Source organism: Chryseobacterium vietnamense (assembly GCF_031454475.1).
GTDB lineage: Bacteria > Bacteroidota > Bacteroidia > Flavobacteriales > Weeksellaceae > Chryseobacterium > Chryseobacterium vietnamense.
Genome location: NZ_JAVDQX010000001.1, coordinates 288,358 through 403,700, shown reverse-complemented (window position 1 = coordinate 403,700; position 115,343 = coordinate 288,358). Strand labels below are relative to the sequence as shown.

The following is a 115,343-nucleotide window of genomic DNA, read 5'->3' as shown; positions in this document are numbered from 1 at the left end:
TGGATGAAGCGCTTCATGCGGGAAAAACAGGTTTGTTATTAACTGTTGTAAGTATTTTTACAGTAATGGTTTTGGGATATTTTCTGGGAAAAATATTTAAACTGGAAAGTCCTTTATCCTATCTTATCTCTGCGGGAACAGCTATTTGTGGAGGGAGTGCTATTGCAGCAGTATCTCCTATTATTAAACCCAGCACAAAGCAGATTTCCCTTGCGCTCGCTATTGTTTTCACCCTAAATTCTATTGCATTGTTTGTTTATCCCGCGATTGGGCATCTTCTGAATCTGTCACAGGAACAGTTTGGACTTTGGTGTGCCGTAGGAATTCACGACACAAGTTCCGTGGTGGGTGCAGCCAGCAAATATGGTGATGAAGCTCTGAAAATAGCCACTACAGTAAAACTTGCCCGTGCGTTATGGATCATTCCTGTATCACTGATCACCATGTTCATTTTTAAAAGTAAAGATTCCAAAATAAAGATTCCATGGTTTATCGGTTATTTTATTGTGGCCATTCTTTTGAATACTTATTTCCCGTTTTTTGACCACTTCAGTTCTTCAATCACTGTTTTGGCAAAATCCGGGCTGAATCTGACTTTATTTTTGATTGGTTCTACCCTTTCTATTCAAACGCTGAAATCAATCGGATTAAAACCTTTGGTTATGGCAATTATCCTATGGGTCACCATAAGTGTTGGCAGTCTTCTTTACATTATCTATTAAAAAGAGCAGAACCCTTTTGGAATCAAAAGGGTTCTGCATATTAAATGTGGAAATGCTTATTTCGTATTGAAATAATTTCTTAAACCTCTCCGCAAGTATAAACCTGCAGACAGCCCATGTATATTGAGCAATAATCAGGACCTGTTACAGCACCTGAGCAGCTGCATCCGCAAAGAGATAAATCCGGCTTACCGCTTACTCCGCCTGTAATATTTTTCAAGTCTTGTTTTTTCAGTTTTTTAGCATTTTTCATAATGTTCATGTGGTTTAGTTTTGATTAAAAATATAGTTTTAGTTACTTTCCAAAGTTAAACAAATATTAATTACACGCAACAAAAATCAATACAAAAATTAATAATTTATTGATTATAACTTCATTATTGTATTCAAAATAAGGAATAATGATATGTTATTTTTTAAACAAGTTAAATTATTCTGTAAATTCAAGATCTCTGTCGTGGGTCTCTGAAATGGTAAGCGAAGAATAAAATGCCAGCCCGAATACCACCACTCCTACTATGGCAGCACTTTCCACAATCGGGAAATGACCTTTAAGGGAATCAAAAGCGAATATCATTACCGGCACCAATCCTCTTACCATGTTGGGAACCGTTGTGGTTGCTGTATTCCTGATATTGGTCCCGAACTGTTCTGCCGCCAGTGTTACAAACATGGCCCAATATCCTGTTCCAAATCCCAGCCATACACAAAACATGTAATATTTTGTTTCCGTATTGGTATTTCCGAATAACATGAGTGCCACCCCGATCAGCGTGAAAATCAACATATAAAAGATGGCCATTTTCCGTGATTTTAAAGCATGGGAAATAAAACCACTCAAGAGATCACCGACAGAAATCCCTACATAAGCCCACATAATTGCTTTTCCGGGGTTGATGTCCCTTATTCCTAATTCAGGAGCAAACTGATTAGCCAAAACAGCTAGAATCCCTATGCAATACCAGGTAGGCAATCCTACTGCAATACATTTTAAATACCTTATCAATCTGTCTTTATTGGTGAAAAAGGATAGAAAGTTTCCTTTGGAGACATTTTTATGCTCAATATTTTTATAAATCCCGGATTCGGATACGCTTATTCTCAGTACCAATAACATAATTCCCATGATCCCACCGATAATGTAAGAAATATTCCAGCCTCCGGCCAGTTCTACGGTAAGCTGAGCTACAACTGCTCCCATTAAACCAAAACCAGCAACAACGGAGGTTCCGATTGCCCTTAAACTTTTCGGCAGACTTTCAGAAACCAGTGTAATTCCAGCTCCAAGTTCTCCAGCTAACCCAATACCTGCAATAAACCTTAAACCTGCATATTGGTACAGCAAATGCTCTTTTGGAAAATAAGGAAGGAAACCACAGGCAATATTCGCTAAAGAGTATACTAAAATGGACCCAAAAAGTACAGAAAGTCTTCCTTTTTTATCTCCAAAAATACCCCAGAAAACGCCTCCGATAAGAAGTCCTACCATCTGACAGTTTAAAATAAAAGTCCCGTCCGCATCCGGATTAAGCCCCAAAGCTTTTAAACTGGGTATTCTGACAATCCCGAATAAAAGGAGGTCATAGATATCTACAAAATAGCCGAGTGCAGAAATAATAACGGGGATAGAAAAAATGTACTTCAGTTTTGAAGACAGGGACAGTTCTTGCATTTTTAAGTTTTGATAAAAATAAAAAACCTTTCAATTTCTTGAAAGGTTTTTATTAAATATCTTTTTCTGATTCCCATTTATTAGTATATGGATCGAATTGGCACTGATTTAATTTTCTCCATGAAGAGCCATTAAATTCAAGATCTGAATTGTCAAAACAAATATAACGAAACTGACAATCTTTGCAGATATCTATATTGTCATTGTTAATAAACCATTTTCTAGTAAAATCTTTATTGTCAATTAACTTTGTAATGCTCGTCTTATTAAAGTTTCCTAACGTCTCTTTATGAGACAGGTAGTTTTTGAAATTTCCTTCATTGTCAATGCAAACCTTTCTATTTAATGCAACATTATGATGTTGAGCTTCGGTAAAAAACTCCATATTAATAATAAAATTCTCTTTTTTTATACTATCAATACTTGAACTATTAATGATTCTTGTTGTAAAAACTAATTTTTTCTCTATATAATACTTTGAATTTTTATATAGATCTTTAGTTAAGATTTCATCTTTAACACTATGAATTACAAATGTTTTAATTCTATTTTCAATATCATCAAGATATTTCAAATGATGCATTTCATATAATGACTCAGGAAGAAAAATTTCAACATTCCTTATCCTTGATGTTCGAGTTGCATCCAGTATGCCGGATAATACATTATCAACATCCGGATTATTAATTCTTATTTGAATATTTAAACATGCTAATGAACTTAATTCTTTAATTGCAGCATTGAAGTCATATTTGCAATCTTCATTAATTTCCAAGATTGCACTGTTAGCTTTAAATGGGGAGTGCCATTCTAAATTCAGCTCTGGGAAACTTTCATTATTTTCTAAAAAGAAGCCGTAATCAATATCTACCAGATAGTTAAAATAGTTATCTATACCTTCGTTCAAATCATTATTAAAAAAATTTTTGATTTCACTTACTGTATGAGTACGTGTTTTTTTAAGAACTTCAAGCAATAGATTAGGCACGTTTATATGCTCAGTATTTTGCAGATCTACAATAATACTTTCCTCACTTCCCTTTACAGGAATACAATTGGAATATAAGTTAAAAAATCTATTCATTACAGAATAATTATAGGCTTGAAATTATAAAAAATATCATACATAGTAGTCTGATGAAAGCTACTGTGTGCGGTGTAATGTAAATTAAAACGTTTTACTTCTTCTTTAGTATAGTAAACATTTCTTATTAGATGATAATTTATAGGAAGTAACTTATAGCTTTCTTCTTTAAAAAGAGAAATAAATTCGTGTTTTTCCATGATTTACTGTATTAAGTATTCGGCTATTTTTTTGTGCAGGTGATAATTACAGGCTCCGGTTAGAAATCCAAACTGGCCAACAGGATTAACTTCTAAAAAGACATATCTATCCTTTGTTTTTACGATATCTAAAGAGCCACAATTTAAATTTAATTCTTGCATCAACAAACGGATATTATCTTCTATTTCAGATGGCAGTTTATAAGTAACACGCCTATTCATGCTATCTCTATTATATCTTCGGAAATCGACACTGGTTTGTTCATTTTTTTGAGAAAACATTGCCATAGAAAATATTTCTCCATCCAAATAGAAGCTTCTTATCTCGTATTCTTTCTCTAATTTCTCCTGAAAATGTGCAATAAAAAAATACTCAGGTAAATTATTTATGAAGCTCATTTCTATTTTTTCCGTGTAAGTTGCATAGGTAGAATGTGTCTCACTAATATCACAAAGTAACATATCATGCATTTTAGAAATTATTTCTCCACTACAGTCATTATAAAAATCAATAAGCTTAGATTTACTATTGGTAAGAATGGATTTGGGAATATCAATCCCGGTATTTTTAGCAATTCTTAAAACATCAAATTTATTGACTTCATATCTTAATGAGCCTCCCAAAATATTTTCTGCATTGTATTTATTTGCTAAATCGTGGGCATTAATATTTTGAATTTCTTTATTAGCAGAATGCAATAGCAATGATTGTAATTTATTATTATCTATTTTTTCATTTATTAAATCTTCAGGAATGTTTCTGATGGGGAAAGGCCTTCTTCCGGGTCTTCTGTACCAAATACCTTTTATATTTATGCTTTCACTAATATCAAGAAAAAACTCGCTTTGTATTGGCATTTGAAAGAAGTCAGTATTCATTCTTTTTACTTCTCCTTTATATAAGAATGAAAGCCAATCCATAACAAGGTTAGTCGTAATATCTTTATCTTCCGTATAAATAACAACCATTTTATTATCTACTTCTTGTTGCATTGTTTGACGAATCAATCATTTCGATATATTTTTCAATTGGATATAAATCCATAGATTTTCTTCTGGAATTTACATTTGCAGAATCAATAAGGTTTTCTATAAAAGCAGTTCCATTTTCTCTTATTGAATATTGAGTTCCGTAGATCTGTTTTCTATTATTTAATAATTCGACTCTATCAATCAAATAAGCTGCTTGTCCTTTTTCAGCATTGTTTTTATTGGCTGCTTCTTTCAGCACAGGTAAATATTTTTCCATTGTTTCCAATTTATCAGCATGCTGCAATGCAACAAACAAAGCTAAATTAGCATCGTGCCCGATTTTGTCTTCACCCAACCATCCTAGACTATCAATAATCTTCGTCACTATTTTAATATTCTTTCTATCAAGTGGAGCTTGCTTAATAAAATCCATTGGTTGCCGGAATTTTTGATCGTCTACTAATACTTGTTCTAAAGTTTTTCTTACTTCGGAATAATTTTCTGTTTTCTTGCATCCAAAAAAAGAAAGAATAAAAACCAGTAATAGATATTTAAGTTTTGTAATCATTTTATAGAATTAAAAAAAGGATAAAAAATTATCCTTTTTACATTATTGTTGAAATTCGACTTTATTATCTTGTCCCATCATAATAGGAATCTGGCGCGGAAACATTATTATCATGATTGCCATCTGAGGTCAGACCAGTTTGTGTATCTGTTCCTGCAGTTGGAACAAGTTTTCCACCATTGATAGTGTCGAGTTTAGTTCTGTCAATTCTTGAATTTTGAAATTTAATCATTAAAGAATCTTTGTTTTTAGAATTTTTCATAATAATTTAATTTATATCGTTTTGTATCTTATCGACATTTCAAATATATCAAGCCCTATTGAAATAAGCTCAAGGTTTTTATGTGAATTTCAGAACATAATAATATATTTGCGATAACAAAACACATAATTATGATAAAAAATAAGCTGATAAAAGCCCGCAAAGAGAAGTACACTCAGCAAAGTATGGCTAAAATATTACATATGACACAGTCTCAATACCAGAGAAGAGAAAAGGGAGATATTAAAATCTCAGATGAAGAATGGGAACGTATGGCAAAAGCATTAAATACTACAGTAGAAGATATAAAAGAAGAAGATATTTCTCCTATTAATAATAATTACTGTATTTCTGAATTCATCTTAAAAAATATGGAAGATTATATCAGTCTTTTGAAAAATCAAATAGAAGAAATTAAATCTTTAAATCCTAGAACTTAGTTTACAGAATTCCTTATAAATAAAAAACCTTTCAATTTCTTGAAAGGTTTTTATTAAATATCTTTTTCTGATTATTATCTGGCAATATTCACAGCTCTCGTTTCTCTGATTACTGTTACTTTTACCTGTCCCGGATACGTCAGTTCATTCTGGATTTTCTCTGAGATATCGTAAGAAAGTTGAGAAGCTACTTCGTCATTTACTTTTCCGCTCTCTACCATTACTCTCAGTTCTCTACCTGCCTGAATAGCATAAGCACTGGATACACCATCGAAGCTTAATGCAGCAGATTCAAGGTCTTTTAATCGCTGGATATAAGATTCCAACACCTGTCTTCTTGCTCCCGGTCTTGCTCCTGAGATTGCATCGGCAACCTGAATGATCGGAGATAATAATGATTTCATTTCAATTTCGTCGTGGTGAGCTCCAATAGCATTTACCACTTCAGGGTTTTCACCGTATTTCTCAGCCCACTGCATCCCTAATAGTGCGTGTGGTAATTCTGATTCCTGCTCAGGAACTTTACCAATATCGTGTAGAAGACCTGCTCTTTTCGCTAATTTTACGTTTAATCCTAACTCGGCAGCCATGGTTGCAGCGATGTTTGCTACTTCTCTTGAGTGCTGTAGTAAGTTTTGTCCATAAGAAGAACGGTATTTCATTCTACCTACGATTTTGATCAATTCAGGGTGTAATCCGTGGATTCCTAAATCAATGATCGTTCTCTTACCTACTTCAATGATTTCCTCCTCAATCTGTTTTCTAGTTTTTTCTACTACTTCTTCGATTCTTGCCGGGTGAATTCTACCATCGGTTACCAATCTGTGAAGGGATAGTCTTGCAATCTCTCTTCTTACAGGATCGAAACATGAAAGAAGGATAGCTTCAGGAGTGTCATCAACAATAATTTCTACTCCGGTTACCGCTTCTAAAGCACGGATATTTCTACCTTCTCTACCGATAATTCTACCTTTTACTTCATCAGATTCAATGTTGAAAACTGATACTGAATTCTCGATAGCCTGCTCGGTTCCAATTCTCTGAATCGTCTGAATAACAATCTTTCTTGCTTCATTCTTGGCATTCAGCTGAGCTTCTTCCATAATGCTCTGAACATGTGCCTGCGCTCTTGTTTTTGCCTCAGCTCTCATAGTTTCCACCAATTCTGCTTTAGCTTCCTCTGCGGTATAATTAGAGATTTTTTCAAGTATTTCTACTTTCTTGGCAGTAGCTATATCTAATTCCTGCTGTTTTCTGTCCAGAATTTCGTTCTTCTTAGCATAATCTGCAATCTGCTTGTCTAAATCTTTTTCAAGCTTTCCTGTCTTGCTAAGTTCATCATTCAGCTTATGCTCTTTGTCTTTCGTTCTCTTTTCAACTTCCTGCATTTTCTTTTCGCGGGATTGAATGTCAGCGTCATGCTGTGATTTCAATTCCAGGAATTTTTCTTTAGCCTGAAGATTCTTTTCTTTCTTTATGGATTCAGCTTGTACGTTAGCTTTTTCTATAAGGTTTTCGGCATTTTTCTTGGCATCATCTATGATGAATTTTGCTTTAGTATTCAGAGAACTTCTGGAAAAAAACATTCCCACGACAGCTCCGATTACTAAACAAACAACACCGACTATAACTTCTATCATAATTTATATTGAGTTTTAATTGTATTCATATCCTTGTTCAATAAAAAAAGCCCACAATAATCCAGAGATTGAGAGTAAACTCCTAATCAACACGATTTGAACTGATTTCCACTGTCTGTAATCCGGAAATCCGGCACGCCATTCGATGGACATTTGTTCGGTAATTGTTTAGCGTTGAGTTTACCTTTAATGTGTTAGAATTATTGTAGGCAGTACTTTTCAGGAAAAAAAATCTATTTCCCGATTTCATTCAACGACTGATTAATCTGCGTTAATCTTTCGTTGGTTGAATTAATATTTTTTTCGTAGTTCAGAGAAAATACCTCTGCATTGGTTCCCAGTTTAAGGGCGCACATTGCCAAAGCATCCTGTTTATCTCTTACATCGAAATTCTGTTCAAAATCTTTAATCATATTCTCGATCTGCTTCCCTACTTTACGCAAAGTTTCTTCCTCTGCTGCCGGTACGTTCAGCGGATACACTCTTCCTGCAATGTTGACGGTTATTCTCCTTACCTCCATTATAATCCACTGTTTTGAAGCTGAGCAATACAGAAATCAATCTCTTTTACCAATCTGTTGATATGGTTTTTCATTAACCTATTGTGTTCAGGATTTCCTGATATTGCTGAATAAAGTTTTATATTTTTTTGTTCTTCTGCTAATACCTGATTCTTTCTTCTCTCCTCATCATATTTCTTCTTCAACTCTTCATGCTCAATATTTAATTCTTTTAAATTTTCTGTAAGATTTTTATAGTTCTTTTGCAGAGTCGAAATCTTTCTCTCTAATTCTGAAAAATTGTTTTCTAAATCTTGAAGCATTTCAGGTTTGTATATTCTAACTAAAAGCAAAAATAAAAAAATAATAACACTAACAAAAATAAAACACTCTATATTTTGATATAACAATAAAAAAGGAGGCGCTAGTGCACCTCCTGTGTATTTTTCAATAGAATATTTTTATTCAAATTTCAGAACGAACATTACTGCTCTTGTCTGCAATGTAGAGATCGCAGATGACCAGTAAGGAGGTGTAGTAGCGTTATCTGCCACTTTTTCGTTGTTCATGAAGAATGTTCCTCTTACTGCAGGAGTCAGTTTAAACTTGTTGAAATAAAACTGAATACCCATTTCTGCAGACCAAGCAAAATTATGTGTTGTAGATCTGTAGATTCCCTGCATGTTGTCATCTGTAGAACTTGAGTTAGACTGAAGGTTGACCACATAGTTTACCCCTGCAGCAACGTAAGGTCTTGAATTGTACCATCTTTGACCATGAAGTTCCAGAAGCACCGGAATATCAATCAAAGTAGATTTAATTTCTCTTACTTTATCCTTTTCCTGTAAAGGGAATGGCATAAAAGGAGGATTGGTTAAAGATCCACCTGCATAAATGTCATTGGATTGAGTATTAAAAGTCAACTGTCTTTGCGCAAACTGTAATCCTGGTTCTACTCTTACATCAAGATAGTCATTCAGTCTCCATTTTGCAATAAGCCCGGCACCGAAACTATAACTTTCCTTAGAGGTAACAAGGTTTTCATTATCATTCATCCCGTATTTCGGATGCAAAACAATGCGGTAATCCAGTCTGTTCCCGTTCAAATAAAACCCCCAACTGAATTTCTGTTCGTCGAAATCTTCCAACTTATCCATTCTGTTTCGGGTTCTGAATTGCGCGTTTGCAAAAACGGCAACATTTACTGAGGTTAAAACCAGTGCTTTTAATAGAAATTTATTCATAGGTTACTTTGTTGCTTTATAAATTGTGGCTATACCTAAACTTAATTTTTTATATTCAACTTTCTTAAATCCCGTATCTAAAAGAATTTGCTTCATCTTCTCCCCGAAAGGAAAAGCATTTACAGAATCCGGAAGGTATGTATACGCCCTATTATCCTTAGAAACCAATCTGCCGATGGCAGGTAATATATTTTTGAAGTAAAACATATAAAATGGTCCCATGAAACCCTCAACCTTTGAAAACTCCAGTATATAAACACTTTTGTTATCTTTAACTACTCTTCTTAACTCTGCCAAACCTTTGGTAAGGTTTTCAAAATTCCTTACTCCAAATGCAACGGAAACAGCATCAAATCTATTGTCCTCGAAAGGTAAATTTTCTGCATCTCCTTTTTGCATGGAAATTTTGCCGTCTAATTTAAGTTTTTTTATTTTAATAACGCCAACATTCAGCATTTGTTGTGATAAATCTAATCCAACTACTTTAGAACCGGTTCCTTTTTCAATAGTAATTGCCAGATCTCCTGTTCCTGTAGCCACATCCAGCACTTCCTGCGGATTATCATTTTTCATCCATCTTACCAGTTTATTTCTCCACAGAACGTCAATTTTCATGGATAAAACATGGTTCAGAAGGTCATACTTCGGTGCAATGTTGTCGAACATATCCTCTACCTGGCTTTTTTTTGTAGCCTCTGAATTGTAGGGAGTAACTTTGGTGATATCTTTTGTCAAAACTTAAAACTTGTAATATTCTTTGTAATAATTTAGGTAATCCTGCTTTCTGAAGATTTTGGATCGTGACTCCACTTTCTGGATATTTTTGATCACTTTGTCATAGTCTTCATCTACATTGTAATAAAAATCTTCTGTGTAAAGCTTATTGAAGCGTCTTGCTCCTCCGTAATAATCCTTTCCGTCAATAACAGTTTTATCAAGGTTGGCCAGTAACGAATCTTTTTTAAGATTGTATCCGTAATACTGATCATTTACGTAGTAATCCTGATGGGTAATATTAATCAGACCACGAAGTTTATTGACTTCAAATGCTGAATCGTAAAGCATTTTCTTGTTCTGATCAAAAACCTGAATAGAGTTTTTCCCTTTATTCAAATCCACATGCACATACTGCCCCGCAGAAATAATTCCTTCAGATCCGTTATTGATCTTAAAGTAATACGTATTCGGGGTAGGATTATCTACAACATAATAATTCTTCTTGGCTAAAAAAAGGAAGTAGATCCCAAAGGCAACGATAAACGCCACAGCTGCAATAAGTAAGCCTTTTAAGGACGAGTTGTTTTTCATAGATTGTAAAGTACAATTTTTGCAAATTTAATAATATTTTTAATTCTCCGTTATTAATATTAATTATTAACTTTGCATCTTTAAAAAAATCATATAAACGAATGCCGAATACGATCATTATTGGCTCTGGATGTTATATTCCGAACAGAGTTATTGGTAGAGATTACTTCATGAATTCCGAGTTCTACACTGAAGACGGAGTAAAGATTGAAAAGCCTGTGGAAGAGACCATTGCGAAATTTGTAGAGATTACAGAAATCGAAAACAGGAGATTCATTGAGGATGATCTTTCCAACTCTCAAATCGGTTATGAAGCTGCAAAAATTGCCCTTGAGGATGCAAAAGTAGACGGCGAAGAATTGGATTATATCATCTACGCAAGCAATTTCGGGGAGGTTACCGAAAACGGATATGCTGATTTTATGCCTACCATGGCAGCAAGAGTAAAAAATAAACTGGGGATCAAAAACAGAAAATGCGTAACGTATGATATGCTTTTCGGATGTCCGGGATGGGTAGAAGCAATGATTTTGGCTGATAACCTTATTAAAGCTAAAGTAGCTAAAACAATTCTTGTTATCGGAGGAGAAACTTTAAGCCGAGTAACAGATCCGCATGACAGAAACAGAATGATCTTTGCAGACGGCGCCGGAGCTGTAGTGGTAAAAGCAACAGATGAGGAAAATGTTGGAATCATTGCTCACAACACTATTTGTGATAACGGACCGGAATTAAATTATCTTGAAAACCAGCCATCTATCAATAAAGAAGTAGACCAAAAACGTCTTTATGTAAGAATGCTGGGAAGAAAAATCTACGAATACGCTCTTAAAAACGTACCGGTTGCCATCAAAGAAACGATTACAGATGCAGGTCTTTCTATTGAAGATATAGATAAAATCTTAATTCACCAGGCAAATGCTAAAATGGATTATGCCATGATTGAAAGACTTCACAGACTATATGATGTAAAAGAGTATGATCATGCGATCTCTCCTATGACGATTCAGGATCTTGGAAACACCTCTGTAGCAACAATTCCTACTATGTATGATTTAATAATTAAAGGAAAAATGGAGGGTCAATCGTTTAAAGATAATGGTAACATTGTGATGACTTCGGTAGGTGCCGGAATGAACATCAATGCTATCGTTTATAGATTTCCTAAAAAGTAATATTTAAACCATTAAAAATATAAAAGCACAGGGAAGTTTATTCTTTGTGCTTTTTTTGATCAGAACATGCAAAAGAATTTTTTAATCATCGCCGGAATCTTCCTGTTTTTGGAAGTGTATATTTATCAGGCTATCAGAACACTTACCGATAATTTCTGGATCAGGATCGGATATTGGGTCATCTCTTTAGCGGTGTATGGTATTTTCGCCTATGAAGTTACCCACTACCAAAGATCAGACAAAAGTATGGTAAGAGCCCAGATCATGATTTCATTATTTTTGATTTTCATCCTTCCAAAAATCTTCGTGGTTCTGTTTTTATTAATTGATGATATTATAAGAACCGGAGGTTATCTGATCGGTTTTGCCAAGCCCTCGGAAAATTTCTTTCCGGAAAGACGAAAGTTCCTGAGTCTTGTAGGATTGGGAATGAGCGGTGTTCTTTCTGCTCTTTTCATAGATGGAATTACGTTTGGGAAGTACAGACATAAAGTGAGAAGAGTAAGAGTAAATTTTGCCAACCTTCCCCAAAGCTTTAAAGGCTACAAAATCATTCAGATTTCAGATGTTCACAGTGGAAGCTTCTCTGATCCCAGCAAATTAGAGCACGCCATTGAGCTGATTAATGAACAAAAGCCCGACCTGGTATTATTTACCGGAGATATGGTAAATAACGTTGCGGATGAATTCAAACCTTTCATTCCTTTATTTTCAAAAATCCAGGCTAAAGATGGCAAATTTGCAGTATTAGGGAACCATGATTACGGAGATTATGTATCCTGGGAATCACCTGCAGCCAAAAAAGAAAACCTTGACACACTGATTAGTTATGAAAAGCAGGCTGGTTTTGATATGTTGAGAAACGAGCACAGAGTCATAGAAAAAAACGGAGAAAAACTATACATTCTGGGCGTTGAAAACTGGGGGCTGAAACCATTCCCTCAATTCGGAAAAATAGATGATGCTCTAAAAGGCGTGCCGGAATCTGCTACCAAAATTTTAATGAGCCACGACCCTACCCATTTTGATTATGTGGTAAAAAAACATCCTGCAAATATCCATTTAACCCTTTCGGGACACACCCATGGAATGCAGTTTGGTCTGGATCTTAAAAATGTAAAATGGTCACCGGTACAATACAAATATCCAAAATGGGCAGATTTATATGAAAGCGAAGGAAAGCTGCTGTATGTCAACAGAGGGTTTGGAGTATTGGGCTATCCGGGAAGAGTGGGTGTATTACCGGAAATTACGCTTTTTGAGCTGAGTTAGAGATGCGGGGTTCGGGATACGAGTTATAAGTTGCGAGTTATTGGGTTTCGAGTTACGTGCTACACAAAACATTAAACCTTGAACCTAGAACCTTAAATTCTTTACCTAATAGCTGCAACCTAACACCTGCAACCTAAAAAATATAATCTTTCATGCGGGAAGTAGCCATTTCCCGTTCATTGAGAAAAGTAAGGAGGGCATCTAATTTGTCCTCCATTTTTTTGCCCGAAAATAATCTTCGGTAAAAAGGAATATCAAAACGGTATTTGTTGAAATCTGTAAACTGCCATGTGTTCAGATAGATCAGTACAAACTCTTCATTCTGCAAAGTTTCCAGCACCATATTCTGATAATACTTCATTGGCAGGATCTGAAATACAAAGTCATTATAGGGCAGCTGACTGTACGGAGAGATACTTTCCGGAACAATACTCAAACCATCCTCTTCTGTAATTTCGGTATCTCTTTTGAGTCTTTTGAAAGGAAAAAGAATATTGGCATTATCAATATTGGAGACATAATTAAATTCCATCAGCTTCAAAGTTTCCTGAGCAACTTTTACATCTTTCTGACGAATTCCCCTGATCTGTTTTTCCAAAAGATCCTGAATATTCTTCTTGGCATTTTCTATTTCTTCCGGATTTGACCCTTTATTATAAAAAGCAATTTCATGCCCTTTGGATGAAATTGCTTTTATTAAATTCTGAAGTTTTTCGGTAAGAGAAATCTCTACAAAAAAACTTGATTTGATATCATGAATATCTAAAATTCTAAGAATCGCTTTGGTATTATCTTCAGTGATTTTCAATCGTTCTTCATCAGTAATTTGAGAGCCGTTTTTTACTTCAGCCTCCATACAAGTGATGTTAAAAGTCAATAATACCATTTAAATTAAAATTTATATAAATTCTTTAAAATATTAAAAATCAGATGTTAAAAGCAAAAGTAATTAAAGTATTGCTTTACATTATTAATCCTTAGCTAATTTTATCTTAAGATTTTTAATCATATCTTTTGTCATCTCAGAAATTCCAAAGTCATAGGTAAGACCCCAGTCTTTTTTCGCTACCGAATCATCAATAGAAGCTGGCCATGAATCTGCGATTGCCTGTCTGAAATCGGGGTTATAATCGATCGTAAAATTTGGAATTTCTTTTGTGATTTCTTCTGCCAGTTCTTTTGGAGTAAAAGACATTCCACCCAAATTATAAGAAGAACGAACCGTTACACTTTCTTTTGGAGCATCCATTAATTTCAAGGTTGCGTTGATAGCATCATCCATATACAACATTGGCATTCCTGTATTCTCTGAAATGAAACTTGTATACTTTCCGTCTTCAATTGCTTTGTAGAAAATCTCAACAGCATAGTCGGTAGTTCCACCTCCTGCAGGAGTCTTCCATGAGATTAATCCAGGATATCTGATACTTCTTACATCTACACCATATTTGTCGAAATAGTATTCACACCACTTCTCCCCTGCCATTTTAGAGATCCCGTAAACAGTAGTTGGGTTCAGCACCACATCCTGTCCTACATCATGCTTTGGAATTCCTTTTCCAAATACAGCGATGGAACTTGGCCAGAAGATCTTTTTAAGAAGCCCTTCTTTCGCCATTTCACAAAAATGAAGCAGTGGCTCAAGATTTAGTTTCCATGCGAAAATAGGCTGCTTTTCAGAAGTTCCGGATAAAAGTGAAGCAAGGTGATACACTGTAGTGATTTCGTAATCATGAATCACCTGTCTTACCAATTGGGTATTGGTAACATCCATTCTTTCATAGTGTCCGGCAGAAGTAATTCCTTCCTGCCATCTGTCCAATCCTGAAGCAACAACGTTTTCTGCTCCGTGAATTTCAACAAGTCTGTTCGTCAGTTCGGTACCAATTTGTCCCAAGGCACCTGTAATCAGTATTCTTTCCGTATAGGATTCCATTTTCAGATTTTTTTAGAATTGTACAAAAGTAAAAAAAACATGCCAACCATAATAAAAAAGGTGTATTTAAAAACATTCCCCTGATAAAAGACACTGATAGCCAGCTAAAATCTTCCTCAACAATAGAAATAATCAAATACAATCATCACTAGCTGACATTAACTTAAATTTCAATAATTTTGTTGTAAGAAAAAACAATCATATGAAGAAGATTTTAATTGCTTCGATGCTTTTGGCGGCACAGCTCAGTTGGGCTCAATTTACTGACATCAATATTATCAAAGAAGTACAGGTAAAAAAGAAAGGTGTGGTAGTCTCTGCACATCCGTTAGCCAGTGAAGCGGGAGCCAAAATCTTAAAGATGGGCGGAAATGCTTACGACGCCGTTACCGCAACACAGTATGCCCTTGCCGTTGTATATCCGCAAGCTGGAAATATCGGAGGAGGCGGTTTTTTGGTAGGCGTAAAAAATAACGGTGAAAAATTTACTCTGGATTACAGGGAAACAGCTCCTAAAAAAGCTTCCCGGGACATGTATATTGATAAAAAGGGAAAAGCAGATACAGATTTATCCCAAAACGGAAGACTTGCTGTAGGTATCCCAGGAAGTGTTGCAGGATTCTTTGCTACTCTGAAATACTGTAAACTGCCAATGGAAAAGATTATCCAGCCCGCCATTGACCTTGCAGAAAAAGGATTCGCCATTACGGATAAGGAAGCGGAAATGCTGAATAATCAAAGGGAAAAATTCCAGAGACATAATAAATCATCTATCATTTTTGTAAAAGATACGCCATGGAAAGCTGGAGATCTATTGGTTCAAAAAGACCTGGCAGAAACCCTTAAGCTAATCCAAAAACTGGGAGCTAAAGGTTTTTATGAAGGAAAAACAGCTGATCTTCTGGTAGCAGAGATGAAAAGAGGTAACGGAATCATCACATTGGAAGATCTTAAAAACTATAAAGTTGCTGAGAGAAAAGCATTAGAATTTGAATACAAAGGAAATGATGTTGTAACGATGCCTTTACCATCAAGCGGCGGAGTTCTTCTTGCCCAGATGCTCAGAATGGCCAGTTTTGAAAACCTTGAAAAGTATCAGCAAAACTCTACTAAAGCTGTTCAGATCATGGCTGAAGCAGAAAGAAGAGCTTTTGCAGACAGAGCAGAATATATGGGTGATCCGGATTTTATTCAGGATAAAACTTCTTACCTGATCTCTGATGATTATCTGAAAGGAAGATGGAAAAGCTTTAGTTTTGATAAAGCAACACCAAGCGCAGAAGTGGGTAAAATCATAGAACAACCTAAAGAATCTATGCAGACCACTCATATTTCCGTATTGGATAAGGATGGAAATGCAGCTTCGGTAACGACAACTCTGAACGGGTATTACGGAAGCAAAGTGCTTGTTTCAGGCGCCGGCTTCTTTTTAAATAATGAAATGGATGACTTTTCGATCAAACCAGGTGTCCCGAATATGTTTGGGGCTGTGGGTGGCGAAGCCAATTCAATACAACCTAATAAGAGAATGCTTTCTTCTATGACTCCCACCATTATTCTTAAGAACGGAAAACCATATATGGTAGTGGGTACACCTGGAGGAACTACAATACCAACTTCAGTGTATCAATCTATTGTCAATGTCGTAGATTTTAAACTGAATGCGAATATGTCAGTCAATGCACCAAAATTTCACCATCAGTGGCTTCCTGAAACCATAACGGTTGAAAATAATTTTCCGGAAAGCACTATTTCTGAACTGAAAAGTAAGAATTACGTTATTGAAAAGACAAAATACATCGGAAAAACAGAGATGATTGTCCTCGATGAAAACGGAAATATTCACGCAGTGGCAGACGGCCGTGGCGATGATTCTGTTGCAGTGGAATAACTCTTATATCATAAATACAAAATACATCCCGGGCTTCATTCGAAGAATGAAGCCCGGTTTTTTTTAAATCATCCTATACAACAAACGCTATAGATTCTTTTCAATGACTTTTGTCATGTTTTCAGATAAATTTTCTTAATTTTCGCCCTTAAAAAAACAAAACGACTGTTCTTTGAAAGCAAAAAAAATACACAATCAGCTTTATTTCCAGGTGATCGTAGCCATTATTGCGGGGGTTCTTCTTGGAAAATTTTATCCTGAACTAGGAGAAAAGATGAAACCTTTGGGAGACGGATTCATCAAACTGGTAAAAATGATTATCGCTCCGGTAATTTTTATTACTCTTACGTTAGGAATCGCCCACATGACCGATTTGAAAAAAGTAGGCAGAATTGCAATCAAAGCAATGATTTACTTTTTCACCTTTTCAACCCTTGCTCTTATCATTGGATTAGTGGTAGGAAATATTTTACAGCCGGGACATGGTTTAAATATTGATCCTTCTACTCTTTCGGGGGATGTTTCACAATATCAGGCAAAGGCCCACGAATCAACACTGACAGGCTTCATAATGAATATTATTCCGGAGACACTATTCAGTCCATTGGTGGGTGAGAATATTCTCCAGGTTCTTCTGGTTGCTATTTTAATGGGAGTTGCTTTGGTTTTAACAAAAGAAAAAAGCCAGAAAGTAACCGATTTTCTACAGGATTTATCAACTCCGGTATTTAAAATCGTGCACATGCTTATGAAATTGGCCCCAATAGGAGCTTTTGGAGCAATGGCTTTTACGATCGGTAAATATGGGCTTCATTCTGTTCTGAATCTTATATTTCTGGTAGGTACATTCTATATTACGTCTATCCTTTTTGTAGTTCTGGTATTGGGAGCGGTAGCATGGTATAACGGATTTAATATTTTTAAACTCCTTTTCTACCTTAAAGAAGAACTTCTTCTTGTTTTGGGTACAAGCTCATCAGAATCTGCCTTACCGGGAATTATGGAAAAACTTGAAAAAGCGGGCTGTTCACGGGCTATTGTAGGCCTTGTAGTTCCTACCGGATATTCTTTTAATCTTGACGGAACGAATATTTATATGACCCTAGCCTCTCTCTTTATTGCTCAGGCATTAAATATTCACCTTCCTATTGAAAAACAACTGATGCTTCTTTTGGTGGCTATGTTAAGTTCAAAAGGGGCCGCAGGCGTTACCGGTGCGGGATTTGTTACCCTTGCTGCAACACTGGCTGTAGTTCCTGAAATTCCGATTGCAGGAATGACTTTAATTCTTGGGATCGATAAGTTTATGAGCGAATGCAGAGCTTTGACCAATGTAATAGGAAATTCTGTTGCTACTGTAGTGGTTGCCAACTGGGAAAAACAACTTGATAAGAACCAACTTCAATATTGTCTGGATCATCCGGCTGAAGTTGAGAAAAAACTGGAAGTATAAACAGGTGGCAGATCGTAGGTTGCAGGTATAAGGAGGTATTCTATGAAGTTTCAGTGGAAGTTTATTAAGGACTATCTCCCTGTAAGCTTTAAACTCAAAACCTTAAACCTTGAACTTTAAATCAGAATACTTAAGCTTGCCGGCTGTACTTTAACATGGATGGGTGATTTGATCTTATTGAACTCACCATCAAGATGCCAGTTTTTGGTATTGACTTTAAAAGATATTTCAGAGACCGGAAGATAAGTGACATATTCATCATCTTTCAGTCTTTTGGTAAACATACGGAAGGCAAAAAGTGCAGAATATGTCAGGGGAAACTTTTTTACCAACACCATGTCAACCAAACCATCACTTTTGCTGGCCTTCGGTGCAATATAGGCATTGTTACCAAACTGACGGGTATTGGCGATGTTCATCATCAGATACCTTCCATTGTACTGCTGATATTCTTCATCAAAAAATTTCACCTTGATAGGTTTATAATTGAAAAAGGTTTTCAGGGAAACTTTGATATAGTTCTTGAATCCGCGGCTTGTTTTTTCAAATTCCTTAACAACTTTACCGTCAAATCCCGTTCCCGAAACATTGATGGAAAGCCTATCGTTCACAGTAAATGTATCAATCTTTCTGGAGTTTTTTGCTTTTATTTTTTCTAAAAGTTCATCGAGATTTTTACTGAATTGTGTCTCGTTGGAAAATCCATTTCCTGAACCGGCTGGAAAAATAGCCAGAATTTTCTCTGTATTAATAAGGCTTTTGGCCACTGTAGAAATGGTACCGTCACCTCCTATTGCCACAAAAATATCTACCTCTTCAAAATGGGCCTGAATAAATTTCTCTGTCCCGGGAATGGATTCTGACACATAATACAATGGGTTATTAACCTTTGTTTTGAGTTCGTTTAAAAACGGCTGATAATTTTTTTTGGCCGAAAAAGGATTGATAATAAAAGCTACTTTGTCCATTACCACAAAATTAAAAAATGCTTCCAAAACTGGAAGCATTAATTTACTTAATTTTCATTCTTTCTTTAAATTCTGTATTTAATGTACCTTTCAGATCTTCCCATGAAACCGGAATAGTAATATCTCCTGCGGCAAAAGCAGCAATTTCATAGGGACTGTAGTGAAAATACAGGTTTTTATCATCAAAATAAAAGTTATCAGATGCCGGAATTTTATCCACTAAAAGCATTTCTGAGTTCTTCACTTCTCCATCTCCATCCATCGTACCACTATTCATTTTATCAATATTTTTCATCAGAATAGCTTCAATTTTATTTTTAGGCATTGAAGTAATGTCTTTCAATTCTACTTTTTTGCTGTTTTTAAGATCAAAAACCCTTTCTGAAAAGCCATAATTATCATGTGCTCCTCCTTCATATCCGCTTCCCAAATATTGAATATGCATATAACCGTTGGCATTGGAAATAAGATTCATATGGGAGCTTGAATACCAGTTCTGAGCATAAGTTACATCTGAAGCCCAGTCTTTATTATCATTTTTTACAGAATTGAAATAACTATTCTTTTCACTGTCCAGGTAAGCCTGAAGGCCGGCTTTGGAAAAATCTTTGATTTTATCATTCTGAAAATAGATGCTGTCTAACAGTTTTTTATCTTTTAAAGTAGGAAAAACCAGTAGTTTTGAAGTAAAGCTCACTTTTAAAGAATCGGTAATCTTTGTAGAGTCATTCACTTTCACAGAGTCTACTACAAATTCTTCAGCGACTTTGCTTTCTGTTTTTTCTGCTGGCCCCGCTGTTTCATTTTTTTTGCAGGCAGTAACTGCTAAGAAAGAAGATAATGCTATAACAGCAATCGTATTTTTCATAATTCTATTTTTTGGTATCCAATACAAAAACCATTCAAAAGATGAATGGTTTTTGAAAAAATTTTATTTTTTCGTTTAAGTTATCTCAAACATTACTTCTTAACAAGGCTGATTACCTGATTTTCAAATTTCGAAGCTACGCCCCAGATTTGTTTAAATGCAGGGTAATATTCTTTCGGGTAGTCTGAACTTCCAATTTTTGTAGTTGTAGTTACCTCCAGCATATTTCCTTTTTGTTCTACAGAATAGGTATATGCTATTTCTTTATCTTCTGTAACGATCCTTTTTTCTTTAGGCATTTCCTCTATCTTGTATCCTTCAGGAATTTCAAGAATGACCTTTTTTGTTCTGGTTATGGGTGATCCAAAATCAATTGGATATTTTCTTACTTCGGTTTGATCAAATTCATTAGAGTTTTTACTTAAAAACAACATAGGATTGATAATCATTTTCTTCCCTACTCTGTCAATAAGGTTGGATGAAGAGAACTTCATAGTGCTTTCAAAGTCGCCATTTTCCAACACTTTTGAATTGATATCCGTGAAATCCATTGAAAAGTTTTCTTTATACTGCTTTTTGTATTTTTCTGCGTTATCATCATAGTTGTCTTTAGCATACATCGCGTATGCGCCTGTATCTTTATCCGAATAAGTACCGGAAATACTACCGTCATCATTGATTTTGGCATTCGCTGTAAGATAAGTATTGCTTGATTTTACATTGGACATCTGAATCTGCAAAGCTTTATCTTTAGTCACAAGGATTCCATATTGATTCCAATTTTTAAGAGGTATTTCATCCAGTGAAGATTGTTTGGAGGTAGCATCATAAATATGCAGCTGCTTATCGATATCAATTGCTGCCAAGACAAAGTTCATATTGGAAATATTAGGGGATACCATATTGATCAATCCGTTCTCTACTGTAGAAATAATCAACGGATCAGCTTTAAGACCTGCTTCGCGAAGCATCATAACAAGGAAAAGATTAATTTCTGCGGCGTTGCCGGTTTTAGTTTCCAAAAGTTTTTTGATACCGTCTTCTGTATAAACTCCTTTGTCCTTATTCCATGTAAAAGTTTTCTGAACGTATGAAAATATAGCATTGGCTTTTTCAAGATCTGTTTTCATTTCCGAAACTCCTGCCGGCATATTTTCTCTTGCCAGTTTTGTTCTTTTTATTTCACCTCCGAAATCATCACTATCATAGAGTCTCTTTGCAATTTGATCCCATGAAGATGAATACAGTTTAAGCTCGCCAAAATTAGTAGAATTTAGCTCAGCACTGATTTTTGTTCTGAAATTTCTATCGTTTCTTACAAATTTTTCAGTTTTAAAACCAGTCAAATTCTCATAAGCAAATCTATAGGTTCTGTATTGCCCTCCATACAACTGTCTTTCTTCCATTTCTCTATACTTCGGACTGATTCCTCCTGTATAGTTTACATTATAAGACATATTGATCGGTGTATCAAAAACATATTCCGTATTCAGTGAAGGAGTATCAGATTCTATCAATACCTCTGGAATCATAAAGCGGAACGGAGATATAATTTCATATTGATATTCTATGACAGATCCATTTTTCACACTTGGAAAAGCAAATTTTGTTAAAGTAACATATTTATTCTCTTTACTTTTATACTGAGAACTTTTTTCCACTTTTACAGGAACAGCAGCTCCGTTTTCAAGATTATAAGTAAAAGCTTTGAACTTCCCCAGTGATTCTCTGTTGGTTCCAACATTATAAATAGGAATTTCAAGATTCAACCAGTCTTCAGCTTTATCTTTATTATAAATCTTCACTCTGTAAAAATATCTTTTGTGAAGATTTCCTGTATTGGAATCCACCATAAAATAAGCAGATTTGTATAAAATTTCGGCCGGAGCATTTTCATCTAATAAAGATTTTGCTTTCGACAGATCTGCCTCATTAAATTTGGGAGGGTTCAGAAATTCATATTTCTTCTGAGCATTGAACAATATTGCATTAGCAGAGCAAAAAAGCAATACTATAATTTTTTTCATGGTTATATTTTTGTTATTAAAATTTTCGAATTATCCATATTCAGAATCTTTTTTCTGAAACTTATATAATCGTTGTATTTTTCTTTTGGATATAATCCTTTATTGATCTGCACTTTTCTGATCACCTTTACCTGCCCTTCACTTTTAACAAAACTTAGTTTATAAGATCCAAATTCAGAAGTGATGCTTGAATTATCAGGAGTTTCATCCACCTTATACCCCAAAGGAAGTACATAAGCAATTTCATATTCGTCCTCATAAGACATACCGACTTCAAAAGGAAGCTCACGGGTTTCATCAGTTTTAAAGACAGCGTCATTAAAAATAGGCACAGATCTGAACAGAAGGCTGTTTCCAGCTTTTTTGGAGAAATTATTGGTCTTAAAATCAAGGTCGTAGGTAATAACAGCATTATCTCTATCATTATTAAAATTTTTCATTTCAACCTTTTCAAAATTTAAAACATTAAACCTCTCTTTTACCGCATCATTTTTTTCAGTGGGATTAAGACTGGCAAACCTTAAATTATAGTCATATTGATTTCCTGTATAGGAAAAATTTCCTGTCCCGATAATACTGTTATCCTCATTAAGGTTAACTCTCAAAGTCTGTTTTTCCTTATTTTGTTCAGCTTTATAAACTGGTGTATTAATAAGTTCTATTCCTTTAGGTGTTACAGCAAGTGCATTTCTGTCTGTTGTCCTGTAACTTAAATGGTTAAAAGCTATTTGCTGAGAAGTATTTTCAAGCCATATATTTCCTTTTTCAGTTGGAATCATCAGAATAGCGTGGTTTCCTCCCATAGAAGGAAATTCGGGATCAAAAGAAACCTGCGAAGAACTTGAATTGATAACACAGTATTTAGATGGAATTCCTGCTTCGTTCAATAGAATTTTCATATAATTTGTGAGTGCTTTACAGTCTCCATATCCTTTTTTGTGAACTTCATCCGGCTGCATAGGAAGCCAGCCTCCAATTCCTAATCCTACAGCTATATATCGGGTTTTGTTCTGCATATACTGATAAATTTTCTTTACTTTATCTTCTACAGATCCCTGTAATTGTAAAGATGCTACTTCAGCTTTAATAGCGGGAGTAGATACTGAAACCGGTTCCACCAGATCTTTATAATACCAGGTTCCGAAATCTGTCCAGTTATTTAAAGTCCCCTGCTTTCCTGCCAGGTTAAATTTTGTCAGAGCAAAATTTACTGAAGGTAAGATTTTAACAGGCTCCGGAATCATAAAGGCATCATCAATGGCAGGGACATTTTTATACGAATAGGTTTTATCATTTTCACTTCCGCTTTCTGCAACAGACGCATAGTTATACTTTGAAGGATATATCTTGGTACGCAGTTCAATTCCTGATGTATTAATAATTTTGAACTGAGCCTCCTCCAAAGACATTTTAATAGAGTGAAATGGTACAAAATCCTGAATAAAGATCGTATTCTTATCCTCGCTTTCATAAGAAAAGTCAACAGTATAAGGATACTGAACCGAAGTATAAGAAAATACCAGAATTCTGTTATCAGAATAGAAAACTCCCTGAGGGTTATTTGCAAAATCTTTAAAGTCTGACTTTGAAAAGCTCTTAACCTTTTTTCCTGCTTCATCATAAATCGTAACTTTTATGTTAGAAACACTTTTTGCTTTATCGTAAGGAATATAAGCCACAGCCCGTTCGTCACCATCTTTATTTAAAACTGTAGTAACAGTATTATATTGATATTTTATTTCATCAACTTTATTGATCTGGACAGTTGTAAAATCTTTACGGATAACAACGTCTGCATTTTTCTTTAAATTCTCAGGAATGGCAGAGGCAGGATAGCTCTGTGCGAAATATAGTGAGGCGGTAGATAAAGCCCCCAATAATAATATTTTCATCATAGTTATTAAGATTGTACAAAAATAATAAAATCTTAATAACTGTTAAAAAAAATATAAAAGGCTTCAATATATGAAGCCCTAACCTAATATTCAAAAAAGCACTGTATTAAATGTACTTATAAGAAAATGAACACATTATCAACTTTTCATCATTAAATTCTGAAACGTTAAAAACATAATATTTATACTCATTCTATATTGGGAGAAGGATCTAGCTATCCTCTGAGAAAAAGGGATGAACTTCATATTATCTGCGTTTCAAATTTAAAATAAATTACGATTCATGTAATTTAAATAATGTAAAATTAATAATAAGAAAAAGTCCAATAAATTCTACAGTTGAAAAAGTATTAAAAAAAAGACTTCAAAAATGAAGTCTTTTAATTTTTTTTTGTCTTTTTTAATCATTCGGGACCAGTTTACTATCAAAACGATCACTTCCAAGTCCCAATACAGGAATAAAAATAAATCCGAAAAGGAGAATCAGAATCGTGTAAAGAGGAGTTTCCTTCGCAAATCCTTTTGCCAGTCTGTCATATACGACCCAGCATGCATAGATATTCACCAAAGGAATAAAGAAAAGAATGATCCACCAGATGGGCTTTTTAACAATTTCCAGCAATACGATGGTGTTATAAATAGGAATAAAGGCGGCCCAGGCATCTTGTCTTCCTGCTTTCTGGAAGATTTTGTACATGCAATATCCATAGAATATATAGCACAATAAGCCGAAGAACATCGTTCCGATCCCTAATCCTGCAGCCACTGCTCCAGAAGCTGCATCCGCCCCGTTGTAAGGGTCTGTTTGTAAAAGAGTTAACATATTATTGTTTTTTTGGTTTATCCAAATATAAAAAAAGCTTCTAAATAATTAGAAGCTTTTTTTATTATATTTTTAAAAACGTTTATGCATCAATTTTTGCATATTTCGCATTTTTCTCGATAAACTCTCTTCTTGGTGGAACTTCATCTCCCATCAACATAGAGAAAATACTGTCTGCTTCCACGGCATTATCAATAGTTACCTGCTTCAGGATTCTATGCTCAGGATTAAGGGTTGTTTCCCAAAGCTGTTCAGGGTTCATCTCTCCAAGACCTTTATAACGCTGTACTTCTACACCTTTACCGTCCGGAGCCATTTCTAAAGTAAACTCTTCACGTTCTTTTTCATTATATGCATATACTTTCTTGTTCCCTTTCTTTAATAGATATAAAGGAGGTTGGGCAATATAGATATATCCGTTTTCAATAAGTTCCTTCATATATCTGAAGAAGAAAGTAAGGATCAATGTAGAAATGTGAGATCCGTCAATATCGGCATCGGTCATGATAACGATCTTGTGGTATCTTAGCTTAGCCATATTCAATGCTTTGCTATCTTCTTCCGTACCTACAGATACTCCAAGAGCAGTATAAATATTTCTGATTTCCTCATTATCGTAAACTTTATGAAGCATAGATTTTTCTACGTTCAAAATTTTACCTCTTAAAGGAAGGATAGCCTGGAAGTGTCTGTCTCTTCCCTGCTTAGCTGTTCCACCTGCGGAATCTCCCTCTACAAGGAAAATTTCAGATTCTGCGGGGTCTTTGGATGAACAATCGGATAGTTTCCCAGGAAGACCAGAACCTCCCATAGGAGATTTTCTCTGAACCATTTCACGGGCTTTCTTCGCTGCCTGTCGTGCTTTTGCTGCCAAAACAACTTTCTGAACGATCAGTTTTGCTTCAGAAGGATTTTCTTCAAGGAAATTGGTAAGCATTTCCCCAACAATTTTATCAACAGCTCCGGAAACTTCAGAGTTTCCTAGTTTTGTTTTAGTCTGTCCTTCAAACTGAGGCTCCATTACTTTTACAGAAATCACAGCTGTTAATCCCTCACGGAAGTCATCACCTGTAACTTCTACTTTTTCTTTCTGTGGAATACCCAGATCATCAGCATATTTCTTAAGAGTTCTCGTTAAAGCACGTCTGAAACCTGCTAAGTGAGTTCCTCCTTCATGGGTATTGATATTATTGACGTAAGAGTGAAGATTCTCATTGAAAGAAGTGTTGTAACGCATTGCTACTTCTACAGGAATATCATCTCTCTCTCCTTCCATGAAGATTACATGTTCCATAATAGACTCACGGTTTCCGTCAATGTAAGCAACGAATTCCTTTAATCCACCTTCTGAATGAAAAACTTCTGAACGGAAAGATCCGTCTTCTAATTTTTCTCTTTCATCAGTTAATGTAATAGTAATTCCTTTATTAAGATAAGAAAGCTCTCTTAAACGGCTTGCTAAGGTATCGTAATTATAAATTAATTCTGTAAAGATCGAATCATCCGGTTGGAAAAACTGTTTGGTACCTCTTTTTTCACTGTGACCAATCTCCTCAACACCAGTCTGAGCTTTTCCTCTTGAATAAATCTGCTGGTAAACATTTCCGTCTCTGTAAACCGTAGTGATCATCTCGTTGGAAAGTGCATTCACACAAGAAACCCCAACCCCGTGAAGACCTCCCGACACCTTATAAGAGTCTTTGTCAAACTTACCTCCGGCTCCAATTTTTGTCATTACAACTTCAAGGGCAGATTTCTGTTCTTTTTCGTGGAAATCAACCGGGATACCTCTACCGTTATCACTTACTTCAATTCCGTTTCCTTCCTTGATGCTAACGAAGATCGTGTCGCAGTATCCTGCCAATGCCTCGTCAATAGAGTTATCTACTACTTCATAAACCAAGTGGTGAAGTCCTCTGACTCCTACATCACCAATGTACATTGAAGGACGCATACGAACGTGCTCCATTCCTTCCAATGCCTGAATACTACTAGCTGTATATTGTTTTTGACTCATATTAAATATTAAAAATTCTGCTCTATGCAGAGACTTACAAATATCGTGATTTTTTTCGAGGTATGAAAGTTAAAAAGTGTCAAAAAATTGTAGAGTTTTCTTATTGAAAACATAAGAAATAGAAAGCCGGTAAAAGATTCAAAATTAAAAGGTATTGGTGAAATACCAACTGTTGTAAATCATATTCAACATCAATAATTTATGCGTAAATTTATTTACTGAAAAGTTGATATTATGGATGATTTTATAGCAGCACGCGCTCAGATGGCACTTTCTCTGGGCTTTCATATCATATTCTCCTGCGTGGGTATGGTGATGCCTTTTCTGATGGCTTTTGCCCATTGGAAATATCTGAAAACGAATAATCAAGTATATAAGGGACTGACAAAAGCATGGAGCAAAGGGGTAGCTATCCTTTTTGCTACAGGAGCGGTTTCAGGGACGATGCTTTCCTTTGAGCTGGGACTTTTATGGCCCGGTTTTATGAAACATGCCGGTCCTATCTTCGGAATGCCTTTTTCTCTGGAAGGAACAGCCTTTTTTATTGAAGCTATTGCTATCGGCTTCTTTTTATACGGCTGGGAAAGGTTCAATAAATGGTTTCACTGGTTCTGTGGGTTCCTTGTAGGAGTGAGTGGACTTGCTTCCGGAATTCTGGTGGTGGCAGCCAATTCATGGATGAACTCTCCTACCGGTTTTGATTATATTAACGGACAATATCTCAATATAGACCCTATTAAAGCAATGTTCAATGATGCGTGGTTCCCACAGGCTCTTCACATGACGGTTGCTGCATTTTGTGCGACAGGGTTTGCTGTAGCCGGAGTACATGCTTTTATGATCATGCGAAAAAGAAATATTGAGTTTCATACCAAAGCTTTTAGAATTGCAGTAGGTTTTGCCCTGATTGGAGCTTTTGGCGCACCTTTAAGTGGTGATATTGCGGCTAAATCTGTTGCCGAAAGACAGCCTATTAAGCTGGCAGCTATGGAAGCTCATTTTGAAACTGAAAAAGGCGCTTCATTTGTAATTGGAGGAATTCCTGATGAGGAAAAAGAAGAAGTAAAATATGCGGTGAAAATTCCAAAAGTATTAAGTTTTCTGGTGAGCAATGACTTCAATTCTGAAGTAAAAGGTCTTAAAGATTTCCCAAGAGACGAATGGCCTCCGATTGCAGTTGTTCATTATGCTTTTCAGATGATGATTTTCTTCGGCGTGGTGATGATTGGTATTGGTGCTATTTATTTATATGCTTTCTTCTTCAAAAAAGAATGGCTGAGCAAACACTGGCTGCTAAAAACATTTTTAATAGCTACCCCTTTTGGATATATTGCTCTGGAAGCAGGATGGACAGTAACAGAAGTGGGAAGACAGCCGTGGATTATTTACGGAATTATGAGAACAGCAGACGCTGTAACTCCTATGCCGGGAATACAGTATTCTTTCTACTTCTTTACGGCTATTTTCATTTCATTATCACTGATTCTTGTTTTCCTTTTAAAGAGACAGATTCAAATGGTACCGAAACTTTACGATCCTACTGATGCTCAGTTTAACGATAAAAACAAAAAATCATGATTTATGTTGTAATAGGTTTTCTCTGGCTATCCATCTGTCTTTATATTATTCTGGGCGGAGCTGATTTCGGAGCAGGAATTGTGGAACTTTTCACCCATAAAAAAGCCAGGAATAAAACCCAGGAAATCATGTATGAATCCATAGCTCCTGTATGGGAAGCCAATCATATGTGGCTGATCATTGCCATTGTAATTCTCTTTGTAGGATTTCCCGAGATTTATACCACGATGTCTACTTATCTTCATATTCCTTTAGTCTTAATGCTTTTAGGAATTATAGCGAGAGGAACAGCATTTACGTTCAGACATTATGATGCTGTAAAGGATAACTGGCAGGTTTTATATACCCAGATTTTCTACTATGCGAGTCTTTTAACACCTTTCTTTTTGGGATTAATTGCTGCTGCAACGGTTTCACATTCTATCAATCCCGATGCTGTAGGTTTTCTGGATTTGTATGTATTCAGCTGGCTGAACTGGTTTGGAGTTTCCGTAGGCTTATTTACTGTAGCGCTTTGTGCTTATCTTGCTTCTATCTTTTCATTAAGAGAAACCCGTGATAAAACTGATCTTTTATTAATGATAAGAAAATCCAAACAGACGATGATCTTTGTGGTTATAACGGGAATATTAGTATTTGCTACTGCTTATATTTCAGACATTCCTCTATTAATGTGGGTATTTTCAAAACCTTTGGGTATTATGGCAATTGCCTTTGCTACTATTGCATTGTTGCTTATTTTAAGAGCCTTGAACCGTCAAAAATTACTTCCTGTACGTGCATTGGCAGGATTTCAGATGGTTATGATTCTGGTAGCGGCAACTTATCAGCATAATCCGGATATTATTTTATTAGGAAACGGGCAGCACCTTTCTTTATTGGAACATATGGCTCCTGAAAAGACTATTGCCGCGTTGGGATGGGCACTGATGCTGGGTTCATTATTTATTCTTCCTTTTTTATTTTATCTGATGGCTTCTTTCAGTAAACTGAGAAAATAGATAAAATATGCAGACTTATAAAGATAAAACAGAACTTATTGACGAGTTAAAGAAAAGATATTTGCTCTATGATCAGGAATTTGATGATATAAAAGAAGAGGAAAAAGATCTTCTGCAACCGGGAGTTGACAAAACGCCATCGCAAAATATTTCCTATCAGTTAGGCTGGACTCATCTGCTTTTACAATGGGAATCTGATGAAGGTAATGGAATTGAAGTAAAAACTCCTGCTCCCGAATACAAATGGAATAACCTGGGAGGATTATACCAGTCTTTTTATAATGAATATGGTTCTTATAATTTACAACAGCAAAGAGAGCTGCTGCGAGCTAAGGTGGATGAAATTATTAACTGGATAGAAAGACTTGATGACAACACATTATTCATTCCCGGCCAGAGAAAATGGGCAACCACACCTGCCCAATGGCCCGTCTGGAAATGGATTCATATTAATACTGTAGCTCCGTTTAAAAACTTCAGGACACAGCTTCGGAAATGGAAAAAAGAAAAAGGTACAGAATAGCTCTGTACCTTTTAATTCATTAAACTATTTTATAAATTCACGACTAGTCTGGTGTAGAAATGCATAAATCTTTAGGAAATTTTTCCCTTAGTTCTTCTATAAGGTTTTTATCATCTATTTCATAAATAACCTCCTCCGATTTAACAATTCCACTAAATGGAGAACTCATAATTTCTTCATATATTATAGTTAACACTCTATTATCAGGAATTGGTCCATCAAAAAACTTTGAAAAGTCTATTCTTGCATTACCCACTACCCATCCGCCCGGAGTCAAATGCCAATGTGTGTATTCTTTACTAAAAGCCATAATTTTTTATTTATTTTATTATTAATATTTTATTTTCCTAATAACATCAGATCAAAACCATAGCCAGTATAATCACAATGCCATTTTGTCACAAAAAAAGACCGCCTAAAGCAGTCTTTTTTATTTATATTATTTATTGTATTAAATCTTAAGCCAGTTTCATCAAAAGATTTTCGTCAATTTTCTCTACTTTCACAATATTATTTTTTGTCAAAGTTTTGGAAGCTTTATCCCATTTTTTACCGGATAGCTGGCTTCTTTCTTTTACTTCCGCTAAAGACATTGCTCCTTCCTGAGAATTAAGGATTTCAAGGATTACCTTTTCATCTTCTCCCAGTTCAATCTGTGGAACTGCTTTTTCAGGTCTCATCTGAGGGAAGAATAACACTTCCTGGATAGAGGCATTATCCGTTAAGAACATGATTAATCTGTCCATACCGATTCCTAACCCTGAAGTTGGAGGCATCCCATATTCCAATGCTCTTAAGAAGTCCTGATCGATGAACATTGCTTCATCATCTCCTCTTTCAGATAAAGTCATCTGTGCTTCAAAACGTTCTCTCTGATCGATAGGATCATTAAGCTCTGAATACGCATTGGCAATTTCTTTACCGCACACCATTAATTCAAAACGTTCTGTTAAGCCTTCTTTGCTTCTGTGTTTCTTTGTCAGTGGAGACATTTCGATCGGATAATCTGTAATGAAAGTCGGCTGGATGAAGTTTCCTTCACATTTCTCACCGAAGATCTCATCAATTAATTTTCCTTTACCCATCGTCTCATTTACTTCGATACCGATAGACTTGGCAAAATCGTATAATTCCTTCTCAGTTTTTCCGGTAATATCGAATCCTGTAAATTTAAGGATCGCTTCTGTCATAGAAACTCTTGGATAAGGAGCTTTCCAGTTGATCGTGTGTTCACCGAAAGTAGATTCTGCATTTCCATTCACCTGAGTGGCACAGAATTCCAATAATTTCTCAGTGAAATCCATCATCCAGTTGTAATCTTTATAAGCTACATAGATCTCCATAGCGGTAAACTCAGGGTTGTGCGTTCTGTCCATCCCTTCATTTCTGAAGTTTTTAGAAAACTCATACACTCCGTCAAAACCACCTACGATCAATCTTTTCAGGTATAATTCGTTAGCAATTCTTAAATATAATGGAATATCCAGCGCATTGTGGTGCGTGATAAACGGTTTTGCTGCAGCCCCACCGGGAATTGATTGTAAAATAGGAGTTTCTACCTCAAAGTACCCTGCATCGTTGAAGAATGTTCTCATGGCATTGAACAGTTTTGTTCTCTTCACGAAAATTTCTTTTACCTGCGGATTTACTGTTAAATCTACATAACGTTGTCTGTATCTTAATTCAGGATCTGTAAAACCGTCATGTACAACACCGTTTTCGTCAGTTTTAGCCTGAGGAAGAGGACGCAAAGCCTTTGTAAGAAGTGTAAAGTTTTTTACTAAAACTGTCATCTCTCCTACCTGCGTAGTAAACAATTCTCCCTCAATACCGATAATATCACCGATATCTAAAAGGTGTTTATATACTTCATTATATAGTTCTTTATCTTCACCCGGACAGATCTCGTCTCTGTTGAAGTAAACCTGGATTTTTCCTTTAGAATCCTGCAATTCTGCGAAAGAAGCCTTCCCTTGAATTCTGCGGGACATCAATCTACCAGCGATCTTCACCTGTTTACTTTCAGAAAAGTCCTGTTTTATAGATTCTGTAGTATCTGTAATGGTATACTCATCCGCAGGGAACGCATTAATCCCCATTTCAGTAAGCTTATTCAGCTTTTCTCTTCTAATGATTTCTTGTTCTGATAATTGCATTTCTTATTTTTCTAAAAGCGTACAAATTTAGGCATTTTTGACATGACCATCAATGGCTTTTTTCAGAAATTTTAAAATGTGGACAGGAAATGCGGGATACGGGGTAATGAGATTCGAGATATGCACTATCGTGCTATAAACCTTAAACTTTAAACCTTGAATTTTAAATGAACCAGGTTTTTCTGTCTTTTTGAGGAATAAACGTCCAGGCTAATATTCTGCTTACCTTTTGTCCCTGAGCCATATCAATCGTTTTCACTTCTACAGCTTTGACTATTTTTAAAAGAGTAGTCAGTTTATTAAGATTATCTTTTTTGGAAACCAGACATGTGAACCAAAGAACCTGCGATGAAAATAGTACACTTTCATTAATCATCTTCGTAATAAATGCCAGTTCGCCACCTTCACACCAGAGCTCAGACTGCTGACCACTAAAGTTAAGAACAGGTTTGGCTTTCTTTGATTTATTAAGATTCTTTGTTTTCCTGATATTTCCTTTCACTGCAGACTCTTCAGAATCATGAAAAGGAGGATTACACATCGTAAAAGTAAATCTGTCTTCAGGATTAATGATATTGGTAAAGATATGATCAGGATCAGGCTGACTTTTCAACTGAATAACAGAGATAAGGTCTTTATTTTGATCCAGAATATTCTGAGCATTTTTCAAAGAATCCTGATTGATATCTGTTCCCAGCATGGTCCAGCCATATGAACGGTGACTGATTAAAGGATACGCAAGATTTGCTCCTGTTCCTATATCCAATCCTTTTACAGAATTTCCTGTCGGAATTGCACTCAGCTGTTCAGCTAAAAGATCAGCGATATAGTGTACATAATCTGCTCTCCCGGGAATTGGCGGACAAAGATTGGTATCCGGAATATCCCAGCCTTTAATATCATAAAAATGTAAGAGTAAGGCTTTGTTGAGCAGTTTCACCGCTTTTGGAATGCTGAAATTAATGGTTACCGTGTGATAAGCATTAACGAAAACATAATGTTTCAGTTCCGGCACACAAGAAATAAGCTGATCAAAATCATAGGGATTACGATGCAGATTTCTTGTGTGCAGACTGGATTTTTCAGCGGACATATTTTATTTCTTCTGACTTAAAATATATTCCACCATTTTTTTGGCATCTTCTTTAGATACCTGTGGATGGGCAGCCATAGGCACACTTCCCCATACTCCACTTCCGCCTTCTATAATTTTGGAAGCCAGCAATTCGGTATCCTTTTCAGAATACTTTCCTGCTATTTCCTGATAAGAAGGTCCTATCATTCTCTCATTCACAGAGTGACATCCTGAGCAATCCAATGTTTCCATGATCTGGTCACCTGAAAGATTGGATTGAGCAGTCTCTGAAACAGCTGCTGTCTCAGAAGAAGGAGCCACTTCTGCCGTATTTTCTTTTTTAGAACAGGAAATGATCAGAAGCCCGAGCATTCCTGCCAAAAGTATTTTTTTCATTATTTCTTCGCTGTAGAATCTGTTTTAGCAGCTTCAGGAGCAGTTGTAGCTGGAGTTGCAGCAGCAGGAGCAGCAGTTTTAGCTGTAGAATCTACAACGGTAGTTGCTTCTGGTTCTTCAAGCATCGTGTTAGTATCCTGTAAAGAATGATCTGGCTTTTTCTTGCAGCTTGCTAATAATAAACCTCCGATAAATGCGATTGCTAATACTTTTTTCATTTTTTTCTAATTTGGTAGCAAAAATATAAAAAATAAAGTTTTAAACTTATGACAAATGTTTTCTTTGATAAATATTTTTTAAGGGCTGAATTGTAATCAGATCAATAAAAAAAATAATTCAAACATTAGGGAAATTTAAAGAAGCTTGCTATTTTTGTATCACGGATCATCCGAACCAAATCAATCTATTAATTGAAAAGTTTATGACTAAAAAAAATCTGTTGGGTATAGCTTTCTTTGCCCTACTCTCTTCTGTGCTTGTTTCCTGTGATAATTCATCGAACGAGCCAAAATCAGAATATACTGATAAAATTGAATCGGTAACCTTATTAAAAACAACCAAATCCTGGGATGGAACTACGTATCCTGCCTACCCTGCCACTCAGCCGGAAATTTCGGTTCTTAAAATTGCTGTACCTCCGAATTCTGCACTCAGTTGGCATAAACATCCTGTCATCAATGCAGCGTATGTAGAGAAAGGTGAAATTCAGGTTGAAAGAAAAGAGGATGGAAAAACGCAATGGATAAGAAAGGGCCAGGTGCTTCCAGAAATGGTTAATACAGGCCACAGAGGTAAAACCGGAGACCAGGGAGTAACACTGATTGTTTTCTACAGCGGAACTCCTGACATTCCTTTGTCTGAGCCCGTAAAATAGTTGTTTTAAACGCTATGCTCATAAAGTAATTATATAAAACTCTATTTTTTTGTTCGCAAGGGCACTTCATTTAGATAATGACAACAGACTTTGCTAAGTGAAACGCCTTTGCGACCGTTTTAACAGTAATTTAAGAACATTTTTGCGATCCCAGCGTTTAATAAAAGATTATTATTGTTATATTTAATCCATGGTTTTAATTTCAAAAATTCTGTTTTTTACCAGTCATCATGGTTTTTATACTGTGATTCTGTTGCTGGTATTCTTTGGAGGACTTTCGTATCTGACCAAAAAAGCATGGTTTTTGATCCCCATTATTCCTCTGGCTATATTAAACGGGTTTGGAGGACAGTTTTTAAACGCATGGTTTTTAAACAAATACGGAGTGGAAAGTACTGCAATCATCACATCTGATGTAGAAACCAACTCTACCCTGAACGACATGTATATTCATGATTATGAAGCCATTGTAAAGAAACAGGACGGGAAATATATTTCAACATTTTTCTCTACTACAACAGCTTCTATCTATCCGATTGAAAATGCAATCAGAATCCCGCAAACGGCGGTTTCTTTTCCTGTAAAATACATTCCGGGATATGAAAAAAACATTGTCATTCTCTACAATCAGTCTGATGAAGGACAGGCTAATCTTAAGTATTCAAAGCTGGCTCCTGTGAACTCTGCAAGAATCAAATATGAAGCTGATAAAACCAATAAAGAATTCATTGAAGAGTATATTGCTGCATTGGAAGATTATGTAAAATACTATGATAATGAAACTTACAAAGAAAAAATCAAGGAATTAAAACAGGAACTCGAACAGCTTAAACAGTAGATTTCTATATTAAGTTTTTTTATTTTTTGATATTTTTTAGTCTTCGTATTAAAAAAATTTCTACATTTGTCCCATGTTAAAAATGAACAACAATATTTGGTGGTGGCTTTCAAACTCTTCGTCGGGTCTGAAGGTATTGTCATGTTGTTAAACACAGCAGAAATAATCAAAAAACAATATATAGGCTTTGACGGATACCGTTAAAGCCTTTTTTTATTCCTTAATCTCACAAAAAACAATAAGATGTTGACTAACACAATTACAATAAAAACTGTTTCGAAAAAAACACTGGGAGACCTTCATACTCCCATGAATATTTACCTAAAGATCAGAGATAAATTTCGTGATACAATTCTTCTGGAAAGTTCAGATTCAAAAAGTCTCGATAATAATTTTTCCTTCATCGCAGTGAATGCCATTGCCGGAATTGAAGTGAAAAACCTTAACGAATATGAAATCAAACTTCCTGCTTCTGCTCCTGTAAAACAATTTATTATGGAGCGAAATATCACAGATATATTTGAAGAGTTCCGAAAAATTTTCAACTGTGAAGAGACCAATGATCCTATTGAACAGACGGCTCAGAGTCTTTTTGGCTACACAAGCTTTGAGGCGATACAGTTTTTCGAAAATGTTACTCTTAAACCGCAGAGCAAGGAAGTTGAAATTCCTGTGATGAGATACAGATTATACCAATATGTGATTGCGATCAATCATTTCAATGATGAAATGTATATTATTGAAAACTTTATTAACGGGGTAAAATCTGAACTTCATCTGCTGGAAAACCTTATTAAAAATCAGAATACACCGGTTTATCCTTTCGAGAAAACAAGTGAGGAAACATCCAATATTACAGATGAAGATTATATTGAACTGGTAAAAACAGCACAGAAACACTGTATGCGCGGCGATGTTTTCCAACTGGTTCTAAGCAGAAGATTTGAACAGAAATTCAAAGGAGATGAATTCAATGTATACCGTGCTTTAAGAAACATCAATCCCTCCCCTTACCTGTTCTATTTTGATTACGGAAATTATAAATTATTCGGATCCAGCCCTGAAAGTCAGCTGATCATTAAAAATAATAAAGCCATTATTCATCCCATTGCCGGAACTTCAAAAAGAACAGGAAACTTTGAAGCAGACCTTGAAGCCATTGAAGTTCTGAAAGCCGATCCTAAAGAAAATGCAGAACATACCATGCTGGTAGATCTGGCAAGAAATGACCTTGGAAAACTTGGAAAAAATGTAACGGTTACCAAGCTTAAGGAAATCCAGCTGTTCTCTCACGTTATTCATATGGTAAGTGAGGTGACTGCAGATGTTGCTGATGACATCAATCCTCTGGAAATGGTTTCTGCTACTTTCCCTCAGGGAACACTGAGCGGTGCACCGAAGCATAAAGCCCTTCAGCTGATCAACCAGTACGAGAAAGATTCCCGCGGATATTACGGTGGCTGTATAGGAATTGTCGGACTGAACGGAACCTGCAACCAGGCGATTATGATCAGGACTTTCTTAAGCAAAAACAACACTTTATTTTATCAGGCGGGTGCCGGACTTGTAGCCAAATCTGTTCCTGAAAGCGAACTGCAGGAAGTCAATAACAAACTAAATGCACTGAAAAAAGCAGTTGAAAAAGCAGAAAAAATAGTTGAAAAATAAACCCACCAACTAGCAAAAAAAACAGCAACAACCTAACAAAAAAGCAATGAACAACAATATAAACACTCAGCAGACACCACTTAAAGTTCTCGTTTTCGACAATTATGACAGCTTTACGTATAACCTTGTCCAGATTATTGAGAGAATTCTGAATCAAAGAGTAGATGTGGTAAGAAATGATGAAATTACCCTTGAAGAGATTGGAAAATATGATAAAATCATCCTTTCGCCCGGTCCCGGAATTCCTGAAGAAGCGGGTATCTTATTAGACCTTATTAAAGAATATGCTCCTACGAAAAGTATCCTTGGAGTATGCCTTGGCCAGCAGGCTATCGCTGAAGCTTTCGGAGGAAGTCTGATCAACCTGACTGAAATCTTCCACGGAGTAGCAACCACTACCGAGCTGGTAAAAGAAAATACTAAATTGTTCAAAGATTTGCATTCCGGGTTGGAAGTAGGAAGATATCACAGCTGGGCGGTAAACCCGGAAGGTTTTCCGGAAGAACTGGAAATTACGGCTGTAGACAAAGACGGAATGATCATGGCTTTGCAGCACAAAACGTATGATGTACACGGAGTACAGTTTCACCCGGAAAGCATTTTAACGCCGGAAGGAGAAGTAATCATTAAAAACTTTCTGTTGTCATGAAAACCATAGAAAATTCTTCAACAACCATAAAAATACCACAAATGAAAGAAATATTGCAATACCTGTTCAACCACAATACGCTTTCAAAATCAGAAGCAAAAGCTACCATGATTGAGATTGCACAGAATAAATTCAATACTGCGGAAGTTACCGCTTTCATAAGTGTTTTCCTGATGCGGAATATCACATTGAAAGAACTGGAAGGCTTCAGAGAAGCATTATTACAGATGGCTGTTCCCGTAAAAATGGATGCCAGTGATGCTATTGATATCGTAGGAACGGGAGGTGATGGAAAGGATACCATCAATATATCCACTCTGGCAAGCTTTGTAGTAGCCGGAGCCGGACAGAAAGTAACAAAACATGGCAATTATGGAGCTTCCACAATTACGGGCTCATCAAATGTACTGGAAGAACTGGGATATCAGTTTAAAAACAGCTCAGAACAATTGAATGAAGATCTTGAAAGAGCCAATATCTGCTTCCTGCATGCACCTTATTTTCATCCTGCATTGCAATCTGTTGGATTATTGAGAAAATCTTTGGGATTAAGAACGTTTTTTAACCTTTTGGGACCATTAGTTAATCCTGCAAAGCCAAAATATTCAATGATCGGAGTATATAACCTGGAAATTGCAAGAATTTATCAGTACCTTCTACAAAAAGAGGAACGTGATTTTATTCTGGTCCATGGCCTTGACGGATATGATGAAATAAGTCTGACTGACGACAGCAAAATCATCACAAAAAATGGAGAAGAAATCTATTCTGCAGAAGATTTAGGCTTTAACCCGGTAACACTGGAAGATATTAAAGCTGGTAATTCTATTCAGGAAACAGCAAAAATATTTTTGAATATTCTTGAAGGAAAAGGGACGGAGCAACAAAATTCTGTGATTCTTGCCAACGCATCAGTAGCTCTTTATAATACCCATAAATTCGGGACGTATGAAGACTGTCTTCTTCTGGCTAAAGAAAGTCTGGAAAGCGGAAAAGCATTAAACAGTTTTAATCTCCTGATTAATTAAATTCATTATTCGCTTGCGAAGCAAAATTCACCATTGACTAAACTTAAACACAAAAAATGACGATACTGGATCAAATTATTGAACGAAAAAAAGAGGAAGTGGCAGCAGCAAAATCACGCATTTCTCTTGACCGATTAAAAAACACAGCTCTTTTTGGACGGCCAACCTATTCACTGAAAGCATCCATCAAAAATAAAAGCGGAATTATCGCTGAGTTTAAAAGACAATCTCCGTCAAAAGGTATCATTAATAACAATGTAGAACCCTTAGAAGTTGTTTCAGCATACGAAAATTTTGGAGCCAGCGGAATTTCTATCCTGACTGATCATGATTTTTTCGGAGGAGATTTAAATGATGTTCTCAGTGTAAGAAATGAGATTAACATTCCGGTTCTGCGAAAAGATTTTATGATTGATGAATATCAGTTTTATGAAGCAAAAAGTATTGGTGCTGATGTTGTTTTACTCATCGCTTCATGTCTTTCTCCAGCTCAGGTACAGGAATTCACAGATCTTGCTCATCAGCTGAAAATGGAAGTCTTACTGGAAATCCATACCGAAGACGAACTGAAACATTTCAATTCAAAAATTGACTTAGTAGGAATCAATAACAGAAACCTTAAGGATTTTAAAGTAGATCTGCAACATTCCGTTCAGCTTAAAAATCAGCTTCCGAAAGAAGTTTTATCCGTTGCAGAAAGTGGTATTTACAGCCTTGAAGATTTTCAATTTTTAAAAGAAAAAGGATTTGACGGTTTCCTGATGGGTGAATATTTTATGAAAAATACAGATCCAGCCAAAGCTTTTGAAGAATTTTCTTCTCAAATTTAAATAGATAACAATGAACCTGCAACCTACAACCTTTACCCTGTCACCTCAACTCAAAGTCTGTGGTCTTACAAAACCGGATCAGATTCAGGAATTGATTGCTATGAGTGTAGATTTTCTCGGTTTCATCTTCTATGAAAAATCACCAAGATATGTTTTGAATCATCTGAGTCTGGAAGAGATCTCAACTATTGAGCATAGAGGAAAAGTAGGTGTTTTTGTTAATGAAGAAACAGATGTCATTTTAAAAATCGTTCAGCAGGCAGGATTGAATTTCGTCCAGCTTCATGGTGATGAAAGTAATGATTACATTATTGAACTAAAACAAAAACTGAATCCTGAGGTTGGAATCATTAAAGCAATCAGAGTCGGAAACGATGCATCTGAAAACAAAAATAAAATAACACAAGCTTTTACCTCCAATCTGCAGCCTGTCACCTACTACCTTTTTGATACAGACAGTAAAGCCTTTGGAGGAACAGGAGAACAATTTGACTGGAATATTCTGAATGAATTTGAAATTCCTCTGCCCTATTTTTTAAGCGGCGGTATTTCAGAAGATAACATCAGGAATATAGAAACACTGCAACAACAGCCTTTGGCTTTGGATATCAATTCAAAATTTGAAACAGAACCTGGCAGTAAAAATATAGAAAGAATAAAAAAGTTTAAAAATCTGTTTCAGTAAAATAAATAACATATAAAAACACACAAGGATGAATATACATTTGCTAAAGAAGACATTTTATAAAACATTGTTTCCACCCAAATTCGGGAATGAAAAAATCCAGAATCTGTACCACTTTGTTGCACAGAACGACAGTAATACAGAACATTGGGAAGTGGGTGGATTATTGTCTGATTTCATCTGTATTATTAAAGATTTTGAAGAAAACGATATCCAATATTTCTTTGAAAGAATCAGTCTATGGAACAGCTATTATCTGGTTATTATTTCCGATAAATTTTTGGAAAACCATGTCAGATCAAGTGTAAAGTATGACTTAGGGCTGATTTATGCAAAAATATTTCTGCTGTACGAAGACTCTGATCCTTATTATTTAATTGATAATCTTGAAATTGCGATTACCATGTATCAGTCGAAAATAGATAAAGCAACCTTACTTGACTTAATGCATAAAATAGAATTATTACATTATAAAAAACTGATTACCAAACAGCAGCATAATTACCACCTCACATTTATTAATAGTTTAAACCCATGAAATATCATATAAAATCAACGAAAGATCTCACGGAAGCCGAGATAAAACACATTCTGGAACTTTGGGATATCTCTGAGTGGAATACTATGAAATCATCCTATTTCCGGTCTTTTTTCAAAGATTCAGAGTTTCATTTCCTGATGAACACAGATGAAAATATATTGGCTGTGATGAGGGTGAATTTTGATTTTACCTTACAGATAGCAGACACCGATTACTCCTTTGCAGAAGCTGTAGGACTTGTGGCAGCTCATAAAAAGAAAGGTTATGGAGCAGTTTTGGTGCGCCATTTCAAAGAAAATGTTACTCAGAGAAATCTTGAAACAATTGGTTTCTGCCATTCGGATCTTCGTTCTTTTTATGAAAAGTGTGATATCGAAATTCTTCACGACAAAGCCAGAATGATCAAAGAAAGTGTCGGCTCGGAATGGGTGAATTCTGAAGATGATGATATTCTGATTTTTTATACCACACAGGAAAGAAAAGAACTGCTCAACCAGCTGAGTTCACAAAATAATGCTTATTTAATGACTAAAGAATAAAAAAATGAATTATAAAAACCCCGATGAAAACGGATATTATGGAGAGTTTGGAGGAGCTTTTATCCCCGAAATGCTTTATCCCAATGTAGAAGAGTTACAAAGAAATTATCTTGAAATAATAGAATCTGAAGATTTTCAGGCTGAATATCAGGATTTGCTTAAAAACTATGTGGGAAGAGCTACTCCTTTATATTTTGCTAAAAACTTAAGCCAAAAATATCAGACACAGATCTATTTAAAACGGGAAGACCTCAACCATACCGGAGCCCATAAGATCAATAATGCTCTTGGACAGGTTCTTCTGGCAAAACGTCTCGGAAAAACAAGGATTATTGCAGAAACTGGTGCCGGGCAACACGGCGTCGCTACTGCTACAGCTTGTGCTTTGCTTGGTCTTGAGTGCATTGTTTATATGGGAGAGATTGATATCCAGAGGCAAGCCCCGAATGTAGCAAGAATGAAAATGCTGGGTGCTGAGGTGGTGGCAGCTACTTCAGGTTCAAAAACACTGAAAGATGCGGTAAATGAGGCATTAAGAGACTGGATCAACAATCCTGTGACCACGCATTATGTGATTGGAAGTGTGGTAGGTCCACATCCTTTCCCTGATCTTGTAGCAAGGTTCCAAAGCATTATTTCAAAAGAAATTAAAGAACAGCTGCAAGAGAAAACCGGAAGAGAGAACCCTGATTATGTGATTGCCTGTGTAGGTGGAGGAAGTAATGCTGCCGGAACATTCTATCATTTTGTAGAGGAAAAAGAAGTGAAAATCATCGCTGCAGAAGCAGGAGGATTGGGAGTAGATTCAGGAAAATCTGCTGCAACTACATTTTTAGGAACCCTTGGAGTTCTTCATGGAAGCAAAAGCCTTGTAATGCAGACGGAAGACGGACAGGTTATTGAGCCTCATTCTATTTCCGCAGGACTGGATTACCCTGGAATTGGACCTTTTCATGCCCATTTATTTAAAGAAAAAAGAGCAGAATTTTTTAGTATTAATGATGATGAAGCTTTGAAATGTGCCTTTGAGCTTACCAAACTGGAAGGAATCATTCCTGCACTGGAAAGTTCTCACGCGCTGGCAGTTTTAGACAAGAAGAAATTTAATGAAAATGATGTGGTAGTTATTTGTCTGAGTGGCCGTGGAGATAAGGATATGGAAACGTATCTGAAAAATTTGTAAAATGCAAAAAGTAGATATATAAAATGACTTTAAGGGATAAAATCAACTCCTAAATACATTTTACATGAATACATTAATACAGTAAAGAAATGAAAAAACTAAATATATACTTCACAGCAGGAATTCCGCAATTGGAAGATACCGCTGATATTATACAACTGATTCAGGATTCCGGAGCAGATATGATCGAAATCGGAATGCCTTATTCTGATCCTGTGGCAGACGGACCTGTCATCCAGAAAGCTCACGAACTGGCTTTACAAAACGGAATGACTATTGAAAAGCTGTTCTCTCAATTAAAAGCCATCAAAGATAAAATCAAGGTCCCGATTATCCTGATGGGTTACGTTAATCCTGTTTTGAGCTTCGGATTTGAGAAGTTTTGTGCAGCATGCTCGGAAAGTGGTGTTTCAGGATTGATCCTACCCGATCTTCCTCCTATTGAGTTTGAGAAAAATTACCAGCAGATTTTAAAGCAATATAATTTAAATTTCACCTTTCTGGTCACTCCGGAAACATCTGATGAGAGAATGATCTATCTGGATTCTTTAAGTTCAGGATTTCTGTATGCAGTAAGTTCTTCTTCTACCACAGGAAATGAAAATGCAGTTGTAAAAAATGAGAACTACCTTTCCAGGTTAGCTTCCCTTCCTCTAAAAAATCCGGTAATGATAGGATTCGGGATTAAATCGAAAGAAGATTTTGAAAATGTAACAGAAAATGCGGATGGCGGTATCATTGGAACAGCTTTTGTGAATATTTTGCTTCAGGATAGAGACTGGAAGAAAAAGGCTATAGATTTTATCCATTCCATAAAAGGGTAAAATTCACTAAATTTGTATATCAAAAATTGAAATGAATACAAATCAAAATAAAGCAGTAGAATTTGAAGATTTAGGAGTCAAAGAATATCAGCCAGCCTGGGATTATCAGGAACAGCTGATGAAAAATATCATTGACACCAAAATAAAAAACAGGGATCTTCCTGCAGAACAGCATACCACGACCCCCAATCACTTACTTTTCGTAGAACATCCCCACGTGTATACGTTAGGAAAAAGCGGTCACGAAGAAAATATGCTTGCCGGTATTGATAAACTGAAGGAAATTGATGCTACTTTCGTGAAAGTAAACCGTGGCGGAGATATTACCTATCATGGTTACGGACAGGTTGTAGGCTACCCTATTCTGGATCTTGAAAACTTTTTCACCGATATTCATTTATATATGAGAAATCTGGAAGAAGTGATCATCAGAACCATTGCCGAATATGGTATCAAAGGAGAACGTTCACCGGGAGAAACCGGAGTATGGCTGGATGTAGGAAAACCTTATGCCAGAAAAATGTGTGCTATGGGAGTAAAAGCTTCCCGTTGGGTAACTCTTCATGGCTTTGCATTGAATGTAAATACAGATATGCGTTATTTTGAATACATTATTCCGTGTGGGATCAAGGATAAGCAGGTTACTTCGTTAAAAAGAGAGCTTGAAAGAGAATTGACACCAGAAGAAATGGAAGATCTGAAAGCAAAGATCAGAAAACATTTTGCAGACGTTTTTCAGGCAGAATTGATTTATAAATAATCGGAATAATTTCATTAAGATATGAGAAAACCAGTTTCAATAGTTGAGACTGGTTTTTTAGTTTACTTCATCTTGTCTATTCTATAGCAATCCAAATTGCAAAAAACAACATATTTTACAATTTTAAAAATTTCCTGTTTTCCTTAATTTACCATAAAAATCAATAGATCAATCAGTCTTTTCAATATCATAAAACCAATAAAACAACAAAATAATTTATTTTTTTCTAAAAAAATATTGCGCATATTTTAAATTTTATTACTTTTAATGTCACAAAATAGTGAACTATTACAATTAATAGTTCACAAAAAATTAACCACAAAATATAAAAACTATGAAAAAATTCCTTTTATCCATGATGGTATTCGTGACGGTACTGTCATTTAACTCCTGCTCGGATTCAGGTGCCAATCAGGATCCGAATCTTGTTGCTAAGGAGTCTAATGAAATTGCTATGAAAGACTTTGGCAAAACTGTTCCGGTAGGGATAGAAAAAGAGGATGGAAAATTTAAAGTTTCATTTATGGTTTCCGCACAGCCGTATCACATTAAGGATACAAAAGACAATGCGGCATTTATTTCCATGATTAAAGAAGCTGTACAAAATGAAACTCCTGTTCAGGTTTTCCTGAAAGCCAATTCAAATGAAATTGCAAAGGTTGAAAAAGCAACAGCGGACGACATCCGTTATTTCAAATCAGTATTCAACAAAGAAGAAAGAGGGGAAAGTAACAAGGCAGTAAGTGTAATCCCTAATCTTGCTACGTTAAACAGTCTTTTTACTCAGATCAAAAACCAGGCTTGCGGAACTTCTACCGCATCTTCACCGTGTATCACATTCAGATATCCTGTGGATGGATGCTATGCCAGAGCGCACAAAATGAGACAAATCCTTTTGAATGCAGGGTACGACTGTGAAAAGCAATTTGTATATGGTAATCTTAGAGCATCTACAGGAACATGCTGTGTATCATGGGTATATCACGTGGCAATTTTGGTAAGCTTCAAAAATGCTTCCGGAATTGTTGAAAAAAGAATTATTGACCCATCATTATTCTCCAGCGGACCTGTAACAGACAGTGCATGGAGAGCTGCATGTACTAATACAGGCTGTGGTTCTGCATCTGTATCTTCTTTTGCCAATACAGCAGGAAATGTATACTACAGAAGCCCATCCGGTTCTTTATTATATGATAACAATTATGTAAATACCAACTGTGTATTGAACATATTCTCATCCCTTTCAGGATGTTCTCCTTCCCCTGCACCTAGTGTTGCAAGCTGTGGATTTTAACTAATTTATAGAGAGCTCCTGCATTTATTTTGATACATTGCAGGAGCTTTTTACTTAATACTTTTTTGCTATGAAAGCCTGGTCCTATCTACTATTACTATTTATTATGATTACATCCTGTTCCGGTAATTCCAGTTCACAGAATTTAACCTGGTATAATAATGCCACCATTTCCAACATCATGGAAGATCCTGATAAACCGAATGAAGTGGTACGTGTCGCTATTGGAATCAGTGCTCAGGTTTTTTATCTTTCCAAAAAATCACCGGAATACAAGAGCCTTATGGAAAAAGCAACCCAAAGCTTTAAGAAAGGCAAGATCTATAATATCGGTATTGAAAATAAAACCAATATCATCAAAGAAATTAAAGAAGTCAAATAATCCTGATTATCTGATCACAGAAATTCCGGCATCCACTTTTACTTCTGCCCCATGAATATAGGAGGCTTCTTCTGAAGCCAGAAACAGAACTACACTAGCTATTTCTGAAGGTTCCCCCTGTCTTTTAAAAGGAATTGTAGGAATAATCTCATCAATGGCACTTTCTATCTGCTCTCCGGTTAAACCTGTATTATTAAAAATATTGGTTTTAATATGCCCGGGACTTACCCCATTGACCCGAATACCACGTTCCGTAAGTTCTACCGCAAACGTTTTGATGAATGACTGCACCGCAGATTTTGCTGCAGAATACACCGAAAAATTAGGCATCGCAATATCAGTTGCAACTGAAGTATTGAAAATAACGGAACTTCCTTTTCTCATTAGTGGTAACGACTGCTGTACCGTAAAAAACGGTCCTTTTACCAGCATATTAAAAAGTTCATCAAACTGGTTCTCATCCACATATTCCACAGGAGCAAATCTTCCGTATCCTGCATTGGCAAATACAAGATCAATATGTTCTGTATATTTTCTGATTTCCTGCTGAAGATTCATCAGATCTTTTATATTCCCTGCGTTGGATACAATTCCAAAGGCATTTTCTCCAAGTTCTTCCAAAGCATTATTCACTGTTTCACTAGTTCTGCCTGTAATAATGACTTTTCCTTCTTCTTCAAGGAATTTATGAGCAGTAGCCAGGCCCATCCCATTGGTTCCTCCTGTAATTAAAGCGGTTTTGTTTGTAAATCTCTGCATTGTTTTTAGTTTAAATTTCTATTACAAAGATTGGAATACAAACACTTTTAAAAAATCCGAATCATGCTGAAATAAACAAAATAGAAATAATAAATTTCTTATTTGCTTCTGCATTATTTTACCGTTTTTAAAGTTTATCAATAATTGCTATCAATAAAATCTTTCAAAATTAAATTGCACACAATTAAATTGGCCATATATTTGTATTGTTAATTGAGTCAGCTAATAAAACTGACATTTAATAATCAACAAGTAGTTTAATTAAAACAAAAGAAAAATGTCATTAATAGAAAATTTAAACTGGAGACATGCGGTAAAAGCTTATGATCCGACCAAAAAAGTATCACAGGAAGATCTTAATACTATTTTAGAATCAGCTAGACTGGCTCCTACTTCATCGGGATTGCAGCCCTTCAGAATTATAGTAGTGGAAAACCAGGAACTGAAAGACAAAATGGTAGCAGGTGCTTTAAACCCTGAAGTAATGAGAGATTCTTCTCACGTTTTGGTCTTTGCAGCATGGGACAGTTATTCTAATGAAAAAATTGACAAAGTTTACGATTATCATACTGATGTAAGAGATCTTCCAAGAGGTCGTTTCGGAAGCTATACTGATAAAATTAAAGAAATGTATGGAGCACAGACTGCTGAAGAACATTTTGCCCATACTGCACGTCAGACTTATATTGCCTTAGGAATTGCTCTTGCACAGGCAGCAGAACTTAAAATCGACAGTACACCGGCAGAAGGATTCAGCAATGAGGTGGTAGATGAAGTACTGGGATTAAAAGAACTGGGATTAAAAAGTGTAAGCCTTTTATATCTTGGATACCGTGATGAGGCTAATGACTGGCTTTCTTCTATGAAAAAAGTCAGAATTCCAATGGATGAATTTATCATAAAAAAGTAATACCTTCATCGAATCTTTCGTACTCAAAAATTATGGAAAATCCGAAAACACCCAAACTGGAAAACCAGATTTGCTTCCCACTGTATGTAATTGCCAAAGAGATTACCGGGCTTTACCGTCCTTTTCTTGATGAACTGGGCATTACCTATCCGCAGTATCTTGTGATGATGATATTATGGGACGGCGATGGACTTACGGTAACCCATATCGGAGAAAAACTGTTTCTGGACAGTGGTACCTTAACACCTCTTCTTAAAAGACTGGAGTCTAAAGGATTTATCATCCGAAAAAGAAAAAAAGAGGACGAAAGAGTGGTTGAAGTATTTTTAGACGAAGCAGGAAAACAGCTTCAGGAGAAGGCTTGTGAAATTCCGGGAAAAATTCAGGAAAAACTGGGAATACAGCCGGAAGAGCTGCTGCACCTTAAAGACACCGTCTTAAAAATATTAAACAAAATAGAAAATAAATGAAAACATTATATACCACTCAGGTCACTGCTCAAGGAGGCAGAAACGGACATGTGAAAAGTGAAAACGGAGTACTGGAACTTGATGTAAGAATGCCGAAAGCGTTAGGAGGAGCCAATGATGATTTTGCCAATCCTGAAATGCTTTTTGCAGCAGGATATTCCGCTTGTTTTGACAGCGCTCTGAACAGAGTGATCAGTCTTTCTAAAGTAAAGACGGGAGAAACAACGGTAACGGCAAAGGTAAGTATTGGCCAGATTGAAAATGGAGGTTTCGGACTGGCAGCAGAGCTGGATGTGAATATTCCCGGTGTTTCTCTTGAAGAAGCACAGGCTCTGACAGAGAAGGCACACCAGATCTGTCCTTATTCTAATGCTACCCGAAATAATATGGAGGTAAGACTATCAGTTACTAACAACGATTAATCCAATTTTTTTTAAGCATAGTTATAACGAAAGGAGCTGTTTCCATGGAAACAGCTCCTTTTTATTTTATTTTCCCCCAGATTTCGCAGATGACACGGATGATTGAGGATATTTTTATGTATATAATATTTAAGAATGTCATTATCATTCATTATTATTTATCGTAAATACAGTATTTTTGTATTATGGAAATTATTATGGAGATCGTTTGTCAGGTGTATGCAGGGCAAAAATCAAGAAAAACAATAGATCTTATTCTGAACACATTCCTTCCCGGCTATGAAAAATTAAATCTCAATTATACCTACCCAAGGCATGATAAAAATTATATTTTTAAAACAGAAGACGAAATGATTGGTTATTTCATCGAAAACCCTGGCCTTGATCAAACTTTTTACTGGAATAAATACCACGATAATCCTGATAAAATAATGGTAGGTGCCAATATTACCGATGATGATAAACTTGTCATAAGTTTAACAATGGATACTACTGAAGACAAAAAGAACATGTATTTCGATCAGCTCAAGAAAGTTTTACAATCCGATATCGGGGTAATTACTTATGTGAATCCCGCAGATTATGAAGATGGAGAAGATTTCATTGTAAAATATGGGTAAAAACAGAAATTTACTTAGCCTTATAACAACTCCCCATCACTCATCATTTATCACTCATCATTACCTCCTGTCTTTCATTACATCACTTTTCTGATAGGCATCTACTTTTTTATAGGAATCATTTTTCTCTTTTTCTTTTTTATCGGAAATCAGGATGCCGAAAAGATGGTCGATTTCATGTTGAAAAATAACTGCTGTAAAACCTTCTACAATTTCTGAATATTTCTGCCCCTTCAGATCCACATATTCCAGTTGAATGACTTTGCTTCTGTAAAACTGATCCCTGAATTCAGGAATAGACAAATCGCCTTCAGGACCAAGATTCTGCAGGTCAGAACGCCATACAATGACCGGATTGATAAAATACTCAAGTGGAGTTCCTTCCTTATCAAAACGCTGTACCCAGATGATCTTTCTGTTGATTCCCACTTGTGGAGCTGCGATTCCTACTCCACCATCTGTTGACAGAAGAGATTCTTTCATTCTTTTTACGAGAACAGCCGTATTCGGATCAAGAGGATCTGCTTCTGAAGAAGTGTTCAGCAATGTTTGATGCTGATTATTATCTGTTGTCTGATAGATGGGTAATGCGGTGTTTACATCTCCCTGATTGATGATTGAAAGTTCATTAGAAGTCAGTTTTTGTGCATTGAACAATCCAATAAAAAAGATCAGCAGAATGGGTAATTTCTTCATATTTTTTGAATGTGATACAAAGGTAAATATTGTGACATAAAAATGATTTATTTATCAATGAATTTTAAGTTTTGGCTAAAGCCTTTGAATCTTTTAATTAAAAATGGCCGGGCTAAAGCCCGACCCTATTGAATGAATACAATTCAAATTATTTAAGTCATAATAAGATCTGCTCAATCCGCAAAATCTGCGAGCTTCTTATTAAAAAGTCTTTGTCATATCTCCCGGAATAATCAGATTGAAGTCTGTAGGGATATAATCTTTGGCTGGTACTTTCAATTCTGGATCATCCGATTCAAAAACGGAGATCACTGCCATTTTCAGGTTAGGATTTTTCTGTTTGATATACCAATAGATTCCTCCGAATTCTTTGCTGTGATAGTTTCCGTTGTAATGGATAAATGTTTTCCCGGCCTGGAAATTTTTCAGGATAGATTCAGCCATTGTAGCATCTTTCGTTGCCTGGGCTGAAATGAAATTCATCACTTTGGTTCCTTCTGCATGATCACCCATCATCTTTTTCATTTCCGGATATCCGGGAGTGTCTAAGGTTACTTTAATCGGAAGCTGGGCAATGTATGTCTTTTCTTTTTCGCTTAATTTATTCAGGGATTCAAGACCTTCTTTTGCGGTTTGAGAAGCATATCTTCTCGGAATATTGGTGGCAATAAAATTCAGCTTTTTATCTTTGGCAAAATCTACCAAAGGTTTATAATCCGTTGCATAATTATTCCATAAACGGGCAGAATCTTTGAATGTCTTAGCATCAAATTTTCCATTTAAATATTGATCCAGCTGAGCCTGATTATCTCTTTCAAACATTTCTGCTCCTAAGATAAGCTGTCCGTTCTTTTTGGCAAACAGCGCTTCTGTAATTTTCAGCTGAAGCCAGTGATTGATGGAACTGTTATGATTCTCTCCAAAAAAGACCACATCATAATCTGCCAGTTCTTTTACCAGCTTTTCTGTATTTACTTCTTTTCCCTTTTTATCATAAAACTGATACGCTTTTAAGCCCTGTGCCTTTAATGAACAGAAACCGGCAAAAAGTATCGCTATGAAAATATTTTTCATTTTATTATATATTTAGTCACAAATTACACAAATATTCCGGCACTTGCAGATCGCCTGCAATAAAAAAGACCGCTTTGAATTTTACAACAAAACGGTCTCATTCAAATCATCTAATTATTACTTTTCTAAAGCTGCTACAAGGTCCTTCCATTCCTGAAGTTCAGGAATTCCAGGTTTTCTTTTTCCGAAGAACTGAACGATAAAGTCTCCTTCTTTGTTGAATACTTCAATAGCGGTTACTTCTCCGTCTTCAGTCGGTTTTTTAACGATCCAGGCTTCTGCAATTTTCGTTACATCAAGGTGTAAGTTGAAATCAGGATCCATTACATTGAACCACTGCTGATGCCAAAGTGTTTTCTTCACATTTCCTGTGTGGATCTGAATAATTCCTCTGTTTCCAACGAAAACCATGATAGGAGTATTCTTTTCAGAAGCATCTTCAAGGATGTTGACTACTTTGGCATTATCAATTTTCTTGGCAAATCCTTCCGGAGCCAATCTTAATGCCTGTGTTCTGCTTACTCCATATTTTCTGGTCATCATGAAGAAATCATGAGTGTCTTTCAATTCTGTCCATGCTTTTTTGAAACCTTCCACATCAATATCTGAATCAGCTTTTTCTGCCTGTTTTGGAGCTACTGCTTCAAACGCCAATGTCTGATTCTGATCTTCTGCTTTGAATTTTTCTACAATAGCATCGAAAGCTTCTCCATTACTGTCTTTAGTCAGATAAATCTTATGAAGTGCCAGTCCGTCTTTTCCGAAAAACTGAAGACTTTTTTTATCTCCTTCCCATACTGCAAAGGCAAATTTCCAGTGGTTAAGGAAAATTCTGAGATCAATATCTTCACCCACAAAAAGCTGCGCATGAGGACTGCTGAAATCTCCGTTCAGATACGTTCCTTTTCTTTCATGAACACATTCGTCATTACGCGTAAGAGCCATTACTTTCCCTAATTGCTCAGCTTCTGTAAGGATTCCCTGGAAATCCGGGTTCAGGACAACTACTCCTTCTCCAATGCTTGTTGCCAGCAATTCTGCTTCACTTACTTCTAGCTGTGCCGCTGCATTTCTTATTCTGATATGTGGATTTTCTGCTTTCAGAGCTTCCCATTTTTCCTTTAAATCATTAACTAATGTGCTCATTACTTTACTTTTTTATGGTTAAAATTGTATAAATTCTTTGTATGGTTTCGTTTCCTGTTTTACTTTTTATTTCTTCTTCTTTTTCAGAAGTTTTCATTCTTTTAAAATGGCTTTTAGAGATCAGTTCTTCCATTTCGCTGTTGCTGTACAACGTAAAATCATATTCCGTAAACGGTAGTTTTTCCATGAACTCTCTTTGTCCGAATGTAAGAACGAATGTTCCGTCATCTTTCAAAACTCTGTAGATTTCGTTTAAAAATTCAATCGGGTTATCCCAGAAATAGACTGTGTTTACGGTAAATATTTTATCAAAAGATTCGTCCTGAAATGGCAGTTTTTTACCTTCATAGAGAACAAAATCTGCTTCGCTTTCAAATTCTTTGTTGAGCCTTTTGGCTTCCTTGTGCATGGTTTCAGAAATATCAATTCCTGTGTATCTGAGATTTTTTGCAAGACTCATTATACTTTTCAGGTGTGCGGCATTCCCGTGTCCTATTTCAAGCATTTGCTGGCCGTCATCTATCACAAGTGTTTTGATGCTTTCTAACGTCATGCTGATGTTAGTAGCATTCATCATTTCACCGATCTCGATGCCTTTTCCCCCCTGATGATTGGCAAGATTCTGTGCGAGGATTTTGAGTTCGTCTTTTTCCATGGTTATCCAAAAATGATCATTGGGTTATTGGTAATAGGGTGTCCGCAGATGGTACAGGGAAAATTATAAGCATGGCTGATATTTTCTTCAGTAAAAACTTCCTGTGGGGATCCATAGGCGGAAACCTGTCCTGATTTCATTAACAAAATCTTATCTGCAAACTGTGCAGCAAGGTTCAGATCATGCAAAACTACAATAGCACTGTTGGCTTTTTTGGTGAAATTTTTGATAATTTCCAGTGCTTTGTACTGATGTTTTATATCTAAATTATTCAATGGTTCGTCCAGAAAAACCAGTTTGTGGGCGATATCATTTTCAAGCTGAGCCATTACTCTTGATAGGTGTACACGCTGCTTTTCTCCTCCTGAAAGGGTATTGTATTCTCTTTCTTTCAGATGAAAAATATCCGTTTCATACATCATCATATTCATAGCTTCAAGATCTTCTTTTCCGGGCTGGGCATCGAAATAAGGATACCTTCCCATCATGATCACATCTTTTACCTCAAGCGGAATATCGTTACTGTTATGCTGTGAGAACTTTGCTTTGTGTTTTGAAAGTTCTGTGATATTCCAATCTCTGATAGGTTTATCTTTAAACAAGACTTTGTTACTTCCGGATTTCACTTCATCTGCCAGTACGCTCAGAAGACTTGATTTCCCTGCTCCGTTCGGTCCCACAATGGCCAGAAATTCACCGTATTCCAGAGAGACATCTACCCCATCCAGAATTCTGAATTCTTTATGTTTATAATTAATCTGGTGTGCCTTGATCATTACAGTGATTTTTTAAATTTAACCAAAATAGCGATAAAAATAGGGCCTCCCATTAAGGCTGTTAAAATCCCGATCGGCAGTTCCGACGGTGCTACAATACTTCTGCTGAAGGTATCTGCCGTTAATAACAAAATGCTTCCGCACATTGCCGATAATGGCAAAATAAACGTATAATTGGATTTGAATAAAAGCCTTAAAATATAAGGTACAATAAGACCTACAAAACCAATGGTTCCTGAGAATGCCACGCAGCTACCCACCATTAAAGCTACGATAATAATAATCTGCTTTTTCAGTCTTTCCACATTAATTCCCAAATGCTGAGCATCTTTCTCTCCCAGCATCATTGCATTCAAAGCTTTTCCTTTTGGAAGTAAAATAATGTAAGCAATGACCGCTACAACGGTCAGGATGATATTCTTCGTCCATGTTGCGGCTGCCAGACTTCCTAAGTTCCAGAAAGTAAGATCTCTAAGCTGTTCATCTTTTGAGATATAGATCAAAAATCCGGTAATCGAAAATCCGATAGCCGTTATGGCAACTCCGGTAAGCAGCATCATCACCACATTTGTTTTTCCTCCGCTTGTTGAAATTCTATAGACCAACATCATTGATAGAAAAGAACCTATAAAAGCGGCTATTCCTACCAGTGAAAATTGTACAGCTTCAGGAAGATATTCTTTGAAATGTCCTCCTAAAACAATCGCAATGGCTGCCAGCAACGTTGCTCCTGATGTAAGTCCTATTAAATCTCCTGTTGCCAGAGGATTCTTGAAAAGCCCCTGAAGACTTGTCCCGGAAACCGACAACATACTTCCTACTAAAATGGCCATAATAATTCTGGCTGCTCTTACGTCCCAAATCACATATTTATCACTCAGCGATAAACCGGGATCTCCTTTTACAAATTGCCACAGTGCCCTGAACGGAGAGTTTTCTCCGAAATCATAAACTCCTGTATTAAGTGACAGTACTGCTATAATGACAAGCAGTACCGCACTTATGATAAGATAAAAGTATAGTTTACTTTGTGCTTTCAATTAAAAGTTTGTTTAATCCTACTGCTGCTTCTCCTACTCTCGGTCCAAAACCTGATACTAAACCTCCGTCCATTGCAATGATTTTCTTGTTTTTACCGGCATTGGTCTGAGATACTCCCGGCATTTTTAGCGCTCCTTCATTTCCTCCTGCGCCCTGTAAACCAGTTTCGAAGAAGAATAGTACATCAGGATTAGCTTTTACAACGGCTTCCGGTGTCAATGGCTTGAAATCTTCAAAATCCGTTACTGCATTTTCTCCACCAGCAAGGGTAATCAATGAAGCCATTGGAGTATTTTTACCACTTACCATCAGCATGTTTCCTCTTGCGTAGATGAACAATACTTTTGGTTTTTTAGCAATAGGCTGTACCTGTTTCAGATCAGCATCAATTTTATCATTTAATTTCTGATAGTCTGTATTTCCAATCGCTTTTGCTACCTGCTCGATCAGTTTTTTAGTTCCTTCAACGGTGTATTCCTGTTTGAAAACTTCAGTTTGAATCCCTGAAGATTTGATTTTCCCCATTAATTCAGGATTGATATCTTTATCAGAAGCAAGAATCAAGGTAGGATTTACAGCCATGATTGGCTCAATCGTCATTGATCTCATGTGCCCCAAATCTTTAGCTGTAGCTTTTAAAGAGGCAGGATAGGTACTGGTAACATCAGTTCCTACGATTTCCTTTTCGTGGCCTAAGGTAGCTACGATTTCAGTAATTCCTCCGTTTAGTGTTACTATTTTATTATTGGTTTTTGGTGCTTCAGAAGTAGCTTCTGTGGTATTTTCTTTTGCTCCCGCTTCTGCTTTTTTGCAAGAATATACTGCTACAAGAACAGAAGCTGCAAGGATGAATTTTTTCATGATATACTATTATTTGATTATTTATAAAGGTTCGAATTCAAAATTGGTGTACCCTCTTTCTCCTTTTGTATTTTTCATCGTATTGAATCTCAGTTTGAAATAAAAGCCTTCGGCATCTTTCAATACAAAGAAACGGTCTGCATACACAAAAGGAACTGGATTGGATGCTGTACCGGTAGTGGTTCTCCATTTATCTCCGATCGCCCGCTGGTCATTGAAAACAAATTTTGCAGGTTCCACATCTTTTAGTTTAAATGCACTGTAAGCTGCATCAAGACTCCCTGTAACACTTACCTGATAAGCTCCCACACCATTAAGGCTATTGGTTGCTACAAAATCTGCATAAAAATAGCTTCCCGCACTGGTTGCAGGTCCCATGAATACTTCATTGGTAAATGTTGTGAAGACAAGATCCCATTTTTTCTTCTTAGGTTGAATTTTTACCGGAGTTCCTGTTTTCAGGTTGAAGAATGAGAAGTTGTATTCGGTATCTTTGGTAATGATATATTCTTTGATATCTGCTTCTGTTGCATTGACGTCAGCGTAACGTATTTTATATCCATTCTGAGCTCTCAGGATCTGAATTTTTTTCCATCCTCTCGGATCACCGGACAATGAAACCGAACCAGCTCCGATATTGGCAGCAGAAGGTATTTCTCTTCCCAGATTGATCAGATATACAGGATTATCAGCATCATTTTCTTTGATGGCATCAATTCCTGAAGTCTGATTCAGGAAATCTCCGTTCGGATTGTCAACATATTGCATGTTGGCAGCATCAAATGTTCCTACCTGAGCAATGTCTTTCAGACTTGAAATATCAGCTTCTTTTACTTTACTGATGTCTGAAGCATTCGGTATTTTAATTACCGTCATGGCAAGAGATCCGTTCATAACCACTCTGTAGGCATCGCCGCTATAAAAACCAAGATCCCAGTCTGTTCTGCTATTGACCGCCGGATTGGTGTAGTCACTCAGGTCGATCCAAACCTGATTAGGTTCTGTAGGGCCGCCAATTTGCACACTGACTTCAGATCCTGTCATAGGAGGAACCGGAACCGGATCTTCGTCTGCTGAAAGACAAGACTGTGTAGCAGCCATGACAGAAAGAACAGACAATATTTTTAGATACTTCATAATCGTAACTTATTATTTAAAATTGAAACATTAATCGGGCAAAATAGCTTCTGCCATAATATAAATTAACAAACCCGTTTGCAGCGGTATGGGCTGATCCTGCTACTGCTGTAGAGTTTAATCTTGTTACATCGAATATATTTTTCACCCCGGCTGAAATTTCAAAATGCTTGTTCCAGAAAGGCTGGCTTACAATAAAATCCATCATATGGAAACTATCTATTTTTCCAAGGCGGAAGTCATTTTCCCCATCGGATACATAAAGTCTGTCCGGACCTGTGAACTTGTAATAAAGGGCAAAATTGGTATCGGTACTTTTCAGTTTATAGGTTGCTGAAGCTCCTGCCTGCACCAGATACTGGAAATCTGTAGGGGAAGAGGATTTTAAATCAATCATCGATACCGATGTTCCGCTTACGGATCCTCTTAAAGACAGAGCAAACTGATCCTTTCTGAAATCTACATTAGCAGAAACCAATAGATTTTTAAATTTATTGATATTCATGTATTTGTAGGTTGAAGGCTCTTTTACCATCACCATTTCAATCCTGTCACGTACATCCAGATATAGTGCATCTACTCCATAAGCGATCTTCCAATCATTGTCTACAGCAAAATTCTGGTTCCAGAAAAGTCCTGCAGAGAATCCTTTTTCCGGGTTCAAATCAGGATTCCCCTGCACATCATGATTGATATTTACAAAATAGGTGTACAGTTCTTCATATTTAGGATAACGGTTGGCCGATCCTACAACGGCTCTAAGGTTTGAATTCTCAGAAGTTTTATATCTTGAGGATAAAGAGTAATTGTATTGATTGCTGAAGTTCTCACTAAGAGATAATCTTACTCCCGGTCTTAAAGAGAATTTGTCTGACACATTCCATTCAGCAGAAAGGAAATTGGAATAGGTAAAAATCTTTCTTTTTACCGCTTCGCCAAAGAAATCTCCGGCAATCAGAGCGGCATAACCATTGGTATAGTCTAACTCATACCCTAACTGAAAATCAAAAACTTTACTATCCAGGAAGTTGCTGAACATCCCTCTTGAATAGATAACGTCTGTTTTATAATATGATTTTTCGTCCTGGCGGCTTTTTATGGTTCTGTTGGGAATATCGTAATTGTAGTCGTAATATTTTCTGTCCTGGTTCTGATAAGAGAAATCTCCCATATACCGGATATGCCCCAGATTAGTCTGAATATTGAATTGGTGAACCCAACGATCGGTATTGTATCTTTTGTCTCTACTTTCATAGGCAACTCCACCCAACCCATCATTAAGAGGATTTCTGTTGACCTCCGGATTGTAGAAGTTGAATTTCTCATTCAGATAAGACAGCTTGTAAAAGAATGTTGTTTTGTTTTTGGTATATCTCAGCAATGCGGAGGCATCATACTGATCTTTCGGATTCCATTCATATCCTCTTTTATTATCCTGTCCGAAATATTTGTAACCTTTGCTTTCTCCTTCAAAGCCCATAAACTGGTTATGATTGAAATTGATACTTGCAAACCATTCATTGTTGATATTATAATCTACATTCAGATTCTGGATATGTCTTCCATTTCCTTTTTTCTTAAGATCGTAGTTATCTCTCACTGTTTCTTCCTGCAGTGAGCCTCTTACACTGATCTTTTTTGTACTGGTTTTTTTTGTAATAATGTTGATGACTCCGGCAACAGCGCCATTTCCGTACTCAACACCCATACTTCCTTTTACAATTTCGATTCTTTCTATATTGCTTAAAGTAATTTTAGTAAGATCTATATTACTTCCCAGTCCTGTATCCCCTACTACCGGAATATTGTCTATAAGGATTTTTACATAATCACCATTAAGTCCCATGATCTTGGCAGTGGAATTTCCTGAACGGGAATCCGGAGTGATCTGTATGTTAAGACTCTGATTTAAAACCTCGGCAACATTTGTGGCTGCCATATTTTTAATCTGCTCTGCATCAATAACATCAACCTTATATATCGATTTGTTAATGGACTGTTGCATGTACTGTCCTGTAATAACAACTTCTTCAATTTTCTTTTGATTAAGAGAATCCTTTTCTTGTGCATTTACCCATAAGGCCACGGATAACGATAGAACGGAAAGCACTTTCTTCTTCATAAGGGTACAAATTTTCGACAAATATAAAACTTTATTTAGACTCATTAAAAATAATTATATATTTTTGTGGAATAATTCTAAATAAAAATAATCTCATGAAATTAAAATTACTTTTAGGAGCTCTGATGTTTACAGCCTTAACGGCGAATGCTCAGGTATCTAACATCAATGAAAATTTCAACAATTTTACAGCTGGGAACACCACTTTCCCACAATTTGGATGGTCTGCCATCGTTGCACCCTTAACCGGTGAGTTTCCTCCTGTACCTCCAAGAATGATTGTAGCAGGAGATTCTAACAGATTCATTCAGTCATACGCAGGAAACAATGCAACAGGTTCTTCGTACCTGATCACCCCACAGATTGAAACTCCAACAGGAAATAAAACTTTGACTTTTGATACTACATTGGTATCTCCATCTCCCGGACCGGGAAGCATTCAGATAGGAGTAGCCTCCAACCCTGCAGATATGTCAACATTCGTTCCTGTAGGAAGTCCTGTTAATGTATCGGTTGTTGGTACAGTTCAGAACATCAGTGTTAATATTCCGGCATCTACAGGGTCATATATTGTATTCAAATTCACTCCCACAGCTACTCACGTAGCGATTCAGATAGATAATGTAGTGTATAATACGCCTGCTTCTTTGGGCGTATCAGACAACAATAAATCAACAGAGAATTTCAGGTTTGCTTTAAATTCTGATCAGTCAGCATTAGAATTCATTGTAAAAAAGGATCCTAAAAACATTCAGATCTACTCTGCAGCAGGACAGAAAGCAGCAGAAGGAAAGCTTAACGGACAAAGATTTGATATCAGCACCCTTCAATCCGGTGTCTATTATATGAATATTGAAACTGCGGAAGGAAAAACAATTCAGTCCAAATTCATCAAAAAATAAGGTTTATTAGACTATTATTTGCCTTTATTAAAGCCGGTAGGACTATTCTTACCGGCTTTTCTATATTCGGATTTTTATCATTTTCCGGTGTGATTAAAATAAAAACACGATAAAAATCATGTTTTTATTTAGACTTATTAAAAATAATTATATATTTTTGTGGAATCATTCTAAATAAGGATTTAAAAAATAAATTATGAAAACAAAACTATTATTGGCTTCAGTACTCGCAATGTCTGTTCAGCAGACTGTTTTGGCGCAGACTGACGCGTTGGGATATTCACAGGTCAATATGACAATGGGGAACGGATATCAAAACCGTGTGTTTGTGAACCTTGCAGATGGTAATATGGTTTCTCAGCCAGCCAATACCTGGGATATTGCTTTTTATAGAAACTCAAACTACGCATTCGGATCAAGAGTAAATGATGCTAAAGATATTGAAGTATTCACCGCATCAACCAATCTAGCCGACTGGGATAATATCAATATCAGCAACGAATCTTCATGGGGAGCCCCTCTTTATAATCCGGATCAGACCACTGACTGGAGCCAGGGAGCTTTCGAGCAGGGACCCGTGACTTCTCCAAACCCCAATATCCCATCAACAGGATGGGGTGTTTACAACCCGGTGAATCATCATATTCAGGGGAAGGCTATTTTTGTTCTAAAATATGCTTCAGGAACTTATATTAAGTTTGCTATTGAAGATGCCTTTGCAGGATATACTTTCAAATACTCAAAATGGAACGGTACTTCATGGGGAGCTACGGAAACAAGAACTATTGCTAACGGAACAGATGATTCTTATTTCAATTATTTCTCTTTTGATACCGGAGAAAAAGTTCCGGGTCTGGAGCCTTCCAGAACAGCATGGGATTTTGTATTTACTAAATATTACACATTCTATATGGGAGTGCAGATGTACCCGCTTTCCGGAGCTATCCAGAGTCCAAATGTAAAAGTAGCCATGGTACAGCCGGAAACACAGCAGACAGCAGCCAGTTCTATTCCTGCCAGTACAAGTTTCTCATCAACTATTACTACCGTAGGACATTCATGGAAAGGGATCGGGACCGTAAAAAATGATGTGGTATACTATGTCAAAAAAGGGAATGATTACTATAGAATGTACTTCACGGCCAATGGTGGGGCAAGTACAGGAAATATGTATTTCAAATACAAAAAGATTACGGAAACTTTAGGAATTACTGAAGTAGGAAAAAAAGCATCTTTTGGTATTTATCCTAACCCAACTACTGCGGATAAGAAAGTAACTGTTCTTTTTGATGTTAAGGAAAAAACAGGCAACAAAGGGAATGTAGAAGTGTATGATCTTACCGGAAAAAAGGTATATTCAGCTGAACTGACTAATCAGGCAGGTTTCTACAAGCAGGATATGAATCTTTCTACTCTTCCGTCAGGAAATTATCTTGTAAAAATTACCTACGGTGGCCAATCGGAGACGAAAAAGCTTATCGTGAAATAAACTTTCTATTTTTAATACTTTCTATTTTTTCTAATAAAAAGGCGGTTTCAGAGTATTGAAACCGCCTTTTATTTTTTCTTTAGTAAAGAACTTAAAAATTCATGAAAAGAGTAGTTTTATATCACTATTCTTTAAATCTTTAAATCCTTCAATACCATTAATATATTTTAAACCCTTTATAAACTTCTACTGAGCTTTCCATGATTTTGGAAGCATCTTTACGAAAATCTAAAAGGTGATCCTGACCGTTATGTCTGTTATGGTGTTCTACACTTTCCCAAAGTTCGATCAGGAAGAAAGTTCCTTTATTATCTTTATCTTCAATAAGATCATACTGAAGGCAGCCTTCTTCTTTTCTTGTTTCTTTCACAAGGTTCTGAAACAGCTCTACAGCGTCCATCAGATAATTTTCATTAAACTTAAAAAGTGCAATGATATGTAAATTCATGTTCTAATATTTAGTGATGTAAAAGTAAAATATTTTCAAAACCGAATATCTTTTTAAACCTTTTATTTTTCCACACCCAACATAATTTTTAATTAAAAACTGATTTATAAATAGTTATAGAACTCATTACAATAACCAATGTTCCGATAATCACAAACATTTTTTTCACAGGAAGCTTTGCTGTAAGCATTGCGGAAAACGGAGCAGTAATGATTCCGCCAATCAAAAGTCCGAGAATGATATTCCAGTGCTGGATTCCCAGGGTAAGAAAAAAGGTAAAGGCAGCGGTGATGGTAAGAATAAATTTAGCTACGGTAGAACTTCCTACGGCAAATCTTGGGGTGAATGCATTTTTAATCAATGTTCCGGTTACCAAAGGTCCCCAGCCTCCCCCGGCAAAAGAATCTATAAAACCGCCTATCACGCCCAGCCTGGTCAGATTGGTTTTTCTTTTCAATGCTTTACTTTGCTTTTCTTTGAATGCATTTGATAAAATCTGGACGCCGAGATATAAAGTATAAAAAGCGATCAGTGTTTTGGTGATCTTCGCATAATATTCTCCCAGATAGGTAAGGGAAACCGCACCAATTACAGCACCGATTACCGCCGGAATGGCCAGCTTTTTCACCAGGCTCTTACTTACATTCTTTAATTTGATGTGGCTGAGACTTCCTGCAGCAGTGGTAAAACTTTCCGCAGAATGAATACTTGCGCTTACAATATGCGGCGGAATATTCAGAAGCATAAGTGTGGTGGTACAGATTACACCATACCCCATTCCCATGGATCCTGCAACAATTTCCGCAAAAACCCCAACTAGAAGCATCCAGTAGAAAATATAATTATCTTTGGCCAGAATAACCTGTAATTCTTCCAGATATCCCAGTTCATACATTGAAAAAACAGCGATGGACAGAATTGCAGCCGTTACAAAAAGGACATTAAGCCTTACCTGAATTTTTCTCGTAATCACCATATCATTACCATTTTAGTCCATACTCCTTCACCATCAGTGTTACCAAAAACACCGACATTTACATTGAGGCTGTTTTCTGTAGCTTTGTACGAGGAAATTTTTCCGGCAGTTAGTGAATGTACTGCCATAATAGAGGGTGTAAGCTTTTGTAATTGGTTTAGCTCTTCTTTTGAAATCATAGTTTATTCATTTGAAGTAGTGCAAATATCTGATAAAATATTTATCCTACAAAACAAGTAGACTATTAATTCAAAAAAAAGGATCAGGTTAATCAACCAGATCCATTAAAGTTTTACTTTCCAGAATATTCAGTGAAGCATCCCGAACCTCTATCAGGACATCATGAAGTCCGCAGTGATCTTCATTGCAGTCATCACATTTTTCATAAAAATTGAGACTTACACAGGGAAGCATTGCAATAGGGCCATTCACCAGACGAATGATTTTCGCCAGTTTCACATTTTCAGGGTTTTCTTTTAAAAAGTATCCTCCACCCTTTCCTTTTTTACTGTCGAGGATTTCCGCTTTTTTCAATTCAAGAAGGATGTTTTCCAAAAACTTTAAAGGAATCTTTTTATGTTCCGCAATTTCAGAAATAAGAATCGGGCCTTCATTTCTTTTTTCTACAAGATATGAAAGCGCCTTAAACGCATATTGAGATTTTTTTGAAAGCATTAAAGCAAAAATACGAAAATTGTTTAATATTTGAAAAGGACATAAAACCGGATTCATAAAAGAATAAAAACGTCAGTTTATCCATCCGTAATTTTACGGTTTTAGGTACCACACTTTTGCCTTTCTCCTATTAAATCATTATGTTTGCCATATGTTCAGTAAACAAGAAGCACAGCAACTAAAAAAGGAATTTTGGACAGCTTTTGGAAGATCATTTCCCAGAAAATGGATTCTTTATGACACCAAAATTAAGGACATGGCATTTAAATTTTCTGCCGACAACAAAAAAGCAGAAGTTTCTCTGGATATCGAAATGAAAGATGAAATCTTCAGAAATGCTTACTACGAAAAGATCTGGTCTCTGGAAGATATTTTAAAAGATTTTATCGGGGATTTTCAGAAAGAAGAACATTTCACCCTTGAAAACGGCAAGATAATCAGCAGGATATGGGTTGAAAAACATAATATTTCTATTTTTAACAAAAATACCTGGCAAGAAATTTTTGAATTTTTTGTGGACAAAATGGACGGTTTCGAACGGTTTTACTACGAATATGAGGATTTTATAAAGGATATATAGAATACTTACGAAATAAATACTACTTTATGCCTCAGGTTGAGATAAAAAAAGAAAACTTATCTTTGCCATACCACTTAAACTAATAGATGAAACAAACTAACATGATTAAAAATGAGAAAAGTGTACAAAAACATTTTTGGAGAGGTCATTTCCAAAAGTAATGCTGTGAAGCTGAGCGAATATCATCTGTATTATTATGAGGAAGGTTCCGATTTCCTGAAAGAAATTGAATTTATTAACGAAGACAGTGTTTATAACATCAATTATTTTTTAAGTGACGAAGAAGACGAAACTCAGGTAGTCAATTATCTTAAAGAAAAGTCAGACTTTTTTGATATTGAAAAAAAAGAAACCACCGATGGCTTTATTATTTCTACCAATAAACTGTATTCATTATCCGTAGACGACCTGCCCCTAATTTCCAAAACTGTTTTCAAAGCAGAAGATCCGGAAAATTTTATCTGTTCACAGGTGATCGATAATGAAACCCATCAACCACAGCTTGAAAGAACCATAAAATGCTGGTATACCAACGACGAAAACGGTGAAAAATATGCTGCCATAGAATGCAGCTACCAGGAAGATGGAAAACTGGAACTGGCTGTAGACAAAACTCCAGACCCGGACAATGAAGAAAACTGGATCCATTATGATTACGACACTTTCCAGGACCTTCAGGCACAGATCCCTACCGATATCAGCTATTACAAAACAGCTGCATTACTCCCTAAAGAAACCTATCAGCAGTAATCTATATTCTTTAACACACCACACTTAATTATTAAATGGAAGAGAACCCAATTTTCTTTGCAGATGGAGATGATCCAGCAATGATTGAAGCTTACAGAAAAGCTCAGGAAACCTTTAAGTACTTCTGGCGGGAACAGTCCTGGGAATACAGAAGAATCATTCCCGGACTTAATGTAGCATGCGTTAAAACGGCTTTTGAAGAACAGGATGAAGAAACCGGAGAAAGTTTGGTAGAACATATGTGGATTAATGAAATATTCTTTGATGGAGATCACGTGAGAGGATATTTGATTAATGAACCCAATAGTCTTAAGAACGTTCAGGTGGGTGATTATGTTGAAATCCCTTTACAAAATATCAGTGACTGGCTTTTTGCTATCACTCCGACTGTACAGAAACCCAAGGGACTTTCTAAATTATTTTCCTCCTCTTCTTCTCCACTTCCGAAAGCTTACGGCGGATTTACCATCCAGAAAATGCGTGCTGATATGTCTGCTGCAGAAAGAAAAGAACATGATGATGCCTGGCAGCTGGATTTCGGAGATTTTAATGATATCCTCGTTGTGAATAACCAGAAAGAAAATCCGGAAAATCTTATTGAGCATCCAATGAGTAAAAATATGAAGGAGGAATTTGTAAAGTTCTTACAACAATATCCCGATGAACTAACCCAAGCCGATGAAGACGGACTGACGCTTCTTCACAAAGAAACCATTGCAGGAAATTTAACCACTGTACAGGTTGTTTTAGAAGCTGGAGCAGATAGAAACATCCAGTCTAAAAAAGGAAAAACGGCTTTAGATTATGCGAAACAGCTGAACTGGGAACATCTTATTCCTGTATTGGAAGGATAAAATAATAGAGAGAAGTGTGTGCTTCTCTTTTTTATTTTACGTAAGCTGTAAAATGTTTTATACTATCTTTTAATCTCACGCAAATTTCCCAGATAACGTAGATTTTTAAGATAGAAATATCTTTAACAGATAATAAGAAAAATGATGTTTTTTATGGGATTCGAAATGTGCTGGAGAAGGAGCAGAGCTTTTTCAATAAGCAGGTTTAAAATTTCACTCCTTTTTAATTATATTTGTAGAAAGACACAAATATAAAAGTCGTTATGGAAAAGCTAAGAAATCTAAGAAAGCAAAGAGGCTACACACAAGAATATATGTCTAAAATAATATCCACAGACGTATCCAATTATTCCCGAAAAGAGAATGATGAAGTAAGAATATATGATGATGAATGGGAAAAGCTTGCTAAAGCACTTGATGTTCCTGTAGAAGAAATAAAGGAAGAAAAACCATCAAGAGTTGTCAATAATGATAATTTAACTTTCAATGATCAATCTGCAAACAATAACTTTAATCAATATTACAACATTCCTAATTCCATTGTAGAAAATTTGCAGAGCTATATTAAAGTTTTGGAAGAACAGGTGGAAGCTTTGAAGGAAGAGAATAAAAAATTGAAGTCCAGATAGAACTAGAATATTTTAAATTAAAAGAGAAGTTTAATTGACTTCTCTTTTATTATTTACAAGTCAATGTTTATTATTTCCTTTAATAACCTTCAAACTAAAGCTTAAATACAAAAATGATTGCATTTATTAATGACTATGCCAACTTATTTACATTTATTGGCTTCATCATAACAATATTGACATTTATAGTCGCTATAAATAATAAAAAAATATTAAAGGCTATAAACAAGAAAAGTTTTTCAATAAATAGATTACCAGAAAACTTGGAAGACTTAAAAAATTTAAGTAGAAAAATTTCAGTTCTAAATGCAAATTATGATACAAATAAAAAAACTATTGTAATTGAGATTAAACAAATATCACCAATCTTAAAATCGCTCAGAAAATCTCTTAATAAAAATGATCTAGAACATTTCAATAGATTAAATATAGAAATTAAAAAAATGAAAAATGTGTATCACAATTCTAATGATATTAGTTTTTTAAAAAAAATTATTAAAAATTATATAATATTAGATGAAAGATTTGTTGACAATGTATATATATTACTAACAGTCTTAATTACTGATATTGAAAATATTCAAAAAGATAATAAACAAAATTTACTATAATGGATAAACAACATGAATTTATTCAGAAACTTACCAAAGAAACGATTAGAAAACAAATCATATGGTCTGATAAATTAAGTGACAAACTTAATTTACCAAACGAAGAAAGGGCGATCAGCAAACTATATATCACTGAAATACAGGGAAAAAAATTTAGGCTTTATGAGTTTCAATATAAATTATATACCGACCTATATGAATGGCTATGGAATCAGAGAGTAAGGTTAGAGCTTATTGATAATAATGACATTCGAATTTATGAATTTGATTATAATTATTCATTAAATGACTTATTCGATGCTGTTACAAGAACAACCTCTGGAATAGATGACTTTATAGATGATTTCTTGAAATAATACACAAAATATAAGACCTAATATCATAAAATTTAATACCACATATAAAGCAGATAATTTACTGTTGTCCATTTATCAGGGTATATTCCTGCCAAACCCAATTCAGAATTCACCAAACTGAATTAATTTCTAAACAGGATTGAGTCTTATTAAAATAAAAATTCCGGAAGATTTTCTTCCGGAATTTTTTATATTTTATCCAAATTTCTTTTTCCTTAACCAGAAGAACAGTCCTCCGATAAGGCCGATAATAGCCAATGGAAGCAGTAAATTGATCCATTGCCAGGTCGATTTCTCTTCAGTAATTCTTTGTCTGTCGAGAAGTCTTTCTTCGATGTTTCTGTTTCTCAGTTCCATCAGGTTGCTGTCATCCAGCAGATAGTCTAAAGCATTTCTCAGGAACTGTTCGTTTCCAAACTGTTCGTTCGTCAGCAGGTCTACACCTAATGGAAGAGGTTTTCCTTTGATCACTTTATTTCTTCCTACATCACCGTCTGCAATCACAATCATTTTGTTTTCCGGGCTGGATGTCCTGAATCCAGGGTAAGATTTTCTTTCAATTCTGGATGCATAGGCAGAGTTGAATTTTCCTTCCAAAGCTACAGCGAAGATCTTTGGTGTACTTGGTTTTTCCATTTGTCCAAGACTGTCTACACTTGCAATTTCTTTCAGGTCCACATAGTTCGGAACCTGTTTCAATAATGTTCTTTCACTGGATTCGAAAAGAACTTTTGTTTTGATATTCTTTCTTCCTCCTAAAGTATCGATAGAAGTCGGGAATTCAAATTTTACAGGGTTTATATTTTTGGTAACCGGATTATTATTTTCAGCAATTCCAAGCGGATAATACGGCCATGGCAGGCTTGTATATTGTGGATTTCCACTCACTTCTCCTGTAACCAGTCTTAACAGGGCAAACTTTTTAACGTCTTTTACCAACGCAGGATTAATTCTCAGTCCGTAATTGAAAAAGAAGTCGGTCATATTGATATCAACCGGGAAAGGCATTACTTTTTTGGATCGTGTAAGTGTATCCATTTCAGCATTTACGGCATCAATCATCCAAAGGGTTTTTCCTCCGTTCATGATGTACTGGTCAAGAATTACTTTTTCATTATCTGTAAAAGCTTTTCTTGGTTTTGCAATCACCAAAGCACTCATCTGTTTTAACAAGGGAACATCTTCCAATGAAAGTTCAGTCTGATTTTTAGGAATAATAGGCCCTGCATCATAGTTTTCCATGGCCAATTGTACAAATCCCTGGAATTCATCCGGGTTCAATTCATCGTGGTTCACCAGAATCCCGATTTTCTTTCTCTTGGCAGCTGCAATATTTTTGATATTGGAGATAAGGTTGTATTCCAATCCCTCAATAGATCTTGTCAACTGCTGATCGGCATCAATTCCGGCCTGTTGTACCACTAAAGGAATAGAAACCCCATCATTGCCATGTTTGATCACAGCGTAAGGGAAAAGCGTAATCTGTGAAATTTTTCCATCTTTTACATCCGGAAGAATAGACGGCTGCATTCCCATTGCCATCAGGGTATCCTGAGACATTTTTGTTTTAATCGGATCGATGAATTTAAAATCGATCTTCGGATTTATTTTTCTGAATTCTTCCAGCATGAATTTCGTTTCACTCTGAAGCTGTTTGAAACTTGCCGGAAAATCTCCTTCCAGATATACTTCAACAGTCAGAGGCTTTTTTACGGACTCCAGTACTTTGATGGTGTTATCAGAAAGGGTATATCTTTTTTCTTTTGTTAAGTCTAATCTGATTCCCGAATAGGTCAGGATAATAACTAAAGGAACAATTGCAATTAAGAAAATTCCCAGTGGAGATTTAGCATTGAACTTCTTCATGATTCTACTTCTTTTTGTTAATAAAATGATTAGACAATACTAATGAAGCCCCGATAACGAGTACAAAATAGGCTACATCTTTACAATCAATAAGCCCTCTTGTAAAGCCTAAGAAATGCTGATAGAAACCAATATTCTGAAGGATAAAATCTGCACCTCCCAATAGTTTATAACTTGCAAGCTGCTCAATTCCAAAATACATGATGAAGCACATGAAAACGCCCAGCAGATAAGCCATAATCTGATTCTGTGATAATGATGAAGCCAGAATTCCTACTGCTGAAAAAGCAGCAATTAAGATAATCAGTCCGATATAACTTCCGAAAGTCATTCCAAGGTCAATATTTCCTGCGGGAACTCCCAAAACATATACCGTATACAGATAAATTAAAGAAGGAATAAGGCATAAAATTCCTACAATCCATACGGAAAGAAATTTTCCGGCTACCAGTTCTGAAATCTTTAACGGCTGTGAGAAAAGCCAGTTTAATGTTCCGGTTTGCTGTTCTTCCGCAAATGTTTTCATGGAAAGTGCCGGAATGATAAACATCAACAGCCATGGAACCAACACGAAATAGCTCTGCAATGAGGCCATTCCGATCTCAAAAATATTAGAATCGTTGTCGAAAAAGAACAGGAAAAGAGTTGCTATCAAACTGAAAGCAGCAATGATCACCCATGCACTCCAGTTTCCAAAGTAACTCCAAAGTTCTTTCTTTAAAATTGCAATCATAGTTTTTTTGTAAGATGTAAAAAGGATGAATGTTTAAGACATACGCCTACTCTACAATTATTTGTTTTTTTTATTTTTATTAACCAGTTTCACAGTCATCATGATCAGAAATACAAGAACGAAAAATCCTGCAATTAATTGCCACCAGTATTCGATCACCATTGATTTTAATATAACGGTAAATACCACCAGAAACAGAATGAATGTTGCTATTTCATTCGCCTGTCTCAGTTTGATATTGGCAATGGGCAGTGTATCCCCATGTAATTCTTTTAAATGAAGGACTTTTTTCCAACACCAGTAATGGTAAATGGCAAGTCCGATCAGGAAGGTCAGTTTCAGATGAAACCACGGCATTTTCATCAGCCCGGTATTTAAAAAGATCATGACCAATCCGCACACCGCCATGATTACTCCGGCAGGAACTGTGATAATATTCCACAGCCTTCTGGCCATAAAAGTGTACTGCTCTCTCAGAATTTTTTTCTTTTCTTCCGGAAATTCATCGGTGTCCTTATAGTAAACGAAAATCCTTACGAGGTAAAAAATTCCCGCAAAGTAGCTTACCATGAAGATAATATGCAAAGCTTTGATGATGGTATACAGCATCCTAAAAATTTGTTTGCAAAGATAGTTTATTTCGGAAAAAAAGAGAATTTAATCTAAAATCTTTAGCTTAAAATAATAAAGATTCAATATTTTTTAGAATTTGAAAATGAATTTCATATCAACATTAAAATTGAAACCCAAATTGGAGCCTTGCCGATTGGAATGATAATCAAAAGGAAGACCATCTACAGGAGCATACTCTTCTGCCTTTCCTGTCATATTAGTATAGGAAACATTTTTTTGTCTGATACCAAAGCCAATTTTAGGCATAAAGCCAAACCAGGAAGACTCTTTATGAAGCAAAATGCTGTAGTTGATATTTAATCCATATTTGGTTCTTTTATAATCTGCTGAACTAAAGGAATAATAAACATCATTTTCGTCATAATATTTTCCTGAAATATTTTTCCCTGTCTGATTTAAATAGAAAACTTCTGCTGATACAAAATGCTTTAATCTTGATTGAGGTGCCAGACTGTAAAAAACTTCAGGCCTTATTTCAAAAACCCTGTTTTCCCCTTCAAAATTGCCAGTATCTACAGGAGTTATTTTGTCAGTTCCATAGGCCAATTCGCTTCCCACCCACCATCTTTCATTTATTTTCTGCATATACCCTATATTATAGCGTTGATCACGAAAAGGAGCAAAAGCACTTACAGTAAGTATGGATTTGTAATCATTAGATTGAGCATAAATTGTATTGAAAAAGCTAAAAAAAGCAAAAAGAAGTAAATATTTTTTCACAAAACGGCTATTAGAATTAGTGATCCAAATATATTATATTATCATTTATTCAGCAATAGCATTCATTTAATTACAAAAAATAGAGCACTGAATATTTTTTTTCATAAAAAAACAGGATTTCTCTAAATAAGAAATCCTGTTTTTTATTCTACAAACGTAGAACTTTTTTATCTTAAGAAATAACTCCTAATTCTTTTCCAACCTTTTCAAAAGCAGCAATGGCTTTATCCAAATGTTCTCTGGTATGAGCCGCAGATAACTGTACTCTGATTCTTGCTTTTCCTTTCGGTACTACAGGATAGAAGAATCCGATTACGTAGATTCCTTCATCCATAAGCTTTTCTGCCATTTTCTGGGAAAGTGGTGCATCGTAAAGCATTACCGGAACAATAGCAGCATCACCTTCAGGAATATCGAAACCTTTTGCTTTCATTTCCGTTCTGAAGTATTCTGCATTTTCCATTACTTTATCACGAAGAGAAGTATCATCAGAAATCATATCCAAAACTCTTAATGCCGCCCCTACAATTCCTGGTGCTAAAGAGTTAGAGAATAAATAAGGTCTTGAACGCTGTCTCAGCATATCAATGATCTCTTTCTTACCGGAAGTAAAACCTCCTAACGCCCCTCCTAAAGCTTTTCCTAAGGTAGAAGTGATGATATCTACTCTACCCATTACTTCATTAGCTTCGTGAGTTCCACGGCCTGTTTTCCCGATGAAACCTGTTGCGTGAGAGTCGTCCACCATTACCAAAGCATCATATTTATCGGCAAGGTCACAAACTCCTTTTAAGTCTGCAACAATACCGTCCATTGAAAATACTCCATCAGTAACGATAATTTTGAAACGGTGATTTTTTTCAGAAGCGGCAATCAGCTGAGCTTCCAGATCCGCCATATTATTGTTTTTATATCTGTATCTCGCTGCTTTACACAAACGAACACCATCAATGATTGATGCGTGGTTCAGTTCATCTGAAATAATAGCATCTTCTTCTGTAAACAGAGGTTCAAAAACACCTCCGTTGGCATCAAATGCAGCTGCGTAAAGGATTGTGTCTTCAAGACCTAAGAAATCAGCAATTTTTTTCTCCAAATCCTTGTGAATATCCTGTGTTCCACAAATGAAACGAACAGAAGACATTCCATATCCGTGAGACTGAATCATATCCTGAGAAGCTTTCATCACTTCCGGATGGTTGGATAATCCCAGATAATTGTTGGCACAGAAGTTCAAAAGCTTTTTTCCATTAGCTTCTATTTCTGCACTCTGTTGAGAAGTGATGATTCTTTCTCTTTTGTAAAGTCCGTCATTCTCAATATTCTGAAGTTCGTTCTGTAAATGTTGAAGGTATTTTTCAGAGATCATTTTTAGTAATTTTTTAGATGTGCTAATTTACTAAAAAGGCAGTAAAATAAAACCTTTTATAAGTTTAATTCTAAAAAAATGACAGGGCTTTCACTTTTAACACTATTAGTCTACAAATTTAGTAGGATAATATTTATATTTGCTTAAAATTCGAGCGTATGAGATTAAAGCCGGTACAAAAAATAAAGACGACCAGTTCAGAAACCTTTATCAACAACCATATGAAGCCGGGAGTTCCAGTTATTATTGAAGACTTTGTTCATCCTGAAAGTCCCGCTTTCAAAAAGTGGAATTATGACTATTTCAAAGAAATTGCAGGAGATCATAGGGTGAATATCTACGGCAGTGAGCTTGATTCTCTGGACAGGGTGGCAAGTGACCCCATTGCACAGACTACGTTTTCGGAATATCTGGATCTGATTCAGTCAGCTCCTACCGAACACAGACTTTTTTTATTTAATTTATTGAAAATAAAACCAGAATTAAAGAATGATCTCATCTACAATGATGTCACAAATGGCAAAATACTGAAATGGCTGCCCTTTATGTTTTTTGGAGGGGAAGGATCTGTCACCAGAAATCATATTGATATTGACATGTCTCATGTTTTTATCACACAGTTTCAGGGAATCAAAAGAATATGGCTTTTTCCTTGGGAACAGTCCGACTTCATGTATAAACTCCCCTACAACTTCCACAGTCTGGCTCAGATTAAAAACCCTGATTACAGAAAATATCCGGCGCTGCTTTATTTAAATGGGTATGAAGCGGTCATCCAACCCGGAGAAACGCTTTATATCCCTTCCGGCTGGTGGCATTATATTCAATATGATACAGAAGGTTATTCCATATCAGTAAGGGCACTTCCGTCAAGTCCGCTTGAAAAATGGCGTGGCTTCAAAAATTTAGTCATCACAAGACATTTTGATAATCTGATGCGTAAAATATTCAAAGAAAAATGGTTTGAATACAAAGTGAAAACAGCCAGAAAACGAGGTGCCAGAGCTGCAAGAAAACAAAGAAGCTTTCAAATCTGAAAGCTTCTTTGGTATAGTATGATTGTTTTGGGTAAATGTAATTTTTTGTACTTTACCTTTTGTTTTTTAGTGTTTGATAAATTTAATATTCTTTTCATCAATAGTAATAAAATAAGCTCCCGGAACCAATTCTGCTATTCCAATCGCTTTACCCGGCTGATAAATTCCTTTTCCAACCAGTTTTCCATCTATTGCGTGAATTGTAAAATCTACTGCTTTATTAATACCTTTCAGATTAATTTCATTTTTTGCAGGATTCGGATACAAGCCAAAACCATCTTTCTCAACAGAAGAAACACTTAACGTATTATCCTGAACAACCGTGGAGTTTTTCTCAAGAATCTGGTATTCATAATTAAACTGAACACTTGCAATAGGAAATGTTACCGACTGTAAAAAGCTTTGATTATTGGATGTATTATTAAGGACAAAATAAGCAGTCTGGCCTGCAGTTCCTGTCACTTTAATGGGTAAAGGCATTTCAAAAAAGCTAACATTAGCACTGCTTTGTGTCTGAGAAACTTTAAATAAAGCCTGATTTCCGCCCTGCATCCACTTGATGGTGTAAGTAGGATATCCCTCGCCATACACCCAGTCATTGAAAAATTCCGTAAAGTCTGTTCCTGTAGACTGAAGCAAAGAAGCATTAAAATCAGCTGTACGCACATAGTTGTATGCCAGGTTCGGTCTCGCATGATAATCTTTAAGTGCCTGATAAAATGCAGCATCACCTAAGATCCACTTCAGCATTCTCAGTACATATCCTCCTTTAGCGTAAGACAATCTGCTGTCGAATATTCTATTGATGCTGGAAAGTCCGGAATCCGGCACATATACACTTCCTGTTGTACTTGCAGTAATGTAGCTGGACTGACCTTGTAAGTAATTCAGAAATTCTGTGCTGGTCATCAATAGCTTTTCGTTGGCAAGATGTTCTCCAAAAGTTGCAAAACCTTCATTCAGCCAGATATCATTCCATGCGCCACAGGTCACCTTGTCACCAAACCATTGGTGAGTAAGCTCATGCGCAATCAGCTGTTTGCTCCATCCTCCCATAGAAGACATCGTTTGATGTTCCATTCCTCCACCATACATAAATTCCATGTGTCCGTATTTTTCATTACGGAAAGGATAAGAACCAAAATAGGTTTCAAAAGTATTCATCACCTGCTTTGTCCAGTTAATATTGGCTATACTGGTGGCATTTGAATTTGTAGACGGATAAATATAATTCACAAAAGGAAAAGGAGGATTTCCGATGGTATCATTAAGCTTAACAAAATTGGTAATGGACAGCGCGATCAGATAAGCCGGTGTAGGATACATCGTTCTCCAGAAAGTAAGTTTGGTACTTCCTGTAGGAAAAGTTTCAGACATCAGCTTTCCGTTGGCAGCTACACTATAATTGGATGGAGTGGTAATTTTAAAATCAAATCTTTCAATTTTATCATTTAAACTTTGCTTTGTCGGAAACCAGTCCTGAGCGCCATAAGGTTCGTTCAAAGTAGAAAGTACCGGAGTTCCGCTTTGAAGAGCAGTTTTGAAAGCATCATTACTTGTAGACGGTGCTCCTGCATAATAAATCGTAAGAGAATCTAATGTATTGGCAGGAATGGAAGCAGGAAAATCAATTTTCAGTTCTTTTGAAGGAAGCTGCTGAAAGCTTGTAATGTTAGTCCCATGGTATTTCACCTGAGAAACCGTTAATGAATTGGAAAGATCAAAATAAATGCTTCCCATACTTTGTGTAGGTTTAAAATGTGAAGTTACCGAACCTGAAATATTATATACCGCAGGATCCAGGCTGACGTCCATTCTCTGATACTGTAAGTCGTAATTCAGGGTATTGGGATTGATATTCCCGATATTCATCTTTTGGGTGAAGGATTTTTTCTCTTTTTCGATTAATCCTTTCATATCCGTATTCTGCCGTTGCTTCTGGCCATAAAATTGCTGAGATAATAAAAATCCCAACACCAAAAGGTACAATTTTGTCATGTTTAGAAAAATTTAATCAAATATAAAAAAAACCTTTTAATCCATGATTAAAAGGCTGTTATAATATATAAAATAAAAAAAATTTACAAATCCAGTGCGGGTTCCAGAATTTTTTCCATTCTTTTCTTCACCATATCTACCGATCCGGAATAGTTATTTACCATTAAAGAAAAAACCAATGTTTTTCCTGAATTGGTTTTCAGATAACCGGCTAATGTTTTTACTTTATTCAGAGTTCCTGTTTTAGCAAAAACCTGTCCGTTCCCTCCTGCATTGAACATTCTTTTTAATGTTCCGGATTGTCCGCCGATTGGCAGAGAAGTCAGATAAGATCTGTAGTACTTCTGATCCATCAGAGAAGTAAGAAACTTCACCTGAGAAATAGGGGTTACGTTATTACTTCTTGAAAGTCCGCTCCCGTCAATATAGTTAAGTCCGGTCATATCAAAACCTGCATCTTTCAGGTGGTTAGTTACCACTATTCTTCCCGATTCTGAGGTCTGGTCACCCATTTTCTGATATCCTACGGTTCTCAGCAACGCTTCTGCCAATGAGTTATCACTGTGCTGATTGGTATAATAAATAATATCATTTAAAGTGGGAGATTTATATGCTGAAAGCATTTTTCTGCCTTCCGGTGCTGCATCGGTCATTTTCGGAGTTACTTTTCCTGTAACAGGAATTCCGCTTTTTACCAATGTTGTTCTGAAAGAGTTGGCAAGATAAGCCGGTGCATCAGGAAGTTTGGTTGTTAAAACTCCGTTTCCTTCGTATTTATCAGCATATACCATCTGATGATTGTAAGGGGAAACGTAGAAAAATTTCTTTTCTGTAGAGAAACCCCCTTTTTTAACGATCAGTTTTTCGTTGGCCGGGTTGATATCTCGGGTACTTCCTGCAGGCAAATAATAATTATTGTTTTCCAACCATACAACATTTTCCGGAAGCACTGAAATATTGCCTTTGAAAAGCGCTGTCTGAATGATAATATCACCATTTACCTTTTTGATTCCCTCTCTTGAAACGCCACCTACAAAATCTGAAATAATATCTCTATAAGATGCTGCACCTGCTTTGTTTGTTCCCAAAGAAGGGTCTCCACTTCCTATTACATAAAGATTTCCATTCAAAACTCCGTTTTCATCTATAGTACCTGAGTACTCCAGCTGAGTCATCCAACGGTAATTTTCACCCAACATGTTTAATGCGGTTTCCGTTGTCAGTAATTTGGTAGTGGAAGCAGGTACTAAAGGAGTATTTTCGTTGTACGAAGAGATGACCTTCTTCGTTTTCGGGTCATACACTACGAATCCCCAGGTTGCATTTTTCAGCACAGGATCCGCCATCATTGTGTTTACATTAATGTCTACCAGTTCTTTTGCTGACAAAACAGTTTTCTCCACCATCGTGCTAACGGGTGAAGGCAGATTTAAACTGCTTTTCTGATTGTCATAATTCTGGGAATAGAGAACGGTAGAAACGGTAGATTGAGCCAGGAAAAGACCAGAAGCCAACACCGCCGTACTTGAAATATATTTTCTGAAATTTACCATCTATCTTCTTTTTGTTCTGTAGTTTTGACTCTATAAAAAATGAAAGGTTAAATCATTCGGTAAAGAGCCAAACACTTAATCAACGTCCAAAAGTAGAAATTATTGTTATATAACGGATCACCGACCCCTTATAAAAGAGTGTAAAGTTTGTTAAAAATTGTTAAAAATCAACAAAAACATCTTTTTTAATGCTTTGATATGCAGTGATTTCATCGAATTCTTTCAAACTTATCAAAACCATATTTTTGAATTTGTCATAGTTTTTGCCACGGGGAAGCTTAAGCATAATCTGGAACTGATAGAAGTTATTCAGTTTTGCAATCTGTGCTCTTTCCGGACCTAAAACACATTCTTCAGGAAGATATTTTCTGAGGATAGAACCCAGAAACTGAGAAGCACGGTCGACTTTATCCTCTCTCCTATGTTTCAGCTCAATCATGATCAGCTTGGTGAAAGGTGGATAATGAAACTTCTGACGTTCTGTAAGAATATATTTATAGATCTTTGCAGGATTATTCATCTTGATCAGTTGAAATACAGAGTGATCAGGATTAAAGGTCTGAATAAGGATTCTTCCTTTTCCGGAAACCCTTCCGGCCCTTCCTGAAACCTGTGTGATCAGCTGATAAGCTCTTTCTTCTGCTCTGAAATCCTGTACATATAATAAGGAATCCGCTTTTGGAATGGTAACGAGTTCAATATGATCAAAATCCAGTCCCTTGGAAATCATTTGAGTTCCTACAATAATATCTGTTTCTCCGTCTTCAATCTTTTCATAGAGTTTTTCGTAAGCAAATTTCTTACGCATAGAATCTACATCCATTCTGTCAACTTCATTTTCAGGGAACAGCCTGGTAACTTCTTCGTGAATCTGCTCTACGCCCACTCCTCTTTCATTCAGCTTTTCAGAATTGCATTTCGGGCAGGTCTTCGGTTTTGAAGCTCTTTGTCCGCAGTAGTGGCATTTCATTTCATTTGCCGCTTTGTGATACGTCATGACCACATCACAATTGGAACAGTAATTCACATAGCCGCAGCTCTCACATTCTATAACGTTTGAATAACCACGACGGTTATGGAGAACAATGGCCTGATTTTTTTCATCCACTGTTTTCTTAATCTCCTCAATGAGTTTCAAAGAGAAGTTTCCGGAAACCTTTTTAGATTCCTGGGCTTCTTTGAAATTGATCAGTTCATATTCCGGCAGATTAACATTTCCGAATCTTTCATTCAGAAAAACATAGTTCATTTTATCTTTCCGAGCGCTGTAGTAGCTTTCGACAGAAGGAGTAGCCGACCCCAGAATAACTCCGGCCTTATACATCTTTCCTAACACCAGAGACGCATCTTTAGCATTAAAATAAGGAGAAACCTCTCTTGGTCTGTACGCAGAATCATGTTCCTCATCTACTACGATAAGGCCCAGGTTCCGGTAAGGTAAAAACAAAGCATTACGGGTTCCGATCAGAATGCGGATATCATTTTGCTTAATTCTTCTCCATACTTCCACTCTTTCAAAATCAGTCAGTTTCTGGTGATAAAAACCGAGCTGTCTGCCATATTTTTTCTCTAATCTTTGGGTAATCTGCTTGGTCAGTGAAATCTCGGGAAGTAAAAACAGAACATTCTTTCCGTCGCGGATGCATTCATCTATTTTTTCTAAATAAATATGGGTTTTCCCGGATGAAGTAACACCATGAAGCAGAACATTTTTCCCTTCTTCAAAAGCTTCATCAATTTCAGATTTTGCTGTTTTCTGCTGTTCGGAAAGTTCTTCAAGCTCCTCAATTTCTCCTTCATAGCTTTCAATTCTGTCTTTCTGCATGAAGTATTCTTCCACAAGACCTTTATCCGCCAAAGGTTTGAAGTGGGAACTTCCAAAATAACCGTCCTCAAACAGTTCAGATTTTTTGATGGGAACATCAGGATTTTCCGTCTGTTTTTCCAGAATAAGCAGGAAAAGATCTTTCTGCTTTTGTGCTCTGTTCAGTTTTAAAAGAATATCCGTAAGATTCCGATTGGCCAGAACCTCATCATTAATTCTTACATAAGCCACTTCTTTAGCTTTATATTTTTCTGCAATTTTCTCATCAATTTCAATATACTGAAGATCAATCAATGAATTGATGGTTTTGATGATATCTTTTTTAGGAATAAATGCTTCAATATCCGTCAGATTGATCAGTTGTCGAACTTCCAGTGCCTGAACCAGATACATTTCGTTAACATCCAGATTTTCAAAGTCAACAACAGCTCCTGGTTTTAATTTTAAATACGTTTCACTTTCCAGTTTTAAAGAAGAAGGAAATGAAAACCTGTAGATTTCCCCAAGACTGCACAAGTAGTATTCTGACAGCCAGTTCCAGAAATCAATCTGTTCCTGAGGCAGAATCGGCTGATCATCCAGCATGCTGATAACTTCTTTGGCCACAAAGTTTTCCGGAGCATTATCATGAAGCTCAAATACAATTCCCGTATAGATCTTTTTTCCGCCAAACGGTACCAGAACACGCATTCCGGGCTGGATTTCAGACATCATTTCTTCGGGAACTTTATAAGTGAAAGATCCTTTCAGGTTTAGGGGTAAGACAATTTGAGCGTATTGCAAGGGAAATATTTAAAGTGTAAAATTAGATTTTTCCTGAGAGAACTGCAACTTTACAGTAGTTCTTTCGTGCTATTTAACAGTGCCTGCAACCCTTGTCAGAAAAAATTCAATAAGAACAGACTATCATCCTAAGCATAACCAGAAAGGTTACGAACGTTAGTTCAAGAAGGAAGCCCGTTTAATTAATAATCAAAATCCCGATCTACTTTAGTCAAAACATGGATTAAACGCAATGTCCGCAAAAGATTAGATGAATCGTTGTAATTCGTGCGCAAGGGCGTTCCACTCAGCAAAGATATCCCTCCGTTCATATTAATAAACGATGACTCATCATTAAAAGAGAAGTTCTGTAATCTGATACCAGAATGCAGAAGTGAAAAATCCTACTATAATACTGACGCCGATAATCAGATTGGTCAGTTTTGTATTCAGCCTGAACTGTTCTGCTATGATACTGGAAGTTACCAATGTTGGCATAGCCGCTTCAAATACTGTAATTTTTGCCACATTCCCTTTAATTCCCAATAATAAAGCCATGCCCAGAACAATTGCAGGTGCCAGGATCAATTTATAAAGCATGGACATAGACATTTGAGGAATCAGTTTTTTCCATCCGTTGAATTTCAACTGTAACCCGACTGAAAACAGAGCTAACGGACTTACCGTTGCTGCCAGCTTATCAAAGAAAGGTTCCGCAACGGTAAAGTCAATGAACTGAGACAATACCAAAGCAGATATACAGCCAATTAATGGAGGGAATGTAATGAGTCTTTTTAAAATGAATATTGCACTTACTTTTCCGGATTTACTGCCTCCTTTTACGGCAGCAATAATTCCGAGCGTGGAAAGGGCAAAAAACATGGTCTGATCACAGATAATCGCAATACTCAGAAGCCCTTCGCCATAAAAGGCACTGATTAAGGGAAATCCGATAAATGAAGTATTACTATACCCGCTTGCTAATTCCAACGTGCTTCTGGACCTTCTTGAATATCCCCTGCTTTTACTGTAAAACATCATAAAGAAAAAGCAGAACACCGAAATTAAAAATGTGGCTGCAATCGGGAACAGCATTTCTGTTGTCCATTTTACTTTGGGCAGATATTTAAACGAAACTGCCGGAAGAGCAAGATAAAGAATCCAGGTATTGATGCCTTTATGAGCATCGGGGTGGATAGATTTTGTTGCTTTGAATACCATTCCTGCAATGATACACACTGCAATCAGAACAAAATTTACCATAACTGTAATAAAATATAGGGCAAATTTACGGCTGATTTTTGAGTTGGAAGGGTAAAATTTATATTTTTTTTGGTAGAATTTCTAATGAAGTTTTTCAGTATTAAACCTTATAGGTTTTCAAAACCTATAAGGTTTAGAGATCTACCTGCCGGAAATTTATAACCCTTGTCAAGGGTTGGCGGCTGACTTCTTAAGAGTTTTTTTTCATATTATCAATTACAATTGACCTATTACTCCTTCATCACATCCCAAAGACTCATTACTTCAATTTTTTCCAAAGGTTTTGAAAGGGTAATTCTTTTTGAGGTTCCCGGCAAGAGATCAAAGAAATTATCACTGAAATGAGTATCTCCAATCAAATAAATATCTTTTGCAAGGACATCTGTTGATATTTCAATTTCAGTGGATGATAATTTTCTGATCTTAATCTCAGGTTTTGAAAGTTTGAGGTCTTTTGGTTTATTAAAAAAGAACAGTTTTTGAAATGTTACATCCTTTTCGGAGCTGATCTTTAAAACGGCTTCAGACAGATTAAACTGTGCCAATTCTGATTTATTTATACTTCTGATTTTCTTACTTACATCGTCATTTACAATCTCTGACTGATTGCTTTTCCAAAGTGTTTTTCCTTTAAAATCAATGAGTTCAAACTTCGTATCAAGTTTCAACTCTTTCATAAGGTCACTTATCAGATAAACGTCATAGCTTTTATCGGTTTCAGCAATTGATACCAACACAGGTTCAAAGCTTCTTTTCGCCTGATAATGGAAGGCTTTCCAGTTTCCGAGATAATCAATGGAAGACCATGAAACTACCGGCCAGCAATCGTTGAGCTGCCAATACAGCGTTCCCATATTATAAGGTTTTGCCCTACGGTGGGCTTCAATCGCAATCTGCATTCCTCTTGCCTGTAAAAGCTGTGAAACATAATTGTATTGTATAAAATCCGTAGGAATTTTATAATCACGCTTCAGGTATTCATTGATAATATCCCAGCCGCGGGCATGCTTTTCATGAGCTTTGATAGTTGGATTCTGAAGGCTCAAATCCGGCGTTCCGGAAAACATTGATTTTGTCGTTTCAAGGCTAGGTGTACCCTGAAAGCCATATTCAGACATGAAGCGTCCTACTTTTTCATTGTAAATTTCAAAGGGCTGCTCACCCCACCAAACGCCCCAATAGTGAGAGTCTCCTTCTGTAAGGCTTTCTTTATGTCCCCAACCAATGGATGGAGAACTCGGCCAATATATATTTTTCTCAGACTTCAGGTTTTCTGCCAATGCATTGGGAATTACCTCATGGAAAAGCTTTTTATAGTCTTTCCACACCTGAAGAGAATCATTTTTTGAATATTTGAACTGTTTCTGATAGCCCCAGTTGACAATGGCTTCATCAATTTCATTATTTCCGCACCACAAAGCAATGGACGGATGATTCTGAAGTCTGTTCACCTGATCTTTTACTTCTTTTTTTACATTGTTTAAAAATGCTTCATCCGCAGGGTAAAAACTTCCTGCAAACATAAAGTCCTGCCAGACCAGGATTCCGTTTTCATCACAGGCTTTGTAAAATTCTTCATCTTCGTAAATACCGCCACCCCAGATGCGGATCATATTCATATTAGCGTCCTTTGTATCTTTGATCAGTTTCTGATATTTTTCCCTGGTCATTCTTGGTGAAAAACTATCGCCCGGAATCCAGTTGGTTCCTTTGATGTACAATGGCTGCCCATTTACCTTAAAATAGAATGATTTTCCTTTTTCATCTTTTTCCTGAATCAATTCTACGGTTCTTAATCCTATCCTGATATTCTTAGCATCAATATTTTTCTGATCTTTGGAAAGCTTTACCTCGAAATCGTAGAGGTGAGCTTCACCGCGTCCGTTTGGTTGCCAGAGCTTCATTCCGGCTGTTTTGTAAGCAACCGATATTGTATTGCTTCCTTTTTTTAAAGATACTTTTTTGTGAATTTTATTTAGATCCAAGATATAATCACCGGCATTCTGAGCATAAATTTCTACGTCGAAACGTAGATCATTGGAAGTGTCAGAAACTCTCTTCTGAATATCTTTGACCGTAATAATTTTAGCATTATTCCAGAATTCAAGCTGAACGTCTTTCCATATTCCTGCCGTAACCAGTCTCGGCCCCCAATCCCATCCGAACTGATACTGTGCTTTTCTTACAAAGCTTCTTGGGGATTCCGGCATGGTAAACGGAACTTTTTTAGCAAGTTCTTTTCCGGTATTGACAGCAGATTGAAACTTAATCTGCAATACATTATTACCCGGTTTTAGATATTGTTTCACAGGAATATTCCATTTCCTGAACATATTGTCTGTTTTCTTCAGCAGCTGACCATTAAGGTAGATTTCAGAAAATGTATCCAATCCGTTAAAAACAAGGTCAATATTATCGTTCTTTAAATCCCGAGAGGAAACTGTAAATGCTGTCTGATAATCCCAGTCTTCATTTTCAATCCATTGTACTTTCTTTTCATTTTCATCTTTAAAAGGATCAGAAATGATCTTATTCTCCATCAAATCCAGATGAACGGTTCCCGGAACTTTCGCAGGAAGCCAGTTTTGATCTTTTGAATTTTTAAACTGCCAGTTCTCTGAAGACAAGCTCCTTTGGGAAAACTGTGCAAAAAGGATATTCTGTGTGAAAAGAAAAGCAAAAAGGATCGTTCTATTCATCAATAAATTTGTTTACAATTCTATGGATTCCGTACTTAATAAGTTCATTATTAAAATTAATAAGTAATCCCAATTTTATATTAGTCTGTTTTAGATACGTCAACACCTGTGAGTGAAAAATAGGGTGTAACTCCAGCACAGATTTAACTTCTACAATAACTTTATCTTCTACAACCAAATCGATTCTGTATGCATTTTCTATAAACACTTCTTTATACTTTAAAGGCAAGGATAACTGTTGTTTAACATTAAGTCCCTGCATCTTTAATTCATAAGCTAAAGCTGTTTCATATGCATTTTCTAATAAACCCACTCCTAAGTTTTTATGTACCTCTATAGCAGCTCCTATTATTTTGTAAGATAATTCGTTTTCGGTCATTCATTTGTGTTTTTTTATTTTAATTATTTTATTTAAACGCAAAGTATTTATTTACGTTATGCAATATTTAAGCGAGCTGAGAAAGAATCGATTTTCAATCGATTGGATGAAGCAAATGTATTTATTCTTAAGCTTAGTCAGTGGCTTTGCCACATCTTTGCTTCCTCAAATTATACTACAATTTCATTTTAAACTTTGCGTTTAAACAACTGCCAAAATACAACTATATTATTTATTCTTCAACGCAGCCATTTCATCCGCGTTGGCAAAAGCACCACCATCCGTAATGGCTGAAGAATGGAAGTAACCCGCATTGGTAATTGTTCTTATCTCTTCAATATTGGATGAGCGAAGTCCGCCTCCTACAAGGATTTCTATTCTTCCATCGGAGAGCTCAACCAGTTTCTTAAGGTTTTCTTTTCCATCAGATACATTTGGTTTCTGGCCGGAAGTAAGAATGGTGGTAAAACCACATTCAATTACTTTTTCCAACGATTCTTCCAGACTCGCAGCACGATCAAAAGCACGGTGAAAAGTACATGGAAGTGGCGCTGCCAATTCTACTAAGGCTTTATTCTGTTCAATATTAACCTCATCATTTTCATCCAGAATACCGAAAACAAAACCATCTGCCTGTAAGGATTTTAATTGAATCAAATCGTTTTTCATCTGCTCAAATTCTGAATCCGAATACGTGAAATCACCTCCTCTGGGACGGATCATTACAAACATAGGGATTGTAATTTTTTCACGAAGTTTTTTCATGGTTTCGAAGTCCGGAGTAGTTCCACCTTCACTCAGGCCATCACATAATTCTATTCTGTCTGCCCCATTTTCAAAAGCAATGATCGCTGATTCAGGATTAAAACAAGCTATTTCTATTTTTGACATTGTATTGTATCTATTTAATTTGACTTTGGTTCGTCCTGCAGTACATCTGCAATCAGAAAGGAACCGTTTTCTTTTACTACTTTTATTACTGACGGATATTCTGCTTTAAAATTTTTGTCTGTCAGCACTACATTGAATAGATATTCATCTTTTGAGGAGAGTTCTAAATCACAGCTTCCAACTTCAATTTTATCCCAGTCCTGTGCTGTAATCAGGAAGCCCGCTCCAACACCTGCTTTACTTACATCAAATCTGGTTTTCCATTTATCCTGAAATTCTTTATCGGTAAGACTTCCATCAACATCCAGATCAACATTCATCGCATCCATTTTATAATCGAAGTAGTCTTTGGTTGTGATTTTCCGCATATTCTTTTCTTCACTTCCGATGTCTGCTTTAAAATAATCGACAATACTTTTTTCCAACCATTTTTTAGCAGCTTCAGCTTCATTGGGCTCATTATGCAAAACTACTTTTTCTTCTGTCTGTACTGATTGGGCATCTGTTTTTATCTCCTTCTTTTCTTCCTTGCAGGCAATAATAAGAAATAAGGAAGCGACGATCGTTCTTTTCATATTTGTTTTTATGTTTTGGCTAAAGCCAATGGGTATCTTTTATTTGTTTACATGGGCTTCCTTCGTCTATGCTCAGGATTATAGCCCATTCCTATTGAATTTTTAATTATTTCAAAGCAAATTCGGGAGTTTCAAGGCGGTTTCCTTTCTGATCATGCACGGCAAAGTTGAATCCGTCCTGAATACAGTAAGATCCATATTCTCCCTGTTTATTGATGGCAATAAAACCTACCTGAATATCTTTCAGATTTTTGTTTCTTCGCTGATTGATTTTTACAATTCTGTCCACGGCTTCTTTACAGGCTTCCTGTGGATTTCTGCCCTGTCTCATCAACTCAACCACCAGGTGCGTTCCTACTGTTCTTATGACCTCTTCACCGTGGCCCGTTGCTGTAGCTGCCCCCACTTCATTATCTACAAACAAACCTGCTCCGATAATGGGGGAATCTCCTACTCTGCCGTGCATTTTGAAAGCCATTCCGCTGGTAGTACAGGCTCCGGAAAGGTTCCCCTGTGCATCCAAGGCGATCATTCCTATGGTATCGTGGTTTTCAATATTGGCAATGGGCTTATACTGGCTGGTTTTTAACCATTCTTTCCATTCTTTTTCTGATTCCGGAGTGAGAAGATTTTCTTTTTTAAAACCTTGTGAAAGGGCAAACTGTAATGCTCCGTCACCTACCAGCATAACGTGGGGTGTTTTTTCCATGACAGCTCTGGCAACCGAAATGGGGTTTTTAACATGTTCCAGACATGCTACAGAACCGATATTATAATTCTCATCCATGATGCAGGCATCAAGTGTCACTGTACCATCTCTGTCCGGACGTCCTCCATATCCAACACTTCTTTCTTTTGGATCTAATTCTACGAGACGTACTCCTTTTTCTACCGCATCCAAAGCTCGTCCTCCTTTTCCAAGGATAGTCCATGCTTCTTCATTGGCTTTTAATCCAAAATTCCAGGTGGAAAGTACGATAGGTTTGTTGATGATTTTTTTGTTTTCAGGCAGTTCTCCGGCCATTAGCTCCAAAGGGTTAATGGTAAGTGCTGCGGTTGCAATTCCCAGTTTCTTGATAAAACTTCTTCGGTTATTGTTCATTGTATGTAAGAATTATTTAATACAAAGCAAATATCTTAAAAAAATCCATTGAAAATGGTGTCGTTTTCTCACTATTTTTCTTTGCTATTTTTTATTATTTTTATAAAGGTTATTTTAATTAATATTTATGTTTAAAACATTTAGAAGAATGGATTGCTTTAAGGAATTATCGGATGAAGAAATCCAGATCCTTGCAGGCATCAGTACTCCCAAACTTCTTCGAAAAAAAGAAAAACTATTAGAGCCTGGTCAGCCGTTTAATCATTTATTTATATTGACCGGCGGCCTGCTAAGATTTTTCTTTGACGATGAAAACGGAGTTGAAATCAATACTTTTCTGCCCTCAGAAAAAGAGGTTGCCTTTCTGGAGAGTCCGGAATCTTATTCCCCTGAAGGTACAAAAAAGTATACCATACAAGCTGTCATCGATTCTCAAATTTTTCTTTTTAATAAAGGCGAATTTGAGCAGATCGCATTTCAGCATAAAGGAATTTACAATTTATATTTAAAATCTTTAAAACAGATTATCAGCATCTTATCTGCCCGTACAGAGCAGTTCTGCAGGAGCTCACCGCTTTCCCGCTATGAAGATTTCCTGAACAATCATCCGTTTGTCTGTCAAAATGCAAACAGAAAGTATATTGCTAATTTTCTGGGTATTACTCCAAACTCTCTTTCCCGTATTACGGCCCGCGACAATAAAAAAAAGAATCAAGGAAAAAAATAACTTAAGAATACTTTTAATTGTTCCATTCAGTATAATTTTGTCCGGTCAAAAACTTGTTCTTCACATATAAAAAAACCAAATGAAAAAAAATATCAACATCTTCAAAGCATTCCACCGTATAGAATAGTCTTTACATCTTAACAGGATTAAAATATGATCGTCCGGATATTCCTCCGGATCTGAATCTGTATTTTCTTAAGTCAACATTTTATTACCATTTTATATTTTATGCAAAGAATAACCACCATTCTCTGCCTGTTACTCGCATGCAATTTTGTACAGGCATCTACAGGCAATATTGAAGACAAAATAGCCGACGGAGCGTCCTGGCTTATCCTATTTGTACTGCCTGCTGCCGGAATTTATATCTTCTGGAAAGCTCATATTTATCCGGAAAAAGTAGCAGAAAAGAAGAATCATCCTCAACTGAATGCTATCAAAAGCATGTGCCTTCTTTCTCTAATCTTTGGTGGTCTGTTATGGCCGGTTGCCTTAATCTGGGCCAACTATAACTATGGAAACCAGACGACGACTGAAGAAGAAACAGACAACAAGGATTTACCTGAAGAAGAATTTAAACCCATCGAAAATTAAAAAACATGCTGGAATTACTAGTCGCAATATATGCCGGAATATGCTGGCTTCTCATTAAAAAATTAAAACTGATCCCATGGACATTTACCACACAGGTAATAGTATATTCACTACCTATTTTCGGATCTATCGCTTTGATCTTAAGTTTAAATTATTTCTGTCCCATTACCTCTGATGTAAAGGTAGTAAACCGAAGTGTGGATATTACTACTCAGGTTTTAGGAAAGGTAAAGAAAGTATATGTGAAGACCAACCAGGAAGTAAAAAAGGGAGATACTCTATTTGTAATTGACAGAGAACCTTATCTACAGGAAATTAAATCACTGGAAGCTAAACTGAGCAGTATGAAAGCTACCGTACATTCTTATGATGCAGATATATCAGCATCAAGAAAAAATATTATGGCATTACAGTCGCAGCTTGATCTTGCCAGCAAAAGAGTCTCTCAATACCAAGAACTGGTACAGGCAGGAGCAGCCAACAAATTTGATCTGGACCAGGCTATAACCAATGTACGTGATCTGCAATCCAGAATCAGTGCTGCCCAGTCACAACAGCAGTCACTGGAAACAAAATCCAATGCTTCTTATGGTGGCGAAAACTCATCAGTGTCTGAGATCCAGGCTAAGCTGGAACAGGCCAAATGGAATCTTTCCCAAACCGTTGTCCTCGCACCTACCGATGGTGTGATTCCGAATGTTCAACTGAATGAAGGAGCAATTATGGCACCCTTCAAATCTGCATTTGTTCTGATTCAGAAACAGCAGTCAGTCATTGGATTCTTTGCTCAGAACGAGCTTGAAGCCGTACAAAAAGGAAATGAAGTGGAACTTGCTCTGAAAACCGAACCGGGAAAAGTAGTGAAAGCCAGACTTGAATATGTGATTGATGCTACAAGCCAGGGGATTATGAATAATGCCGGAGGAATGCTGGGCGGAAACGGTACTACAGCCGGACTTCCTGATACGGCAAGACAATTACCGGAAACCGATGGAAAGCTTATTGCCAAGTTTATCCTGGAAGACAGTCAGAAACAGCTCACAGTGGGAGCAAGAGGAGCAGCAGTGATCTATTCTGATCATGTAAAACCTCTTCATCTTATCCGAAAAGTAATGGTTCGCATCAACAGTAAGATCAACTTCCTGATTCCTAAACTTCATTAACATGTACAAAAAGTTAATTTTAGTGAGCGTATTGGCTGTAAGCTTAAGCTCATGCATCGGTTATAAAGAAGCTACAAAGGAAAACATAGATCAGCTTAAAGAAAAGAGCGAAATTGCTTCTCATCTACAAATACCGGATGACTGGATTTTTGACAGAAAAGCAAATGCAAAATCAATTTCCTATGACTGGATCAATGATCTTAAAACTTCTCAACTGGAAGCACTGATTAATGAAGGCATGTTGTATAATGCGGATCTGATTATTGCCAGAGAAAAGCTTAATCAGGTTGAGCTGGCAATGGAAATTGCCGGAAGTGACCTGTATCCGAGTGTAAGTGCTGTTGCCAACACGTCCAATAATCTGGTCAGTGGCAGCCAGGTACAACGTCTTGCATTAAAAGCCAATTGGGAAATTGACCTTTGGGGTAAGAATAAATCTTCACAGATGGCCAGCACCAGCAGTTATTTTTCTGCAAAACATCAGAATACACTGCTGCATCAGTCTATTGCCGGGATGATTGCCAAAGCTTATTTTCTGAATATTGCAGGAAACATTCAGGAAGATAAGATTGAAAGCTATATTCAGATGACCAAAGACCTGGAAAAGCTTTATATCATTCAAAAGAAAGTAGGAACGGCAAATGCTATCGATGTTTCCAATATTTCTGCCGAAATTATTTCCCTGCAGGGTTATCTTGAAAAGATTAAAAATGCCAATATGCAGTCGAGAAGATCCCTGGAACTTCTCACCGGAAAATATCCGGAAGGAAAACTGGCAACCCAGAATTTCTTTACTCCTGTGAAGAGTAATATTCCTGAATCTTTCCCTCTGGAGCTTCTTGAGAACAGGTCAGACATACAGGCAAGCCATTTTCAGATCGAAAAAGCATTTTATGAAGTACAGGAAGCTAAAGCGGCAAGACTTCCTTCATTAAGTATAAGCTCTTCTCTTGGCAGTGCCGGAAGTAATGTGGAAGCCATTAATTCTTTATTTTCCAACCCTTTGTTGAAAGTGGGCGGAGGATTGGTTTCTCCCCTATTCAACGGTGGAAAGCTTAAAAAGAATGTGGAAGTAAAAAACTCCCAGCAGAAGCAGGTTGTTGAAGAATATTCAAAAGCTGTTCTGAATGCATTGAATGAAGTGGAATCTTCTTTAGCCAATCTCCGTTCTATTGAAAAGCAGATGACGTATACAACCAACGCTGTCAATGAACTGAAAAATAATATTTCTCTTACTGAAAAACAAATAAAGGTCGGTACCAGCAACAGTTTCGTACTGATCCGTAAACAAAGGGACCTATTGAAAAATGAAATGAACCTCATCAATCTGGAACTTCAGTACAGAATAGAGCGTATAAATCTTTATATGGCTTTAGGTGCGGAGAACTTCATTTATTCATAATTTTTATACTTGTGAGACTGCAGAAATAATCTGCAGTCTTTTTTATCAAGTGTCAATGAGGCAGTTTATCTCTGAAATAGCCATATACCCATGTTCCGGCAACAGCGCTCAGCAAGGTAACAGATACTGCTAAAGCTCCTGTTCCGATCTGAGCAAACAGAGGACCTGGGCATGCTCCTGTAATTGCCCACCCAAAGCCAAAAATCAATCCACCGTAAATCTGACCTTTATTAAACTTTTTAGGGGTCAATGTAATAGGTTCTCCATACATTGTTTTTATATTGAATTTTTTAATCAGCCCTACGGAAATCATTCCCACCAATACGGCACTTCCAATGATTCCGTACATATGGAAAGACTGAAGACGGAACATTTCCTGTATCCTGAACCAGCTGATCACTTCTGCTTTTACGAAAATAATTCCAAAAATAATTCCTGCAGCAAGGTATTTCAGGTTGTGATACCATTTGTGAGTAAGGATACTTTCGTTCACACAAACAGCATCCTGATGACGTATATCTTGTTCTTTTTCTTTTATCATAATGTAAACTTCTCTTTTTAAAATTATTTACAGGGACAGAATAACAGGCAGAATAATATTTGCCATTAAAAATCCACCGATCATGAAACAGACTGTTGCCACCAAAGACGGCCACTGTAAGTTGGAAAGCCCCATAATGGCATGTCCGCTGGTACATCCTCCTGCATATCTTGTTCCGAAACCAACCAAAAATCCTCCCACAACCATCATGATAAATCCTCTGAGAGTCAACAGGCTTTCGAAATTCATCAATTGTAACGGAACCAGATTGCTGTAATCTGTAATTCCGTAGCCTGCCAGTTCAGTTTTAAGGTTCTGATTTACGATTACTTCATTGGGATTAACTAAAAAATGGGCCGCAACCATTCCTCCGAAGAAAATTCCCAGGACAAAAAACAGATTCCAGGCTTCTTTTTTCCAGTCGTATTTAAAAAAATTCACATTGGCAGGGATACAGGCGGCACAGATATGCCTTAGTGAGGAACTGATTCCAAAGGATTTATTTCCCATTATCAGTAAAGCAGGCACGGTAAGTCCAATCAACGGGCCGGCAATATACCACGGCCAGGGTTCTTTTATAATCTCCAGCATTTTTTTATTTTTAATCTAATGTACTTAAAATTTTAGTCTGACATACAAAATCGCTTTTGGGAATATCTGTAGAGGCAATCGCTTTAAAACCTCCTTCAATTTCTGAAAAGTTTCTGTACCCTCTTGCCTGGAGAATACTCGCTGCCATTGTACTTCTGTAACCGCTTCCACAGTGCATGTAGAAATGTTCTGTTGGTTCTATCTTATGAATCCATTCATTGATATAGGCCAGAGGTTTACTGTATGCTTCATGAATATGTTCTGCATGGTATTCGCTTTCTTTTCTTATATCAATGATTTTAGCTTCTTTTTCTTTTATTTCAGTTTCAAACTGTTCTGCAGAGATACGGTTGACAAAGTCCGTTTCTTTTCCGCTTTTTTTCCAGCTTTCAAAACCACCATCCAAAAAACCTAGAATATGATCAAATCCTACCCTGCTCAACCGGGTTACCGTTTCTTCTTCAGATCCTTTTTCGGTAACGAGCAGAATAGGCTGGTTTACATCAGCAATTAAAGCACCTACCCAGGGAGCAAAATCACCATCCAAACCTATATTGATGGACTGCGGGATAAAGCTTTTGGCAAAATCACGGTTGGATCTTACATCTAAAATCAAAGCACCTGAAGCCTCAGCAATTTCCTCAAACTGTTCCGGGGAAAGAGCGTGCAATCCTTTCGAAAGAACTTCATCAAAACTGCTGTACCCTTTTTTATTCATCATTACATTCATTCCGAAATAAGCCGGCGGAGGTAAAAGTCCATCTGTTACTTCTCGTATAAAGCTCTGTTTATCCTTTTGATTCAAAGCATAATTGGTTCTTTTTTGGTTTCCCAATGTATCTACGGTTTCTTTCTGCATATTTTTACCGCAGGCTGAACCGGATCCATGAGCTGGATAAACAGTAATACCATCATCTAATGGCAAAATCTTATGGTACAGACTATCATACAAAAGTCCCGCCAGCTCTTCCTGAGTCATATTAGCTCCTTTCTGTGCCAGATCAGGACGTCCCACATCCCCAAGGAATAAGGTATCTCCACTAAAAAGAGCGGTTTCATTACCAATTTCATCAATCAGCAGGTAGCATGAACTTTCAAGAGTGTGTCCTGGTGTATGAAGAACTTTGATTTTAATATTTCCTATTTCAAATATCTGCTGATCTTCTGCAATAATGGCATCAAACTCAGGGTGAGCTGTCGGGCCATAAACAATCGGAGCTCCCGTTTTATCGCTTAAGTCCAGGTGCCCGCTTACAAAATCTGCGTGAAAGTGGGTTTCAAAAATGTATTTTAGCTCTACTCCATCTTCTTTCAGTCTATTGATATAAGGTTGTGTTTCTCTTAAAGGGTCAATAATTACAGCTTCTCCTGCTGAGGTAATATAGTAAGCACCCTGTGCGAGGCATCCTGTATAAATCTGTTCTATTTTCATTGTATTTTATTTTTTGATTATTTTATCTGATACAAATTTCCTGCATTCCTTTTTCCTGTACAGCTACTTTTGTTACATAAGAAAATTAAAGGAAGATTTCCTTCGTAATAATATAAATACCCATGATCAGGATAAACCACCCGAATGCAGGTTTGAGCTTTTTACCGTCAATCTTTCCGGATAATTGTGAGCCTATTATAATTCCGGCTATGGCTATGGCTGTAATAGAAATGAGAAACTTCCATTCTATTTTCACATGATTAACAGAGGAAAAAAAGCCGATCAGAGAATTGATAGAAATAATAACTAATGAAGTTCCTATCGCCATCTTCATGGGAATTTTTAAAAGATTGACTAGTGCAGGAATAATCATAAAACCGCCCCCTGCTCCCACCAATCCGGTTAAAATACCGACGATTGAGCCCTGTCCGGCTGCCAGATAAGCATTGTTTCCAGTACTTTCTAAAGATTCTTTTGAGGAATTACTTTTGATCATTTTATAGGAAGCCAGGATCATTAAACCGGCAAAAATCAATAATAAAAAAATGTTCCTGGTAATAATAAAGTTCTGTATTTGAAATACTTCCTCAGGAATCAAAGGAAGAATATATTGTCTTGTCAGAAAAATAGAAATTACCGAAGGTATTCCGAACACCAGCGCCATTTTAAAATTGACCAGTCTCTTTTTAAAATATGACACGGAGCCTACCAAACTGCTAATCCCCACTACAAAGAGTGAATATTCTGTTGCCAGAAAAGCATCGATTCCAAAGAGATAAACGAGTACAGGAACCGTGAGAATACTTCCTCCACCTCCTATTAAACCTAGAGAAACACCAATTAAAATTGCTGCTGTATATCCTATAATTTCCATTTTTATTCAACTAATTCTGATGCAAAAATGGAAAGATGAAAGAAAGTCTACAGCTACTTTTGTTACATAAGGAGCTTTTTTAACATGAATGAACACTAATGGTTTTACAAATGACACAAAGAATTTAGAGTAATTCATCTTTTTTGAGATTGCTTCACCTACGGTTCGCAATGACAGGTTGACCACCCCGTCAAAAATTCTTTGAATTTTTGCCACCCCTCTGGAGGAGGGGAATATGAGTACCTTTGATTGAAGTAAAGTAAGGGTTATGAGTCCAGGGTTTTCAAAAGAGTGATTTTGTTTCTACCCAATTTGAGTTTTCCATCTTCTTCCAGCTGTTTGAGGAGTCTTGAAACCACTACCCTTACGGTTCCCAACTCATTGGCCAGTTGTTCATGAGTGGTATGAATGGTTTCAGAACGGGTCAGTTCAGATTTTTTCTGCAGCAGATTGAGAAGCCTTTCGTCTACTTTTTTGAAAGCAATGGCATTGATGATATCCAAAAGTTCTTCAAATCGTTTATGATACAATCTGAAAATATAATCCAGCCATTCAGGATGTTCTTTGATGAATAAAGATACTTTATCTACAGGTAAAAAAAGAATTTCAGCATCCTCTTCAATCTCAGCTTTTACAATACTTTTTTCATTGTGCATGCCGCCCAGAAAAGACATAATGCAGCTTTCCCCAGCTTTGATGTAATATAATAAGATTTCACGTCCGTCTTCTTCGGTTCTGATCACTTTCAGCATTCCTTTCATCACAATAGGAATGGAACGGATGGAAGCATTTTCATCTAATATGATATCTCCTTCCTGGTAGTTTTTTGTTGTACCATACTGATACAGCTTTTCTACCAGCTCCGGTGAAGATGAGAATTCGGAAGAAAGTACGGTGTCGTCCTGCATTTTTTATTCTAATTTACGCCAATTTCATCAACAAATAACCAAGCTTTGGAATCTGCTCCGGGATTTCCTGCGGGAATAATACCTGCATTTTCAATAGTTACTTTCAGATATTTTGCATTCTGTGTTCCTACATTCACTTTGATTTTTCCGTTGGCTTTCTGAATTTCAGATGTGTCGATTTCTTTGATCAGTTTAAAATTCCTGTTATCATCGGAAACAAAAATCTTAGCAGATTTGGCCAGATGAATCCAGCTTCCTTTGTTCTCAAGGGTATTGAAATACACTTCTGAAAAAGCTGTTTTCTGACCAAAATCTATGGTTGCCACCACATCTTTTCCCTGAAAACCCAGCCATGTTTTGCCCAGCTGTTTTACATTTCCCACAATACCGTCTACTAAGGTGAAAGCTCCTCCGAAAGAATAGTTTTCACTCGGTTGCTGCTCTAATGTTATTTTTTTCCCTGTGGTTTTTGAAATTGTAAATTGCTGTGATGAAACAGCGCTCTTTAATTGTCCGTCTTCAAAATAGGCCGATTTAATTGTTAAAGAATTAGGTATCTGAACTGCATTCTGATACGTTTTAGAATTGATGGAAGGATTTGTTCCGTCAAGCGTATATCGGATGCCGTTTGAATTTTGCGAAGTGGAAAGCTCGTAAGCAATTCCGTTATTGGAAGGAATTACTTTTCCGGTGATGTTGTAAATACTTCTTGCATAATTTACTTTCATATCATCCAGAACCTTAAACTGACTGATCACCCTGTTTTCGAATTCTTTATAATTTTTAGGATCTGATGTTCCCCATCCCACTTCAGAAAGTGCCATTAATCTTGGAAAAATCATGTACTGTACCTGTTTGAAATCTAAAATATATTCTGTCCACAGGTTAGCCTGAACTCCCATAATAAATTTGGCTTGCTCAGCATTAAGCTCAGAAGGGATAGGATTATAAGAGTATACTTTTTCCAGGGGTGTAAATCCTCCAAAAGCATTAGGTTCAGATTGCGGATCTCCCTGATAGTGGTCAAAATAACAGTAGGCACCTGGGGTCATTACCGCAAAATGTTTTGATTTTGCGGCTTCAATACCTCCATTCACTCCCGTCCAGCTCATTACGGCTGCATTCGGAGCTAGTCCGCCTTCTAAAATTTCGTCCCAACCAATAATTTTACGGCCTTTGCTGTTGACATATTTTTCTATACGATGAATAAAGTAGCTTTGCAAACCATGTTCATCTTTCAGATTATTTTTCTTAATCAGTTCCTGACAGTGCGCACATTCCTTCCATCGTGTCTTCGGGCACTCATCACCGCCAATATGAATGTACCGGGAAGGGAATAATTTGATGACCTCATCCAGAACATTTTCAAGAAAAGCAAAGGTTTCATCTTTCGGGCAGAAAACATCATCAAAAACGCCCCATTTCGTAGCGGGTTCAAAAGGTCCTTTGGTACATGCCAGTTCAGGGTATGCTGATAAAGCGGCCAATGCATGTCCCGGCATTTCAATTTCCGGGACCACAGTAATATGTCTGTCCTGAGCGTATTTTACTACTTCTTTTATTTGTTCCTGTGTATAAAAATAAGGGCCGTAAGGTTTTCCATCAAACGTATTGTCTACATAAGCTCCAATCATGGATTCCTTGCGTTTTGAGCCGATCTGGGTAAGCTTCGGATATTTTTTGATTTCAATTCTCCATCCCTGATCATCCGTTAAATGCCAATGAAAGGTATTAAGCTTATACATTGCCAGATAATCAATATATTGTTTTACTTCATCCACTGTAAAAAAGTGACGGCAAACATCCAGGTGCATTCCACGCCAGGCAAATTTTGGCTGGTCTTCAATCTTCATTGCTGGTATTTTCTTACTCTCTTTGTATTGTTGGAAAATCTGAATTAAAGTTTGAACAGCCAGAAAATAACCTTGCTTCGTATAAGACTTAATATGGATTTGCTTTGGAGAGATTTCTAATGAATAATATTCTTTTTTCTGCTGAGTTTCTGCTTCCGAAGGCGAAGGAATTACAGAGTTTGTTAAATGAATTCCACCACCTTTCTGAGCATATTGAAATTCTGACTGAGAACCCATTCGGTTTTTAAAATAGGCAGTTTCCTCTTTTGGCAGATCACCACTTAATACAAAAGTTTTTGGGATTACAAATTCACCCTGTAAAAGTTGAACTTTTTGAGGATAAGGGATTAGATTTAATTTATTTTGAGCAAAAATCACGTTTGAAATCAATACAAAAAGTACTAGAAAAGTCCGTATCATGAGATGGGGTTAAGGTTTGAGCTAAGATAATTATTTTTCAAAACTCTTTGAATCTTTTTAAAAACAAATTAAATACGTTAATTGTTTAGATTCTTGTAAAATGAATAATTTACAGTTTTTCAATCATTCTATATAGATATTATTCTATTAAATATGGGATATTATGGTTTGCTTTTTGATCAATTTAGTCGACTTAAAAAAATTAAAGGTTTAAATTTGCAAAAAAATAGGATGAAAAAAAACATTTTTCTGGCAGCCGCTTTATTATTTTCTTTATCAGCTCAGGCACAAATTTTTGATATTATAAAATCTGCTGTTAAAGATAAAACTGGTGTAGATCTTAATGTTCCAGTAAAAAATAATGGTACAATAACTTCTACCAAGACAACCACTACCACCTCAGGCAATTCATCTGCCAATATTGGAAACCTTACTTCCAGTCAGATTTCTTCAGGATTAAAAGAAGCTTTAACTATGGGAGTAACAGATGGTGTAAAAAAACTGGCGGTAACGGATGGTTTTTTCAAGAATGAAGCCGTAAAGATTTTAATGCCAGAAAAATTAAGAAAGATCGATACAACGCTACGTTCCATCGGAATGGGAAGCCTTGCTGATGAAGGGGTGAAATTACTGAACAGAGCTGCCGAAGATGCCGTAACAGAAGCTGCACCTATTTTTACAAATGCTATTACTTCTATGACGATTACAGATGCCAAAAACATCCTGTTAGGCAGTAACAATGCTGCAACAAGTTATCTGCAGGGAAAAACCCAGACTCAGCTGTTTAATGCCTTTCAGCCCAAAGTAAAAGCTTCTTTAGGTAAAGTAGGTGCTGACACCCTTTGGAAAAATCTGATTTCAAAATATAATACGTTTACCGGACAAGCTGTAACTACTGATCTTAACGAATATGTTACTACAGAAACCATCAACGGTGTTTTCAAAATGGTTGCCGATAAAGAAAGCGGAATCAGGAATACGCCTGCTATGAGGACTACGAGTATTCTGCAGAAGGTGTTTGGAGCTCAGGATGGGAAATAAATAAGATAGACTAAATATAGAAGCTGTTTCATGATGAGGCAGCTTTTTTTATGTTATAATTTCTTTTGTCTTGAAACAAAAGAAACAAAAGTTCAAGACCTGGATCTCTTCGCTAAAAATAATTCCTGTTCTCTAAAAATTCTAAACTTGCGCGAAATCATTATTGCTTAATTGGTTCTGATTTTGTCTCGCGCTTCGAACAGGAGAATTTTCTTAACGTTCACAGGATTTATTTTTTTAACGCTCCTAGTTCCGATGTCGTTTAAAGTCAGCTATAGAACTATTTGTCTGGCCTAAATGATAATAACAGTGTTTTTTTATGTGTTAATTTCTTTTGTCTTGAAACAAAAGAAACAAAAGTTCAAGACTTGGATCTCTCCGCTAAAAATAAGTTCTGTTCTCTAAAAATTCTAAACTTGCGCGAAATCATTATTGCTTAATCGGTTCTGAATTTGTCTCGCGCTTCGGACAGGAGAATTTTCTTAATGTTCACAGAAATTATTTTTTTAACGCTGCGAGTTCCGATGTCGGGGTTAAGGTTATCTATAGAGCTATTTGTCTGGGCCTAAATGATAATAATAATGTTTTTTGTTGACCTGATTTCTTTTGTCTTGAAACAAAAGAAACAAAAATTCAAGACCTGGATCTCTCCGCTAAAAATAATTCCTGTTCTCTAAAAATTCTAAACTTGCGCGAAATCATTATTGCTTAATTGGTTCTGATTTTGTCTCGCGCTTCGGACAGGAGAATTTTCTTAACGTTCTCAGGAGTTATTTTTTTAACGCTACGAGTTCCTATGTCGGGTTTAAAGTTATCTATAGAACTATTTGTCTGAACATACATGACAAAGGCTCTGTTTTGTTACTGTTTTAATTTCTTTTGTCTTGAAACAAAAGAAACAAAAGTTCAAGACCTGGATCTCTCCACTAAAAATAATTCCTGTTCTCTAAAAATTCTAAACTTGCGCGAAATCATTATTGCTTAATCGGTTCTGATTTTGTCTCGCGCTTCGGACAGGAGAATTTTTTTAACGTTCACAGGACTTATTTTTTTAACGCTCCGGGCTCCTATGTCGGTTTATTTGCTATGTCTTATAAAAGTTTCGGCCTCACAAAGTGAGGCCGAAACTTTTTATATTGATCATCAGATTAGAACTGCATTTCAGGAATTTCTCCTTCAATGATCAGATCTGCTTCTGTAGCTTTAATAATCTCTTCTACTGAAACGCCTGGTGCTCTTTCTACCAGCTTAAAACCTGCCGGAGTTACATCCAGAACAGCTAATTCAGTAACTATTTTTTTCACACAGTTTACTCCTGTTAGAGGAAGTGTACATTTCTTAAGGATTTTACTTTCTCCTGCCTTGTTCACATGCATCATAGCAACGATTATATTTTCAGCAGAAGCTACAAGGTCCATTGCACCTCCCATTCCTTTTACCATTTTTCCCGGAATTTTCCAGTTGGCAATATCTCCGTTTTCTGAAACTTCCATTGCTCCAAGGATAGTAAGGTCTACTTTCTGACCACGGATCATCCCGAAACTAAAGGCAGAATCAAAGAATGAACCTCCTTCCAGAATAGTAATAGTCTGCTTTCCGGCATTAATGATATCCGCATCTTCTTCTCCTTCGAAAGGGAAAGGTCCCATTCCCAAAACTCCATTTTCACTCTGGAATTCTACGGAAATACCTTCCGGAACATAGTTGGCAACCAAAGTAGGAATCCCAATTCCCAGGTTTACATAATAACGATCTTTCAGTTCTTTTGAAATTCTTTTGGCAATTTGTTCTTTTGTAAGCATAATAAAAACTTAGACTGCAATTTAATTATTTTCACTTGAATACAAAAGGGCTTTGTTGTATTCAACAATTAACACTGTTAGTTAAAATAATATCTGTAATTTTGTTCCATTATTTTTTAATAGAATGAAAATACTTTTTAGATATCTTAAACCCTATCAGTGGCTGATCATCATCTCTTTATTTTTGGCTACTATTAACCAGGTTTTCTCTTTATTTGCTCCGGCCATCACAGGAAATATCCTGGATCAGCTGGTTACTCATCCCAACTTTTTTGATAAAGAAAAACTATTGCCCAGAAACCTGAATGAATATTTATACGGAAGCTCTGCCTATCACGGTGCTTTTTACTTTTTGGGGCTGCTTATCGGGACTGCCATGGTGAGCAGAATTGCCAAAGCTTTTCAGGATTATGTGGTCAGTGTGATTACTCAAAAGTTTGGAGCAAAAATATTTACCGACGGATTAAAACACTCGATGGCATTGCCCTATCAGGAATTTGAAGATCAGAGAAGCGGTGAAACCTTGTCTATTTTGACGAAAGTAAGAGAAGATACGGTAAAATTCATCACGAATTTCATTAATATTTTCTTCGGAATTCTGGTAAGTATTATTTTCGTTTCGGTGTATGCGATCCGTTTACATTGGTCTATTATGCCGGTTTATATCTGCGGGATTTTCTTTATAGCCATTGTCACCAATTTATTGAGTAAGAGAATCAAAGTAATTCAGAAAAATATTGTGACTGAAACCACAGCTTTGGCGGGAAGCACGACTGAAAGCTTAAGAAATATTGAAATTGTCAAAAGTTTAGGATTAACCAATCAGGAAGTGATCCGTTTAAATAACAATACGTATAAGATTCTTGGCCTTGAACTTAGAAAGGTGAAAAGCATCCGTTCTTTGAGTTTTATCCAGGGAACCATGGTTAATTTTCTTCAACAGTTGATTACCCTGACCCTTTTATTTTTAATTTTTAAAAACATTGTAACTCCGGGCCAATATCTGTCGCTGATGTTTTACGGTTTCTTTATTTTCGGGCCTATGCAGGAAATTGGAAACATTATTATTTCTTATCGTGAGGCAGAAGCTTCACTTCAGAATTTTGACCGTTTGATGAAAAAAGAGGTAGAAGAAAAACCTCTTCATCCGAAACAAATTGGAGCAATTGAAGAACTGGAATTTAAACACGTCTCTTTCAAACATCAGTCTGCACAGTATAAAGCTTTAAATAACATTTCTTTTGATCTTAAAAACGGTGAGACCATTGCTTTTGTAGGACCGAGTGGTTCAGGTAAGAGTACTTTGGTGAAACTATTGGTTGGATTGTACAGACCTCAGGAAGGGAATATTTTTTACAATGGTATCAATGGAAAGGAATTTGACTTTGACGAACTGAGAAATCAGATTGGTTTTGTCACACAGGATACTCAGTTGTTTGCCGGAACGATTAAAGAAAACCTTCTTTTCGTTAATCCTTCCGCTACTGAAGAAGAACTGGCCGTTGCGCTCCAAAAATCAAGTTGTACAGCTTTATTAGAAAGAGCAGAAAAGGGAATTGAAACCGTTATTGGTGAAGGCGGACTGAAGCTGAGTGGCGGTGAAAAACAAAGAATTGCCATTGCCAGGGCGCTTTTAAGAAAACCTCATCTTTTAATTTTTGATGAAGCTACTTCTGCACTGGACAGTATTACAGAAGAAGAAATTACCACTACCATCAAGGATATTTCCAAAGAAAGAGAACAGATTACCGTTCTCATTGCGCATCGTTTAAGTACGATTATGCATGCAGATAAAATTTATGTTCTTGAACGCGGACAGGTTGTAGAAACCGGATCTCATGCCAATCTTATTGACGAAAAAGGGCTTTACTATGCCATGTGGAGACAACAAATCGGAGAAAGAAAAACACTTACTCCCCAAGCATAAAAAAGCGCTGATGAAATATTCAGCGCTTTTTATTTTTATTGTTTTGAACTTATTCTTTAGTTCTTACAGTTCTCTGTTCAATTCTTTTTTCAAATTTTTCTCCCTGGAAAATTCTTTGAATCATGATTCCCGGAATATGAATTTCATTCGGATCCAATTGTCCCGGTTCTACCAATTCTTCTACTTCAGCAATGGTAATCTTTGCAGCACCTGCCATTGGGTGATTGAAGTTTCTTGCAGATCCCTTGAAGATAAGATTTCCTGCATGATCACCTTTCCATGCTTTTACGATAGAAAAGTCTGCATCGTAAGCATGCTCCAGAATATGAGGTTTTCCTTTGAATTCTTTTACTTCTTTCCCTTCTGCTACTTCAGTTCCGTAGCCTGCAGGAGTGTAAAAAGCAGGAATTCCAGCCTGAGCAGCTCTGCATTTTTCCGCTAAGGTTCCCTGAGGAGTAAGTTCTACATCCAATTCACCTGAAAGCATCTGTCTTTCAAATTCAGCATTTTCTCCTACATAGGAAGAGATCATTTTTTTAATCTGTCTTTTGTGAAGCAGTAATCCTAATCCGAAATCATCCACACCTGCATTGTTTGAAATACAAGTAAGATCTTTCACATCGCTTTCTACCAAAGCATTGATTGAGTTTTCAGGAATTCCGCAAAGTCCGAATCCGCCAAGCATCAGTGTCATTCCATCATTAATTCCTTCGATGGCCTCCTTTGCATTTTTTACTCTTTTATCTATCATGAAATATTAGATTTTTCTGTTGGCTAAATTTAATAAATTTTCTTGTATATCCAGTGAGTGGAAACAGTGCTGAATTTGATGCATTTTTAAAATATCATTTGCAACATTTAAAAACATAAAAATCAGACCATTACTTTAAAAACTGAACAAGTCTGTTCATTTTTTGTATTATTTCTCATGAATTTCATATATATTTGCGCTCTCAAAGCCTGGAACACTGTATTTTTTTAGTTCCGGCTGTCACTTAAACACAACTTTAATGTAGAAATTATTTCAATGGCGGACAATTACTGCCCTTTTCGCTTCTCTTTGGATCGCTACGAAGATCTCTTTCAACACTGTTCATCACATTAATCATTTAAAAATATCAAAGCTTACAAAAAAACATGAAAAAATTATTTACCTCAGCATTACTTGCACTGGTACTCAGCATCAATGTATGCGCACAGGAGAAAACTTATTTTGATGAAAACTGGGAAAAAACCACTCAGGACAACATGGAATATTACCGTGAAACGAGTTCAAAAGGAAAACTTACCCTTATCAAAGATTTCTATAAGGATGGAAAACTTCAAATGGAAGGATTGGCTTCAGACACCACTCCCAACAATGAAGTTTTTGAAGGAAAAGTAACCTGGTATACTGAGGAAGGGAAGGTTTTAAATTTTGTCACCTATTCCAACGGACAACAGGTTGGCCCTGCTCAGACTTATGATATGAATGGCAGGCTGACAGAAGATGTGGTTTATAAAGCTGACGGAAGTTTTTCAGGAAAGATGTTCAGCTATAAAGATGCTGAGGATGGGATGGATTTTAATATTCTGGTCGAATATGAAAACTCAACACCCGTAAAAACAACCGTTTATGATGATGATATTAAAGGGATCAGAAATGAAACCATCATTGATAAGGACAGCAACACCGAAACAAAATATTACGGTGAAAAAGGAAAATACCTGGGCAGCAATACTACCTCCGGTTCAGGTGAAAATATGGTGGTGGATTATTATTCCAGCCCAATGAGGATTTCCAAGATAGAAAAATACAGAAAGGACGGCAGTGTAAAGGAAGGTGTTGTCTACAGCAAAACCGGAAAGATTTTACAGGAACAGAAGATGAATAAAAAAGATGGCTATAAAACCACTTATGATGAGTCGGGTAAAAAAATAGGTCATCTGGTCTACCAATATGATAAGGAAAATGATATTTATAATCCAATGGATGGGGATGATTATCATCTGGCTTATGAATACTCACGGATTTCCTCTATTGATACTTATGAAAAAGGCTCAAAGGTAACCAGTAAATATTTTGATGAAGACGGAAAGTTATCCTCCGAGCAATTTTTAAAAGATGATCTTATCCAGGAAATTAAATATTATTCCCCGGATGGAAAGCTGAAATCCACATTAACATACAAAGATGGTATCCCTTATAATGGTACCACTTATGAAGGCTTTAATGAAACAGTTTATAAGGAAGGTATTATCGTAAACATCAAAAGCTTTTTTGAAGGTAATAATGCGAAGCTGAGTTTTGAAAAAAAGCTGAACGCTAAACAAACAGGCTATGATGCAACTGTTTATGACCCCAAAGGCTCTATTTTATATACATTCACACAACCGATCAGTGAAGATGGGGAAGATTATTCCTTCACGGCACAAATCACACAGTATGTAAAAGGGAAACCTGCCCATAAGTCTTCTGTAAAAGCAGGTGTCATTCAAAGCGGAAAAATCAGAATAAAAACGTGGGATGGAGCTAAAGAACTTGAACGCAGCGGGAAATGGATCTTGTTAAAACTTTATAATATGGATGGAAAGCTCATTCAGGAAACTAAAACGCTGGCCGATGCTCAGGATGAAAATGCTTCTGCTGAAAACCAGACATTGATCAGCGAGGATGATCTGCATCATCTATTTGACTAATTACCACAACTATATATCAAAGGCGGTTTCATTTTTTTGGAATCGCTTTTTATTTAACCACAGAGGGCACAGATTTTCACAGATAATATGGGTAATTTTATGATTACTTACATCCATAAAAAAGAGGCTATCATTGCTGACAGCCTCTTGATTATAATTATGTTTAGTTTACTTTACTGAATAATCAGCTTTAAAGTAAATAGTTTTCTTCCGTGTACTTTTACATAGTAAACGCCTGCCGGAAGGTTTTCATTCACCAAAGAGAAACGTTGGTTATTGATATTTTTTGATACATACAATAATTCTCCTGAAGCTGAAACCAATTCAATTTTTTCAATCGGGTAATCACTTTTAATAAAAGTAGGCTGTCCCGGTTTGGTTGGGTTTGGATACAACACTACATTTTTCTCTGTACTTCTTGTTTCTTCAGTTCCCAAAGTAGGTGAAGTTACCTGAAACTGTACTCTGTTTGAAACTTCTGTATAGGAATCATTGGTAAACATTACCATATAATAATTTCCCGGTGTGGCAGGTACTGCTGTTCCCTGGATGGTTTTTGTTCCCTGCGTTACCCCATCAAAATAGGTATAAGAAACAAAATTATCATCCGGTGTCTGAACACTTTGAGGATAAATTCCCAGCCAGTCTTTGATGATTCCCGGAGAATCTGTCCATGAAGCGGTAATATTTTCACCCAAGGTATATACAGGTTTGTTGATCCAAAGATCTGTAACGATATCCCCTACTTTAAAGAATACTTTCTCCCCGATTCCGTTATATCCGTCTTCCAATAAATACTGAGCGTAATAATATCCTTTCGGAAGTCCTGTGAAATTAAGAGTTCCTGAAGCAGTTGTTACATAGCTCCATTTGATGGAAGCAGTCGTTCCCGGAGTTTGTCCCATTTTATAAATTCCGATCCAGTCTTTCTGTAAGTTCGGGCCGTCTGTAAAATTGATGGTAACCGTTCCTCCTACCGGATATGTATCAGCCGTCGTCTGCAGCTGTACTTTTGGTCCTACATAGAAATTTTTCCTTGGAGTGATTTCTGTATATCCCCCATTGGCAAAGAATCCTGCAAAATACTGACCTTTAGTAGCCAGACCATTATTGAACGTTACTGTTCCTGCAGTCTGCCCATTCGTATAAATATATCCTTGTGAAGTGGTAGAAGCCGGAGTTTGTCCCTTTTTATAGATTCCTACCCAATCCTGCTGATTTCCAGGACCTCCGGTGAATGTAGCCGTGATAGCTTCATTTTGGGCATATTCTGTTTTATTTAAAGTAAAGGTAGGATTTGAAACCACACTTCCTGTAATTTCGAACTGCTTCACATCACTCCACTCACTCCACTCCAGGTTTCTGTCTCTGTAGCGTATTTTTATGTAATAGATCCCATTGGGAATAGAATTCGCAGCCAAGGTTGCTTTGGTGATGTCTACTCCATCATTCAGGTTTTTGGTTTTATCGGGAGTTCCGTTTCCGTCTTTTCCGAACCAGTTTTCAAAATCGCGATAGAATTCCTTTTCAATTACAGAAAAGTTTGGGGTTTTACTGATCTGGAACTGTGTTGTGTTTAAAAGTTCTCCGTTGGAAGATGAAAATGCACTTCCGTTTAATGTTAATGGTAAACTAATTGGTCCTGAAAAAGTATTTGTAATGGATGGTTTTGCCGGTTTGGGCTGATTTTTATACCTGTGGAAAGAATCCACCAGCACATTGTTTTTCTTGTTGTACACTCCACCAATTGAATAACATTCGATATCCACTTTTCCGGTTGGAATATCTACTTCCACAATCTGATAAGTCCAGTCTGTCAACGTTTTCTGAACATCATCAAAATCCTGTTCATTAGACATTCCCCAATATTGATCCCAGGCTGTTCCTCCGGAAATAATCTGGTAATTCGGTGTATTTTTAAGCTGACCTCTGTGGTATAAATGATGGTGAGCTCCCACATGCATTAAATATTTATCAGAAGTAACCAGAAGCGGTACGGCATTTTCTCTTACCCAGGTAGAAATATCGCCTACGTACTGCTCAGCCTGATACGGTCTGTGGCTCAAAGAAATAATCCAGTCTACTGTAGCATCATTGTTGGCTGCCGTTAAGATCTGCTGAAGCCATGACTGTTGTGCTGATCCGGTATGTTCAGAACTTAAACTCACAAATAATACATTTCCTGCCTGCTGGGCATAATAATTTTCATTTCCTGAGCTTATTCCTTTATAACTGATTTCATCAATATAAAAATGGGCATAGTAAGAATTCATTCCCATCGTTCCATAGGTTTCATGGTTTCCTACTGTTGTTTGGATGGGCAGATAAGGTGATAATTTGATATTCTTTTTAAAGTGAACATTTTCATAGTGATCCAATGTACCGACGTCTACCTGGTCACCCACCATAAAAGTAAGCGCAATATTATCTGACGGATCTGAAGCAGCTCCGAATTTTTCCTTTAATTTTTTATAGGCATTCAAAGTAAGCGTATCATATCTGGGCTCAGCTTTAATCTGGTTGTCTCCCATAATAAGGAAACGGATCTTTCCATTTGCAGTTACGGCCTGTCCCGGCAAAGGAAGTGTTCTGAAATTGTATACAGCAGACTCAGTGGTACCTGTTTTTATCTTATAATAGTATTTTGTATTCGGCTGCAGATTGGTAACCTTTGCTGTATGATAATAATAATTGTTGTTGTACCCTGTATCTGAGAAGATATTGGTAGTTCCCGTTACCGTAACATTCAGGTTTATTGGAGAATCTCCATAGATCACCGTTGTTTCATTATTGGAGGCTGTTTTCCAATTGACGATCATAGAATTCGGAGTCGGGTTTTGTAAGTAAGGATACAAAGCCTGCCCGAAAGCCATCTGGACCGCGAAACAAAAAAAGAAGAAATAATGTTTCATAATCGTTTTCGTTTTAAAATAACATATAGTTTTAAGTTGTGAATCAGGAATTTAAAAATCGGTGTTAAGATTTTTCACTTCGGGCAAAAGTAGAATTCCCATATAAACTCTGTCTGATGGTATTTTAAAGAAACCGTTAATTTTTTAACAAAACCGGAGTGAAAAAATTATAGTTTTTAGTACAGTAAATATTTGGCATATTCAAAAACTATTTTGTACATTTGCAACCTGTTATTCAACCTCTGACGAAGAACGTGTAAGTTGCTTAGCTTTAACATTTTATTTTATTAATAATGGATTTATTAAAGTACGTACAAGACAAGTACATTGCGAAAAAAGAATTCCCTGAATTCAAAGCAGGTGATACAATTACTGTGTATTACGAAATTAAAGAAGGACAAAAGACAAGAACTCAGTTCTTCAAAGGAACAGTTATCCAATTAAGAGGTACTGGTTCTACAAAAACTTTCACTATCAGAAAAATGAGTGGTGATGTAGGTGTAGAAAGAGTATTCCCTATTAACATGCCTGCACTTCAAAAAATCGAAGTTGATAGAAGAGGTAGAGTTAGAAGAGCTAGAATTTACTACTTCAGAGACCTTAGAGGTAAGAAAGCAAGAATCAAAGACGCTGCTTACAAGAAGAAATAATTCAGACAACAATACATACAAAAAGAGGCTGTTTACTTATAAACAGTCTCTTTTTTTTGTGTAAATATTTTACTTTTTATAGGGAGCTCCTTCGCCGGTTTCGAGAAATTTCTTCAGGCTTCCAAGAAATTGTAGCCAGCCATTGGAGCAGATCTCATAGCATTCAATAGCCGGATTCAGACCGATATGGGTAAGTTTTATCTGAGTGCTTTCATTATTTCCCTCTATTTCCCAGATGATTGTTGTTCCGATCCATTCTGTCTGGTTCTTTAATTCAGGAAGGGCAATCAGTGAATCTTCAACCAACCAGACAATTTTTGTATTGGCAGTTAATTCTTTCACACGCATTGTTTTGTGAATGTTATCTCCAAATCTTATGGTGAAAAGGTTTCCAACCTCCGAAGATGGACCTTCAAACCATTCAGTCCACCAAAGAGGAATTTTATCAGTTAAAGCTTGATACACTTTATCAGCAGTCGTGTTGATCCCAAGTGTATGTACATAGTTCTCAACACTATTTGTATTAATCGTTTTCATAATTATTGTATTGGTAATACAATTTTATGAAATTTACTATAATCCGGACTTTTCATAGGACAAGAAAATAATATATTATTACATCACAATCGTACTTTTTATAAGCTGCAAAAGGGCTATTCATGCTTCATGAGATACTGCAAAGGTGTTGAGCCTGTTTGTTTTTTAAAAAACTCAATAAAAGCACTGTCCGAAGAAAAATCCAGTATATGAGATACCTCTCCTATTGAATTGCCTTCCACCAAAAGCTCGATAGATCGCTGCAGCCGCCATTGCTGCCTCCAATCCTGATAAGACAATCCGGTTTCTTTTTTAAAAATCCGGCTGATTGTTTTCTCTACTGCTCCGGTTTTTGCTGCAAGATCTTTCAGCCTTGGAGGCATGGAATCACGGAGTGTCCATTCTTCAACTGATCTCTTAAAACGTCTGTCCTGTGGCATTTTAAGTTCCAGTTTTTCTTCCGGAGCCCTTTGTAATTCATCCCAGAACACCTTTAAAAGATGGACCTGATCATTTTTGAGTGCAGACCATTCCCAAAAACAAATCCTTTCTATAATTTCTTTTAACAAGGCGTTGACATGAAGAACCTTGAGATCCGGTTTTATATATTTTTTCGAATAGCCTTCATCAAAATAGACAGATCTATAGGCTACAATATTTCTGAAATTCACACGATGGACTTCATGGGAAGGAATCCAAAGCATTCTGAACGGAGGGAGAACCAGCTGCCTGTCAGAAGTAGTTACCGTCATACAACCTGATGGCGCATACAACAGCTGGGACTTCGTTTTATGAAAATGAAAGCCGGAGTCATGCAATACCATATCAGAGGCTATTCCGATTATTTTTTCGGGTATAGCATCTGCATCAAAGCTTTCATTCTGATCTATTAAAGCCATGTCCTATTTTTGATATTTTTTGTTTTTATATCATTATAAATATACATTGATTTTTTGGAAACTTTGCAGAAAAAAAAATGAAAAAGACCAATCCTATCTGGCTGTTGACTTTACTTGTGATGCTCCCCCAGTTTGTAGAAACCATTTATAGTCCAGTTTTGCCTATGGTACAGGAAGAGTTTGGAGTGAATGAAGAATCGGTTACCTTAACGATCAGTTTGTATTTTATAGCATTTGCGTTGGGTGTTGCATTCTGGGGCGTTCAATGCGACAGGATCGGAAGGAAAAAATCATTGGAATACGGCCTCATCACCTATGGAATCGGAACTTTGGCTGCTGTTTTTGCTCCCGATTTCATGGTTCTTCTTGCTGCCAGGATTATTTCAGCATTCGGAATTTCGGTGGGTTCCATCGTAACCCAGACTATTTTAAGAGATACTTTTGACAAAGAAAATATCAGCAAAGTATTTTCCTGGATCGGAATCGGTTTGTCTATCAGTCCGGTAATAGGAATGGTTACAGGTTCAATATTAGCTTCTTCCGGCGGACATCAGGGTGTATTTATTACATTGTGTATGTTGGGTATACTCTTTTTACTCCTTTCCAGACACAACATTTCTGAAACTCATCATGTAAAGAAATCAATTAACGTAAAGACATTGATCAACTTATTGGAACGGATGCTTCATGATCAAAGCATCATTAAGTGCTGCTTACTGATTATGAGCTTTAATGTTTTGCTATTTTCATACTATTCACTGGCTCCATTTATCTTTAAAGAAAATCATTATTCTTCTTATGTTTTTGGATACAGCAGTATAATATTGGCTTGCGGTACATTTGCAGGCGCAAAACTTAATCGATATTTGTTACTGAGGAATATACAAGTTGGGTATTTAGTTAAAGCAAGTACCTATACCGCATTTATCGCCTCTATTTTCGTATGGCTTCTGATGAATACAGGAATATATTTTTTAATTCCTTATTTCTTCATTGTGATGGCCTTCAGCATTGCCATTCCCAATATACTGAGTACAGCACTTATCCATTATAAGAGTGAAACCGGAAGTGCAGGTGCTTTATTAGGGTTAATTTATTACGTACAGATAGGTCTTGGGCTGGCAGCTATTGGATTTATACAGAATCTGGGAATTTCGTGTGTCCTGTTTTCAGGAATCGGAGTTTGTACTTTATTATTCATTAGTAACAAAAAAAATTAATTTTGAAACATTAAGTGTAATGAAGATGATAAGAATTGTTAAGGTTCATCAAAGATGAAAAATTAAGCAAGATAATTAATCATTTATAAGACTTAATGTTTCAAATATTTTATAGCTAAACATTAAGTTATTGTATAAAATCAGACAGTGCTTCCATGAATTTAGGGTATACTTCGATATGCGGAAGATGCCCTACATTTTCAATTTCTACAAGTTTGGAACCCGCAATTTCACGTTGGGTTTTCTTTCCCAGCTCCTGATATTGCCCCATTTTTGACTGAAGTTCCTTAGGGGCTCTATCCTTTCCTATTGCTGTTCTATCTCTTGTTCCAATAATAAGCAAGGTAGGAACTTTGATATTTTTAAATTCATAACATACCGGTTGGTTGTAAATCATATCTGAAGTAAGTGCTGCATCCCATGCTACCTGAGGATAATCTTTATGAAGAGTCCATCCTGCAATTAAGTCAAGCCAGGGTTGATATTCTTCTTTCCATTTGTTGTCATAATAGAATTTCAGCTGATAATTTTTATAGGTTTCAGCTGTATTTTTAAGTTCAGACTGATAGGCCTGATCAATGGTCTGGTACGATGCAAAAGTTTTATAATCTTCCAATCCTATCGGGTTTTCCAGAATCAGTTTTTGTACTTTTTCAGGGTATAATAATGTAAATCTGGTTGCCACCATTCCTCCCATTGAATGTCCCAGTACTATCGTTTTGTCAATTTTCAGTTCATCCAGAACCGCTTTTGTATTTTCTGCCAGCTGTGAAAATGAAAACTGATATGCATGAGGTTTTGATGATTTTCCAAATCCTATCTGATCAGGAATCACTACTCTGAAACCTTTAGCAGAAAGATCTTTGGCTGTTCTTTCCCAATAAGCTCCGTTAAAGTTTTTGCCATGGAGAAGTATAATAGTTTTTCCATTGGATTTTTGCGGCTGTACATCCATATAAGCCATTTTCAAATGTTCACCCTGAGACTTCAAGTCGAGGAAATGAACTTCGTAAGGATATTGATAATCAGACAGCATTGCATCCAGAGGTTTTACCTGTGAAAATATAAAACCAGAGACCGTTAAAGTAAAAGCGGCCATTATATTTCTGAAATGTTTCATGAAACTTTTATTTTAGAGATTAAAATTAAAAAAAACCGCTCCAAAAGGAACGGTTTCAACTGTTATTTTTAGTTAAATATTTTTTAGATAATTATGCTATTGAAACATTTTTTCCTTTTTTTGAAGGCAAATTCATCAAAACAATTGCAAAAAGAATCAGGACAATTCCTACCCACTGGATGAAAAATACTTTCTCTCCCAGTAAAACAAAAGCCATGGTAACGGAAACCGGAAGCTCCAGTGATGAAACAATGCTTCCAAGCCCTAATCCGGCATTTGGAAATCCTACATTAAACAAAACCGGCGGGATAATTGTCCCAAAAAGAGCCAGCACCAATCCATACGTGGGAAATATTGAATAATTAAATGAATGGATATGTTCTGTATTATCTGTAAAATTCAGGTATAATGATTTTAAACCATCAAAATACATTGGCCCTATCTGAGCAAAGAATAAGAATGCAAAAACGACAACAGAACCTCCTGCCAGCATTATAAAACTCTTTCTGAAAACCGGAAGATGGGTAGCCAGCGTATTAGAGGTAAACATCGTCAAAGTATATGAAGCTGCTGCCATAAGCCCCCAGAAAACCCCATGCCAGTCCAGTTCTATTTCCATATTAATAAGATTCGTTGCCAGAACTGTCCCCAACAATACAATAACTACGGAAACCACTTTTCTTGCGTTGGGTAATTTTTTAGTAAGGATACTTTCTATCACTACACTGAACCATACTGACTGCATCAATAAAACGATGGCAATGGACACATTGATATATTGTACAGCAATATAGTAGAATAAACTTGTTCCCCCCAACGAAGTCCCTGCAAGCAAGAGCATTCTTACTTCTTTAGAACTTGGCATCGATAATTTCTGTTTTGAGGTCAGGGTCTGAATAAAGTTCAGGATCAAAAGTCCTGTCAAACCTAATACGAATTGGGAAGTAGTTACTTCTGAGGTTGTAAAACCATCGTGGTAAGCCATTTTCACAAAAGTGGCCAACATACCATATATACTAGCTCCAATCCCTACAAATAAAACACCTTTTAGTATATTTTTCTTCTTCATAATTTTTTTAACAGCCTGCAAAGGTACGACATATAAATTAAATCATTCTGAAGTGTGATGGTGATAGATAAATAAAATCGCCACAAGCAAGCTTGTGGCGATTTTGAGATTATTATAAAAGTAAATTATTTTTTAACCATTACTTTCGAAGCAGCTTCGAAGCCTAGCCCTTTAATTTTAACCATGTAAGTTCCGTTGACAAGATTGCTTGTAGAAATTGCTTTCTTGGCATCCGGTGAGATTTTATCTTCTGAAGAAACCAGCTTACCAGACATATCATAAAGCTCTACACTTACTTTTCCAAGAGTGTTGCTTGGGAACTTAATATAAAATTCGTCTTTAGCAGGGTTTGGATAGATAGAAATATTATTGTTCTTTTCTGCATTTACATCATTGGTCGCTAATAAACATGCTTCGGGAACATTAAAGTCCTGAACCTGATCATTAATATTATTTTTAACTCCTGCCGATGCATTTACTCCTAAACCTCTTCTTGCAAACACTCCCCAGATCATACATTTATCCTGTCCCTGAGTAGTTGCCAGTTCGGCTGCTAAAATTGCATTTCTTCCATCAATAAAGCTAGGATTACATCCCTGAAGTTTAAGTGCATCTGTTACTAACTGCAATACTTTTGTGCTTCCGTTAGGTGTTGTTGATAATACGTCTGAAGAATAACCATATTTTTCAACATATTTCCAATGAAGGTCCCATAACATTGTTGCCCAGACAAAACCAATAGAGTGTACATCCGGAACAATCGCTGATCCGTTATTGTATTCCATTCCGTTGGTATTTCCATAGGTAAATCCGTTAACGGCAAGACTTGTAGAATATTTTGCAGGTCTGATACCACCTCCTGTTATTGGCTGTCCTATTGCATAAGTACCTATACCTCTGGCCACTGTAGCATCATCTCCAGCTTTATTAGTCAGCATTAGAGCAAAGAAATCAGACCATCCTTCTCCCATCTGTTCTTTGCTAATTCCTGAATTCAGACAGTTATATCCTGTACCGGTCATTCTATTTGAGATCCCATGACCATATTCGTGAGTTACGATTCCGTTATCAAAACTTCCGTCAGGGGTCATATTTCTTTTTAAGGTAACATTTACTGTTGTACTTGCGGCAAGCTGAGTTTTGATGTATTCTCCTTCCGTATTGGTAATAAGTACTGAAGGGATTGTAATTGCCGGATCATCACCTGCCATATTTCCTAGAGAAGAACCGTTTACACTGTTATTATAAACAATAGCCGCTTTAGCTCCTGCATCCTGAAGATTTTTCACTTTTACGGTAAAAGCACATGTACCTCTTTCAACCAATCCTATTTTATCAACCAATGAACTTGCAGGTAACGCTGTACATCCATCCAACACTGAAGAAAGTGCTACATCTCCTGTTATTCCATTGATAGGGAGTGGATTTCCAAACTGTGCGGTTCCGGCTCCCGGTGTACGGGAAACCGCAGCAGTAGGTGCATTATAGAAAAATATTCTTCCTACTGAAGACCAAAGATACATCTGCATTTTACCATTATATCCGTCTGGTGGCGAAGAGAAGTTTGCGTTGCTTAAGCCGCTTCCATCCTGAGCCTCTGCATATACAGAATCATCTTCTCCTGTTACAGCTCCATTTCCAAAATTATTCTGCTGAAAGTTTCTTCCGGTTTCTGTAAATCCGAATTTGTAGAAAACATCATGAATTCTGTTATTCAGATAAAATAAATTCGTAATGGCAGCATTTCTGTTATTTAATGGAGTTTCATTGATATTAAAAGGGAAATCAAAATTTCTTGCTGCCCCTCCTTCTGCCGGAGCCCCTGTAAGATAATCAGGTGCTGTTAAAGCTGTTCCATCTGCATCTTCATAGGCAAAAACATTATTTCCTCTTGTTACAGTATAATGGTTAGTTCCGTCAGAATGCCATCCTTCAGGCGAAGCACTCAGAATCCACGGGTTGTTAATGATTGATCTCGAACCAAATGTCGCTGCTTCGATAGGCAATGGAAATACATTATATGATGCATTATCCGGTACAAGTAATGGAATATTATTATTCTGTGCTACATTATTTTGAGGCCCTGCTAGTGTATTTTCAAAATGATCAGCATGGCTCTCTCCTACTTCTGAACCGTAAGCATCATGATGGAAATTACATGATAGTGTCAGATTGTTTTTCAACAGGATATTTCCATTGTTAGCATCTACTAGGATATTCCAGTAATTGGGAGATTTTGGCTCCATTAATGTATACTCATACGCCAGACGAAGGTTTCCATTCTCGTCATTCGTATAAACCAGTCTCTGATTAGCTGATGTAGCTTTTTTCTGAGTCTTTTCAAAGTATCCGAGAATCGTAAAATTTGCAATATCCGGATTCTTCAGATCTTCAGCAATCTTTTGAAGAGCTGTATTTTTATTGATGGCGGCTATACCTGAAGTAGATGCAGTATAATCTTTAACAAAATTATCCGTGTAGTAAATAATTTTATTATCCCTTATCAATGCTGTTCCTACAGAGCTGTATACCGGCAAACCATTATAAGTCTGTAAAAATTTAACCACATTACCATTCAATGATTTTGACGGATCTACATTATCAACAATGATATTATTAAGATCAGATTTTTTATATTCCCTTATTTTATTTTGAGAAATATAATCTTTAATGAGTTTTTCATTATCCTGTCCGAATAATATTGCAGGAAATGTAGAAAATACTGCAAATAAAAGAGGTAGAGCTTTGTTTTTCATATCCATTATTAAAGGCGCTAATCTACAAATAATTCACAAAACTTTACGATTTTTTTTAATAAAAATAAATATGTAAATAAATACCTATATAAAACAAAAAA

Annotated in this window: 112 protein-coding genes (1 of these 112 running past the window's edge); 45 read left to right on the top strand and 67 right to left on the bottom strand. The window is 36.4% G+C overall.

Annotation, left to right across the window (positions count from 1 at the left end; genetic code table 11):
- Positions 1 to 722 carry the 3' portion of a YeiH family protein gene (locus J2786_RS01790; protein WP_047432126.1) on the top strand. Its footprint begins 214 nt before the window's first position, so only the last 722 of its 936 coding nucleotides appear in the window; its start codon lies off the left edge, out of view; it ends in the stop codon at positions 720 to 722.
- A 79-nt stretch (positions 723 to 801) separates the two neighbouring features.
- On the opposite strand, the gene J2786_RS01785 is transcribed toward J2786_RS01790, so the two are convergent.
- The 6 genes from J2786_RS01785 to J2786_RS01760 all read right to left on the bottom strand — a co-directional run bounded on the left by J2786_RS01785 (position 802) and on the right by J2786_RS01760 (position 5,450).
- Positions 802 to 984 (bottom strand): hypothetical protein, encoded by a 183-nt coding sequence (locus J2786_RS01785; protein ID WP_047432130.1) that lies wholly within the window; start codon positions 982 to 984, stop codon positions 802 to 804.
- A gap of 168 nt (positions 985 to 1,152) precedes the next feature.
- The gene (locus J2786_RS01780) at positions 1,153 to 2,394 is read right to left on the bottom strand and encodes an MFS transporter (RefSeq protein WP_047432133.1); all 1,242 of its coding nucleotides are present in this window, start codon (positions 2,392 to 2,394) and stop codon (positions 1,153 to 1,155) included.
- Between the two features lie 52 nt (positions 2,395 to 2,446).
- On the bottom strand, positions 2,447 to 3,478 hold the full coding sequence (gene gwsS, locus J2786_RS01775) for a grasp-with-spasm system SPASM domain peptide maturase (RefSeq protein WP_047432136.1): 1,032 nt from the start codon (positions 3,476 to 3,478) through the stop codon (positions 2,447 to 2,449).
- A gap of 203 nt (positions 3,479 to 3,681) precedes the next feature.
- Positions 3,682 to 4,671, bottom strand: a complete 990-nt coding sequence (gene gwsG, locus J2786_RS01770; protein ID WP_052186999.1) for a grasp-with-spasm system ATP-grasp peptide maturase — start codon at positions 4,669 to 4,671, stop codon at positions 3,682 to 3,684.
- Positions 4,652 to 5,218 (bottom strand): DUF6624 domain-containing protein, encoded by a 567-nt coding sequence (locus J2786_RS01765; RefSeq protein ID WP_052187000.1) that lies wholly within the window; start codon positions 5,216 to 5,218, stop codon positions 4,652 to 4,654. Before J2786_RS01765 ends, gwsG begins: the two co-directional genes overlap by 20 nt.
- 64 nt (positions 5,219 to 5,282) lie before the next feature.
- Positions 5,283 to 5,450: a hypothetical protein gene (locus tag J2786_RS01760; RefSeq protein WP_156121451.1), complete on the bottom strand. Its 168-nt coding sequence runs from the start codon at positions 5,448 to 5,450 to the stop codon at positions 5,283 to 5,285.
- A gap of 161 nt (positions 5,451 to 5,611) precedes the next feature.
- Here J2786_RS01760 and J2786_RS01755 point away from each other — a divergent pair, with 161 nt between their 5' ends.
- On the top strand, positions 5,612 to 5,920 hold the full coding sequence (locus J2786_RS01755) for a helix-turn-helix transcriptional regulator (protein WP_052187001.1): 309 nt from the start codon (positions 5,612 to 5,614) through the stop codon (positions 5,918 to 5,920).
- A 74-nt stretch (positions 5,921 to 5,994) separates the two neighbouring features.
- Here the strand turns inward: J2786_RS01755 and rny are convergent, their stop codons facing one another.
- The 6 genes from rny to J2786_RS01725 form a co-directional block, all read right to left on the bottom strand.
- The gene (rny, locus tag J2786_RS01750) at positions 5,995 to 7,560 is read right to left on the bottom strand and encodes a ribonuclease Y (protein WP_047432142.1); all 1,566 of its coding nucleotides are present in this window, start codon (positions 7,558 to 7,560) and stop codon (positions 5,995 to 5,997) included.
- Positions 7,561 to 7,793: 233 nt separating this feature from the next.
- Positions 7,794 to 8,081: a cell division protein ZapA gene (locus J2786_RS01745; protein ID WP_047432144.1), complete on the bottom strand. Its 288-nt coding sequence runs from the start codon at positions 8,079 to 8,081 to the stop codon at positions 7,794 to 7,796.
- Positions 8,081 to 8,383: a hypothetical protein gene (locus J2786_RS01740; RefSeq protein WP_047376863.1), complete on the bottom strand. Its 303-nt coding sequence runs from the start codon at positions 8,381 to 8,383 to the stop codon at positions 8,081 to 8,083. The genes J2786_RS01745 and J2786_RS01740 overlap by 1 nt, the downstream gene beginning before the upstream one ends.
- Positions 8,384 to 8,521: 138 nt before the next feature.
- Positions 8,522 to 9,304, bottom strand: a complete 783-nt coding sequence (gene porT, locus J2786_RS01735) for a type IX secretion/gliding motility protein PorT/SprT (RefSeq protein ID WP_034695972.1) — start codon at positions 9,302 to 9,304, stop codon at positions 8,522 to 8,524.
- Between the two features lie 3 nt (positions 9,305 to 9,307).
- A complete protein-coding gene (gene ubiE / locus J2786_RS01730) occupies positions 9,308 to 10,039 on the bottom strand; it encodes a bifunctional demethylmenaquinone methyltransferase/2-methoxy-6-polyprenyl-1,4-benzoquinol methylase UbiE (protein WP_047096897.1) in 732 nt (243 codons plus the stop codon).
- Between the two features lie 3 nt (positions 10,040 to 10,042).
- Complete coding sequence (locus tag J2786_RS01725; protein ID WP_034695976.1) at positions 10,043 to 10,612, bottom strand: hypothetical protein; 570 nt, start codon at positions 10,610 to 10,612, stop codon at positions 10,043 to 10,045.
- 101 nt (positions 10,613 to 10,713) lie between these two features.
- On the opposite strand from J2786_RS01725, the gene J2786_RS01720 reads away from it, so the two are divergent.
- Together J2786_RS01720 and J2786_RS01715 are read left to right on the top strand one after the other, a co-directional pair.
- On the top strand, positions 10,714 to 11,787 hold the full coding sequence (locus J2786_RS01720) for a 3-oxoacyl-ACP synthase III family protein (protein WP_047432148.1): 1,074 nt from the start codon (positions 10,714 to 10,716) through the stop codon (positions 11,785 to 11,787).
- A 66-nt stretch (positions 11,788 to 11,853) separates the two neighbouring features.
- Positions 11,854 to 13,059 carry a metallophosphoesterase gene (locus J2786_RS01715; protein WP_047432150.1) on the top strand — a complete coding sequence of 402 codons (1,206 nt, stop codon included), beginning with the start codon at positions 11,854 to 11,856 and terminating at the stop codon, positions 13,057 to 13,059.
- 133 nt (positions 13,060 to 13,192) lie between these two features.
- Here the strand turns inward: J2786_RS01715 and J2786_RS01710 are convergent, their stop codons facing one another.
- Together J2786_RS01710 and J2786_RS01705 are read right to left on the bottom strand one after the other, a co-directional pair.
- Positions 13,193 to 13,915 (bottom strand): polysaccharide deacetylase family protein, encoded by a 723-nt coding sequence (locus J2786_RS01710; RefSeq protein ID WP_310023728.1) that lies wholly within the window; start codon positions 13,913 to 13,915, stop codon positions 13,193 to 13,195.
- Positions 13,916 to 14,029: 114 nt separating this feature from the next.
- Positions 14,030 to 14,995 carry an NAD-dependent epimerase/dehydratase family protein gene (locus J2786_RS01705; protein ID WP_047432156.1) on the bottom strand — a complete coding sequence of 322 codons (966 nt, stop codon included), beginning with the start codon at positions 14,993 to 14,995 and terminating at the stop codon, positions 14,030 to 14,032.
- Positions 14,996 to 15,197: 202 nt separating this feature from the next.
- Here J2786_RS01705 and ggt point away from each other — a divergent pair, with 202 nt between their 5' ends.
- Both ggt and J2786_RS01695 read left to right on the top strand, forming a co-directional pair.
- Positions 15,198 to 16,886, top strand: coding sequence for a gamma-glutamyltransferase (ggt, locus tag J2786_RS01700; RefSeq protein ID WP_047432159.1), 1,689 nt, complete (start codon positions 15,198 to 15,200; stop codon positions 16,884 to 16,886).
- A gap of 172 nt (positions 16,887 to 17,058) precedes the next feature.
- Entirely contained in the window at positions 17,059 to 18,339 is a 1,281-nt protein-coding gene (locus J2786_RS01695; RefSeq protein ID WP_047432162.1) for a dicarboxylate/amino acid:cation symporter, read from the top strand.
- A 116-nt stretch (positions 18,340 to 18,455) separates the two neighbouring features.
- Here the strand turns inward: J2786_RS01695 and J2786_RS01690 are convergent, their stop codons facing one another.
- From J2786_RS01690 to gyrB, 6 genes are all read right to left on the bottom strand, one after another.
- A complete protein-coding gene (locus J2786_RS01690) occupies positions 18,456 to 19,307 on the bottom strand; it encodes a diacylglycerol/lipid kinase family protein (protein ID WP_047433349.1) in 852 nt (283 codons plus the stop codon).
- A gap of 43 nt (positions 19,308 to 19,350) precedes the next feature.
- Complete coding sequence (locus J2786_RS01685) at positions 19,351 to 20,175, bottom strand: RsiV family protein (protein ID WP_047432164.1); 825 nt, start codon at positions 20,173 to 20,175, stop codon at positions 19,351 to 19,353.
- Between the two features lie 92 nt (positions 20,176 to 20,267).
- Positions 20,268 to 22,202 carry a transglutaminase-like domain-containing protein gene (locus tag J2786_RS01680; RefSeq protein WP_047432165.1) on the bottom strand — a complete coding sequence of 645 codons (1,935 nt, stop codon included), beginning with the start codon at positions 22,200 to 22,202 and terminating at the stop codon, positions 20,268 to 20,270.
- 2 nt (positions 22,203 to 22,204) lie between these two features.
- On the bottom strand, positions 22,205 to 24,097 hold the full coding sequence (locus J2786_RS01675; protein WP_047432168.1) for a DUF3858 domain-containing protein: 1,893 nt from the start codon (positions 24,095 to 24,097) through the stop codon (positions 22,205 to 22,207).
- Between the two features lie 400 nt (positions 24,098 to 24,497).
- Entirely contained in the window at positions 24,498 to 24,920 is a 423-nt protein-coding gene (locus J2786_RS01670; RefSeq protein WP_047432171.1) for a DUF5684 domain-containing protein, read from the bottom strand.
- 82 nt (positions 24,921 to 25,002) lie between these two features.
- A complete protein-coding gene (gene gyrB / locus J2786_RS01665) occupies positions 25,003 to 26,937 on the bottom strand; it encodes a DNA topoisomerase (ATP-hydrolyzing) subunit B (RefSeq protein WP_047432174.1) in 1,935 nt (644 codons plus the stop codon).
- Positions 26,938 to 27,171: 234 nt separating this feature from the next.
- Between gyrB and J2786_RS01660 the strand changes: the two genes are divergently transcribed.
- Genes J2786_RS01660 through J2786_RS01650 form a run of 3 tightly spaced genes read left to right on the top strand, consistent with a single transcriptional unit; the run spans position 27,172 to position 30,039 of the window.
- Positions 27,172 to 28,515: a cytochrome ubiquinol oxidase subunit I gene (locus J2786_RS01660; protein WP_047432176.1), complete on the top strand. Its 1,344-nt coding sequence runs from the start codon at positions 27,172 to 27,174 to the stop codon at positions 28,513 to 28,515.
- On the top strand, positions 28,512 to 29,516 hold the full coding sequence (locus J2786_RS01655) for a cytochrome d ubiquinol oxidase subunit II (RefSeq protein WP_047432178.1): 1,005 nt from the start codon (positions 28,512 to 28,514) through the stop codon (positions 29,514 to 29,516). The genes J2786_RS01660 and J2786_RS01655 overlap by 4 nt, the downstream gene beginning before the upstream one ends.
- A 7-nt stretch (positions 29,517 to 29,523) precedes the next feature.
- On the top strand, positions 29,524 to 30,039 hold the full coding sequence (locus tag J2786_RS01650; RefSeq protein WP_047432181.1) for a ClbS/DfsB family four-helix bundle protein: 516 nt from the start codon (positions 29,524 to 29,526) through the stop codon (positions 30,037 to 30,039).
- A 43-nt stretch (positions 30,040 to 30,082) separates the two neighbouring features.
- On the opposite strand, the gene J2786_RS01645 is transcribed toward J2786_RS01650, so the two are convergent.
- The 5 genes from J2786_RS01645 to J2786_RS01625 all read right to left on the bottom strand — a co-directional run bounded on the left by J2786_RS01645 (position 30,083) and on the right by J2786_RS01625 (position 33,884).
- On the bottom strand, positions 30,083 to 30,349 hold the full coding sequence (locus J2786_RS01645; RefSeq protein ID WP_047432184.1) for a hypothetical protein: 267 nt from the start codon (positions 30,347 to 30,349) through the stop codon (positions 30,083 to 30,085).
- A gap of 148 nt (positions 30,350 to 30,497) precedes the next feature.
- Positions 30,498 to 32,195 (bottom strand): lysine--tRNA ligase, encoded by a 1,698-nt coding sequence (gene lysS, locus J2786_RS01640; RefSeq protein ID WP_047432186.1) that lies wholly within the window; start codon positions 32,193 to 32,195, stop codon positions 30,498 to 30,500.
- 163 nt (positions 32,196 to 32,358) lie between these two features.
- Positions 32,359 to 33,288: a 23S rRNA (adenine(1618)-N(6))-methyltransferase RlmF gene (gene rlmF / locus J2786_RS01635; RefSeq protein WP_047432188.1), complete on the bottom strand. Its 930-nt coding sequence runs from the start codon at positions 33,286 to 33,288 to the stop codon at positions 32,359 to 32,361.
- A gap of 3 nt (positions 33,289 to 33,291) precedes the next feature.
- Entirely contained in the window at positions 33,292 to 33,666 is a 375-nt protein-coding gene (locus J2786_RS01630) for a c-type cytochrome (protein WP_047432191.1), read from the bottom strand.
- Complete coding sequence (locus J2786_RS01625; RefSeq protein ID WP_047423548.1) at positions 33,666 to 33,884, bottom strand: hypothetical protein; 219 nt, start codon at positions 33,882 to 33,884, stop codon at positions 33,666 to 33,668. Before J2786_RS01625 ends, J2786_RS01630 begins: the two co-directional genes overlap by 1 nt.
- A gap of 203 nt (positions 33,885 to 34,087) precedes the next feature.
- Here J2786_RS01625 and J2786_RS01620 point away from each other — a divergent pair, with 203 nt between their 5' ends.
- The 14 genes from J2786_RS01620 (at position 34,088) to J2786_RS01555 (ending at position 45,761) form a co-directional block, all read left to right on the top strand.
- Positions 34,088 to 34,540, top strand: coding sequence for a cupin domain-containing protein (locus J2786_RS01620; RefSeq protein WP_047432193.1), 453 nt, complete (start codon positions 34,088 to 34,090; stop codon positions 34,538 to 34,540).
- 190 nt (positions 34,541 to 34,730) lie between these two features.
- Positions 34,731 to 35,378, top strand: coding sequence for a hypothetical protein (locus J2786_RS01615; RefSeq protein ID WP_047432196.1), 648 nt, complete (start codon positions 34,731 to 34,733; stop codon positions 35,376 to 35,378).
- A gap of 243 nt (positions 35,379 to 35,621) precedes the next feature.
- Entirely contained in the window at positions 35,622 to 37,046 is a 1,425-nt protein-coding gene (locus J2786_RS01610; protein WP_047432198.1) for an anthranilate synthase component I family protein, read from the top strand.
- 46 nt (positions 37,047 to 37,092) lie between these two features.
- Positions 37,093 to 37,695, top strand: coding sequence for an anthranilate synthase component II (locus J2786_RS01605; protein ID WP_047432201.1), 603 nt, complete (start codon positions 37,093 to 37,095; stop codon positions 37,693 to 37,695).
- Positions 37,696 to 37,736: 41 nt separating this feature from the next.
- Positions 37,737 to 38,723 (top strand): anthranilate phosphoribosyltransferase, encoded by a 987-nt coding sequence (gene trpD, locus J2786_RS01600; RefSeq protein ID WP_047433350.1) that lies wholly within the window; start codon positions 37,737 to 37,739, stop codon positions 38,721 to 38,723.
- A 56-nt stretch (positions 38,724 to 38,779) separates the two neighbouring features.
- Entirely contained in the window at positions 38,780 to 39,553 is a 774-nt protein-coding gene (trpC, locus tag J2786_RS01595) for an indole-3-glycerol phosphate synthase TrpC (RefSeq protein ID WP_047432203.1), read from the top strand.
- Between the two features lie 10 nt (positions 39,554 to 39,563).
- On the top strand, positions 39,564 to 40,238 hold the full coding sequence (locus J2786_RS01590) for a phosphoribosylanthranilate isomerase (protein ID WP_047432206.1): 675 nt from the start codon (positions 39,564 to 39,566) through the stop codon (positions 40,236 to 40,238).
- 28 nt (positions 40,239 to 40,266) lie between these two features.
- Positions 40,267 to 40,776, top strand: a complete 510-nt coding sequence (locus J2786_RS01585; protein WP_142014499.1) for a hypothetical protein — start codon at positions 40,267 to 40,269, stop codon at positions 40,774 to 40,776.
- The gene (locus tag J2786_RS01580; RefSeq protein ID WP_047432210.1) at positions 40,773 to 41,318 is read left to right on the top strand and encodes a GNAT family N-acetyltransferase; all 546 of its coding nucleotides are present in this window, start codon (positions 40,773 to 40,775) and stop codon (positions 41,316 to 41,318) included. The genes J2786_RS01585 and J2786_RS01580 overlap by 4 nt, the downstream gene beginning before the upstream one ends.
- A gap of 4 nt (positions 41,319 to 41,322) precedes the next feature.
- Positions 41,323 to 42,501, top strand: a complete 1,179-nt coding sequence (gene trpB, locus J2786_RS01575) for a tryptophan synthase subunit beta (RefSeq protein ID WP_047432212.1) — start codon at positions 41,323 to 41,325, stop codon at positions 42,499 to 42,501.
- Between the two features lie 89 nt (positions 42,502 to 42,590).
- Positions 42,591 to 43,325, top strand: a complete 735-nt coding sequence (trpA, locus tag J2786_RS01570) for a tryptophan synthase subunit alpha (protein WP_047432214.1) — start codon at positions 42,591 to 42,593, stop codon at positions 43,323 to 43,325.
- Positions 43,326 to 43,356: 31 nt separating this feature from the next.
- Entirely contained in the window at positions 43,357 to 44,085 is a 729-nt protein-coding gene (gene lipB / locus J2786_RS01565) for a lipoyl(octanoyl) transferase LipB (RefSeq protein WP_047432218.1), read from the top strand.
- Between the two features lie 334 nt (positions 44,086 to 44,419).
- Positions 44,420 to 45,379 (top strand): protein-glutamine glutaminase, encoded by a 960-nt coding sequence (locus J2786_RS01560; RefSeq protein ID WP_142014488.1) that lies wholly within the window; start codon positions 44,420 to 44,422, stop codon positions 45,377 to 45,379.
- 106 nt (positions 45,380 to 45,485) lie between these two features.
- The gene (locus tag J2786_RS01555) at positions 45,486 to 45,761 is read left to right on the top strand and encodes a hypothetical protein (RefSeq protein WP_047432223.1); all 276 of its coding nucleotides are present in this window, start codon (positions 45,486 to 45,488) and stop codon (positions 45,759 to 45,761) included.
- A 6-nt stretch (positions 45,762 to 45,767) separates the two neighbouring features.
- Here J2786_RS01555 and J2786_RS01550 read toward each other — a convergent pair whose 3' ends face one another.
- Complete coding sequence (locus J2786_RS01550; RefSeq protein ID WP_047432227.1) at positions 45,768 to 46,520, bottom strand: SDR family oxidoreductase; 753 nt, start codon at positions 46,518 to 46,520, stop codon at positions 45,768 to 45,770.
- A gap of 277 nt (positions 46,521 to 46,797) precedes the next feature.
- On the opposite strand from J2786_RS01550, the gene J2786_RS01545 reads away from it, so the two are divergent.
- The 4 genes from J2786_RS01545 (at position 46,798) to J2786_RS01530 (ending at position 48,942) form a co-directional block, all read left to right on the top strand.
- Positions 46,798 to 47,430, top strand: a complete 633-nt coding sequence (locus tag J2786_RS01545) for an NAD(P)H-dependent oxidoreductase (protein WP_047432229.1) — start codon at positions 46,798 to 46,800, stop codon at positions 47,428 to 47,430.
- A gap of 32 nt (positions 47,431 to 47,462) precedes the next feature.
- The gene (locus tag J2786_RS01540) at positions 47,463 to 47,900 is read left to right on the top strand and encodes a MarR family winged helix-turn-helix transcriptional regulator (protein WP_047432230.1); all 438 of its coding nucleotides are present in this window, start codon (positions 47,463 to 47,465) and stop codon (positions 47,898 to 47,900) included.
- Positions 47,897 to 48,322, top strand: coding sequence for an organic hydroperoxide resistance protein (locus J2786_RS01535; protein WP_047432233.1), 426 nt, complete (start codon positions 47,897 to 47,899; stop codon positions 48,320 to 48,322). The genes J2786_RS01540 and J2786_RS01535 overlap by 4 nt, the downstream gene beginning before the upstream one ends.
- 185 nt (positions 48,323 to 48,507) lie before the next feature.
- On the top strand, positions 48,508 to 48,942 hold the full coding sequence (locus J2786_RS01530; RefSeq protein WP_047432238.1) for a hypothetical protein: 435 nt from the start codon (positions 48,508 to 48,510) through the stop codon (positions 48,940 to 48,942).
- Between the two features lie 60 nt (positions 48,943 to 49,002).
- Here the strand turns inward: J2786_RS01530 and J2786_RS01525 are convergent, their stop codons facing one another.
- The 9 genes from J2786_RS01525 to J2786_RS01485 form a co-directional block, all read right to left on the bottom strand.
- Positions 49,003 to 49,638: a peptide deformylase gene (locus tag J2786_RS01525; RefSeq protein WP_052187002.1), complete on the bottom strand. Its 636-nt coding sequence runs from the start codon at positions 49,636 to 49,638 to the stop codon at positions 49,003 to 49,005.
- A gap of 201 nt (positions 49,639 to 49,839) precedes the next feature.
- Positions 49,840 to 50,712, bottom strand: a complete 873-nt coding sequence (locus J2786_RS01520) for a ChaN family lipoprotein (protein ID WP_047432241.1) — start codon at positions 50,710 to 50,712, stop codon at positions 49,840 to 49,842.
- A gap of 117 nt (positions 50,713 to 50,829) precedes the next feature.
- Entirely contained in the window at positions 50,830 to 51,858 is a 1,029-nt protein-coding gene (locus tag J2786_RS01515; RefSeq protein WP_047432245.1) for a hemin-degrading factor, read from the bottom strand.
- Between the two features lie 4 nt (positions 51,859 to 51,862).
- Positions 51,863 to 52,513, bottom strand: a complete 651-nt coding sequence (locus J2786_RS01510) for a class I SAM-dependent methyltransferase (protein WP_310023712.1) — start codon at positions 52,511 to 52,513, stop codon at positions 51,863 to 51,865.
- Between the two features lie 2 nt (positions 52,514 to 52,515).
- Positions 52,516 to 53,289 carry a heme ABC transporter ATP-binding protein gene (locus tag J2786_RS01505; RefSeq protein ID WP_047432249.1) on the bottom strand — a complete coding sequence of 258 codons (774 nt, stop codon included), beginning with the start codon at positions 53,287 to 53,289 and terminating at the stop codon, positions 52,516 to 52,518.
- On the bottom strand, positions 53,289 to 54,329 hold the full coding sequence (locus J2786_RS01500) for a FecCD family ABC transporter permease (RefSeq protein ID WP_047432252.1): 1,041 nt from the start codon (positions 54,327 to 54,329) through the stop codon (positions 53,289 to 53,291). The genes J2786_RS01505 and J2786_RS01500 overlap by 1 nt, the downstream gene beginning before the upstream one ends.
- A complete protein-coding gene (locus J2786_RS01495; protein ID WP_047432254.1) occupies positions 54,313 to 55,191 on the bottom strand; it encodes a heme/hemin ABC transporter substrate-binding protein in 879 nt (292 codons plus the stop codon). Before J2786_RS01495 ends, J2786_RS01500 begins: the two co-directional genes overlap by 17 nt.
- 21 nt (positions 55,192 to 55,212) lie before the next feature.
- Positions 55,213 to 56,328 carry an HmuY family protein gene (locus tag J2786_RS01490; RefSeq protein WP_052187003.1) on the bottom strand — a complete coding sequence of 372 codons (1,116 nt, stop codon included), beginning with the start codon at positions 56,326 to 56,328 and terminating at the stop codon, positions 55,213 to 55,215.
- A 16-nt stretch (positions 56,329 to 56,344) separates the two neighbouring features.
- Positions 56,345 to 58,450, bottom strand: a complete 2,106-nt coding sequence (locus J2786_RS01485) for a TonB-dependent receptor plug domain-containing protein (RefSeq protein ID WP_047432259.1) — start codon at positions 58,448 to 58,450, stop codon at positions 56,345 to 56,347.
- A gap of 95 nt (positions 58,451 to 58,545) precedes the next feature.
- On the opposite strand from J2786_RS01485, the gene J2786_RS01480 reads away from it, so the two are divergent.
- Positions 58,546 to 59,352 carry a T9SS-dependent choice-of-anchor J family protein gene (locus tag J2786_RS01480; RefSeq protein ID WP_047432262.1) on the top strand — a complete coding sequence of 269 codons (807 nt, stop codon included), beginning with the start codon at positions 58,546 to 58,548 and terminating at the stop codon, positions 59,350 to 59,352.
- A 196-nt stretch (positions 59,353 to 59,548) separates the two neighbouring features.
- Entirely contained in the window at positions 59,549 to 60,841 is a 1,293-nt protein-coding gene (locus J2786_RS01475) for a T9SS type A sorting domain-containing protein (protein WP_047432265.1), read from the top strand.
- Between the two features lie 157 nt (positions 60,842 to 60,998).
- Here J2786_RS01475 and J2786_RS01470 read toward each other — a convergent pair whose 3' ends face one another.
- The 4 genes from J2786_RS01470 to J2786_RS01455 all read right to left on the bottom strand — a co-directional run bounded on the left by J2786_RS01470 (position 60,999) and on the right by J2786_RS01455 (position 62,940).
- On the bottom strand, positions 60,999 to 61,289 hold the full coding sequence (locus J2786_RS01470) for a putative quinol monooxygenase (protein ID WP_034696070.1): 291 nt from the start codon (positions 61,287 to 61,289) through the stop codon (positions 60,999 to 61,001).
- Positions 61,290 to 61,377: 88 nt separating this feature from the next.
- Positions 61,378 to 62,265: a sulfite exporter TauE/SafE family protein gene (locus J2786_RS01465; protein WP_047432268.1), complete on the bottom strand. Its 888-nt coding sequence runs from the start codon at positions 62,263 to 62,265 to the stop codon at positions 61,378 to 61,380.
- Positions 62,259 to 62,393: a hypothetical protein gene (locus J2786_RS01460; protein ID WP_310023703.1), complete on the bottom strand. Its 135-nt coding sequence runs from the start codon at positions 62,391 to 62,393 to the stop codon at positions 62,259 to 62,261. The genes J2786_RS01465 and J2786_RS01460 overlap by 7 nt, the downstream gene beginning before the upstream one ends.
- Before the next feature lie 139 nt (positions 62,394 to 62,532).
- Positions 62,533 to 62,940 (bottom strand): RrF2 family transcriptional regulator, encoded by a 408-nt coding sequence (locus J2786_RS01455; protein ID WP_047432274.1) that lies wholly within the window; start codon positions 62,938 to 62,940, stop codon positions 62,533 to 62,535.
- Between the two features lie 151 nt (positions 62,941 to 63,091).
- Between J2786_RS01455 and J2786_RS01450 the strand changes: the two genes are divergently transcribed.
- From J2786_RS01450 to J2786_RS01425, 6 genes are all read left to right on the top strand, one after another.
- A complete protein-coding gene (locus J2786_RS01450; protein ID WP_047432277.1) occupies positions 63,092 to 63,520 on the top strand; it encodes a DUF4268 domain-containing protein in 429 nt (142 codons plus the stop codon).
- A 111-nt stretch (positions 63,521 to 63,631) separates the two neighbouring features.
- A complete protein-coding gene (locus J2786_RS01445) occupies positions 63,632 to 64,270 on the top strand; it encodes a hypothetical protein (RefSeq protein ID WP_047432280.1) in 639 nt (212 codons plus the stop codon).
- A 35-nt stretch (positions 64,271 to 64,305) separates the two neighbouring features.
- Entirely contained in the window at positions 64,306 to 65,124 is an 819-nt protein-coding gene (locus tag J2786_RS01440; protein ID WP_047432283.1) for a DUF2314 domain-containing protein, read from the top strand.
- 263 nt (positions 65,125 to 65,387) lie between these two features.
- On the top strand, positions 65,388 to 65,753 hold the full coding sequence (locus tag J2786_RS01435) for a helix-turn-helix domain-containing protein (protein WP_047432284.1): 366 nt from the start codon (positions 65,388 to 65,390) through the stop codon (positions 65,751 to 65,753).
- A 113-nt stretch (positions 65,754 to 65,866) separates the two neighbouring features.
- Positions 65,867 to 66,364 carry a hypothetical protein gene (locus J2786_RS01430; RefSeq protein ID WP_047432286.1) on the top strand — a complete coding sequence of 166 codons (498 nt, stop codon included), beginning with the start codon at positions 65,867 to 65,869 and terminating at the stop codon, positions 66,362 to 66,364.
- The gene (locus tag J2786_RS01425; RefSeq protein WP_047432289.1) at positions 66,364 to 66,720 is read left to right on the top strand and encodes a hypothetical protein; all 357 of its coding nucleotides are present in this window, start codon (positions 66,364 to 66,366) and stop codon (positions 66,718 to 66,720) included. Before J2786_RS01430 ends, J2786_RS01425 begins: the two co-directional genes overlap by 1 nt.
- A 195-nt stretch (positions 66,721 to 66,915) precedes the next feature.
- Here the strand turns inward: J2786_RS01425 and gldG are convergent, their stop codons facing one another.
- The 5 genes from gldG to kbl form a co-directional block, all read right to left on the bottom strand.
- Positions 66,916 to 68,586 carry a gliding motility-associated ABC transporter substrate-binding protein GldG gene (gene gldG, locus J2786_RS01420; RefSeq protein WP_047432292.1) on the bottom strand — a complete coding sequence of 557 codons (1,671 nt, stop codon included), beginning with the start codon at positions 68,584 to 68,586 and terminating at the stop codon, positions 66,916 to 66,918.
- A 4-nt stretch (positions 68,587 to 68,590) separates the two neighbouring features.
- On the bottom strand, positions 68,591 to 69,319 hold the full coding sequence (locus J2786_RS01415) for an ABC transporter permease (protein ID WP_047432295.1): 729 nt from the start codon (positions 69,317 to 69,319) through the stop codon (positions 68,591 to 68,593).
- A 57-nt stretch (positions 69,320 to 69,376) separates the two neighbouring features.
- Entirely contained in the window at positions 69,377 to 69,928 is a 552-nt protein-coding gene (locus tag J2786_RS01410) for a CopD family protein (RefSeq protein WP_047432297.1), read from the bottom strand.
- Between the two features lie 93 nt (positions 69,929 to 70,021).
- Positions 70,022 to 70,537 (bottom strand): hypothetical protein, encoded by a 516-nt coding sequence (locus J2786_RS01405; RefSeq protein ID WP_142014440.1) that lies wholly within the window; start codon positions 70,535 to 70,537, stop codon positions 70,022 to 70,024.
- A gap of 307 nt (positions 70,538 to 70,844) precedes the next feature.
- Entirely contained in the window at positions 70,845 to 72,041 is a 1,197-nt protein-coding gene (gene kbl / locus J2786_RS01400; protein WP_047432303.1) for a glycine C-acetyltransferase, read from the bottom strand.
- Positions 72,042 to 72,199: 158 nt separating this feature from the next.
- Here kbl and J2786_RS01395 point away from each other — a divergent pair, with 158 nt between their 5' ends.
- Positions 72,200 to 73,078 (top strand): cupin-like domain-containing protein, encoded by an 879-nt coding sequence (locus J2786_RS01395; protein ID WP_047432306.1) that lies wholly within the window; start codon positions 72,200 to 72,202, stop codon positions 73,076 to 73,078.
- A 66-nt stretch (positions 73,079 to 73,144) separates the two neighbouring features.
- Here J2786_RS01395 and J2786_RS01390 read toward each other — a convergent pair whose 3' ends face one another.
- The 9 genes from J2786_RS01390 to J2786_RS01350 all read right to left on the bottom strand — a co-directional run bounded on the left by J2786_RS01390 (position 73,145) and on the right by J2786_RS01350 (position 86,125).
- The gene (locus J2786_RS01390) at positions 73,145 to 75,076 is read right to left on the bottom strand and encodes a M1 family metallopeptidase (RefSeq protein ID WP_047432309.1); all 1,932 of its coding nucleotides are present in this window, start codon (positions 75,074 to 75,076) and stop codon (positions 73,145 to 73,147) included.
- Between the two features lie 83 nt (positions 75,077 to 75,159).
- A complete protein-coding gene (gene dacB / locus J2786_RS01385) occupies positions 75,160 to 76,629 on the bottom strand; it encodes a D-alanyl-D-alanine carboxypeptidase/D-alanyl-D-alanine endopeptidase (RefSeq protein ID WP_047432311.1) in 1,470 nt (489 codons plus the stop codon).
- Positions 76,630 to 76,789: 160 nt separating this feature from the next.
- Positions 76,790 to 79,237, bottom strand: a complete 2,448-nt coding sequence (gene priA, locus J2786_RS01380; protein ID WP_310023692.1) for a replication restart helicase PriA — start codon at positions 79,235 to 79,237, stop codon at positions 76,790 to 76,792.
- 333 nt (positions 79,238 to 79,570) lie between these two features.
- Complete coding sequence (locus J2786_RS01375) at positions 79,571 to 80,479, bottom strand: AEC family transporter (protein ID WP_310023689.1); 909 nt, start codon at positions 80,477 to 80,479, stop codon at positions 79,571 to 79,573.
- A 230-nt stretch (positions 80,480 to 80,709) separates the two neighbouring features.
- Positions 80,710 to 83,178: a beta-mannosidase gene (locus J2786_RS01370; RefSeq protein WP_047432318.1), complete on the bottom strand. Its 2,469-nt coding sequence runs from the start codon at positions 83,176 to 83,178 to the stop codon at positions 80,710 to 80,712.
- Positions 83,171 to 83,557: a GxxExxY protein gene (locus J2786_RS01365; protein ID WP_047432322.1), complete on the bottom strand. Its 387-nt coding sequence runs from the start codon at positions 83,555 to 83,557 to the stop codon at positions 83,171 to 83,173. Before J2786_RS01365 ends, J2786_RS01370 begins: the two co-directional genes overlap by 8 nt.
- A 228-nt stretch (positions 83,558 to 83,785) precedes the next feature.
- Positions 83,786 to 84,448 carry a copper homeostasis protein CutC gene (locus J2786_RS01360; RefSeq protein WP_047432324.1) on the bottom strand — a complete coding sequence of 221 codons (663 nt, stop codon included), beginning with the start codon at positions 84,446 to 84,448 and terminating at the stop codon, positions 83,786 to 83,788.
- Between the two features lie 14 nt (positions 84,449 to 84,462).
- Positions 84,463 to 85,023 (bottom strand): hypothetical protein, encoded by a 561-nt coding sequence (locus tag J2786_RS01355; RefSeq protein WP_047432326.1) that lies wholly within the window; start codon positions 85,021 to 85,023, stop codon positions 84,463 to 84,465.
- Between the two features lie 106 nt (positions 85,024 to 85,129).
- Positions 85,130 to 86,125 carry an isoaspartyl peptidase/L-asparaginase family protein gene (locus J2786_RS01350; RefSeq protein WP_047432328.1) on the bottom strand — a complete coding sequence of 332 codons (996 nt, stop codon included), beginning with the start codon at positions 86,123 to 86,125 and terminating at the stop codon, positions 85,130 to 85,132.
- Between the two features lie 148 nt (positions 86,126 to 86,273).
- Between J2786_RS01350 and J2786_RS01345 the strand changes: the two genes are divergently transcribed.
- From J2786_RS01345 to J2786_RS01330, 4 genes are all read left to right on the top strand, one after another.
- Positions 86,274 to 86,852, top strand: a complete 579-nt coding sequence (locus tag J2786_RS01345; RefSeq protein ID WP_310023679.1) for a Crp/Fnr family transcriptional regulator — start codon at positions 86,274 to 86,276, stop codon at positions 86,850 to 86,852.
- Between the two features lie 228 nt (positions 86,853 to 87,080).
- Entirely contained in the window at positions 87,081 to 87,446 is a 366-nt protein-coding gene (locus J2786_RS01340) for a DUF3302 domain-containing protein (protein WP_082001976.1), read from the top strand.
- Positions 87,447 to 87,451: 5 nt separating this feature from the next.
- Complete coding sequence (locus J2786_RS01335; RefSeq protein WP_047432330.1) at positions 87,452 to 88,609, top strand: HlyD family secretion protein; 1,158 nt, start codon at positions 87,452 to 87,454, stop codon at positions 88,607 to 88,609.
- Position 88,610: 1 nt separating this feature from the next.
- Entirely contained in the window at positions 88,611 to 90,011 is a 1,401-nt protein-coding gene (locus J2786_RS01330; protein ID WP_047432333.1) for a TolC family protein, read from the top strand.
- Between the two features lie 52 nt (positions 90,012 to 90,063).
- Here J2786_RS01330 and J2786_RS01325 read toward each other — a convergent pair whose 3' ends face one another.
- From J2786_RS01325 to J2786_RS01300, 6 genes are all read right to left on the bottom strand, one after another.
- Entirely contained in the window at positions 90,064 to 90,552 is a 489-nt protein-coding gene (locus J2786_RS01325; protein ID WP_047432334.1) for a DUF6691 family protein, read from the bottom strand.
- A gap of 27 nt (positions 90,553 to 90,579) precedes the next feature.
- Complete coding sequence (locus tag J2786_RS01320) at positions 90,580 to 91,143, bottom strand: YeeE/YedE family protein (RefSeq protein ID WP_047432336.1); 564 nt, start codon at positions 91,141 to 91,143, stop codon at positions 90,580 to 90,582.
- 10 nt (positions 91,144 to 91,153) lie between these two features.
- Positions 91,154 to 92,575 (bottom strand): MBL fold metallo-hydrolase, encoded by a 1,422-nt coding sequence (locus tag J2786_RS01315; protein WP_047432339.1) that lies wholly within the window; start codon positions 92,573 to 92,575, stop codon positions 91,154 to 91,156.
- A gap of 85 nt (positions 92,576 to 92,660) precedes the next feature.
- Positions 92,661 to 93,449: a sulfite exporter TauE/SafE family protein gene (locus J2786_RS01310; RefSeq protein WP_047432342.1), complete on the bottom strand. Its 789-nt coding sequence runs from the start codon at positions 93,447 to 93,449 to the stop codon at positions 92,661 to 92,663.
- Positions 93,450 to 93,715: 266 nt separating this feature from the next.
- Positions 93,716 to 94,357 carry a Crp/Fnr family transcriptional regulator gene (locus J2786_RS01305; protein WP_047432346.1) on the bottom strand — a complete coding sequence of 214 codons (642 nt, stop codon included), beginning with the start codon at positions 94,355 to 94,357 and terminating at the stop codon, positions 93,716 to 93,718.
- 8 nt (positions 94,358 to 94,365) lie between these two features.
- Complete coding sequence (locus J2786_RS01300) at positions 94,366 to 96,630, bottom strand: glycoside hydrolase family 20 protein (RefSeq protein WP_047432349.1); 2,265 nt, start codon at positions 96,628 to 96,630, stop codon at positions 94,366 to 94,368.
- A 231-nt stretch (positions 96,631 to 96,861) separates the two neighbouring features.
- Between J2786_RS01300 and J2786_RS01295 the strand changes: the two genes are divergently transcribed.
- Positions 96,862 to 97,671 (top strand): DUF4197 domain-containing protein, encoded by an 810-nt coding sequence (locus tag J2786_RS01295; RefSeq protein WP_047432351.1) that lies wholly within the window; start codon positions 96,862 to 96,864, stop codon positions 97,669 to 97,671.
- Positions 97,672 to 98,819: 1,148 nt separating this feature from the next.
- On the opposite strand, the gene J2786_RS01290 is transcribed toward J2786_RS01295, so the two are convergent.
- A complete protein-coding gene (locus J2786_RS01290) occupies positions 98,820 to 99,473 on the bottom strand; it encodes a CoA transferase subunit B (RefSeq protein WP_047432354.1) in 654 nt (217 codons plus the stop codon).
- A gap of 124 nt (positions 99,474 to 99,597) precedes the next feature.
- Between J2786_RS01290 and J2786_RS01285 the strand changes: the two genes are divergently transcribed.
- On the top strand, positions 99,598 to 101,400 hold the full coding sequence (locus J2786_RS01285; RefSeq protein WP_047432356.1) for an ABC transporter ATP-binding protein: 1,803 nt from the start codon (positions 99,598 to 99,600) through the stop codon (positions 101,398 to 101,400).
- A 49-nt stretch (positions 101,401 to 101,449) separates the two neighbouring features.
- On the opposite strand, the gene J2786_RS01280 is transcribed toward J2786_RS01285, so the two are convergent.
- A complete protein-coding gene (locus J2786_RS01280) occupies positions 101,450 to 102,151 on the bottom strand; it encodes a CoA transferase subunit A (protein ID WP_047376945.1) in 702 nt (233 codons plus the stop codon).
- Positions 102,152 to 102,537: 386 nt separating this feature from the next.
- Between J2786_RS01280 and J2786_RS01275 the strand changes: the two genes are divergently transcribed.
- Entirely contained in the window at positions 102,538 to 104,079 is a 1,542-nt protein-coding gene (locus J2786_RS01275) for a toxin-antitoxin system YwqK family antitoxin (RefSeq protein ID WP_052187005.1), read from the top strand.
- A 173-nt stretch (positions 104,080 to 104,252) separates the two neighbouring features.
- Here the strand turns inward: J2786_RS01275 and J2786_RS01270 are convergent, their stop codons facing one another.
- The gene (locus J2786_RS01270; RefSeq protein WP_047432360.1) at positions 104,253 to 106,991 is read right to left on the bottom strand and encodes a fibronectin type III domain-containing protein; all 2,739 of its coding nucleotides are present in this window, start codon (positions 106,989 to 106,991) and stop codon (positions 104,253 to 104,255) included.
- A 293-nt stretch (positions 106,992 to 107,284) separates the two neighbouring features.
- On the opposite strand from J2786_RS01270, the gene rplS reads away from it, so the two are divergent.
- The gene (rplS, locus tag J2786_RS01265; protein WP_002980648.1) at positions 107,285 to 107,641 is read left to right on the top strand and encodes a 50S ribosomal protein L19; all 357 of its coding nucleotides are present in this window, start codon (positions 107,285 to 107,287) and stop codon (positions 107,639 to 107,641) included.
- Positions 107,642 to 107,710: 69 nt separating this feature from the next.
- Here the strand turns inward: rplS and J2786_RS01260 are convergent, their stop codons facing one another.
- Positions 107,711 to 108,178 (bottom strand): SRPBCC family protein, encoded by a 468-nt coding sequence (locus tag J2786_RS01260; protein WP_052187006.1) that lies wholly within the window; start codon positions 108,176 to 108,178, stop codon positions 107,711 to 107,713.
- Positions 108,179 to 108,294: 116 nt separating this feature from the next.
- Positions 108,295 to 109,077 carry an AraC family transcriptional regulator gene (locus J2786_RS01255; RefSeq protein WP_047432363.1) on the bottom strand — a complete coding sequence of 261 codons (783 nt, stop codon included), beginning with the start codon at positions 109,075 to 109,077 and terminating at the stop codon, positions 108,295 to 108,297.
- Positions 109,078 to 109,154: 77 nt separating this feature from the next.
- On the opposite strand from J2786_RS01255, the gene J2786_RS01250 reads away from it, so the two are divergent.
- Positions 109,155 to 110,297, top strand: coding sequence for an MFS transporter (locus J2786_RS01250; RefSeq protein ID WP_047432365.1), 1,143 nt, complete (start codon positions 109,155 to 109,157; stop codon positions 110,295 to 110,297).
- 127 nt (positions 110,298 to 110,424) lie between these two features.
- On the opposite strand, the gene J2786_RS01245 is transcribed toward J2786_RS01250, so the two are convergent.
- The 3 genes from J2786_RS01245 to J2786_RS01235 all read right to left on the bottom strand — a co-directional run bounded on the left by J2786_RS01245 (position 110,425) and on the right by J2786_RS01235 (position 115,242).
- Complete coding sequence (locus J2786_RS01245) at positions 110,425 to 111,417, bottom strand: alpha/beta fold hydrolase (RefSeq protein WP_047432368.1); 993 nt, start codon at positions 111,415 to 111,417, stop codon at positions 110,425 to 110,427.
- Positions 111,418 to 111,508: 91 nt separating this feature from the next.
- Complete coding sequence (locus J2786_RS01240; RefSeq protein ID WP_310023668.1) at positions 111,509 to 112,486, bottom strand: EamA family transporter; 978 nt, start codon at positions 112,484 to 112,486, stop codon at positions 111,509 to 111,511.
- Between the two features lie 125 nt (positions 112,487 to 112,611).
- Entirely contained in the window at positions 112,612 to 115,242 is a 2,631-nt protein-coding gene (locus J2786_RS01235) for a T9SS-dependent M36 family metallopeptidase (protein WP_310023666.1), read from the bottom strand.
- Between the last annotated feature and the right edge of the window lie 101 nt (positions 115,243 to 115,343).

Coding starts and splice junctions, on each gene's coding strand:
- J2786_RS01785 (WP_047432130.1), bottom strand. CDS start 984: ATGAACATTATGAAAAATGCTAAAAAACTGAAAAAACAAGACTTGAAA.
- J2786_RS01780 (WP_047432133.1), bottom strand. CDS start 2,394: ATGCAAGAACTGTCCCTGTCTTCAAAACTGAAGTACATTTTTTCTATC.
- gwsS (WP_047432136.1), bottom strand. CDS start 3,478: ATGAATAGATTTTTTAACTTATATTCCAATTGTATTCCTGTAAAGGGA.
- gwsG (WP_052186999.1), bottom strand. CDS start 4,671: ATGCAACAAGAAGTAGATAATAAAATGGTTGTTATTTATACGGAAGAT.
- J2786_RS01765 (WP_052187000.1), bottom strand. CDS start 5,218: ATGATTACAAAACTTAAATATCTATTACTGGTTTTTATTCTTTCTTTT.
- J2786_RS01760 (WP_156121451.1), bottom strand. CDS start 5,450: ATGATTAAATTTCAAAATTCAAGAATTGACAGAACTAAACTCGACACT.
- J2786_RS01755 (WP_052187001.1), top strand. CDS start 5,612: ATGATAAAAAATAAGCTGATAAAAGCCCGCAAAGAGAAGTACACTCAG.
- rny (WP_047432142.1), bottom strand. CDS start 7,560: ATGATAGAAGTTATAGTCGGTGTTGTTTGTTTAGTAATCGGAGCTGTC.
- J2786_RS01745 (WP_047432144.1), bottom strand. CDS start 8,081: ATGGAGGTAAGGAGAATAACCGTCAACATTGCAGGAAGAGTGTATCCG.
- J2786_RS01740 (WP_047376863.1), bottom strand. CDS start 8,383: ATGCTTCAAGATTTAGAAAACAATTTTTCAGAATTAGAGAGAAAGATT.
- porT (WP_034695972.1), bottom strand. CDS start 9,304: ATGAATAAATTTCTATTAAAAGCACTGGTTTTAACCTCAGTAAATGTT.
- J2786_RS01725 (WP_034695976.1), bottom strand. CDS start 10,612: ATGAAAAACAACTCGTCCTTAAAAGGCTTACTTATTGCAGCTGTGGCG.
- J2786_RS01720 (WP_047432148.1), top strand. CDS start 10,714: ATGCCGAATACGATCATTATTGGCTCTGGATGTTATATTCCGAACAGA.
- J2786_RS01715 (WP_047432150.1), top strand. CDS start 11,854: ATGCAAAAGAATTTTTTAATCATCGCCGGAATCTTCCTGTTTTTGGAA.
- J2786_RS01710 (WP_310023728.1), bottom strand. CDS start 13,915: ATGGAGGCTGAAGTAAAAAACGGCTCTCAAATTACTGATGAAGAACGA.
- J2786_RS01705 (WP_047432156.1), bottom strand. CDS start 14,995: ATGGAATCCTATACGGAAAGAATACTGATTACAGGTGCCTTGGGACAA.
- ggt (WP_047432159.1), top strand. CDS start 15,198: ATGAAGAAGATTTTAATTGCTTCGATGCTTTTGGCGGCACAGCTCAGT.
- J2786_RS01690 (WP_047433349.1), bottom strand. CDS start 19,307: ATGGACAAAGTAGCTTTTATTATCAATCCTTTTTCGGCCAAAAAAAAT.
- J2786_RS01685 (WP_047432164.1), bottom strand. CDS start 20,175: ATGAAAAATACGATTGCTGTTATAGCATTATCTTCTTTCTTAGCAGTT.
- J2786_RS01680 (WP_047432165.1), bottom strand. CDS start 22,202: ATGAAAAAAATTATAGTATTGCTTTTTTGCTCTGCTAATGCAATATTG.
- J2786_RS01675 (WP_047432168.1), bottom strand. CDS start 24,097: ATGATGAAAATATTATTATTGGGGGCTTTATCTACCGCCTCACTATAT.
- J2786_RS01670 (WP_047432171.1), bottom strand. CDS start 24,920: ATGTTAACTCTTTTACAAACAGACCCTTACAACGGGGCGGATGCAGCT.
- gyrB (WP_047432174.1), bottom strand. CDS start 26,937: ATGAGTCAAAAACAATATACAGCTAGTAGTATTCAGGCATTGGAAGGA.
- J2786_RS01660 (WP_047432176.1), top strand. CDS start 27,172: ATGGATGATTTTATAGCAGCACGCGCTCAGATGGCACTTTCTCTGGGC.
- J2786_RS01655 (WP_047432178.1), top strand. CDS start 28,512: ATGATTTATGTTGTAATAGGTTTTCTCTGGCTATCCATCTGTCTTTAT.
- J2786_RS01650 (WP_047432181.1), top strand. CDS start 29,524: ATGCAGACTTATAAAGATAAAACAGAACTTATTGACGAGTTAAAGAAA.
- J2786_RS01645 (WP_047432184.1), bottom strand. CDS start 30,349: ATGGCTTTTAGTAAAGAATACACACATTGGCATTTGACTCCGGGCGGA.
- lysS (WP_047432186.1), bottom strand. CDS start 32,195: ATGCAATTATCAGAACAAGAAATCATTAGAAGAGAAAAGCTGAATAAG.
- rlmF (WP_047432188.1), bottom strand. CDS start 33,288: ATGTCCGCTGAAAAATCCAGTCTGCACACAAGAAATCTGCATCGTAAT.
- J2786_RS01630 (WP_047432191.1), bottom strand. CDS start 33,666: ATGAAAAAAATACTTTTGGCAGGAATGCTCGGGCTTCTGATCATTTCC.
- J2786_RS01625 (WP_047423548.1), bottom strand. CDS start 33,884: ATGAAAAAAGTATTAGCAATCGCATTTATCGGAGGTTTATTATTAGCA.
- J2786_RS01620 (WP_047432193.1), top strand. CDS start 34,088: ATGACTAAAAAAAATCTGTTGGGTATAGCTTTCTTTGCCCTACTCTCT.
- J2786_RS01615 (WP_047432196.1), top strand. CDS start 34,731: ATGGTTTTAATTTCAAAAATTCTGTTTTTTACCAGTCATCATGGTTTT.
- J2786_RS01610 (WP_047432198.1), top strand. CDS start 35,622: ATGTTGACTAACACAATTACAATAAAAACTGTTTCGAAAAAAACACTG.
- J2786_RS01605 (WP_047432201.1), top strand. CDS start 37,093: ATGAACAACAATATAAACACTCAGCAGACACCACTTAAAGTTCTCGTT.
- trpD (WP_047433350.1), top strand. CDS start 37,737: ATGAAAGAAATATTGCAATACCTGTTCAACCACAATACGCTTTCAAAA.
- trpC (WP_047432203.1), top strand. CDS start 38,780: ATGACGATACTGGATCAAATTATTGAACGAAAAAAAGAGGAAGTGGCA.
- J2786_RS01590 (WP_047432206.1), top strand. CDS start 39,564: ATGAACCTGCAACCTACAACCTTTACCCTGTCACCTCAACTCAAAGTC.
- J2786_RS01585 (WP_142014499.1), top strand. CDS start 40,267: ATGAATATACATTTGCTAAAGAAGACATTTTATAAAACATTGTTTCCA.
- J2786_RS01580 (WP_047432210.1), top strand. CDS start 40,773: ATGAAATATCATATAAAATCAACGAAAGATCTCACGGAAGCCGAGATA.
- trpB (WP_047432212.1), top strand. CDS start 41,323: ATGAATTATAAAAACCCCGATGAAAACGGATATTATGGAGAGTTTGGA.
- trpA (WP_047432214.1), top strand. CDS start 42,591: ATGAAAAAACTAAATATATACTTCACAGCAGGAATTCCGCAATTGGAA.
- lipB (WP_047432218.1), top strand. CDS start 43,357: ATGAATACAAATCAAAATAAAGCAGTAGAATTTGAAGATTTAGGAGTC.
- J2786_RS01560 (WP_142014488.1), top strand. CDS start 44,420: ATGAAAAAATTCCTTTTATCCATGATGGTATTCGTGACGGTACTGTCA.
- J2786_RS01555 (WP_047432223.1), top strand. CDS start 45,486: ATGATTACATCCTGTTCCGGTAATTCCAGTTCACAGAATTTAACCTGG.
- J2786_RS01550 (WP_047432227.1), bottom strand. CDS start 46,520: ATGCAGAGATTTACAAACAAAACCGCTTTAATTACAGGAGGAACCAAT.
- J2786_RS01545 (WP_047432229.1), top strand. CDS start 46,798: ATGTCATTAATAGAAAATTTAAACTGGAGACATGCGGTAAAAGCTTAT.
- J2786_RS01540 (WP_047432230.1), top strand. CDS start 47,463: ATGGAAAATCCGAAAACACCCAAACTGGAAAACCAGATTTGCTTCCCA.
- J2786_RS01535 (WP_047432233.1), top strand. CDS start 47,897: ATGAAAACATTATATACCACTCAGGTCACTGCTCAAGGAGGCAGAAAC.
- J2786_RS01530 (WP_047432238.1), top strand. CDS start 48,508: ATGGAAATTATTATGGAGATCGTTTGTCAGGTGTATGCAGGGCAAAAA.
- J2786_RS01525 (WP_052187002.1), bottom strand. CDS start 49,638: ATGAAGAAATTACCCATTCTGCTGATCTTTTTTATTGGATTGTTCAAT.
- J2786_RS01520 (WP_047432241.1), bottom strand. CDS start 50,712: ATGAAAAATATTTTCATAGCGATACTTTTTGCCGGTTTCTGTTCATTA.
- J2786_RS01515 (WP_047432245.1), bottom strand. CDS start 51,858: ATGAGCACATTAGTTAATGATTTAAAGGAAAAATGGGAAGCTCTGAAA.
- J2786_RS01510 (WP_310023712.1), bottom strand. CDS start 52,513: ATGGAAAAAGACGAACTCAAAATCCTCGCACAGAATCTTGCCAATCAT.
- J2786_RS01505 (WP_047432249.1), bottom strand. CDS start 53,289: ATGATCAAGGCACACCAGATTAATTATAAACATAAAGAATTCAGAATT.
- J2786_RS01495 (WP_047432254.1), bottom strand. CDS start 55,191: ATGAAAAAATTCATCCTTGCAGCTTCTGTTCTTGTAGCAGTATATTCT.
- J2786_RS01490 (WP_052187003.1), bottom strand. CDS start 56,328: ATGAAGTATCTAAAAATATTGTCTGTTCTTTCTGTCATGGCTGCTACA.
- J2786_RS01485 (WP_047432259.1), bottom strand. CDS start 58,450: ATGAAGAAGAAAGTGCTTTCCGTTCTATCGTTATCCGTGGCCTTATGG.
- J2786_RS01480 (WP_047432262.1), top strand. CDS start 58,546: ATGAAATTAAAATTACTTTTAGGAGCTCTGATGTTTACAGCCTTAACG.
- J2786_RS01475 (WP_047432265.1), top strand. CDS start 59,549: ATGAAAACAAAACTATTATTGGCTTCAGTACTCGCAATGTCTGTTCAG.
- J2786_RS01470 (WP_034696070.1), bottom strand. CDS start 61,289: ATGAATTTACATATCATTGCACTTTTTAAGTTTAATGAAAATTATCTG.
- J2786_RS01465 (WP_047432268.1), bottom strand. CDS start 62,265: ATGGTGATTACGAGAAAAATTCAGGTAAGGCTTAATGTCCTTTTTGTA.
- J2786_RS01460 (WP_310023703.1), bottom strand. CDS start 62,393: ATGGCAGTACATTCACTAACTGCCGGAAAAATTTCCTCGTACAAAGCT.
- J2786_RS01455 (WP_047432274.1), bottom strand. CDS start 62,940: ATGCTTTCAAAAAAATCTCAATATGCGTTTAAGGCGCTTTCATATCTT.
- J2786_RS01450 (WP_047432277.1), top strand. CDS start 63,092: ATGTTCAGTAAACAAGAAGCACAGCAACTAAAAAAGGAATTTTGGACA.
- J2786_RS01445 (WP_047432280.1), top strand. CDS start 63,632: ATGAGAAAAGTGTACAAAAACATTTTTGGAGAGGTCATTTCCAAAAGT.
- J2786_RS01440 (WP_047432283.1), top strand. CDS start 64,306: ATGGAAGAGAACCCAATTTTCTTTGCAGATGGAGATGATCCAGCAATG.
- J2786_RS01435 (WP_047432284.1), top strand. CDS start 65,388: ATGGAAAAGCTAAGAAATCTAAGAAAGCAAAGAGGCTACACACAAGAA.
- J2786_RS01430 (WP_047432286.1), top strand. CDS start 65,867: ATGATTGCATTTATTAATGACTATGCCAACTTATTTACATTTATTGGC.
- J2786_RS01425 (WP_047432289.1), top strand. CDS start 66,364: ATGGATAAACAACATGAATTTATTCAGAAACTTACCAAAGAAACGATT.
- gldG (WP_047432292.1), bottom strand. CDS start 68,586: ATGAAGAAGTTCAATGCTAAATCTCCACTGGGAATTTTCTTAATTGCA.
- J2786_RS01415 (WP_047432295.1), bottom strand. CDS start 69,319: ATGATTGCAATTTTAAAGAAAGAACTTTGGAGTTACTTTGGAAACTGG.
- J2786_RS01410 (WP_047432297.1), bottom strand. CDS start 69,928: ATGCTGTATACCATCATCAAAGCTTTGCATATTATCTTCATGGTAAGC.
- J2786_RS01405 (WP_142014440.1), bottom strand. CDS start 70,537: ATGCAGAAAATAAATGAAAGATGGTGGGTGGGAAGCGAATTGGCCTAT.
- kbl (WP_047432303.1), bottom strand. CDS start 72,041: ATGATCTCTGAAAAATACCTTCAACATTTACAGAACGAACTTCAGAAT.
- J2786_RS01395 (WP_047432306.1), top strand. CDS start 72,200: ATGAGATTAAAGCCGGTACAAAAAATAAAGACGACCAGTTCAGAAACC.
- J2786_RS01390 (WP_047432309.1), bottom strand. CDS start 75,076: ATGACAAAATTGTACCTTTTGGTGTTGGGATTTTTATTATCTCAGCAA.
- dacB (WP_047432311.1), bottom strand. CDS start 76,629: ATGGTAAATTTCAGAAAATATATTTCAAGTACGGCGGTGTTGGCTTCT.
- J2786_RS01375 (WP_310023689.1), bottom strand. CDS start 80,479: ATGGTAAATTTTGTTCTGATTGCAGTGTGTATCATTGCAGGAATGGTA.
- J2786_RS01370 (WP_047432318.1), bottom strand. CDS start 83,178: ATGAATAGAACGATCCTTTTTGCTTTTCTTTTCACACAGAATATCCTT.
- J2786_RS01365 (WP_047432322.1), bottom strand. CDS start 83,557: ATGACCGAAAACGAATTATCTTACAAAATAATAGGAGCTGCTATAGAG.
- J2786_RS01360 (WP_047432324.1), bottom strand. CDS start 84,448: ATGTCAAAAATAGAAATAGCTTGTTTTAATCCTGAATCAGCGATCATT.
- J2786_RS01355 (WP_047432326.1), bottom strand. CDS start 85,023: ATGAAAAGAACGATCGTCGCTTCCTTATTTCTTATTATTGCCTGCAAG.
- J2786_RS01350 (WP_047432328.1), bottom strand. CDS start 86,125: ATGAACAATAACCGAAGAAGTTTTATCAAGAAACTGGGAATTGCAACC.
- J2786_RS01345 (WP_310023679.1), top strand. CDS start 86,274: ATGGATTGCTTTAAGGAATTATCGGATGAAGAAATCCAGATCCTTGCA.
- J2786_RS01340 (WP_082001976.1), top strand. CDS start 87,081: ATGCAAAGAATAACCACCATTCTCTGCCTGTTACTCGCATGCAATTTT.
- J2786_RS01335 (WP_047432330.1), top strand. CDS start 87,452: ATGCTGGAATTACTAGTCGCAATATATGCCGGAATATGCTGGCTTCTC.
- J2786_RS01330 (WP_047432333.1), top strand. CDS start 88,611: ATGTACAAAAAGTTAATTTTAGTGAGCGTATTGGCTGTAAGCTTAAGC.
- J2786_RS01325 (WP_047432334.1), bottom strand. CDS start 90,552: ATGATAAAAGAAAAAGAACAAGATATACGTCATCAGGATGCTGTTTGT.
- J2786_RS01320 (WP_047432336.1), bottom strand. CDS start 91,143: ATGCTGGAGATTATAAAAGAACCCTGGCCGTGGTATATTGCCGGCCCG.
- J2786_RS01315 (WP_047432339.1), bottom strand. CDS start 92,575: ATGAAAATAGAACAGATTTATACAGGATGCCTCGCACAGGGTGCTTAC.
- J2786_RS01310 (WP_047432342.1), bottom strand. CDS start 93,449: ATGGAAATTATAGGATATACAGCAGCAATTTTAATTGGTGTTTCTCTA.
- J2786_RS01305 (WP_047432346.1), bottom strand. CDS start 94,357: ATGCAGGACGACACCGTACTTTCTTCCGAATTCTCATCTTCACCGGAG.
- J2786_RS01300 (WP_047432349.1), bottom strand. CDS start 96,630: ATGATACGGACTTTTCTAGTACTTTTTGTATTGATTTCAAACGTGATT.
- J2786_RS01295 (WP_047432351.1), top strand. CDS start 96,862: ATGAAAAAAAACATTTTTCTGGCAGCCGCTTTATTATTTTCTTTATCA.
- J2786_RS01290 (WP_047432354.1), bottom strand. CDS start 99,473: ATGCTTACAAAAGAACAAATTGCCAAAAGAATTTCAAAAGAACTGAAA.
- J2786_RS01285 (WP_047432356.1), top strand. CDS start 99,598: ATGAAAATACTTTTTAGATATCTTAAACCCTATCAGTGGCTGATCATC.
- J2786_RS01280 (WP_047376945.1), bottom strand. CDS start 102,151: ATGATAGATAAAAGAGTAAAAAATGCAAAGGAGGCCATCGAAGGAATT.
- J2786_RS01275 (WP_052187005.1), top strand. CDS start 102,538: ATGAAAAAATTATTTACCTCAGCATTACTTGCACTGGTACTCAGCATC.
- J2786_RS01270 (WP_047432360.1), bottom strand. CDS start 106,991: ATGAAACATTATTTCTTCTTTTTTTGTTTCGCGGTCCAGATGGCTTTC.
- rplS (WP_002980648.1), top strand. CDS start 107,285: ATGGATTTATTAAAGTACGTACAAGACAAGTACATTGCGAAAAAAGAA.
- J2786_RS01260 (WP_052187006.1), bottom strand. CDS start 108,178: ATGAAAACGATTAATACAAATAGTGTTGAGAACTATGTACATACACTT.
- J2786_RS01255 (WP_047432363.1), bottom strand. CDS start 109,077: ATGGCTTTAATAGATCAGAATGAAAGCTTTGATGCAGATGCTATACCC.
- J2786_RS01250 (WP_047432365.1), top strand. CDS start 109,155: ATGAAAAAGACCAATCCTATCTGGCTGTTGACTTTACTTGTGATGCTC.
- J2786_RS01245 (WP_047432368.1), bottom strand. CDS start 111,417: ATGAAACATTTCAGAAATATAATGGCCGCTTTTACTTTAACGGTCTCT.
- J2786_RS01240 (WP_310023668.1), bottom strand. CDS start 112,486: ATGAAGAAGAAAAATATACTAAAAGGTGTTTTATTTGTAGGGATTGGA.
- J2786_RS01235 (WP_310023666.1), bottom strand. CDS start 115,242: ATGAAAAACAAAGCTCTACCTCTTTTATTTGCAGTATTTTCTACATTT.